Source organism: Bosea vestrisii, from assembly GCF_030144325.1.
GTDB lineage: Bacteria > Pseudomonadota > Alphaproteobacteria > Rhizobiales > Beijerinckiaceae > Allobosea > Allobosea vestrisii_A.
This window is the reverse complement of the sequence record NZ_CP126307.1, coordinates 3867672-3980533: the sequence shown is the minus strand read 5'-3', so window position 1 is coordinate 3980533 and position 112862 is coordinate 3867672. Positions and strand designations below refer to the sequence as shown.

Here is a 112862-nt window from a genome sequence, read left to right as displayed (position 1 = left end):
CAGCTTCCACCGAAACTCGATATCATGATCCGCTCCAGCACGCCTTTCTCCGCCGGGGTCCTCGCCGGTGGCCTCGCCCTCGCATTGCTGACCTCTCCCGCGCTCGCCCAGCGCGAGCCGCCAGCGACCGAACAGGTCGAGGAGACCGAGCCGCAGGCTGAGCCGACGCCGCGGGCTCCGGCCACCCGCCCGGCTCCTCCTGCGGCACGACCTGCCCCTGCGGCTCGCCCGGCGGCAACCAACCCACCTGCGCGTCCCGCCAGCCCGCCCACACGTCCCGCCACAGCGCAGGCGCCGGCCGCCGCACCGACCGTGAGCCAGCCCGCCGCCCCAGGCTCGCAACTGCCGAACGGCGCTTCGGCGGTGAACGAGGTCTATGGCGACTGGACCGTCGACTGCCGCATCAATGATGGCCAGAAGCTCTGCGTGCTGACCCAGTCGCAAGGCGACAGCCGCACCAATCAGCGCGTCTTTGCGATCGAGCTGCGCGCACCGAAGGATGGCCGCGCCGAGGGCACGATCCTGATGCCGTTTTGGCTCAAGCTCGAGAACGGCGCCGTGCTCAAGCTCGACGAGAGGGATCTCGGCCAGGGCCTGCGCTTCTCGACCTGCACGCCCTCGGGCTGCCTGCTGCCGATCTCGTTCCCGACCGTCGCGACCAACGCGATGAAGGGCGGCAAGACGCTGACCGCAGCCGCGCTCAACCTGTCGAACAACGAGATCGTCTCGTTCAACATCGCGCTGAACGGCTTCGGCCCGGCACTCGACCGGCTGGTGCAGCTGGCGAATTGACGAGCAAATCGTCGCGGCGCCCTACGCCGCGACGGCTTATGATCATGCTAGAGCGCGGTGCGACTACCGCCCCGAGCCATTGGTGCAGTTCATGAACGCCATGTGCGCGGCCGTGCCAACCCGGGCCGATCGCCAGACCTTGCGACCAGGGCGACCGGGATCATCAATGACCCGCCCGCCATTGCTCAGTGCGCAGTTGCAGGAGCGCTGATCCCTCATTCCACGGCATTCCGAATTGACGCCTTGCGCCGATGCAGGTCCAGACGAACCCAAAGCGATCAGCGCGGCACCGCCGAGCAGAAGAGCAAGACGCATATCAAATCCCCCAAGCCGCAGCTCAGGGTTGCATGGCTTGGAGGCACGCGTCCATAGCCTTCACAAGGCTCGTTCCGAACGGGCGGCCTCTCAATCTCGCTGATCGATCAGTTGCCGGCGTCTCAGAGCTTCGCGCGAGGATCGTGCTTCGCCAGGCGGCCGAGCAGGTAGTCGACCTCGGCCTTGGCCGCGGCGGTGAGGCCCGGCCCCGGCTTGCGCTGGGCGTCGCTCGCCAGGATGCCACGCTTCATCATCACGTATTTGCGCACGGCGAGGCCGACGCCCTGCTGCTGCTCATAGCGCAGCAGCGGCAGGTGCGCGTCGAAGATGTCATGCGCGTCGTCGCGGCGGCCGGCCTTGCTCGCCTTGACCACGTCGATCAGCAGCTCCGGGAAGGCATAGCCGGTGTTGGCGCCGTCGGCGCCGCGCTCCATCTCGAAATCGAGGAAGAGCCCGCCATTGCCGGTCAGGATCGCGACCCGGCGCAGGGAGCCCTCGGCCTCGAACTTGCGCAGCGTCGAGATCTTCTCGAGGCCCGGCCAATCCTCGTGCTTCAGCATCACGCAGGACGGGTTGTCCTGGATGATCTTGCGGATCACGGCCGGCGTCATCACCACCGAGAGCGTCAGCGGATAGTCCTGGATGACGAAGGGGATGTCGGTACCGATCGCCTCGACGGCCTGCGCGTAGTAACCCGTGATCTGGTCGTCGGTGCGCAGGTTCGTCGGCGGGGCGATCATCACGCCGCCGGCGCCCAATTCCATGACCTGCCGCGCCAGCGAGCGCATCGCCGCAAAGCCCGGCGCCGAAACGCCGACGATGATCGGCTTGCCGCCCATCTTGGCCACGGCGCGCTTGACCAGGCCGAGCGATTCCTCCGGCTCGAGCTTGGGCGCCTCGCCCATGATGCCGAGCACGGTGACGCCGTCCGAGCCGATGCCGTGATAGAACTCGAAGAGCCGGTCGGCCGAATTCCAGTCGACGCTGCCGTCCGGATTGAACGGGGTCGGCGCGATCGGGAAGACGCCGGAGGCTTCGGTGGTCAGACGCATGTTAGTTTCCTTAAGCCAGCCGGATCAGACGATCCTGGTGCGGACAATGCCGACACCCGCGATCATGCCTTCGAGCAGATCGCCCTTGACGACGGCGGCGACGCCCTCCGGCGTGCCGGTCATGATCAGGTCGCCGGGCGCCAGCGTGACGAAATTGGAGAGATACGCGATCGTTTCCGGCACGTTCCAGATCATCTTGGCGAGATCGGAGCTCTGGCGCACTGCGTCGTTGACCTTGAGCTCGATCAGCCCCTTGTCGGGATGGCCGGCCTTGGCAGCCGGAACGATCTCGCCGATCGGCGCCGAGGCATCGAAGCCCTTGCCCATATCCCAGGGTTTGCCAGCCTTCTTGGCGGCGCCCTGCAGGTCGCGGCGGGTCATGTCGAAGCCGGCGGCATAGCCGAAGACATGGGAGAGCGCGTCGGCTTCGGCGATGTCCTTGCCGCCCTTCCCGATCGCGACGACGAGCTCCATCTCGTGATGCAGGTCGGCGGTCTTGGGCGGATAAGGCATGTCGGCGCCGCCGGTCAGCACGGCGTCGGATGGCTTGGTGAAGAAGAACGGCTCCTCGCGATCGGGATCGCCGCCCATCTCGCGGGTGTGCTCGGCGTAGTTGCGGCCGACGCAGAAGATGCGGCGCACCGGGAAGAGCCCGCCCCCGACCACCGGGATGACGGCAACCTTCGGCGGATCGATGACATAGCTGGACATGGCGGCGCCCCGTTCGAGAAATACGGGAGCGTTCATGCGGGAGCTAGGCTGCTTCGGCAAGGGTCTTACGCCGCTTGGTGGGGCTGCGTTGCGGTCATCTGCGGCGGCGACAATAGAAGCGCGGGATCCCTCTCCTCTAAGGAGAGGGTAGGGTGAGGTGTAAGCGGCTCGACCAGCTTCACGAGCGCTCACCGCCCGGTCGGCTTCCGGCTAACGCTTCAAGTCCGAACGCCTCACCCCTGCCCCTCTCCTTCCAGGAGAGGGGTTCCCCGCGCCCTATTCGTCGATCACAGCGCCTTCGGCAGGTCCGGCACCTTGTAGGCGGTGGTCGCCTTGATCCGTTCCATGGCAAAGCGCGAGGTGACGTTCTTGAGCGGAATCGTCTCGATCAGCTTCTTGTAGAAGGTGTCGTAGGCGGCCATGTCGGCGACCACGACGCGCAGCATGTAATCGACGTCGCCGGCCATCCGATAGAATTCGATCACCTCCGGCATCGCTGCGACGCTCTGGGCGAACTTCTCCAGCCAGGGGCCGGAATGATCGGCCGTCTCGATCTGGACGAAGACGGTGAGCCCCAGCCCGATCTTCTCGGGCGCCACCAACGCGACGCGCTTGATGATCACACCGGTCTGCTCGAGGCGCTGGATGCGCTTCCAGCAGGGTGTCTGCGACAACCCGACCCGATCGGCGAGCTCCGCGATCGAGATATTGGAGTCTGCCTGCAACACAGTCAGAATCTTGCGATCAATGGCGTCCATCTCTCGATCCATAATGATGGAGAAAATTCCTTTTGCCAGAGTTAGGCAATGGAGAATTTTCTTCTTTTTGAAGGGCTCAGCTTGTATTTAGATAGAAAATCCTTTTATCAAACGTCAATAGGCTAGATATCACGCGCCATCTGGGGAAATACGATTATGGATCGCCGCCAGTTCCTGCTCGCCGGCTCTTCGCTCGCCGCCGCGATGCCCTTGGCCGCCGCGCCCTTCACTGCGGCCCGCGCTCAGGAGGCCGTCCCCGCCCGCATCGGCTACATCCCAGTTATCGGCACGGCGCCGATCTTCGTCGCCAATGGCGAGGGCTGGCTGAAGCAGGCCGGCATCACGCCGACGTTCACGGTGTTCGAATCCGGCCCGAACATGATCCAGGCGCTCGCCTCGGGCACGATCGACCTTTATGTCGCCGGCGTCGCCCCGCTCGCCGTCGCCCGCTCGCGCGGCGTCGACATCCGCGTCGTCGCCTCGACCGCGACCGGCGAGAACGTCTTCGTCGCCGCCCCGGCCCTGGCGAAGTTCTTCACGGCAGGAACGAGCGCCGCAGCCGCCTTCAAGGCGCACAAGGCCGCAACCGGCAAGCCGGCGCGCCTCGCCACCCAGCCGGCCGGCTCGGTGCCCAATACGGTGCTGCAATACTGGCTCTGGGAGGTTGCCAAGGCCGACAAGGCCGATATCGAGGTGGTGCCGATGGGCATCGACGCGACGCAGCAGGCGGTGCTCGCCGGCGCCGTCGAGGGCGCGATCGTGCGCGAGCCGGCACTGACCATCATCCAGACCCGCAATCCCGGCATCAAGCTCATCGCCGGCGGTGAGGACGTCTTCCCAGGCCAGCCCGGTACGGTCGTCGCCGTCTCCGGCGCCTTCGCCACCAAGAACGCCGCCGCCGTGCAGGGGCTGGTGTCCGGCCTGGTCAAGGCCGCCGAGGTGCTGGTCAAGACGCCCGCCAAGGCCGCGCCCCATGTCGGCGCCGCGCTCGGCAAGGGCATCGTCGACCCAGCCCTGATCGAGAAGGCGCTGGTCTCGCCGGCGACGAGGTTCGAGATCGACCCGCGCAAGATCATCGAGCCGGCGCGCGCCATGCAGGCCTATCAGGTCAAGCTCGGCTCGCTGGAAAAGGAACTTCCGTTCGACGGCCTGTTCGAGACGCAGTATTACGAGCGCGCGATCAAGGGCTAACGGGGCTACAGACTTGCGTTCACTGCGGGCTCCGGCCCTCGCCCTGACGGGCCTCGTCGCCTTCCTCTTGCTGTGGGAGGCGATTCCTTATTTCGGCCTGGTCAATCCGGCCTTCCTGCCGGGGCCGAGCGCCCTGCCGAACGCGTTCCTGCGCGAAGTGAAGTCCGGCGCCTGGCTCACGGCCATCATGGGCTCGCTCGGCCACTACTTCATCGGCCTCTTCACCGGCGCGGGCCTCGGCATCGCGCTCGGCGTGCTGACCGGCATGTCGAGGATCGCCGAGGAGACGACGGCCTGGGTTGTCCGGCTGCTGCGTCCGATTCCCGGCCTCGCCTGGGTGCCGTTCGCGATCATCTGGTTCGGCGTCAACCCGCAGGCAGCGGTGTTCATCATCGCGATCGGCGTGTTCTGGATCGTCTTCTTCGCAGCACAGGGCGCGATCCGCGGCGTCGACCGCGACCTGATCGAGGTCGCCCACGCCTTCGGCTTCCGCTCGCCGCTCCAGCGCCTCACCAAGATCCTGCTGCCGGCGGCGATGCCCGGCATCCTCGTCGGCGTACGCACCGCGCTTGGCCAGGCCTGGATGGCGGTGGTCGCGGCCGAGATCTTCGGCGTCGCCGGCGTCGGCCAGCGCATGATGCAGGCCTCCAGCCTGCTCGCGACCGATCTCGTGGTGATCTACATGCTGACCATGGCGGCGCTCTACGGCTTGCTCGACACGCTGTTCGTCGCCTTCCAGGGATGGGTGCTGCGTTGGAAAGCGTGATCGACATCAAGGAGCTGTCGCTCACCTTCACCCGCGACGGCGAAGCGACCGAGGTGTTGCGCAAGCTCGACCTCAAGGTCACGCGCGGCGAGTTCCTCGCCATTGTCGGCCCGTCGGGCGTCGGCAAGTCCACCCTGCTGCGCGTCATCGCCGGCCTCGCTCGCCCGAGCGGCGGCGACGTCGTGATCAACGCCAAGGACAATACGAGGCGACCGGTCGCGCTGGTCTTCCAGGATTCGCGGCTGCTGCCCTGGCGCAAGGTGATCGCCAATGTCGGCTTCGGCCTCGAAGGCCAGAAACCCAGGGCCGAACGCTTCGCCAAGGCGCAGGAGACGCTCGATCTCGTCGGCCTCGGGCCCTTGGCCCAGCGCTGGCCGCACCAGCTCTCCGGTGGTCAGCGCCAGCGCGTCTCGCTGGCGCGGGCGCTCGCGGTCGAGCCCGAGATCCTGTTGATGGACGAGCCGTTCTCGGCGCTCGACGCCCTGACGCGCGAGACCCTGCAGGATGAACTGATCCGGGTCTGGCAGCGCACGGGCAAGACCGTGCTGTTCGTCACCCACGACATCGACGAGGCCGCCTATCTCGCCGACCGGGTCGTGGTGCTCTCGGGCGCACCGGGCCGCATCATCGCCGAACATCGGATTTCCGCTCCGCATCCGCGCCGACGCGGAGCCGAGACGGAAGCCGAGATCGTGCGGGCGGTGCGCGTCGACCTCGGCGCGGACATCGTTGCCGACGGCGCGGCTATCTAAAAAACGGCCTCCCGATGCGGGAGGCCGATGAGGGCGTTGCCTGTCGGCGCGGATTACCCGCCGAAGCCCTTCTTGATCTGGGCGACGGCGAAGTCCTGGGCTTCCTTGGCCTTGGCGACCACGGCATCCATGCCGAAGAACTCGTGCGTCACCCCGGCATAGAGCTGATGGGTGGTCTCGACGCCCGCTTCCTTGAGCTTGGCGACGATCATGTCGCCGTCAGACTTCAGCGGATCGATCTCGGCATTGATCACGGTCGTCGGCGGCAGGCCCTTCAAATCAGCCGCAACGAGGTGCAGTCGCGGATTCTGCCTGTCGGCATCGCCGCTGACTACATGCTTCACGAACCAGGCCAGCATCGGGGTGTTGAGCGGCTTGGCATTGGCCTGCTCCTTCTTCGACGGGGTCTCGAGGCTGGTCGTCGCGACCGGATAGACCGAGATGATCGCGACAGGCTTGGCCAGTCCCCGGTCGCGGGCGGCGATGGCGGTCGCGATCGCGAGATTGCCGCCGGCGCTCTCGCCGACCAGCGCGATCTTGCCGGGATTATAGCCCCAGCCCTGTGCGTTCTTCAGCACGTACTTATAGGCCTCGACCGCCTCGTCATGCGCTGCCGGGAACTTGTTCTCCGGCGCCAGCGGATAGTCGACCGAAACGACGGCGGCGCCGGTCTTCTTTGCCAGCGCCGACGGTGTGGCATCGTAGACATCGAGATCGGCGATCACCCAGCCGCCGCCGCGGAAGTAGACGATGATCGGAAGGTTCGACTCTTTCGTCGCGGTCTCGGGGACGTACCAGCGCAGGCGCAGATTTCCCATATCGGCAAGGCGCTGGTTCGAGACCTTCAACCCCGCGTGCGGCTTCACGTCGAGCTTCTTGTCCTTGATGAGCTTCATCACCGCGTCGGTCGGTGTCGGCTGCTTGCGTGCCTCGCCCGGCTCCAGGCTTTCGATCGGCTTAGGCTCCAGTGAGGCAAGCGCAGCAAGTACCTCGGCCATGTCGGCGTCGGGTTTGGACACCGTCGGCTGAACTGCCGGCGAGGGTGCCGGCGCAGTCTGCGCGTGTACGGGAATCATGGCGCTCGTGGCCAGGAACGCAGACACGGAAAGGGTTTTCAACAAGCTGGGAAGGGGTTTCATAGTCAGTCCTCGGTTTCGTCGCTGGTGACCGAACCTTCGACAGCTCCCGTAGTTCCGATGCTGTCACCGCGTGGACGGATAGGCGGCCGAGCGCGAGCCCCTGCGCGCCTGCTGCCCTCCGTTCCCCAAAGGAAAATTCGTTCGCCTTTACGAACGTAATCGACGGTGATATTCCCCTTGTCCGTTATATAGAACGAAATAGGCGGCAGATCATGGCAATCGAAGCGGCAGATACAGCAGCGCTCCACCCCGAAACCCGGCTCGTCCATGCCGGCACGCTGCGCTCGCAGTTCGGCGAGACGTCGGAAGCGTTATTCCTGACGCAGGGCCATGTCTATGACAGCGCCGAGCAGTGCGAGGCGCGCTTCCTCAACAAGGATCCGGGCTTTCAGTACGCCCGCTTCTCCAATCCGAGCGTGACCATGCTGGAGCAGCGCATGGCTGCTTTCGAGGGCGCCGAAGCCTGCCGTGCGACAGCGACCGGCATGGCTGCCGTCACCGCGGCGCTGTCGAGCCTGGTTCGGGCCGGCGACCATGTCGTCGCGGCGCGTGCCCTGTTCGGTTCCTGTCGCTACATCGTCGAGGACCATCTGCCACGCTACGGCGTTGAGTCGACACTGGTCGACGGCACAGACCTTTCCGCCTGGCGCGCCGCCATCCGGCCGAACACCAAGGCCTTCTTCCTGGAAAGCCCGGCCAATCCAACTCTGGAGGTGATCGACATCGCCGCCGTCGCCGCGATCGCCAAGGATGCCGGCGCCAAGCTGATCGTCGACAATGTCTTCGCGACACCGCTGTTCCAGCGTCCGCTCGAACTGGGCGCCGACCTTGTCGCTTATTCCGCCACCAAGCATATCGATGGCCAGGGACGCTGCCTCGGCGGCCTCGTGCTCGGCTCGAAGGAGCTGATCGAGGGCGAGATCCAGACTTTCCTGCGCCAAACCGGGCCGGCCATGTCGCCGTTCAATGCCTGGGTGATGCTGAAGGCGCTGGAGACGCTACCCCTGCGCGTCCGCCGCCAAGCGGAGAGCGCGACTGTGGTGGCAAAATGGCTCAAGGGCCGCAAGGAACTGCCGCATGTCGCCTTCATCGGCGATCCCGACCATCCGCAGGCCGAGATCATCGCCAGGCAGATGAGCGGCCCGTCGACGCTGATCGCCTTCGAGGTCGCAGGCGGCAAGGACGCCGCCTTCCGCTTCCTCAACAAGCTCCAGCTGATCCGGATCTCCAACAATCTCGGCGACGCCAAGAGCCTGATCGTGCATCCGGCGACGACGACGCATCAGCGCTTCACGCCGGAGGTTCGCGCCAGCATGGGCGTCAGCGACGGGCTGATCCGCCTCTCGATCGGCCTGGAGCACGCCGACGACCTGATCGCCGATCTCCAGCAGGCGCTGGCGGCCTGATCTGAACCAGAACCGCGACCGCGCGTTTGAACCTCGGCAACAACCGAGGTTCACATGCTCCGCAAAACCGCCTGCACGACTGCGCTGCTCGCTTTCCTGGCCGCTCCGGCGCTGGCCCAGGACGCCTCACCGGCTTCTCCTGCGCCAGTCGAGAAGCCGGCCTCGCCCGAACTCGCCGCCTGCAAGTCGACGGCGATGGCGGCGCTGACGGCTCGCGAGCCCGAGATCAAGGACATCTTCATCGATGAAGACGGGCTGACGATCGCGGTCGCAGAAACCAAGGTCGAGACGACGCCGATCACCCGTATCATCATGGGTGAGGCCTATTTGAAGACCGACAAATCCGACAAGCCGCGCCGCTTCCTCTGCCTCATCGGCGAGAAAGGCAAAGTACTGCTGACTTTCTTCACCCAGAGGTGATGCGCCGCCTCAACCGCCGTCGACGATCCGGGTGTTCGGCCGGTCACGGCCATCAGCCAGCTCTTCATGCCACTCGCCCCGGGCGTCCTGATAGACGATGCCGTCGGTGACACCCGGCCGTTTCTGGCGGGCAGCGGCCTTGTTGGCCGCCTTGAGCGCCGCATCATGCGAGCGGAAGGTTTCGGAGAGGGCGTCGCCGACCTTATAGGCCCAGCCATCATCGTGCTGGACGATCTCGTATTTGACCATGACCATGAGCGTCCTCCGTGGCTCAATGGTCGAACCAGCGGGGCACGCGCCGGGTTCCACCGCCCAGGAGAATAGCCCCGCTGCGGGGACGGCGGAAGGGCTTGGCTGACTCAGTCGCCGTTGCCGGTATCGGCGGCGCGCAGCCCGTCCAACACGGGCATCGAGGTGATGTGATAGCCGGCATCGATATGGTGGACTTCGCCGGTTACCCCGCCCGAGAGGTCGGACAGATAATAGAGCGCCGAGCCGCCGATCTGCTCGAGCGTCACCGACTTGCGCAGCGGCGAGTTGGCGCGCTGCCAGGAATACATCGCACGCGCATCGGAGATGCCGGCGCCGGCGAGGGTGCGCACCGGGCCGGGCGAGAGCGCATTCACCCGGATGCCCTTGGGTCCATAATCGGCGGCGAGGTAACGCATGCTCGCCTCCAGCGCCGCCTTGGCGACACCCATGACATTGTAGTTCGGCATCACGCGGGTCGAGCCGCTATAGGTCAGCGTGATCATGCTGCCGCCCTGCGGCATCCGCTCAGCGGAACGCTTGGCTGCCTCGGTGAAGGAGAAGCACGAGATCACCATGGTCCGCGAAAAATTCTCGCGGGTGGTTTCAGCATAGAGCCCCTTGAGCTCGTTCTTGTCCGAGAAGCCGATGGCGTGGATCAGGAAATCGAGCGTATTGCGCTCGGGATCGCCACCCCAGGCTTCGTCGATCGCGGTGAAGGTGGCGTCGAGTGTCGAGACGTCCTCGACGTCGCATGGAAGCACCAGCTTAGAGCCTATGCTCTCGGCCAGCGGCTTGACGCGCTTGCCGAGTGCTTCGCCCTGATAGGTGAAGGCCATCTCGGCGCCATGCGCATGCAGGGTCCGGGCAATGCCCCAGGCGATCGAGTTCTGGTTGGCGACACCCATGACGAGGCCGCGCTTGTTGTGCATCAGGGGGAGCATGAGCCTGTCTCGGGCGGATTTTCCGGAACGCGGAAAGGGATGGGAATTCTATGGCGCGGTTAGAAGCGCTCTCCAACCATTAAGCGGCGAGCACGCTTGCTACAAATGCTTCTTCACCGCTGCCGCCGTATCCTTCGAGGCCGCGAGCGGCACGATCTCGAAGCGGGCGAGGTCGCCCCAGGCCAGCACCCACTCCTGCAGCTTGGTGACATCGTCGCACTGCATAATCTGGAAGCAGCGCGCGAAATCGGCCGAGATCCAGCTGTCGATATAGGTCAGGCCATCAGGCATCATCCGGCCGCGTTCATGAAAGCGGGCGTAGATTTCCTTCACCCGCGCCTGATCGAAATGTTCGATCACCATGAAGAGCATTGCGAACTTCCTCCAAAGCGAACCGCGCGGGCAGGCGCCCCTTCTAGGAAAGGGTAGATCAACAATCAACGCCCACGATATCTCTAGATGTTAGGCCCAAACACAAAAAATCGACGCTTGTGATAGATTGCCGGCACCAGTCGAGCATCACCGACTCCGATCAATACAAACAGATCATTCGCACTCAAGAATCTATCTCTCGATTTGAAGCGACGATCGTGTTTTCTATCATAATCATCCCAACAATCGATCGCTGCATCCAATCTTTCGCTTAATATTGAATATTGTCTATTCAGACCCTCCAAAGAGCCTGAGGTCTCCTGCCAAGTTTTGTAGACGAGATACTCGTTGCGATTCAAACTCAGGCTAGATGTCTCTAACCCCTTTCCACGATAAGGATCGAGTTCACTCAGGCGTTGCCGTGTCCGATCGAACTCGGACGGACCAACTATTGGCTCATCCACCACCTCGAACTCAGCCACAAAACCGGCGAAGAAGCCGCAGCCAACGGCAAAATGCAGAGTTTTTCCGAGCTTAAACGGTTGCGGGACTAACTCGCGCACCTCTCGTTCTCGAGGCGCAAAAAACAGCTCATAGCTGTCGAACAGTAGGTAGAGTGGCAACACCAATCCGAGCGCGAGTCGGAGTAAAATCTGCACCGGCCACCGCCAAAACCAGCTTGCCACTGTTCTCCTCACATCAGCGGAGTAAGCTTGGAGATCGCTAAATCTCCCGAAGCAAGCCTCTATGCCTCCAGCCGCTTCATCACGATGGTCGCGTTGGTGCCGCCGAAGCCGAACGAGTTGGAGAGCACGCAGCCGAGACCGGCATTGTCGATGCGCTTGCGCACGATCGGCATGTCGGCGAAGGCCGGGTCGAGCTCCTCGATATGGGCGCTCTCGGCGATGAAGTCGTTGTTGAGCATCAGCAGCGAGTAGATCGCCTCCTGCACGCCGGTGGCGCCGAGTGAATGGCCGGTCAGCGACTTGGTCGCCGAGATCGGCGGGCTCTTCTCGCCCGCGCCGAAGACGGTGCGGATCGCCTCGATCTCCTTGGCGTCGCCGACCGGGGTCGAGGTGCCATGCGGATTGATGTAGTCGACCTTGGCCTTCACGCCCTGCAGCGCCATGCGCATGCAGCGCTCGGCGCCTTCACCCGAGGGGGCGACCATGTCGTAGCCATCCGAGGTCGCGCCATAGCCGACGACCTCGCCATAGATGCGGGCGCCGCGGGCCTTGGCGTGCTCGAGTTCCTCGAGCACGACGACGCCGGCGCCGCCGGCGATGACGAAGCCGTCACGCTTCGCGTCATAAGCACGCGAGGCGACCGCGGGCGTCTCGTTGAAGTCGGACGACATCGCGCCCATCGCGTCGAACAGCACGGAGAGCGTCCAGTCGAGCTCCTCGCAGCCGCCGGCGAAGATCACGTCCTGCTTGCCCCACTGGATCAGCTCATAGGCATTGCCGATGCAATGGTTCGAGGTCGCGCAGGCCGAGGAGATCGAATAGTTGACCCCCTTGATCTTGAACCAGGTCGCGAGCGTCGCCGAAGCGGTCGAGGACATGCCCTTGGGCACCGCGAACGGGCCGACCTTCTTGGACGAGCCGCTCTCGCGCGCCTTGTCATAGGCATCGATCAGCGCGCGGGTCGAGGGGCCGCCCGACCCCATGATGATGCCGGTGCGCTCATGGCTGATTTCTTTGTCTTCCAGCCCGGCATCGCGGATGGCCTGCTCCATCGCGACCTGATTCCAGGCCGAGCCACCGCCATGGAAGCGCATGGCGCGGCGGTCGAGCACGGTCGCGGGATCGAGCGAAGGCACGCCGGCGACCCGGCTGCGGAAACCGTGCTCGGCGAAATCCGGGACATAGGAGATGCCGGACTTGGCCTCGCGCAGCGAGGCCAGCACTTCCTGCGTATTGTTGCCGATGGACGAGACGATGCCCATCCCGGTGACCACAACGCGTCTCATGCTGCTTCTCCGGCTCTTTGGTGACAGGCCGGGAGGCCAGCCCCGGACCCTCGTTCAGTCGATACCTGCGCAAATGGACCGCGCGGACGGCGAACGCAAGACACCTCGATCACGATGATTCCGGACAAGAACGGTCCAAAATCGCAAACGCCATCGATTCTAATATTTTAGAGCGGAGTTCCTGCGGCAAAGCGGCTGCCACTTTTCCGCATCCCGCTCAGGCCGCTTTTGCTCAGGCCGCTTCGGGTTTGAACAAGCCGACGCGCATATCCGAGACCGTATAGATACGCTTGCCGTCGGCTTCGAGCCAGCCATCAGCGATGCCGAGGACAAGCTTGGACTTGAAGACGCGCTTGAAATCGACGCCGTAGACGACGCGCTGGACGGAGGGCAGGACCTGGTCGGCGAACTTGACCTCGCCGACACCCAGCGCCCGGCCACGGCCCGGCAGGCCGAGCCAGCCGAGAAAGAAACCGGTGAGCTGCCAAAGCGCGTCGAGCCCGAGGCAGCCCGGCATGACCGGATCGCCCTTGAAGTGGCAGTCGAAGAACCAGAGGTCCGGGCGAATGTCGAACTCGGCACGGACGAGGCCCTTGCCGTGCGGACCGCCATCCTCGCCGATTTCGACAATACGATCGAACATCAGCATCGGTGGCAGCGGCAGTTGCGCATTGCCCGGCCCGAAGAGTTCACCGCGCCCGCAAGCGAGGATTTCCTCGTAGCTGAATGACGATTGCCGCTCCATATCCGACTTCACTCCATTCCGGCCGCCATGCGTTCGGCTGCCAACCCCCGATGCAATGTGCCTAACACAGCGTCGCTGCGGAACGGAAGGGCGCAGGGCCGGCGCGGCCGTGGATGATCAGCCGGCGACACTGTGGTAGTCTCTGGCAGGTCCTGGCGGCGGCGCCGCGATGCTTGCGGCCAGGGGATCGCCGCGATGCTTGCGGCCAGGGGATCAAAGCCTTACATCGAATCTAAGCTGACGCTTTCCCGTTCCGGGGAGGCATGAGGAGTTGACGCAAGGCATGGACCGCCTGACGCAGGACGAGGGCAATGGAGCGGATGCGCGGCAGGGCTGCCCCTTCCACGATGTGCGCCAGAAGCTGCGCCGGGTAGGCCTGAGACCGACCCGTCAACGCGTCTCGCTCGGCTGGCTGCTCTTCGCCAAGGGAGATCGGCATGTCAGCGCCGAAATTCTTTACGAGGAAGCGATGAAGGCGCGCGTGCCGGTCTCGCTCGCGACCGTCTACAACACGCTGCACCAGTTCACCGAGGCCGGCCTGCTGCGCGAGCTCGCGATCGACGGCGCCAAGACCTTCTTCGACACCGACAACAGCGACCATCACCATTTCGTCGTCGACGGCGAGGACAAGGTGATCGACATCCCCGCTTCTGCGGTCGACGTCGCCGAACTGCCGCCCGCGCCCGAGGGCTACGAGATCAGCCGGGTCGATGTCGTCGTTCGGTTGCGCAAGATCGCCGACTGACGCCCTCCGACGTTCGACCGAACGCCGGAGCGCTACTGCACGGTCTCGTTGGGATAGACCCCCAAAGCCGGTCCTGCCGGATATACCCCGACATCTTGCTGACCGTGACACGGCACCAGGCGCTCTGGCAGGACTGCACATTGGCGATGACGCCGGGCTCGAGTGTCGCGACCACGGCCCCGCCCTCGTTCGCAGAATCGCGCAGAGAGAACGTCTCGCCCTTGTTCTTCGACCAGGGCGAGACCAGGACAGTGCGCCGCCCCGAGAGCAGGCTATGCAGCACCCAGCCTTCGGTGCCATCGGCGTCGCGCACACGTCGCCAAGTCTCGAATTCGGCCGTGATCTCGACGGGCAAGCCGGCGCGCTGGAAGACCCAGCTGGTGCGATGCTCCTTCGACGGGCCTTCGCGCAGATTGACCCGGTCCGACTTCAGGCTGACATAACGCGGCAGCGGCAGACCGGAGACGGGCCCGGCGGCGACCTCTTGCGCCGTGCTCCGCGTCGCCAGCAGGGCCAGGCCCACCGCCAGCAGAAGGCCGGCTGCGCCGCGCATCGTCTGAACCGTCATCCAACCCACTCCTCGACCTGACCGCCGCCGCTACGCGCCAATGGGTCAGGTTGTGTTCCGCCGCAACGCTGCTAGACAACGAAACGGCCGCTGATCGCCGAAACCAACCGACTCATTCCTGAAGCGCCTCGGTTAATGGCGGGTTGAGGCGGAATGGCGACGAAGCGGCCACGGTGTCGCGCCTAGCCGGCGCACACCAGCAATATCGGAGCCTGAGGGGCCTGTTAGGGAGCCATCCATGTCGAAGAAGAAGCCCCTGGTCGTCGTCACGCGCAAGCTGCCGGCCGTGGTCGAGACACGGATGCGCGAGCTCTTCGACGCCAGGCTCAACCTCGACGACACGCCGATGAGCCAGGCCGCGCTGGTCGAGGCGATGAAGACCGCCGACGTGCTGGTCCCGACCGTGACCGACAAGATCGATGCCGGCTTGATCGCCCAGGCCGGCGAGCAGCTGCGCCTGATCGCCAATTTCGGCAATGGCGTCGACAATATCGACGTCGCCAGCGCCGTGCAGCGCGGCATCACCGTGACCAACACGCCTGGCGTGCTGACCGACGACACCGCCGACATGACGATGGCGCTGATCCTCGCCGTGGCGCGCCGCATCGCCGAGGGCGCGCGCATCATCACCGACGACGAATGGGGCGGCTGGTCGCCGAACTGGATGCTCGGCCGCCGGATCACCGGCAAGCGCCTCGGCATCGTCGGCATGGGCAGGATCGGCCAGGCGCTGGCCAAGCGCGCCGCCGCCTTCGGCCTGTCGATCCATTATCATAACCGCCGCCGGCTCGACGCCCGCATCGAGGAGGCGCTCGACGCGACCTATTGGGATTCGCTCGACCAGATGCTGGCGCGGATGGACGTCGTCTCGGTCAACTGCCCGCATACCCCGGCAACCTACCACCTGCTCTCGGCCCGCCGGCTCAAGCTGATGAAGCCGGACGCCATCCTGGTGAACACGGCGCGCGGCGAGATCGTCGACGAGACGGCGCTGTCGCGCATGCTGGAAGCCGGCGAGCTCGCTGGCGCCGGGCTCGACGTGTTCGAGCACGAGCCGGCGGTCAATCCGCGCCTGCTCAAGCTCGCGCGCAACCATCGCGTCGTCGTGCTGCCGCATATGGGCTCAGCCACGCATGAGGGCCGCGCCGACATGGGCGAGAAGGTCATCGTCAACATCAAGACCTTCATGGACGGGCACAAGCCGCCGGACCGCGTCCTGCCCAGCATGCTCTGAGACTTCTACCGGGGCGGCCGCCGCCAGGCATATCCTCGTTCAGGCCGCCTCGGAGCGCTCGCCCGGGCGGTAGCGGCACTCGGACAGGGTGTCGAGCTCGCCGAGATCGGCGGCATGGCGGCGGCCCCAATCGCACAGCGTCGCGATCACCGGGGCGAGGCTCTGACCAAGCGGCGTCGCCGCATAGTCGACGCGCGCCGGCACCTGCCGGAAGATCTCGCGGCTGACGAGGCCGTGCTCCTCCATCTCACGCAATTGCTGGATCAGCACCTTCTGGGTGATCGGTGGAATGCGCTTCTGCAGCTCCGTCAGGCGCTTGGGGCCGTCGAAGAGCTGATAGAGGATCACGGCCTTCCAGCGGCCGGAGATCACTTTGAGCGCCCGCTCGACCGGCAGCATCGGCAAGCGCTTCATCGGGTCGGCCATGCTCACCTCTTGGTCTGCAGCGAACAAATCGGTGTGTAGTCACCGCGCGTCATCCTAGCCCAGAACCCGCCTCACGCTCATCCCCTTCGCATGAGGCCCGCCATGAAAGCCATCCAGTACAGCCGCTTCGGCGGCCCCGAAGTGCTCGATACCGTCGAGATCGACCAGCCCTCGCCCGGCCCTGGCGAGGTGCTGATCGCGGTCGGCGCCGTCGGCGTCAATTTCTTCGAAGTGTTGATGCGGCAGGACCGCTATGTCGTGACACCGCCCCTGCCCTTCAGTCCCGGTGTCGAGATCGCCGGCACCATCGCGGCGCTGGGCGAAGGCGTCGCGACCTTTTCGGTCGGCGAGCGTGTCGCCGCGGCCCTCTATCTCGCAGGCGCGCAGAGCGGCGGCTATGCCGAATATGTCGCGGTCAACGCGGATGTCGTCGTGCGCCTGCCGGAGGCGCTGCCCTTCGCGGCTGCTACCGCGCTGCAGGTGCAAGGCCTGACCGCGCTACACCTGCTGCGCGGCAACCCGGCGGCGGGGCGCAATGTCCTGATCAGCGCCGCGGCCGGCGGCGTCGGCAGCCTGCTGGTCCAGTTGGCGAAACGTGCCGGGGCGAAGCGCGTCATCGCCATGGCGAGCTCGAACGAGAAACTCGCGCTGGCACAGGGCATCGGCGCCGATGCGGGCGTCGACTACACGCAGCCAGACTGGCCGGAACAGGTCCGCGCCCTGACAGATGGTGCTGGTCCGGATCTGATCTTCGATGCGTCCGGCGGCGACATTCCGGCGCAATGCCTCGCTCTGCTCGCGCCGTTTGGGCGCCTCGTGCTCTACGGCCCGCTCTCGATCGCCGATTTCCGGCCGGATGCCGAGGAGTTGAAGGCGCTGATCTTCGGCAATCGCGCGGTCGCCGGCTTCTCGCTCCTGCCGAATCTGACGTCCGAGCGCCTCGCGCACGATCTCGGCGAGCTGTTCGCGCTGGTCACCGCTGGCGAACTCAAGCTCCTGCCTGGCGGCAGCTTCCCGCTGGCGCAAGCGAGCGCCGCCCATGCCGCGCTGGAAAGCCGGCAGAGCGCCGGCAAGCTGGTGCTGGTGCCGTGACTAGGCTCAGCCGCCGGCGCGGGCGGTGTCGAACTGGCCGGACTTGCGGAAGCGCCAGAGATAGGCGGGTACCTCGGCCTCGGCCGAGACCGGGGCGATGCCGAGCCCGCGCAGGGTCCGGCCTTCCTTCTCCGCCGTCGTCGACACGACATTGTCGCTCTCGAGCAGATTGACCTGGTCGCGCGTCAGGATGAGCTCCTTCGGCATGAGGCCGAGCGTCAGCATGTCCGTGATCTCGAGAATCTGACCCTGCAGGCGGGCGAGCCCGAACGGCATCGGCGCGATCAGGCGCCTGCGGCCAGTGACCTCGCAGACATAGTCGATCAGCTCCCGCAGGGTCTTCACTTCTGGACCGCCGAGCTCGTAGACCTTGCCGCCATCGAGCTTGCCGTCGACGGCACGCGCGACCGTCTCGGCGACGTCGCCGACGAAGACCGGCTGGAACTTGGTCTGCGCCCCAGCGAGCGGAAGCACCGGCAGCATGCGCACCAGCGAGGCGAAGCGATTGAAGAAGGTGTCCTCCGGACCGAACATCACCGAGGGGCGCAGCACGATAGCCTGCTTGACCAGAGCGTGAACCGCCGCCTCGCCCTCGGCTTTGCTGCGGGCATAGACCGATTTCGATTCGGCACTGGCGCCGAGCGCTGAGACCTGGATCAGCCGGTCGACGCCGAAAGTCGCGCAGGCCTGCGCGACCGTGCGCGCGCCCTGCGCCTGCACCGACGAGAAGTTCTGCCGGCCCTTCTCCTGCATGATGCCGACGAGGTTGATCACCGCATCGGCGCCCTTCACGGCAGCTGCGACCGAATCGGGGTAACGCAGATTGGCCTGCACCGCGGTGATCTGCCCGACAGTGCCGAGCGGCTGCAGGAAACCCGCGAGATCCGGGCGGCGCACCGCAGCGCGAACACGATAGCCGCGCCGCGCCAGCGCCCGCACGACATGCCGCCCGAGGAAGCCCGAGCCGCCGAAGACCGTGACGAGTTGCGAAGCGGGAGGCAGGACCGTCATGATGACGCGAAGCTCCGTTTGGAAGCGCTGAAAACTGGGATCGCTGCGCCTGTCCTAGTGCATCGCAACGCGGCTGTGAAGGCAGCGAGGCGTTGCCGGGGGACGGGCAGATGCAGTGTTGTCAATAAAGCCGGCTTCGCCCGTTGACAGGTGCGTTCGGCCCCCGTAAACGAACCGCCGTTGCCCAGGTGGCGGAATTGGTAGACGCACCAGCTTCAGGTGCTGGCGCTCGCAAGGGCGTGGAGGTTCGAGTCCTCTCCTGGGCACCACTCAGCTACCAGAGTGGTGGTTTGTCAGCACCTTAGCTGATATCGAAGGCATGCATCGCCCTGATGGGCGTTCAAAGCGAAAGTGGCCCGGCGGCCCACACATCGCGCCTCTACGCCAGTCATGACCTGATATGCGGCTAGCGCTTCGATACCTGTCGCCGATCGGATCGGCGACGCCTCGTGTAAGGGCTAGCTGCCAGCGCCCGTAGACCGATGGTGTGCCACAAGGGCGTTGGCGTGCCCATGCCCCATCCCGTGCTCCGACTTCAGCACCGCAATCATCTCCGCGTGCTTCTTGTCGCCGAGACCGGCGAGGACCGCGAGCCAGTGGCCGATCGGCTGTCCATAGGTCTTTTCGATGGACGGAAAATAGGACGCGGGGCCTTTTACTTTTTCGACAGTCATCCGATGCCTCCTTGGTCCCGCGGCTGCCGGAACGAACAACAGCTCTTACCTGCGGTATCGAGAGTCCGGCAACGTTCCGTGATCACGCTTTGCGTGGCGCCGATGTGACGAGCCAGATGCCGAGAACGATGATGGTGAAGCCTGCGAGGTGGAACCAGGCGATCTGCTCGCCGAGCACGATGAAGCCCAGCGCAGCGCTGGTCGGCGGCAGGAGATGCATGAACATGCCGGTCCTGCCGGGGCCCAGGGCGGCGACCGAGCGGTTCCAGAAGATGTAGGCCAAGATCGAGGGGAAGAGCGCGAAATAGATCAACGCGCCGGCGGTCGCCATGGTGAGCTGGAAGCCGCCCTGCGCTGCGTACTCCCAGGCGACGGCCGGCAGATGGAACAGGACGCCGAAGAACACGGTCACGCCGAGGAACGCCATCGCTGGCAGCCCTGCTGGCCGCCAGCGGATCAGCACGGTGTACAACGCCCAGCAACTCATGCCGGCGAAGACCAGAATATCGCCCCGGTTGAGCGCGACGTTCAGAAGCATCCTTGGGTCCCCGCGGCAGATCACCAGAACCGCCCCGCAGAGCGAAAGCGCGATCCCGGCAAGCTGCTGCCGCGTCAGGCTCTGCTTCAGGATCAGATAGGCCAGCAGGAAGGTCACGACGGGGAGCAGGGAATTGACCAGCGCTGCGTTGGCGACCGGCGTGTAGTGCAGCGCCGCGTAGACGAAGCAGTTGAATGCGGTGACGCCGATCGCGCCCAGCAACGCGAGGAATGGGATATTGCTGCGGATGCGCGGCCAGGAAGCGACGATCGGCCGCCAGCAGAACGGGAGCAGGATGAGAAGGGCGAGAGTCCAGCGCCAGAACGACATCTGCACGGGCGGAATCGACTCGCGCATCAGCCGTGCGACCAGGAAATTGCCCGACCAGAACAGCGGCGGCAGCATCGCCAGCCAATAGGCCGCGCGCGGGATAGCGACCTGCTGCTTCGCAGCTGGGACAGTCCCGCCGACAGGTTCAGTGCGCATCCGAGGGGCGCCCGGTGCTACGCAGCTCCGTATAGCGCCCGAGCACCACGTTCACGCCGACGGCCAGCAGGAAGACGACGATCAGCAGCGCGTACATGCGCGGCATGTCGAAGGTCGCATAGGTCTGGATCACCGCGTAGCCCAGCCCCTGATTGGCGAGTTTGGTCTCAGCCAGCAGCGTGCCGATGATGGCGACGCCGAGCCCGATGCGCAGGCCGTTGATGACCGGTGCGCGCATTGCCGGCAGGTAGATCTTGGAGATCATCTGCCCGACATTGAGCCGGAAGCTGAGGCCGACCCGGATCAGCACGGTGTCGATCTCGCGCATCGCCGCGGCGACGCTGATCGCGACCGGAAAGAACGAGGACAGCGCCCCCATCGCGACCTTGGAACCCGGCCCGACGCCGAACCACATGATCAGCAGCGGAAAGAAAATGATCTTCGGGGTTGGCCCGAGATAGTGCAGCAGCGGTTCATAGGCACGCTGCAGGAAACGGTTGGTCCCGAGCAGAATGCCGACGGCGACCCCACCGCCGCCGCCGATCAGGATCGCGAGCGCGACCTCGCCGGCGGTGACGCCGAGATTGGCGTAGAAGGTCGGCTCGACCAGGAGACGGGCGAGCGCGCGCGCGATGAGGAGCAGCGACGGCACGACGTCGCGATAGAGCAACCCCGAGCGCGCTGCGACCTCCCAGATCGCCAGAAGTACCACGACGATGCCGATCCGCGTGATCAGCACTGCCCGTGCCTGGTCCATCTTCACCGGCCGGTTTTTTGTCCGGCCGAGGGTCGTTGTCGTCATCGCGCCGTCACTCCAGGTCGATGAGGCCGTCGGTGCGCAGGCTCATTTGCGCGGCGGGATCTGGATCAGCTCGGCGAGCTGTTCCTTGGTGAGTGGCTGGGCCGTATATTTCAGCGCCACCGCGTCGGGGACAATGGTGTCGAGGCCAACGATCTTGTCGGGGTCGAGCGCCTCCTTCGGGAAGAAATCATCTCGCGTGCGCCTGGCGATGGCCTCCGGAATCCCGACGAAATCGGCATAGGCCTTGATCGCCGCGTCGCTGGCATACATCGCGTCGATGGTCTCGCGATAGGCGACCATATAGCGATCGATCACGGCCTTCTTGTTCTGGAGCGCGCTGGTGTTGGTGATCAGCAGGCGGACCGTCTGGCTCCTGAAGGCCTGGGTGTCGTTGCCGGTCGCGACGACGCGGATCTCGCCCTTGTCGAGCTGGGGCAGGCCGAAGGGCGGTGCCGCCCAGCCGACATCGATCTGGCCGGACATCACCTGGGTCAGCGTCGGCGCCGGGCCCCCGGTCGCGGTCGGCCGGATCTTGAGGCTGTTCTCCTTGATGAAGGCGTTGACGACGCCATGGGTCGACGAGCCATTGGTCGAGAAGGAGACCGTGTGGTTCTGGAGGTCCTTGAGCGCCTTCACCGGGGAGTCGCTTTTGACATACCAGTAGAGATCCTTCGCCCCGGTGGTCTCCGCGCCGATGATGCGGATCGGCGCGCCCTTCGAATAGGCCGATAGCGCGCCCATGATGCCGCCGGCGACGCCGATGTCGACGCTATTGGAAAGCACGGCCTGCTGGGTCTCGCCGCCGCCCTGGGTGTAGAGCATCTCGAGCTCGAGATTGTGCTTCTTGAAGATGCCGAGCCTCGTGCCGACCTCCGAGACCGAGGTATCCCAGTTGCCGCGCTGGCCGATCGCCAGCTTGAGCTTGTCCTGGGCGGCTGCGTCCTGCGCGATCGACAGCGCGAAGCCAAGTGCCGCGAGCGTCGACATGACCGTCTTGAATGTCGTCATCCTGTCCTCCCTGTCGCCAGCTCGGTGCGGCTGGCCTTCGTCGTCTTTCCTTCGTCGCCTTGCCTTCGCTTCTGTGGCGAAGTGGAAAGTCCGCAAGGTCTTCGGCTCCCTCAGATCTTGAAGGCCTCCAGCGTGCTGGAATGGAAGAGTTCCTCGACCGAAAGCCGTCGCGAGGACAGCCCCTGGCTGTGATGGGCCTGGAGGAACGCCTCCAGCGCGTGGCGGTTCGGGCCGACACCATAGGACCAGAAATCCTGTCCCATCAGGCTGCGCGCCGCCTGCAACTGCTCCTCGACGAAGGGCAGCGTGATCTTGGTGGCGGAGGTGTCCGCGAGCTTGGCGAGGGCAGCGGCCTTGGACTGCTCGAAGGCTTTCAGCAAGGCGGCCGGCAGCCAGGGCTGGGTCTCGACGATACTGCGCCGTACGCACAGCACATGCATGATCGGGAAGATGCGGGTGCGCCGATAATAGTCCGAGGCGGCGGCGGTCGGATCCGGAAACAGACGCGCGATCTTGGGGTGGCCGGCCTCGAAGGCCGGCGGGGACCGCGGCCCGATATAGGCGTCGATCTCGCCGTCTATCAGCATCTCGTTGAGCGAGCGGTCGGCCGGGGCCGGCACGACCGTGATCTCTGGCGGCAATTCGATACTGATCTTCTCGGCGCGGCCGGGCTGCTCCAGGCCACCCCGAACCCAGGTCACCTCCGAGGGTTTGACGCCATAGTCGTTTTCGAGGATCGCGCGGATCCAGACACAGGCGGTGAGCTGATATTCCGGGCAGCCGATACGCTTGCCCCTGAGATCCTCGGGCCGGGCGATGCCGCGATCGGTCCTGATGAAGATGCCGGTGTGGCGGAAGGCGCGCGACAGGAAGGCGGGAACGCCGACATAGGGGCTGTCGCCACGCGCCGTCTTGAGGGTGAAGCTCGAGAGCGAGGCCTCGCAGACGTCGAATTCAGCATGGCGGAAGGCGCGGAAGAAGATTTCCTCCGGCACCAGTTTCATGAAGACGGGGTCGACTCCATCGATCTGGACCGCCCCGTCGAGCAAGGGGCGATTGCGATCATAGTCGCCGATGGCGATCGACAGGCGCAGATCGGACACGCAATTCCTCCCGGCCGGCACGTCGGGCGCGCCATCATTTTGCGGCAGAGTGCGCCGCGCCGGCGGAGGGCACAAAGACTTCCGCGAAATGAGAACAAGACGTAGGCCGTATGGGAGGCGATCAGGAACCGACGCGTCGGGCGAGCGAGCCCAGCGATTCCAGCAGGTGTTCGGTGACCGAGGCGAAGAAGCGGTCGACGGCCTCCTGCTGGCGGAAAGCCGGCGCGTTGCCGGGCCTGATCAGGTAGAGCGTCCGCTTCGGCGGCTGGTCCGAGATGCGCTGCATGGCGAGCTTGCCGGCGCGCAGCTCCTCGATGGCCGTGCCATAGGGTATGACGCTCGCCGCCACGCCGCGCACCACCAGAGCACGCATCGCGGGGATGGATTGCGCTTCGTAGACGATACGCAGCGGCAGCGAGAATTTCTCGGCGGCGGCCTTGAGCAGTTGCTGGACCATGTCGCGCTCTCCGGCCTGCACGAGGTCGTGGCTCAGGGCCTCGGCCAGGGTCACCGTCTCCGGCAGCGGCCCGTCGGCGATCGGCCGGATGAGCACCAGCTCCTCTTCGAACAAGGCCGTCCGCTCGATGCCCGGGCGCGGCTGGTCGATGCCATAAGCGAAGGCCGCGTTCAGCTCGCCGCGCTCCATCGCAGCGATGAGACCGTGGCTCAGCTCTTCGACCAGGGTGAGCGAGACCGAGGGCATCTTGTTCTTGGCGTCGATCAGCAGATCGGGGCCGAGCTGGAGCATGATGCTCGGCGTCAGCCCCATCGTCAGCATTTCCTGGTCGTTCCCGGCGAGCGCTTTGACATCGCGCCTGGCGTCCTCGACCTCCTTCAGGATGCGTCTTGCGCGCTCCAGCAGCAGTTCCCCTGCCTGCGTCAGCACGACGCCACGCGAATGGCGCAGCAGAAGTTCGGTCTGGAGGTTCTGCTCGAGCTGCCGGATCTGCAGGCCCAGGGCGGGTTGCGCGACGTTGAGCTGCTCCGCTGCCTTGGTGATGTTCCCGACTTCGGCGATCCCGACGAAATATCGAAGCTGGCGGAGATTGATCGCGGCCTCCCGGGCATGTTGTCTTGGAGGCCATCATGCGGCGCTTCAGCAGCCGCGACAAGGCACGGCCGGCCGCTACCGACCGGGCCGGAACCAGCGTTCCATGCGCTCGAGTGCCGCGAAAATGACGACGCTGACGAGAATGACGAAGACGATCGTCGCGAAGACGCCGGCGAGGTCGTAGCGCTCCGCGAGATCGTTGATCAGCTGGCCGAGCCCACCGAAATTGATCAGGAACTCGACGCCGATCAGGTTGATCAGCGCGAAGACGAGCCCGAGGCGAACGCCGACGAAGATCGTCGGGATGGCGGCGGGGAATTCGATCTTCCAGAACTGCTGCGAAGGCGTGAGATTATAGCTCAATCCGACATTGATCAGGCTCTTCCTGACGCCTTTCAGCCCTTCCAGCGTCTTGAGGATGACCGGCGCCAGACCGGCCACGAAGCCCATCGCGATGATCGTGGCGGCGCTGCGCCCGAAGATGACGAGGAAAAGCGGATAGGCCAGCACCACCGGCGCGGCCGCCACCGCCGCCACCCAGGGCTCGGTCGCGAGCGCGAGGATCCGGACCTTGTAGAGCAGCACGCCGAGCGAGATGCCGACGATCGAGACGAGGACGCTCGCGGCCAGCGCCTCGCTGCCCGTCATCATCAACCGCTCCAGCAACTGTTCCTCGGCGAACAGCCGGCCGAAGCTGCCGAGCACCGCCGAGGGCAACGGGATCACGAACTGGTTGAGGAGGCCGAGCAGCAGCAGGATCTCGACCACTCCCAGGACGAGGCCGACCGTGGCGAAGCCGATCGCAAGCGGCGGGATCGCAGCGAGCCGCATGGCTCAAGCCTTCCCGCGGCGGGCGCCCGCCTCGGATTCGGCCATGCCGCGCGAGGCCTCCTCGCGCAGATCGTGCCAGATCTCGGCGACATGGCGGCCGAAGGCCTCGCTGCCGACGACATCGCCCGTGCGCGGCCGCGGCAGGCGGATGTCGACGATGCGCTTCACCTTGCCGGGGCGGAAGGTCATGATGATGACCCGGTCGGAGAGCTGCACGGCTTCGGTGATATTATGGGTGATCAGCAGGGTCGTCTGCTTCAACGCCTCCTGGATCTTCAGGACCTTGTCGCCGAGCAGCAGGCGGGTCTGCTCGTCCAGCGCGGCGAAGGGTTCGTCCATCAGCAGGATCTTGGGCTCGAACACCAGCGTGCGGGCGATGGCGACGCGCTGGCGCATGCCGCCTGAGAGCTCGGCCGGGTAACGCTGTTCGAAGCCGTTAAGGCCGACCATGTCGATGAAGTGTCGTGCCCTCTCATGGCGCTCGGCCTTGCGCACGCCCTTGATCTCGAGCGGAAAGGCGACGTTGTCGAGCACCGTCCGCCAGGGAAAGGTCGACTCCTCCTGGAAGACCATGCCGATCGAGGGATGCGGGCCCGAGATCACGTCGCCGCCGACGCTGACCTTGCCTTCGTAGCCGCGCACCAGCCCGCCCAGGATGTTGAACACGGTCGACTTGCCGCATCCCGACGGGCCGATGATCGAGACGAACTCGCCGCGCTCGACCGAGAACGACATATCGTCGACGGCGGTGATGGCGCCTTCACGTGTCTCAAAGCGCATCGTCACGCCGTCGATGACCAGGTCGGCCTCTTTCACGGTCTCGGCAAGACGCAGTTTGGCGGCCGAAGCGGGCATTGCGCGCTCATCCCTTGGCTGGCCGTCGCTCATCGCCCCCACCCTCGTCCAGCTGCGACAGCAGCTGGATGGCGCGCGACGCTGGCGCGCCCGGAGCGGTCGAGGCCCGACTGAGTCGGCGGCATGTCATCCTTCCCTCGCGCGGCCGTCTTCGCTTCCGTTCGCGGCCTACGCAGCCACCACGTTAGTGAGGCGGCGCGGGCAAGGTCCAAGATTATCTTGCTTGGCCAGTCAAACTTTTCAGGATGGGCAGGTGCGGGCGCTATCGAGAGCGCGGTTGCGGCCTATACTGGCCTCGGAGGCGTGAGCGATCGTGGCGACGACAGGGGACGAAAACGGTGGGCGGGCCGGAGCGCTGGACGACCTGCCGTTCGAGAGCAGTGTCGGCTACCAGCTGCGGATGGCGAACCGCGCGACACAGCGCTATCTGCAGAGCAAGATCGAGCCGCACGGCGTCACCACGGGCATGTGGTACTTTTTGCGAGCGCTCTGGCAGGAAGACGGGCTGACCCAGCGCGAGCTGTCCCGCCGGATCGGCACGATGGAGCCGACGACGCTCGCCGCACTGGCCGCCATGGAGAAGGCCGGCCTGATCAGCCGCGAGCGCGACCTGCATGACAGGCGAAAGCTGCATGTGCTGCTGACGCCGAAGGGCCAGGCGCTCAGGGCCGAGCTCCTGCCGATGGCGCAGGAGGTGGTCCAGCAGGCGACCGCCGGCTTTACGCCGGAGGATAAGGCCCGTTTCCTCGGCTATCTCGCGGCGGTCCAACGCAATCTCGCCGATGTGCCGGACGTCGCTGACTCTGCCGGAGCCGCCTGAACAGTCCCGCGGCGCTCAGCCCTTCGGCGTTTGCCCGGCATGGCGTGTCATGCCGGCCGCCATCGCCGGATTATAGCCCGGCATGACGCGGGCATCGATCAGGACCGAGGCGCCGGCCTTGGCTGCCTTCACCGCCTCGACCACCGCGTCACGCAGGGCATCGACCGTTCGGACCGGGCCGATGCCCGTGAGACCCTGCGCCCTGGCGATGGCGGCGATATCGATATCGGGCTCGTCGATGCGCTGGCCGATCCACTTGTTCTCGACAGGACGCTGGCGCTGCTTGGCGACGCGCTCCTGATGGATCTCGTCATTGTAGAAGGAGCGGTTGTTCGAGACGATCGCGACGAAGGGCAGCTTGTAATGCGCCGCCGTCCATAGTGCGGAAGCCGCCATCATGGTGTCGCCGTCGCCCAGGACCGCCACCGGGAGCCGGCTCGAGCCCTTGAGCGCCAGCGCCGCGCCGATCAGCATGCCCGGCCCCGAGCCGATGCCAGCGCCACCGTCGATTCCGAGATAGTCGAGCGGGTGCCGGAAGTGCCAGGCCTCGGTGGCCCAGCCGAGCGGCAGGCGAACCAGGCTGACCACCTCGTCCCGCAGCGCCTCGCCCATAGCTGCGGCGAGCGAAACGACGTCGAGCGGGCGCTCGCCATCAAAGGCCAGCGCCGGCAAAGTCGGGCGGATGGCCGGGGCCGTGCCGTGGCCGGCTCCCAAGGCGTCGGCGATCAGGTGCATGGCCGCATCCGGATCGGCGGCGAGATGCAGATCGGCCGGGGCGAGCGCCTGATGGTCCAGGCTCCAGCCATTGTGCAGATGGTGGTCCAGCGAGACGCTGATCACGCGGGCGGACAGGGGGCTATCGGCCTGGCGCAGGGTGCCGCCGAGATCGACCCAGTCGAAGGCGAGGATGACGTCAGCGGCCCGGATGGCATCGACCGCCTGCGCATCGAGGAAGAAGGACGGCTTGGCTGCGTGCAGTGGATGGTCCGTCGGGAAGACGGCCGCAGTCTTGATGTCGGTGAGGACGGAGGCGCCGAGATGCTCGGCCAGCGCGACACGGCGGCCCCAGTCGCCCTCCGAGCGCGACATCCGGCCGAACAGGATGAGCGGCGCCTTTGCGTCCCGTAGCAGCTCCGCCGCCCGGTCGATCTCGGCGGCGGCGGGGACGCTCGGCGAAGCAACGGCGAAGCGCTTGGGGTCCGGCAGAGGCGGCATCTCCTCGAGCCGCTTCTCCTGCATCGAGACGTCGAGGCAGACATAGGTCGGGGCCTGCGGCGCGCTGCGCGTCAGGTTGGTCGCGCGGATCAGCGCATCGATCGTGGCCGCCACCGAGACGGGCTGGTCGTCCCATTTCACATAAGGCCGGATCAGGGCGCCCTGGTCCTTGGCGGTGTGCAGCCAGTCGATCCAGGGCCTGCGCTCGGCGGCGTCGACCGGCCCGGTCGCGCCGAGGATCAGCATCGGCACGCGATCGCACCAGGCGTTGTAGATCGCCATCACGCCGTGCATCAGGCCGACATTGCTGTGCAGGATCACGCCCATCGGCTTGCCCGTCACCTTGGCGTAGCCATGGGCGACGGCGACGGCATGCTCCTCATGCAGGCACAGCAGCATCTGCGGCTGCTGGTTGCCGAGATGATTGACGAGGCTGTCATGCAGGCCGCGGAAGCTGGAGCCGGGATTCAGCGCGAGATAGGGGATATCGAGCGCGCGCAGCATCTGCGCGACGACGTCGCTTCCCCAGATGCCGTTGTCGCTCGAGGCGACGGGCACGTCGATGCCGGACAGCGTCAGGTCGTTCATGGCGTTTCCCCGGATGGTTTTCGGACGACGATGCTGGCTGGGGCAGCGATCCCCGACCGTCCCTGACGCGTCAACCCGGCAGTTTCAGGCTGACATGGATGTTCTTTTCCTGGGTGAAGGCGATGAGCTCGCCGAGGCACTCCTCGCGGCCGATGCCCGACTGCTTCCAGCCCCCGAAAGGCGTGCCCAGGAAATGCTTCGCGACCTCGTTGATCCAGACAAAGCCGGCCTCCGCCGCCAGCGCGGTGCGGTGCGCCTTGACGAGATCATTGGTCCAGATCGAACAGGTCAGCCCGTACTCGACGCTGTTGACCGTCTCCAGCATCTGCGCCTCGTCGCTCCAGGGCATGACCGAGAGAACCGGACCGAAGATCTCCTCGCGCGCGATCCGCATCTGCGGCGTCACGTCGGCGAAGATCGTCGGCTCGATGTAGAAACCTCCGGCGAGCCTAGGGTTGTCCGGTACGCAGCCACCGCAGATCAATCGGGCACCTTCGGCCTTCGCCGAGGCGATGAAATCGAGGATGCGGGCATGCTGGGCCGCACTGACGATCGCGCCCATGGTCGTGGCCTCGTCCGTGGGAATGCCGGGCACGAAGCCGGACAGCTTTTCCGGCAGCCGGGCGAGCACGGCGTCATAGATGTCGCGGTGGATGAAGGCCCGGCTCGTCGAGCCGCAGGACTGGCCACACCAGGTAAAGTTCATGCCGCCGACAACCGCGGCGGCGACCCGCTCCGGATCGGCGTCGGCGAAAGCGATCAACGCGTTCTTGCCGCCGAGCTCCAGCAGCACCGGCTTGATCGTGTCGCTCGCCGCCTTCATCACGGCGCGGCCGGCCTGGACGCTGCCGATCAGTGCGACCTTGTCGACACCGGGATGGGACGCGAGCGCCGCTCCCGCTTCGCGCCCGCCGGGCACGATGCTGAGGACCCCCTCCGGCAGCAGGCCGCCGATGAGTTCGGCCAGTCTGAGCGAGGATAGCGGCGCCTGCTCCGGCGGCTTGATGATGACGGCGTTGCCGGCCGCCAGCGGCGCCGCCATCTTGCCGGCGCAGAACATGAAGGGGTGGTTGAAGGCAAGGATGCGGGCGACCACCCCGAGCGGCTGGCGCACCGTGAGGTTGATCGCATCAGGCCCCATCGGGATGGTGTCGCCCTTCATCTCGGTGACGAGGCCGCCGAAGAAGTCGAGCTGTGCTGCGGCGATCGCGGCGTCGCCGATCATTTCGCGCACCGGATTGCCGCAATTGGCGGCGTCGAGCGCAGCGAGTTCGCGGGCGTTCTCGCGCACGACCGCGGCGATCGCCTTCAGGATGCGCCCACGCTCGAGCGGCAGCACCTGGCGCCACGTCCTGAAACCCGTCCGCGCCGCCGCGACCGCAGCATCGACATCGGCCGCGGACGCCTCTGCGACATCGCAGATGAGCTCGTTCGTGCCGGGGTTGAGGGTTGGGGCATAGCGTCCGGACAAAGGGTGACGCCAGCTTCCGCCGATGTAGAGGCTGCGGCCGGTCGGCGCGGGCTTGTCGAGCATGGCTGATCTCACGGCAGGGTGTGCGCGTCGGCGCGAACACTCGCGCACGTACAGGCTGCGTTCAAAGACTTTCCCGCTTTGGCCGCGATGCCGAAAGACTACTTCGCAGTTGCGAGACGTTGCCGGTTAGCCCCGCGCAGCCGCCATCTCGGCTTCGGTCTCGTCTTGCTCCATCCCGTCGAGCACCGCGACCTCCTCGTTCGACGCACCGAGCTTGCGCCAGTCCTCGCTCTTGGGAACGATGCCCTGGTAGGAGCGCAGCTTCGCCTGCGGGATATGCGGCTGGATCAGGCCGATGGCCTCGCTGCCGGCGGCATGCTTGCGCGCGGCATCGATCATCACGCGGCGGAACTGGACGATGGCGATGTCGCTGGCGCCGAGGCGCTCGCTGGTGCGGTCGGCGATCGGCCCCATCGATTCCCACATCATGATGTCCTGGTTCGGGATCCCCGGCACGCCGGTGAAATCCCCCAGCTTCATCGCCTTGCGGTCCTGCAGGTAGTTGTTCGCCTTGTTGCGCAGCATCGGCTTGTAGGTCTTGTCGAGGTCGATGCCGACCTGCGCGACGCAGAACTTGCGCCAGCTCTCCTGGTCGATGCAGTCGTCATTGCCCCAGGCGATGAAGTGGAAATAGCTGGATACGTCGTCCTTGGGCACGATCACCGTTGCGACATTGTAGGAGGCATTCGGCGGGATCAGCGCCGCGAACGGTGCGACGAAGACCGTCAGCCGGATGTAGTCATGCGTCTGCGCGTTGACGATCGGGCGCCGGATCGCGGCATAGCGGAAGCCGTAATTCGTCAGCTGAACCTGGATGCGCGGATTCTTGTCCGTCGACGGCCGCGTCCAGTGCGTCGCCGTCGTGCCCGCGGTGGTCACGCGGGCGGGTTTCATGTCGGATGAGTGCAGGCTGGAGGAATGGGCGGAATCGATCTGCCCTTCCATGATCTGCGCCCAGTTGCACGGCAGGTCGATCTTCACGATCGAGACCTTGGCTTCAGGCGTTGGGGCCCAGGGCGGCGGCTCGAATTCCGGCATCAGCTCCTTCGGCCCCATATAGACCCAGATGAAGCCGCCGGCCTCCTGCGTTGGATAGGCCTTGTGCTGGACCTTCTCGGCGAAGCCGCTTTCGGCCGGCTCGGAGACCATCTCCAGCACCTTGCCGTCCACGTCGAACTTCCAGCCATGGTAGAGGCAGCGCAGCCCGCATTCCTCGTTCCGCCCGAAGAACAGCGAGGCCTTGCGATGCGGGCAGAACTCACCGAGCACGCCGATGCGCCCGTCGGTGTCGCGGAAAGCGACGAGATCCTCGCCGAAGAGCCGGACGCGAACCGGCGCCCCGTCGCTCTCGACGAGCTGCTCGGAGAGGAGCGCCGGCACCCAGTGCCGCCGCATCAGCCCGCCCATCGGAGTGTCGCCCTCGACGCGGCAGAGCAGTTCGTTCTCTTCGCGGGTGAGCATGCGGACCCCTCCCAAAAAGCGCTTCGGACTAGCCAGCGCTAAATTACTTAGGTATCTAAGTGTGAGATTAGTCCGGTTCGAAACGCTTGTCGAGAGCGGCTCGCGGAGGGGAACATGAGCGAGGAAGCAGCGACCATCCGGGTCACGATCGCGGACAAGCAGATGGTTGCGCAGGACATCTGCCTGTTCGAGCTGCGCCCTGCCGACGGGAAGGCGCTGGCGCCGTTCACGCCCGGCGCCCATCTCGGCGTCAGGGTCCCAAACGGCGAGCTGCGGAAATACTCGCTCTGCAACGATCCCGGCGAGGCCGATCACTACGTCATCGCCGTCAAGAAGGAGCTCGGCGGGCGTGGCGGCTCGATCAGCCTGATCGACAGGACGCATGTCGGCGACGAGATCGCGATCACGGCGCCGCGTAACGATTTCGCGCTGAAGCCCGGTCCGTCCAGCTATATCTTCATCGCCGGCGGCATCGGCATCACGCCGATCCGGGCGATGATCAAGCATCTGCTGGCGACGCGGGCCAAGCCGTTCAAGCTCTATTATTTCACGCGCAGCCCGGAGATGATGGCCTTCCGGGACGAGTTCCTGACGCCGGAATTCCGCGGCAAGGTGGTGATCCACCATGACGGCGGCGATCCGGACAAGGCTTATGATCTCTGGCCGATCCTGGAGGAGCCGAAAGGCGCCCATCTCTATTGCTGCGGGCCGCGCGGATTGATGGAGGCGGTGCGGGACATGACCGGGCACTGGTCGTCGGCCGCCGTGCATTTCGAGGATTTCGGCGCGGCCAGGGCCCGGCCGGAAGACAATGCGCCGTTCACCGTCGTGCTGGCGAAAAGTGGAGAGCGCTTCGAAGTGCCAGCCGACAAGTCGATCCTGGAGCTGCTGCGCGAGGCCGGCAAGGTGCTGCCCTCATCCTGCGAAAGCGGCACCTGTGGCACTTGCCGGACACGGCTCGTCTCGGGCGATCCCGACCATCGCGATCTGGCGCTAGCCGAGCACGAGCGCGCCCGTAACATCATGATCTGCGTATCGCGGGCGAAATCCGCCGAACTCGTGCTCGACCTTTAGGATCCCTGTGATGACTGAACCGCTACGTCTGGGCGTCGTCGGATTGGGACGCGCCTTCATGTTGATGCTGCCAACCCTGGCGCATCACCCCCTCGTGCGGCTAGTCGCCGCCGCCGACCCGCGTGAGGAGGCGCGCCGGCAGTTCGAGAGCGATTTCTCCCAGGCGGGTTCACCGGCGCGCAGCTATGACAGTGTCGAGAAGCTCTGCGCCGACGATGCGGTCGAGGCGCTCTACATCGCTTCGCCGCACCAGTTCCATGTCGCCCATGTCCGCCTCGCCGCGGCCCATGGCAAGCATGTCCTCGTCGAGAAGCCGATGGCGCTGACCATCGCCGACTGCCAGGCGATGATCGAAGCGGCTGATGTCGGCGGCGTGCATCTCCTCGTCGGGCACAGCCATTCCTACGACGCGCCCTATCTCAGCACCGCCGAGCTTATCCGTTCGGGCCGCTTCGGCCGCGCCCGGATGATCACGGCCTCGAACCACACCGATTTCCTCTACCGGCCGCGCCGGCCAGAGGAGCTCGATACCGCGCAAGGCGGCGGCGTGGTGTTCAGCCAGGGCGCCCATCAGGTCGATATCGTCCGGCTGCTGGGTGGCGGGCTGGTCTCGACCGTGCGCGCCACAACCGGCCGCTTCGACCCGGCGCGCCCGACGGAAGGCGCTTATCAGGCACTCCTCGTCTTCGCGGACGGAGCCAGCGCGACGCTGACCTATAGCGGCTATGGTCGCTATGACAGCGACGAGCAGCTCGGCTGGATCGGCGAGATGGGCCAGCGGCGCGACCCCGAAAGTTACGGCACGGCGCGGCGCGGGTTGGCTGGGGTTTCGACGCCCGAGGAAGAGGCGGCGCTCAAGAATACCCGCACCTATGGCGTGGCGAAAAGCGCTATCGCGGCGCCAATGGCGCCCCCCGGGCACAATCATTTCGGGCCGATCACGGTCTGCTGCGAGCTGGCTGACCTTCGCCCACTGGCCGAGGGTGTGATGGTCTACGCCGACGATAGCCGTTGGCTGGAGGCGCTGCCGGCGCCGACCGTTCCCCGCGCCGAAGTCATCGATGAGCTTTATGCGGCCGTCAGGTCCGGCATCGCGCCATTGCACTCCGGCGCCTGGGGAATGGCGACCCTCGAAGTCTGCCTCGCGATCCTGGAATCGGCGCGTTCGGGCCGCGAGATCGCGCTCCAGCATCAGGTCGCGCCGGACTGAGCCGGTGTGACGACCCGCTACCGCCGGTTGGCCGGCTCCTCCGGAGCGGGATTGTTGGCGTTCGAGGCGAGGATCGCGATCGTGTCCTGTTCAGCCGCAGCGGCGCTCTTGTAGCGGGGGGCCGTCGTGACCAGCGGACGTTCTGCGTCCGCCGGATAATAGATCTCGATCGCGAAGCGGCCCGTGGCGTGATCCTCGACAGGCTCGATGCGAATGAGCGGCATGGCGAATTCTCCGATGGCGCTGGCGGATGCGCCTCTCGCAGGACTAGACCGTGCGCCGTATGCCCGGTCCAAGACAAAAAGACTTCTCCTGCCAAGCATTTTCGTGCCGGGCGGGCGCAGCGCGTTCATGCCGAGACCACGACAGCCCCGACGAGCCAGCCCGGCAAGCGGGCGGGTGCGACACCTGTGAGAGCAGCCTCGATGCAGTCGTCGAGGGTGCCGAGCCTCACCACGCAGCCAGAGAGCCCTGGCCCGTAATGGGCGTATTTGCCGGAGGTGGTCAGGACGACCTTGGCCTGCTCAGGAAAGACCGGGCGCGTGATCGAGCACCAGCAGAGGTCGGGAATGATGGCGACGCCGCTCTCGCGCAACCTCGTCATCGTGCCATCGGCCTCCGCTGCGGCCACGACCTCTCTCCCGGCCGTGATGATCACGGCGATGGTCTTTGCGAGGGGGCGGCCATCGAGCCGTTGCGCAACAGCCCGGCATTCGTCGAGGGAGGCATGAGGGCTGCCGATGGCGACGAGATCGACATCCGAGGGACCGCTGCTCAGCTTGAGCCAGCCGGCAGCAAGGTCTTCGCGCGTCACCAAAATCTCATCCTCGGTAGTGCCGCCGAGGCTTTCCGCTTCCGGCGTGATGCCCTCGACATGCAGCATGGCCGCGGCGGAGGTCGTCCCGAAGGCGGCGCAGAGCGCCTTGAGATCGTCTCGTGTCGGCCGTGTCTTCGCGAGGCCCTTGATCAGCGGGATTCGATCGGGCGAGGCGAGGCCGGCGAGATAGCCGATCAAGGGCCAGGCCGAGGCATCCGCGCCATCCGGCAGGTCGACCCGGACCACGCGGCGCGCCCGCCTGCCCTCGTCGAGGAAAGCCCCGGCGCGCGGTGCCCGGCCGGTGATGGCGATGCAGAAATCCAGAAAGTCCGGATGCTTTGCCGTCCGGGCTCCGAGCACGGAATTGGCGAAGATCACCGCATTCGATTCCGACCAGCCGATCGCCTCTCCGAAACCCGGCGGATCCGGCAGGGAATAGGGCGCGCAGGTGAAGCTTGCCTGGCAGCCCATGCGGACATAGGCGTCGGCGAGGCGCGTCGCAGGTTCACCGAAATCGCGTGCCACGCCCTGGCGGCGCCAGTTCGCATGATCGATCGAGATGGCGTTCATCGTCGTTGGGACGCGAGCGCGTGCTCCGAGCTCCTCCATCTTTTCGGCAAAGATCAGATTGGCCGGGCCGGCATAGATGCAGCCGTCGACATGAGCCCGCGTCACATCAATGAGGTCGGCCGCGCCCTGTTGGCGAGCCATGGCGCAGATGATGCGCATCGCCTGCCGGGCGGCGATCCCCTCGGCCCCGGCGAGCATGCGATGGTCGGCAGGAGAAAGCTGCAGGTCGTCATGGGCTGTCGCGGAAAGGGGGATCCGCGCGCGCCCGCCATCCGCCGATATGCCGTCCGGTGCGATCGTCGCGTCCGTCGCTGCCGCCAGAGCGGCAAAGGCCGCTTCCGAAAGACGAATGACGGGGATGCGTCGCCCGAACATCTCCGAGGCGACGATCGCACCTAGCGTCAGCGTGTCTTCCGGACCGGCGAAGATCAGGGCCGCGGGATTCCTGCCCGAGAGCGCGAGTTCCAGCAGCACGCCCGAACCGGAGCAGGAGCCTCGGCTGCTCGGCATCATCACGACCGCACCGGCGAGTAAGACGCCATGCGAGGGATGGTGCACGTCGATGACCACTCCCGTGGCGGGATCGACGCCGCCCCAGAAGCTCAGGGCCTCGCTCAGGACGACGACCGGCCCGGCGGCGTCGCCAGGAGCGACAGCGATCCCGTTATCATGTCGTGCGGCAGAGTTCATGTCACTGATCAACGAAAACGCTGGGGAGCTAGAACGGAGTCGGCGGGCGAAGCCCTCTTCCGGCAAAGCTGATATCATCGAATGGCAAGTGCGTATTGAAGCCCGCCCTTCGTCAAGGCCTGAACGAGCACATCGTAGCCGCCGGGGCAGGAGCTCATCTTCCATGACGCTTCGATCGTTCGCGCGCCGCTCGCCTTGGCGTGGGAGCGATCGAAGCCTGGACCGAGAGCGGCGCGCTAATTGAGTGACAGCGACCGGGGCAGCCACAGCGCCAGATCCGGCCAGGCCAGCAGCATGGCGATCAGCATGAAGGGTGCGACCAGGAACGGCACGACGCCGCGATACATCGCGCCGAGGCTGATTTCGGGCGCCTGGGTGCGGATCACGAAGAGGTTCATGCCGACGGGCGGGTGGATCAGCCCGATCTCGACGACGATGACCAGCAGCACGCCGAACCAGATCGGATCATAGCCGGTCGACAGCACCAATGGCAGCAGCACGGGCACCGTGACCAACACCATGCCGATGCCCTCGAGGAAGCAGCCGAGGAAGACATAGAAGGCGATCAGCAGCAGCATCACCGTCAGCGGCGACAGGCCGAGCGCCGTGATCCCCTTGACCACCGATTGCGCCATGCCGGTCTGCACGACGAAATACGCGAAGATCGTCGATCCCAGCACGATGAGCACGAGATTGGCGGTGATCCGCGTCGTCTCGGTGAAGGCGGTCGCGATATCGCCGCGGGCAAAGCCCTTGCGCAGCAGGCCGAGCAGCAGTGCTCCGAAGGCGCCGACGGCGGCGGCCTCGGTCGGGCTGAACCAGCCGAGATAGATGCCGCCGAAGGTGACGAGGAAGAGCGCCGCCACGTCCCAGATGTTGAGGACGAGCCGCAGCGCCTGCATCTTGCTCTGGCTCGGCAGCTTCGGCGCGGCCTCGGGCCGCAGCCGCACCCAGATCCAGACCGTGACGAGATAAAGCGCGGTCAGGACGAGCCCGGGGATCAGGGCCGCGGCGAAGAGCTTGATGATCGAGAGCTGGGCAATGATGCCGTAGATCATCAGGATCAGCGAAGGCGGGATCAGGATTCCGAGCGTGCCGCCGGCGGCCACCACGCCAGCCGCCAGCGCCGGCGAGTAGCCGGCCTTCAGCATTTCCGGGATCGAGATCCGGCTCATCGTCGCGGCAGTCGCCAGCGACGAGCCGCAGACCGCGCCGAAGGCGGCCGAGGCGCCGACGGCCGCCATGGCGAGCGAGCCGCGCATGCCGGCAAAGACGGCATTGCTCGCCCTGAACAGGTCGCCGGACAGGCCGGCCATGGTCGCCAGCGCGCCCATCAGCGTGAACAGCGGCAACACCGAGAGCGCATAGGCGGAGGAGAGTTCGAGCGGGACGGCGCCGAAGACGAGGCGCGCCTTGGCGAAGCCGTCGATGGCGGCATAGCCGACGAAGCCGACCAGGCCGAGCGCCACGCCGACCGGGATACGCGCCATGATCATGCCGACGAGCGTTGCCATGCCGATCAGGCCGATGGAGGTCGCGCTCATGACGCTGCCCCGTTGTTGCCGTGCAGCTCCGCAGGAGGCGAGGCGACAGCGCCGGCAGAGCGCGGGAACGTGCGGACTTGCCCGATTATGCGACCGAGCACGACGAAGACCGAGACGACCAGCGCGAACTCGATCGCCAGCAGCAACAGGAAGACCGGCACCGGCAGGTCAGGCTTCTGGTCGCCGAAGCGGTAGGCGTCGGCGAGCGGCTGGATCAGGGTCACGGCCAACAAGGCGAGGAAGGCGAGTGTCGCGATCTCGCCCGCGAGCCGCATCAGCGCCAGCGTCCGTGGGCGGACTATGGTGTCGAAGAGATCGACCTTGATCTGCTCGTCGCGCCGGAAGCATTCGGGCAGGGCGAGGAAGGCGACGAGCACCAGCGTGACCTCGACCAGGTCGAGCGTGCCGTGCAGCGGCTTGTTGAAGGCGAGCCGGGCGGCGATGTCGACCATCGTCCAAAGCAGCATCACGGCCAGAGCCAGCGCGCCGGCAGCGGTCAGGAGCCGCGCCGGATCGAAGCGGCGAAGCTTGCCGGCGCTCATTTCGCACCGGTTACGGCAGCGCGTAGCTCGTCGTAGAACGGCTTCGCCTTGATACCCTTGGCCTCGACCCTGGCGATGAAGCTCGCAGTGATCGGCTTGGCGAGCTCCTCGAAAGCTGCCCGCTCCGGTCCCGTGAGTTCCGGAAGCTCGGTGTTCGCGGCGCGGAGGTAGGCGCGGCCCTCTTCCTCGGCCAGGTCGTAGATCGCACCGACCTTGCGGGCGGCTGCCGGGCCGGTCGTCTCGTCGATCAGCTTGCGCAGGTCGTCGGGCAGGGATTTGTACTTTTCCGCGTTCATCACCAGCGCGAAGGTGCCGGCGGCCGCATTGAGCTGCGTCACCGACTTGACGCTCTCGGCCATCTGGAAGGACTTCGCCGCCTCGTAATTGAAGAACATGCCGGCGATCGTGCCCTTGGCGAGCGAGTCGGACAGCTCCGCCGGCGGCACGGCAGCCGGCGTCGCGCCCCAGGCTTCGAGAATCGCGGAGGCAATCGGGCCGTTATGGCGCATGCGCAGGCCGCGCATGCCGGCGGGACTCCGCACCGCCGGCCTGTTGAAGAACAGGCTGAGCGTCGGCGTCGCGATGAAATAGAGCAGCTTGGTGCCCTCGTGCTCGGCCGCGAGCTTGCCGGATAGCTCGGTCAGGATGCCGGAGGCCTCGGCCGTCGTGAGCGCCTTCGCAGTGGCGCCCTCGCCGCGGTTGAACGCATAGGGCAGATGCGAGATCTCGGTCAGCGGGAAGCGGCCCGGCAGCGCGCCGTGCAGAAAGAAGGCGATGTCGGCGACGCCGGTGCGGGCGAGGTCGTATTGCCGCGGCATCGGCCCCATCTGCGCGGCTGGGAAGATGCTGAGCTTGAGCCGGCCGTCGGATCGCTTTGCCAGCTCCGCGCTCCAGGCTTCCAGCTGCTTGTGCATCTGGTGGTTGGGCGGCAGGTAATGCGAGACCTTGAGCTCGACCGTCTGTGCCACGGCTCCGAAGCTCGCGAGCGAGACCGCAAGCGCAGCGCCGATCAAGGCACCGATGACTCCCCATTTCATGTTGTCCTCCCCGGTTTGTTGTTCTGATTGTTAAGCCGCCGTAGCTGGAACCTGCGCCGCGGCCGCCTTCGTCGTTCGGCCTGTCACATGGGCCAGTAAGGCCTCGCAATCGGCCGGAAGTGCATCGCCGCGCCAGGCGACATGCTGGTCCGGCCGGATCAGTGCGAAGCGCGCGCCATAGCGCGCTGGCAGTCGCTGGTCACCCGGCAGCAAGAGCTTCAGCGGCAGGCCGAGACGGGCGGCGGCGGCGTTCAGCGGCGCAGCCTCCGCTCCGTCCCCGGAGGTCGCAAGCAACGTGAAGCCCTGCCCGAAATGGTCGTAAAGCGAGGAGCCGTCGGCGAGCCAGAGATGCGGCGCAAGGCAGCCGGGATGGGCCGAGGGCACATAGAGCATGAAGTGCTCGACCGGCGGCTCGCTGCCATCCGGCACGATGATCGGCGAATCCTCGTAGCGCGAGCCGAGCACGATGCCGAGCGTGCGGAACTCGCGCAGCTTGGTCGCCTCGATGATCTCGCCGACCTCGCGCCGCGTCGCCTCGCCGAGCGGGCCAGGCTGCTCGAGCCCCGGGCGGACGAGCTGGTTGCCGACCGCACCGTAATTGATCACCGCCTCGGCGATGGTGCGTTCATGCACTTTTCGCCGCTCGGCCGTGTAGCTCGCGAGCAGCTCCGGCCCACCCCAGCCCTGCAGCACCGCGGCCAGCTTCCAGCCGAGGTCGACGGCGTCGCCAATGCCCATGTTCATGCCGAAGCCGCCGAAGGGTGGGTGCAGATGGCAGGCGTCGCCGGCGAGGAAGACGCGGCCCTTCTCGTAGCGGTCGGCGACAAGGCGATGCGCTACCCACGGGTCTAGGCCGACAATCTCGATCTCGAGATCGGCGAGCCCGGTGCCGGCGCGGATCAGTTCGACCGGATCGACGCTCGCCGGATCGACATCATTGGGCAGCTTGGTCGCCATGAAGAACCAGAGGCCTTCGCTGTCCATCGGCCCGAGCAGCGACGGCACCTCCTCGTTGACCATCCAGTACATGATCGCCGGACCATGGGCATGGCTGGTTGCCAGCGCGGGCGCCCGGAAGATGATGTTGTAGTTCTTCGAAAAGGCGCCCTCGCCCTGCATTTTTGCGCCGATGGCCTGGCGCACGGCGCTGCGGGCGCCATCGGCGCCAATCAGATAGGCGCTGGCGACTTCCCGGACCGCGCCGCTCGCGACATCCTTCAATTGCGAGACCACGCCGCGGCCGTCATCGGCGAAGGAGGCGAGCTCCGTGTTGAAGGCGACGGTGACGCCGGGCAGCGAGGAGGCGTGCTGGCGCAGCACCTCCTCCAGCACATATTGCGGCACCCACTGTGCCTCCTCTGAATAGAGGTCGTTGCGGGCGCGGCTGCCGTTCAGCGCATTGGTGAAGCGGGCGAGCTCGGGACCGTTCATCCGCGTCGCGAAGACGACATTGGAGGGATAGTCCGGCGGGATCGGCGAGGCCTCGCGCAGCTTGTCGGCAATGCCCCAGCGACGCAAATGCTCGCGGGTGCGGACATTGGTGGTCTTGGCGCGCGGCGAATAGCCGACGCGGTCGTTGCGCTCGACCACCAGGCAGCGGATGCCGCGCTGGCCGAGCTCGATCGCGGCCGCGAGGCCGACCGGCCCGGCTCCGGCGATCAGGACGTCGATGTCGTTGCCGCTCTTGCTCACGATGCTCGCTCCGCCAGGTGCCGGGGTCAGGCCGCGGCCCGCTTGGCCTCTTCCTGCGCGATCGGGTTGACCAAGAGGCCTATGCCCTCGACCTCGACCTCGCAGACATCGCCGGGCTTCATGAAGAGCTGCGGCTTGCGCGCGACGCCGACGCCGGCCGGCGTGCCGGTGACGATGACGTCGCCGGGCTCGAGCGTGATCGCCTCGCTGATGATCGAGATCAGGGTCGCGACGTCGAAGACCATGTCGTCGGTGCTGGCGCTCTGCACGGTCTCGCCGTTGAGCCTGGTCGTGAGCTTGAGGCCGCGCGCGCCCGGCGGGAGCTCGTCCGATGTCACCAGCGCCGGGCCGAAGGCGCCGGTGCCGTCGAAGTTCTTGCCGACGGTCCATTGCGGCGCCTTGAACTGGTAGTCGCGGACCGAGCCCTCGTTGAAGACGGCGTAGCCGGCGACATGGTCGAGCGCGCTCGCCTTGGGCACATGCGTGGCGCGCCGGCCGATCACCGCCGCGATCTCGCCTTCATAGTCGAGCTGGTCGGAAAGGTTCGGCCGGATCAGTGGTGCCTTGTGGCCGATCAGGCTGGTGGAGAAGCGGCCAAACAGCGTCGGATAGTCCGGCTGCTTGAAGCCGCTCTCGGCTGAGTGGTCGGCATAGTTCAGGCCGACGCAAATGATCTTGCCGGGGCGCGGCACCACCGGCAGGAAGGTCACGGCCCGCGGGTCGAGCAAGGCCGCGGCCGGCGCACTGTCGAGCGCCCGGGCGATTGCGCTGCGAGCCTCGGCGCCACCTTCCAGGAAGGCGATCACGCTCTCCGGCAGGCCTGAGCCGGCTTTGGTGAGATCGATCAGATCGGTGTCGCGATAAGCGGCGAGAGCGGGCTTGCCGTCGCGAAGGATGGTGGCGAGACGCATGGATCTTCTCCTCTTCGGACGCCTCCAGCCACTGCAGCGAGGCGATGAGTGTCGTGGATCGTCAGGCGGCGCCGAACAGCACCGAAAGGCGCCGCTCGGCGAAGAGCCAGGAACCGTCCGGCTCCCTGGAGTAGCAATCGGCGTATTCGGCGATCAGCAGCGGCACGGCCTGGCCTTCGCCCGGCCCGTCATGGCGGTAGAGCGTCAGCGCGACCCAGCCTCGCGCCGTCTCCGGCGAAAGCGGCTCGATCAGGACATTGCTCTGGAGATGGCGCGAGCGGCGCTCGCTCAAAGCGGCGCGCTGCCGGCCCCATTCGGCAATCGCAGCACGGCCGAGCTTATCGGGGCCGATGCCATAGAGCGCCGCATCCTCGCAGAAGAGCTCGCCGATCCGGTCCGCCGCGCCATGATCGATCAACCAGGCATGGCGCTGGATCAATTGTTCGATCGCCGCGCGATCCTGTGGATCGAGCCTCGACGCCGCGATCTGCGAAGCGCCCGTCACGCCGGCAGTCCGAGATCGGGCGTGCCGGCGGGCTGATAGTCGCCGCGGCGCATCGCGGCGTGCAGGTCGTCGAAGCTCTGGCCGGCCTTGTGATCCTGGTAGACCCGCTCCGGATCGAAGAAGGTGCCGATCGGATTCTCGGCGAAATCCGGCGAGGAGCGCATCCACTCGCTCGACTGCTTCCAGTCGCCATAAGTATCGGACTGGAGCTCGACGAAATTGCCTTCGGGGTCCTTGTAGTAGATCGAGATCGTCATGCCGTGGTCGAGGCTGAAGGCGGGCTGGATGCCCTCGTCGCGCAAGCGGGCATAGGACGACATCAGGTCGGCGAAGCTCTCATACTCGAAGGCGCTGTGGTGCATGCCGTTATGGCTGCGCTTGTCGGGGTCGTCGCCGAGCCCGGGCGCCGAGAGGAAGGCGACGCGGTGATTGGCTTCGTCATTGGTCGTCCAGGCATTGTTGGCATCCTGGAAGTTCGGCCTGGCGCCGACGACCGTGCCGTACCACGCCACCATCTCGTCGAGCCGGCTCGTCTTGAAGGTGACGTGATGGAATACGGGCTTGATGATCTCCATGCCTTCCTCCCGAAAGGGCCATCTCCCGGTTCCCCGGGGCGGCCGCTGCCTTGTTCGTGAGGAATGGCTAACGCCGGCACAGATACCTGAACAGATGTCAAAATTGCAGGAGCGATAGCAAATCGGTATCGATAAGCTGCGTTGCGAGGCTGAGCCGATGAAGCTGGATCATTTCGAGGAGGTGGTGGCAATTGCCGAGCGTGGCAGCATGCGCGCCGCGGCCCGGCACCTGCAGATCGCCCAGCCGGCCCTGACACGCAGCCTCGCCTTGCTGGAACGCGAGCTCGGCGCCCCCTGTTCGAACGCCGCGCCCGCGGCGTGGTCGCGACGCCGCTGGGCGAGGCTTTCGTGACCCGCGCCAGGTCGATCCTGACCGAGATCAGGCGCACGCGCGAAGAGGTCGAGCAATTGCGTGGAGCGGGCACGGGCACCGTGACAGTAGGGCTTTCGATCGCGGCCCATCTCGCACTGCTGCCGCCGAGCCTGCGGCCGTTCCGCGCGCGCTATCCGGACATCAGGCTGCATATTATCGAGGGCTTTTACCCCACTCTCGAAGAACGCCTGCGCGACGGCACGGTCGACTTCTACATCGGCCCCGATGGCGGTGCGCAGCCCGTCCCCCAACTCAGCCGGGAGGTGCTGTTCCACAACCGCCGCATCGTGCTGTGCCGCGCAGGCCACCCATTGGCGGCGGCGACCTCATTGCGCGAACTCGTCGGCCAGGACTGGGTCACGACCTCGATCACCGCCGATGCCAGCGACGAGATCAACGCCTTCTTCGCCCGCCACGGCCTGCCGCCGCCGCGGCTCGCCGTGCGAAGCCAATCGGCGCTGACCTTGCTGACCTGCCTCGCCAACAGCGACCTCCTGGCAATGGTCCCGGCGCAATGGGAGCGCTTCGAGATGACCGGGAAGGCGCTGACCACGATCCGGGTCGGGGAAGAGCTGACGGCGCCGCCGCTGGTCCTGGTCCGGCGTGCCGACCTGCCATTGACCCCCCGCCGCCATGCATTTGCTCGACCTGATGCGCCGAGCCACGTCTCGGCTGACGACCGGACGCTAGGCTCTGCGCCCAAGGCCTGATGCGTGGGAGCCGTAGGTCCGCCCAAGAGCGCCGAACAGGTGACGCCGAGCACGCCCGGCATTCGGTCGTGGACGCTTTACGCATCGCTCACGATTATACTCGTATAAGTTGTATAACATGAGATACGCCATTAATTTGGACGCAGACGCGCCTGGTCCATGATGAGGCAGGTTACGATGTCCGGTTGCCCCATCCTCACATCGAACCCACCCCGCGGTCCGATCCTGACGATCGCGGTCTAGATGTCGCTACTCGAACCGCAAGCTCCTGTCGGCGAGCGCCCCTCACGCAAGGGAGCGGTCAGGCCGATGCGATCGCCCGATGTACCGGCCGTCGCCCGGTTGTTTCTGAAGATCTTCAGAGGAGCCGACAAACCGGCGGATCCCGAGCTTCAGGACTACCTGCGAACTTTGACTCTTGAGTCTCCGTCCTACGACGAGACGACGGGCACGCAGGTCTACGAGCAGCAGGACGGGCGTATCCGGAGCGCGCTGCTGGCCGTGCCGATGCGTTTCGTCGCCTGCGGAAACGTCCTGCCCGGAAGGCTTCTCGGCGTCTTCATGACCGACACCGACAAGGGGGCGGTCGGAGCGGCGCAGCTTATCCTCGCTTTGCGGCCGAGGCGTGCCGATTTCGCCTTTTGCGACAGCGCCTCGCCGACGAGCTGCAACCATCTCCTCGCGATCGGCGGCAAGCCCATCCCCCTGCAGAATCTCGAATGGGCCCGCAGCTTCCGCCCTGTCGGCGCCCTGTCCGGACGCTTCGCCGCGCGCTTCCTGCGCGGCAAGCGTCTCGGCCTGCCTGTTCTCGCGCGCCCTCTCGACAGCCTGCTGCGGCGTCTGCTGCCGGGAGAGGGCGCAGCGGGAGCCCGGCGCCGCGCGCGTCGTGGAGATGTCCGTTGCGACCTTCCTCGCGCATGCGCCGCGGCTGATCGCGCACTATGCGGTGCGGCCTCTCTGGGCAGAGGAGGAGCTCTCCTGGCTGGTCTCGCTGGCTGCGCAGAACACCCGCCTCGGCGCCTTCACGATCCGCTCCGTCGTCGACCGTAACGGAGGGATCATCGGCTGCTTTGTCTATTATGCGGCGCCGGGGCGAACCGCGCATGTCCTCAACATCCTGTCGCTTTCCGGCCGGGAGTCCGTCGTCCTTCGCGCAATGTTTCGTCATCTCGACGATACCGGCCATGTCGAAGCGCGCGGCCGTGCGCAGTCCGCCTTGATGGCCGGACTCTCGCTACAGCGCTGGCTGGTCTTCCGGCATCGGGCTTTCGCCTTCGTGCTGACGCGACTTCCCGAGATCAACGACGCAGTCGCACGCGGTGATGTCTATGTCGGTGGCCTCGCCGGTGAGGACTGGAGCCGGCTCCTCACCGATTTCCACTAGAGCAGGATGCGAAAAAGTGGGAACCGGTTTTCGCAGAAATCCTGCTCTGAACTCTTAGAATCGATCACGTTCTGTGATTTTGGATCGATTCGATCCAAAATCGTCGTGATCTAGGCGTGTGCGATGGCGGTGTCGGTCATCCTGAAGACACTCAACGAGGAGGCGCGGATCGGCAGCGCCATCGAGAGCGTCCTGGCGGCGCTCGAAGGGATCGGCGGCGAGGTCATCGTCGCCGATGGCGGCTCGCGCGATCGCACGCTCGCCACCGCCGCAGCCTATCCCGTCCGTGTCGTCCAGCTCGAGTCGGCCATTCGGCCGAGCTGCGGTATCGGCCCGCAGCTCGGCTTCCAGTACAGCCGCGAGCGGCTCATCTGCCTGATGGATGGCGACATGCTGCTCGATCCCGGCTTCCTGCCTGAAGCCTTCGCCTATCTCTCGGCCAATCCCCGCGCCGCCGGCGTGACGGGCCATGTCGAGGAGATGAACGATACCAGCCTCGAATACATCAGGCGCGGGCGCCGGATCTCGCCGGAGAAGCGGACGGGCGCGATTGACCGAATGAACGGTGGCGGCCTCTATCGCAGGGAGGCGATCGAGCAGGCCGGTTATCTCTCGGACCGCAATCTGCACGGCTACGAGGAATTCGACCTCGGCGTGAGGTTGCGGGCGCGAGGCTGGACCCTGCATCGTCTCGACCGCCGTTTCGTCCGCCATTTCGGTCACGCGCTCAACGCCTATGCGCTGCTTCTGCGACGTTGGAAGTCGGGCTATCTGCGCGGGATTGGCGAGCTGCTGCGCGCGGCGCTCGGCAAGCCGCAATGGCGGCGCCTGGTCCAGGACCTGCCGGAGCTGAAACTCTGGGCTGCGGTCTATCTCTGGCTGATTGCGATGATCGTGCTGCCCTTCGCGATGCCGAGCCCGGCACTGGGGCTCGCGCTCGATGCTATCCTGACCTCCGGCATCGTCGGCATGATGAGCCTGCGGCAGCGCAGCCTGTCGCTCGGGCTGTACGCGGTCGTCGCCTGGTTGTTCCACGCCGCCGCCTTGCCACTCGGCTTCGTCCAGGCGCGGAAGGCACCGGACGCCTGGATCGAGAGCCGGATCGTCAGTGACGGATCATGAGAGCAAGGGACTTGCTCGGGCCAGCTCATCCGCCTGCAAGCGGCTGCGTCGTGCGAAGCGGAGCAGCACGAGCCACGCGGCCACGACGATGGTGCCGTCGATGGTGTAGAGCGCGATGAAGGTGCCGATCGGCGCCGCCAGCCATGTCGCCCCAGCGATGAGGACACTGCCCAGCAAATTGGCGCCGTTCAGGATCCAAGCCCTCGCATCCTGACGCCCCGAAGCGCCCAGCAGGTCGATCGCGGCCGCCCAGGCACCGACGAGGATAATGGTGCCCGAAAGGCAGCGCACGAAGAACGGAAGATCGTGATAGTCACGGCCGAACAAGGCCGGAAGCCAGGGCGCCAACATGAACAGGATGGCGAACGTCGTCATGCCGAGGGCGAGCGCCGCGATCAGCGCCCGTTTGGCCGTCGGCAAGGCGAGATGCATGCCGCCGCGGCTCTCTCTCGCCAGGCGCGGATAGATCAGCCGGTTGAGGGCATCGATTGAGAGATAGCTGCTGTCCATAATCCGTCTGGCAACACCGTAGCTTCCGACCGTCTCGATTGGGGTGAACAGACCGATCACCAACAGGTCGACATTGGAACGGACCGCCCGCACGACGAATTGCGAGCTGAAAAGCAGGCCAGCTTGCAGCTCCTCGCGCAGAATCTTGAACCGGGGCCGGCCGAGGGGCGAGAGCCATGCAGCCCCGACCAAGGCGTAGAGAAGATTTCCGCCGCACTGCCAGAGCGCCCATTCCGACAGGCTCGAGACCTGGAACGCCAGGCAGGCGAGAGCCGCGGTGGCCATGCGCGCGACAGCGAAGCCGACGACCGCATGATTGGCCGCATGAACCCGGCCGAGGCTGAGGAATACAGTCTCGACGAGGAAGATCACCCGCACGAGAACCACATTGCCGAAGAACAGCAACGTCAGGGTCAGCGCATCGACAGCGGGGCCGGAGCTCAGGCGGATCCAGGACGACATCGCCGCAATACCGCCGACGACGAGGACGGCACCACTGAGGCCAATCAAAAGAAGATTGTGACCAAGCAGGCTCGCATAGCTTTCGGGCTCTCGCGAGACCGTGCGCAGCAGGCAGTCGGAGGCGCCAAGGCCACAGAGCTGGACCGCCACGGCGATCACCGCCGAAACCTGGACGAACAGGCCGAATTCGGTCGGCCCGAGCGAGCGCGCCAGAAGCGCGAAGGTCACGAGCTGTGACAGGCTGGCCATGGCCAGGGAGCCGCTCGACAGCAGGTAGTTGACGAGGATTGGACGGGCGAACCGGGTTCCTCCGCCCACATTCTCTTCGCTGATTGCCAAGAAATCCCCCGATTTGCGGAAGTACCAGGGCACCTCGACACCGACGCGAGGACCTCCCGGTAGGGTTAACGTTTAATTGAGATAACTACCTAAGGTTGTGTTTTCTTAATGATCGGAGATTATCACAACCTATAGATGTAGTCCGAGAAAATTCGCGGATATGGGGAGAGACATGGTCACGATTGCGGCCGTCAGGCTTATTCCGATCCCCCACGCGGCAGGTGACGCAAACGCATCGGAGCAGGCGCACGTATCTGGCCGCCCCCGTCACTTCGAGAGACCGCGGCATTTCTTCTCGGCTCTCGGAACTCGGTCTGCGTGGCCCGAACAAAGCTCCGTGATGTCCAAGGCAAATGCACACTCACACTGACGCAGGCCGAGATGTACCTCACAACCGACAGCAGCAAGATGCGGCGCGAGGATGAGGCTCCTTTTCGACGAGCTGTCGAATTGGCGGCCCCGCCCGCCCGGGCGATCAGCGCTACTCAAGCCCTAGGCTGGCTACTGCGCGGCTGGCTCTGGATGCTGGTCGCAGCGCTCGTCGGCGCCATCGCGGCCGTGGGCGTCACATTTCTGCTGACGCCGCGCTTCAAGGCGACGACGGAGCTGACGATCGCGCCGTCCAACCTGCTGATCGCTCCGAACGACCTCTACGCAACGAATATCCAGAGCGACAGCCAGATCCTGGATGTCGAGAGCAAGATGAGGATGATCGCCTCGGGGAACGTCTTGCGCCGGGTCGTCGACGAGCTCGCTCTGAAAGCCGAGCCGGAATTCACGAGCAAACCATCCCTGTTCAGCTTGTGGGGTGCTTTCGATCAACAGTCGCCTGCCGACGGGTCCGATCTCGCCGCCATCCTGGCGAAACGCATCACCTTTGCCCGGCAGGAGCGGTCCTATGTCGTATCCCTGTCGGTCTGGGCGAGCGAGGCGGCCATGTCGGCGCGGCTCGCGAATGCCGTCGCCGAGACCTTCCGCGAGGAGGTCGTGCGGGCCGATGCGGAGCGGGTCGGGCGTGCGGCGCAAGGGCTGACCGCCCGGCTCGGCGAGATCAAGGCCGCAGCGACCGAGGCGGAAGACCGGGTCGAAGCTTTCCGCCGCGCCAATGGTCTCCAGCAGGGTTCCTCGAAGCAGCCACTCAGCGGGGAAGCCCTGGAGCAGATGAGCGCCAAGCTGACCGATGCCAAAGCACGGCTGGTCGAAGCGGAGACACGCTACGACGAGGTCACGCGTGCGGTCTTACAGCACGGCGCACAAGGCGGTGGCGTCCAGTCTCAGACCCTGGCCGGATTGCTCGCCGACGAGGCAGCCCTGCGCCGGCAGGTTGCGGCGCTCGGCAAGACCCTGGGGCCGCGCCACCCCTCGCTGGTGAACATATTGGCCGAAGCCGATGCCCTGGCCAAGGCGATCATATCCGAAACCGAGCGACTTCGGCGCGCCGCCCGCATCGACGTCGACCAAGCCAGAAAGGCGCTCGACGCGCTGACCGGGGAGACGCGCACGCTGCGCGGGAGCGTCTCCGTCGACGATCAGGCCCAGGTGAAACTGCGGGAGCTCGAGCGTGACGCAAGCGCCAAGACCGCGCTCTACCAGACCTTCCTGACCCGGGCGGGCGAGGCCGCCCAGCGACAGCAGATCGACGCGACAGATGTCCGCGTCATCACGGCCGCAGCTGCTCCATCGCGCTCGACCTGGCCGCCTCGCCCGGTCGTCGCGGCTGCGGCGGGCATGGCGCTGGGCCTACTTCTCTCAGCGAGCGCGCTCATGGCCCTTGGCTATCTCGGCAAGCTTCGGCCCGGCAGGAGCGCAGTGCCATGATCCAGACGCAAGAGAGGCGCGAGCGGTCGACTACCGGCACCCTTCGGGCGCTGCTCTTCACGGCGACGCTGCTGTTTTACCTGGTCACGCTGACGCCGTTCATCGACCTGTCGGCGGCCGGCACGAACGACGCCGCGACGGCTAAGTCAAACACGCTCAACCAGGTCATTTATCTCGGCCTGACGGCGGCCCTGTGGCTGACGGTCTTCTGTTCGCCGGCGCGCCACCTGGTCGCGCGTCCGCGCGGCATCCTGATCGTGCTGTTCCTCTGGTTCGCGATCGTCTCGGCCGTCTCGTCGCAACCCGACCTCTCGTTCAAGCGCGTCTTCCTGGCGACGCTCACCATCGTGAATGGCAGCATCCTGCTGCTGCTGCCGCGCTCGGAACGCCAGTTTGCCGGCATGCTCACCCTCTGCTGCCTGGGTGCCCTGGGGCTGGCCTATCTCGGCGTCGCGCTGATGCCGCGGCTTGCGATCCATCAGGCCAGCGAGATCCGCGAGCCAATGAACGCCGGGCTCTGGCGCGGCCATTTCGCCCACAAGAACGTCGCGGCCGCGGCGATGGTGATCATCAGCTTCGTCGGACTTTATCTGTTCAGCACCGGCCGCCGGATCGTCGGCGGGGTGATGACGCTGCTTGCGGTCGTTTTCCTGAGCCATACCGGTGGAAAATCCGCCATTGCGGCCCTGCCTGGCATTCTCGCCATCGCCTGGATTTTCGAGCGGTGGCGGGCCATTAGGATCCCGATGGTCGTTCTGGGGATCGCCGCCGTCAACATCCTGACGATCGGCTGCTCGGTATCACCAGCCATGCGCGATCTGGTCGCGCAACTCGGCATCGACCCGACCTTCACCAACCGCATCGATATCTGGAAGATCGGCGCCGCCGCCGCCATCGACAACCCGCTGACCGGCTACGGCTTCCAGCTGTTCTGGCAGACCGACGACATGGTCCATAAGGGCGGCGCGGCGACGAGCTGGGCCTTCGCCGCCTTCAACGGCCACAACGCCTATCTCGATATGGCTATCACCACGGGCCTTCCCGGTCTCGTCCTGACGCTGGTTCTGCTCGTCTGGCTGCCGCTGCGGGACATAGCCCGGGCGGAGGCCACGGCGAACGATCCGGCGTTGACGCGCCTCTTCGTGCGGATCTGGCTCTATGGAATTCTGGCGGGTTGCGTCGAGAGCCTGTTCTTCCAGTCGGGCAGCCTGATCTGGTTCATGCTGGTCATCGCGATCTTCGGCCTTCATCTCCAGGCAAACGCGCACGAAATCCGGGAACCGGCACATTATCGCCGCGGCATGGAGGCTGCCCATGCCTAGCGCGGCCACGTTTCCCGCCCTGTCCGAACGCACTGCCCGCTTGCCGGCGCTGATCGATCAGTACGCCAGCCGCCTCGAGAACCGGCTGATCCGGGCCGCGCCGTGGCAAGTCATGGAGGTTCCCACACGCGAGCCGATCGTCTCCTTCACCTTCGACGACGTGCCCGCTTCCGCTCTCGATCTGGGCGCGGCGATCCTCGAAGCGGACGGCGCGCGTGGCACATTCTACATTTCCGGTAGCCTGGAAGGGCGCATCGAGCCGGATCGCACCCTGATCGATCTGGCGGGCTGCAGGGAGCTCGCGGCGCGCGGCCACGAGATCGGCTGCCATAGCTATGCGCACCGGGACCTGCGGCACGTCGACAGTAGTGCCCTCGTCGAGGATCTGGCTCGCAATGCGCGCTACCTCGACGCGATCGATCCACAGCCGGGCCGGCGCAACTTCGCCTACCCCTTCAACAGCGGTTCCTTCGGCAAACGGGGCATCCTCGCCAACGCCTTCCGGACCTGCCGTGCGGCAGGCGAAGGGATCAACCGCGGGCCGACGGACCCGACTTTCCTTCGGGCGGTCGAAATCCGGCAACCGCAGCAGCATGTCCTGGGACTGGCTCGCTGGATCGAGGCGCTCGTCGCCAACCCCGGCTGGCTGATCTTCTTCACGCACGACATCTCGCCGAGGCCGACGCCCTATGGCTGCACGCCGCCCAGCTTCCGGCTGCTCGTCGGATACGCGCTCGCTCGCGGCTGCCATGTGTTGACCGTCGACGCGGCGCTCGAGCGCATGGGACTGCGGGAGCAGGCGAGATGACGCGCCCCCGGCGGCTCCTGGCCATCAACAACTACTTCTATCGACGCGGCGGCGCCGAGAGCGTCTTTCTCGACCATATCGACCTGTTCGAGGCAGCGGGCTGGGACGTGGTGCCGTTCGCGATGCAGCACCCCGCCAATCTGCCGAGTCCCTGGTCCGACTACTTCGTCTCCGAGATCGAATATGGCGGGGCGGGCGGGCCGCTCACGAAGGCGAGGCAGGCCGTCAAGATCATCTTCTCGCTGGAGGCCCGCCGGAAGATCCGCGCCCTGACTGGGCGGGTACGTCCGACAGTGGCGCACGCCCACAATGTCTACCACCACATCTCGCCGTCGATCTTCGGCGCGCTCAAGGCCGAGGGCGTGCCGCTGGTGATGACGGCCCACGATCTGAAGATCGCCTGCCCGGCCTACAAGATGCTGAGCCAGGGCCGCGTCTGCGAGCGCTGCCATGGCGGCCGCATCCACAACGTCCTGCTCCGTCGCTGCGTCAAGGATTCAGCCTTGGTGAGCGGACTCGTCCTGTTGGAGACGCTGGTTCATCGAAGCTTCGGCCTCTATCGCGACACGATCGACCGCCTGGTCGCCCCGAGCCGCTTCTACCGCGACAAGCTGGTGGAGTGGGGATGGGACGCAAGCCGCATCGCCTACATCCCGAACTGCATCGACACGAGCCAGTATGCGCCTGCGTCTCAGGAGGGCGACTATCTCGTCTATGCGGGGCGGCTCGCGCCGGAGAAGGGGCTGGCCACGCTCGTGCGTGCCGCCGCGCTGTCGGGCCAGCGACTGGTCCTGGCCGGCACCGGCCCCGAAGAGACGACCCTGCGCCATCTGGCATGGGATCTCGGCGCCGATGTCGCCTTCACAGGCCATCTCGACAAGCTCGAGCTGAAGCGGCTGATCGGCGAGGCTCTGGCGCTGGTTCTCCCCTCGGAATGGTACGAGAACGCGCCCATCAGCATCCTGGAGGCTTATGCGCTCGGGCGCCCGGTCATCGGCACGCGGATCGGCGGCATTCCGGAACTGGTCGCGGATGGCGAGACCGGCATCCTGGTGGAACCGGGCAATCCCGCCATGCTCGCCGAGGCTCTCGCCACCCTCGCGAGCCTATCGCCCAGCGCACGCGCCGGGTTGGGCGCGGCCGGCCGCGCTTGGGTCAGCCGGGAGTTTTCGCCTGCCCAATACCGCGAACGCACCACGGCTCTCTATGAGGCGCTCGGCTGATGTACACCCTGATCCCGCCAATCAGCGCGAGCCCGCCCGAACGGAAGGTCATCTTCGTCGGCTTGCGCGGCGTCCCCGAGATTCAAGGAGGGGTCGAAACCCACGTCGCTGCGATCTCGGCGCGCCTGGCGGAACGGGGCTGGCAAGTCGAGGTGCTCGGCCGTGCGCCGTATCTTCCCTCGCAACGACCCTATACTTGGAAAGGCGTCACGGTCACGCCGGTCTGGGCGCCGCGATCGCGGAGTTTTGAGGCGCTGGCGCATACCGCCTTGGGTCTCATCGTCGCGGCCGGGCGGAATCCGGACCTCGTGCATATCCACGCGATCGGGCCGGCGCTGCTGACCCCGTTCGCACGCCTGCTTGGCCTCCATGTCGTGGTGACGCATCACGGCTTCGACTACGAACGCCAGAAATGGGGGCGCCTCGCCAAGTCCATCCTGCGGACCGGCGAAGCAATGGGGATGCTGTTCTCCCACGCGAATATCGGCGTCTCGAAAGTGATCGTCGACAGCGTCCGCCGAAAGTTCAGCGTGGGCGCGATCTTCATCCCCAACGGCGTCGAAAACCCGTTCCCAAAGCTGGATACGTCCTATCTCGACCGCATCCAGCTCATGCCGGGTCGCTATATTCTGAGCGTCGGCAGGATTGTCGAAGAGAAGCGCCATCTCGATCTGATCAACGCCTTTGCGCGCCTGAACGATCCCGGCCTCAAGCTCGTCATCGCCGGCACGGCCGATCACGCCGGACCCTATCAGCGTGCCGTCGAGGCCGCGGCCGCAGCGACGCCCGGCGTGGTGATGGCGGGCTTCCAGCGCGGCGAAGCGTTATCCCAACTTTATCAGCACGCGGCCCTGTTCGTCCTCCCCTCGAGCCATGAAGGCATGCCGATGGTGCTGCTCGAGGCCCTCAGCTACGGGGCGCCCTGCCTGGCGAGCGATATCGATGCCAATCTCGCGCTCGACCTCGGGACGGCCAGCTATTTCCCCTTGGGTAGAATCGACGCGCTCGCGGATGCGATGCGGTCGAAGCTCGCCGCGCCCAACACCGCCGAGGGCGCCGAGCGCGCTGCCCGGGTCCTCGATTCCTTCGGCTGGGGCGCGATCGTCGAGCGCACCATGGACGTCTACGAGAGCGCGCTCCTCGGCTGGCAGCCGGACAGTGTGCGCCGTGGCGGTGCCGGGCTGCGGACACGCATCGAATTCGGAGGCCGCTGATGACGCCTGCCTTGCGAAACCTCGAAATGACGATCCTCGGCCTCGGTTTCCTCGGCCTGGCCTGGGGCAAGAACAAACTGCACGGCTACACCACACCGAACCGCGTGGAGAAATCAGATGAGGAGGGCAAGGTCGCCTATCTCATCGACATCTTCGCCTCGCTGCGCCGCTTCCTGCCGCCGCATGTCGATCTGCGCGGGCGTGACGTGCTGGAGCTGAGCCCCGGCGCCTCGCGCGGCAACGGCGTGCTCTTTCTGGCGCTCGGGGCGCGTTCCTATCACGCCATCGACGTCTTCGACCTCGCCGACGGCGAGGACTCCGCCGTCTACGACAAGCTGCTCGATCGCTTTCTCGAAGGTCGTGAGGCCGACAGGGACCGCGCCCGGACCATCGCCCGTACCCCCGACGCGCGCGAGTTCGGCTATGCCGTTGGGCGGGATTTCGACATCCCGCGCCTGGCGCAGGGGCGGAGCTTCGACCTGATCGTCAGTTGCGCTGCCTTCGAGCACTACGACAACCCTGCGCAGGCCATCGCGGGCCTGACGCAGGTCGCCCGGCCCGGCTGCGACAGCGTCCACATCATCGACCTGCAGACGCATTCGCGCTGGATCCGCGAGCGCGATCCGAACAACATCTATCGCTACCCGGAGACGATCTACCGGCTCTTCCGGTTTCCCGGTCAGCCGAACCGGCAGCGCCCCGCCGATTATGTCCGCAGCTTCGAGGCCGAAGGCTGGAGCGATATCCGTTTCGTGCCGTCGCGAACGATCGGTTCCACGCTTCGTGAGGCTTCGCTGCGGGGCTTGGCCGCGCCCTTCGCGGACCGGGACGACATGAGCATTCTCGATGGCGCCCTGACGGCTCGCTATCCCGGACCGCGCGGCAGCTGGGAGGCGGCGTCATGACGAGCCGCCGATCCGTTCTCGGCGACCTCGGCGGTATCGCGACGCTCGCCTTTTTCGGGCCCCCTGCCAGCGGCAAGTGGACCCGGCAGCGACATCCCGTTGTTTCGCCGCGGCATCGGCGTCTCGCACGCTTGGGGATGGGCTGATGTCGGCGCCGAAGGTTCCTATGGCGATGCGCCATTCGCGGCGCCGCGCTTTCGCTTCGATCAGGTGCAGCGGCAAGCGATCCGCGCTGCGGGCTTCGATTTCGTGCGCCTGGCCGTCGATGTCGGCCCGTTCCTGGCCTTCTCCGGCACGGCTCGCGACCGGCTCGACGAGCGCCTCATCGGCACGGTTCACGACCTCCTCGGCGCCGATCTCGGCGTGATCGTCGACCTGCATCCGAGCGCGATGAATCCGGTTTACCGGCCCGCTGCGCTGACGGCGGGCGTCGATACGCCGAACTTCCGGGCCGTATTGGCCTTGCAGCAGCGCCTGGCCGCTCGCCTGGGGCAACTCGCACAGGACAGGGCGGCCGCCGAGGCGCCGCGGCTTGCATTCGAGCTCATGAACGAGCCGGAGCTGCCGCAGGCAGCCTGGCAACCCATGCTCGAAGCCGCCTACAGAGCCGCGCGTAGCGGCTCGGCGACGCTGCCGCTCGTGCTGGGCGGCGGCTCGATGAATTCGGCGACGGCGCTGGCTGCGCTCGATATGCGCCCGTTCGCAGGTGATGCGCGCCTGATCTACACCTATCACGACTACTCGCCCTGGCAGTTCACTCACCAGGGCGTGCGCGGCAATCCCGCTTTTGCACTGAACGCGATCGCCTATCCGGCGCCGCGATCAACCGAAGCGATGATCGCGGCGACCCAACGGCGGATCGGCAGCCTCGACCTCGACGGCCCCGCTTTGGAACAGGCACGGCAGGCGAAGCAGACATTGGCGCGCTATGCTGGCTTCGATCGATCGGCTCTCGAAAGAACCTTTCGACAGGTGAGCGCCTGGCGCATCGCGCAGCGCCTGCCCGCCCATGCCATCCTGCTCGGCGAGTTCGGTGTGCACAGGACGCCCTATTTGCGCACGCCCGAGGGAGCGGCGGCGCGCGAGAACTGGCTGCGCGACATGCGCGAGCTCGCCGAGGCGCACGGCTTTGCCTGGGCCTGCTGGACCTATGCGGGAACGGGCGGGTTCGCGCTCGCCGAGAACGAGACCGGGCCGGGTTTCGACGCGGCGACCCGCCGCGCACTGGGGCTCCTGACGCCATGAGCCCCGCCACGACACCACAGCGCTACGCCAACCTAGACGCGCTGCGCGCGATCGCGGCCCTCGCCGTGATGGTCGAGCACATGTTCGGCGACCTGCTCAGGCAGGCCCCGTCCGCAACGGGCCCGATGAGCACGCTCGCCCAATCGGTCGTCCAGAATATGAGCCTCGGCCGGTTCGGCGTGGCGCTGTTCTTCCTGATCAGCGGTTTCGTCGTGCCGTTCAGCATCGGCGGCGAGCGACCGCTCCGGCGTTTCGCCGTCTCGCGGCTTTTCCGGCTCTATCCCGCGCTCTGGCTGGCGCTGGCGGTGCTGACGACGACGGCCTGGCTCGCCGGAGAAACGCCACGGACGGCAACCGTGCTGGCCAACATGACCATGGCGCCGCCGCTCTTCTGCCAGCCCTGGCTCTCGCCGATCCACTGGACCTTGTTCGTCGAGCTACTTTTCTATGTCCTCGTCGCGCTGCTGTTCTCGACGGGTGCGTTGAAACATGTCGGCGTCCTGCTCGCGCTGAGCCTGGCCCTGATCGCTGCGACTGTTCTGCCCGTCCAGTTGCGCATGCGCGGCGTCGTCAACCTGCCGATCCAATATCTCGGCATGCATCTGTCCTTCCTTTTCCTCGGCCTGTTGCTGCGGCTATGGCTGGTCGAGCGGATGCGGGGCGCGCGCCTCTCGGCCCTGGTTCTCGTTCTCGTGCAACTCGCCGCGCTGCTCTCGGTCTCACCGTTTTCGCTGGCGCGCGGTGATAACTTCGTCATGGAGGGATTGAGGCCCGTCCTCAGCGCCTACATGCTCGCTTTCGTGGTCTTCCTCGCTGCAATCCGGCTGGACCGACCGCGGTCTCCCCTGCTCGCGGGGATCGGGCTGACCAGCTATTCGATGTACCTGTTCCACGGGACGGTCAACGCTGCCGTCTATCGCGTCCTGCCCCTGACCGGAGAACTCCGCGACATCGCCACGATGCTGGTCTGCACGGGCTCGACCCTGCTGGTGTCCTGGTTCGTCTATCGGACGGTCGAACGCCCGATGATCAGCCTCGGGCACAGGATATCGTCGAAGCGCAACGCCCTACCCGTTCCGTCTTCGCGGTTTGCCGATACCTGCCATAGGCGAGCGGAGTGGAACGGCGCGCTCATTGCCGCTCCTGTCGCCATCCAGGGCGCGCCGCCTCATCCGTCACCGGATTATCGCGCCGTCAGGCTTGGCGATGGCCGTTCGCCTGAGAGCGAGCCGAGCTCGCCGCTACTGTCCGATATTGCCGGCGAAGCCGCCCGGGAGGCGTCCGTCAGCGACAATCTCGTCAGCGCGATCCTCGGGACTGCGATGGTCGCCGTCACGCTGAGCTGGTTCGCGCTACTCGGATATGTCGGCTGGAAGATCGCCGAGTCGTTGTGATCCTGACGCAGCTAGCGTCTCGCACCACCGGGCTCATTGTGCTCTGGCGGCGGTCTCGATCGCATCAGACATAATTGCGAGACCGTGGTCGATCTCGGCGTCCGAGACCGTCAGCGGCGGCGCGATGCGGAAGACGCCGCCCATGCCGGGGAGCTTGACGATGTTCATGCTCAGGCCGCGGTGCATGGCCTCCTCCATGATCCGCGCCCCGAGCTCGAAGCCCGGCGCCTTGGTCTGCCTGTCGCTGACGACCTCGAGCCCAAGCAGCAGCCCGCGCCCGCGCACGTCGCCGACGCATTCGTATTTCTGCTGAAGGGCGAGCAGCCCCTGCTTCAGCCGCTCGCCGCGCTCGCGTGCCTGGGCGACGAGACCGTCGCGCTCGACCACGTCGAGCACGGTGACGCCGACCGCCGCCGTGAGCGGATCGGAGACGTGCGTAGTGTAGAACAGGAAGCCGCGCTCGAAGGCCTTCTGCTCGATCGCCTCCGTCGTCATCACCGCCGCCAGCGGCAGGCCGGAGCCGAGGGTCTTGGACAGCGTCAGGATGTCCGGCGTCACGCCGTCACGCTGGAAGGCGAACATGTGCCCGGTCCGGCCGACGCCGGTCTGGGCCTCGTCGAGGACCAGAAGCATGCCGCGCTCCTCGCATTTGCGCTTGAGCGCAGCGAGGTAGCCGGGCGGCAGCTCCAGGATACCGCCACTCGACAGGATCGGCTCGGCGATGAAGGCGGCGAGGTTACCCGTCGACTGGCGATCGATCAGCTCGAACGCATCGTCGAGCTCGGCCTGCCAGTCATTGCTGCCATCGGGATGCTTGAAGCGCGGGCGGTAGGAATTCGGCGCGGGGATTACGAAGGACCCCGCCGCGGCGGGCCCATAGCCGCGCCGGCCGGCGCTGTAGGTTGCCGAGGCTGCCGCACCGGTCATGCCATGCCAGCTCTGGGCGAAGGCGACGACCTCGTGCCCGCCGGTCACCAGCTTCGCCATGCGGATGGCGGCCTCGTTCGACTCCGCTCCCGTGGTCAGCAATTGTACCCGGTCGAGCCCGGGGGCGAGCCCAGCCAGCCGTTCGGCCAGTGCCGCGACCGGGCGCGAGAGCATGCCGCTGAACAGATGCGCCACCGAGGCCATCTGCCGGTTGACCGTCGAGACGATGTCCGGGTGAGTGTGACCGAGCACAGCGCTCATCTGGCCGGAGGTGAAGTCGAGGATGCCGCGACCATCGGCATCGTAGACGAAGGAGCCCTCGGCCCGTTCGACGATGATCGACTCGAAGCTGGGCCCATAGCGCGTCAGGTGCCTGTCGGCGACGGCCCAGAAGGCGGGATCGGCATTGAGTGACATTCTCATTCCCCTTTCGGCAATCTCACCAGCAATTGCCGTTCCAGAGCGCTACCTATGCTTGCCTCAGCAGGCAAATTGATACTTCTTCAATCCGATATCGATCGGATTGATAGCTCGTCTATGCTCGACCTCGTATTGCTCAGGAACTTCGCCGTCATTGCGCGCACCGGCTCGATCAGCCTCGCCTCGCTCCAGATCGGGCGCACGCAGTCGGCGCTGAGCATGCAGATGCAGCGCCTCGAGGAACTGGTCGGCCAATCACTGCTGCATCGCAGCGGTTCCGGCGTGCAGCTGACCACGGCCGGCCACAAATTCCTGGCGCAAGCCGAGACCCTCCTTGCAGTCCACGATGAAGTTCTCGCGGAGATACGCGAAACCGGGCTCAAGGGCGCGTTGAACCTGGGCTGCCCCGAGGATTATTCGATCGCCTTCCTGCCGGATCTGCTGCGCGGCTTCTGCGCCCTGCACCCGGATGTCGAATTGCGCATGGTCTGTGCACCGACCTCGGAACTACGACCGCTGCTGCATCGCCGCCAGATCGAAATGGCGCTGGTCTCGCTCGCCGATGCCGCCAGCAAGGAGGTCATCCGGCAGGAGCGCTTCGTCTGGGTGGCCAACGAGGCGCAACCCGCCATCCTCCACAATGCCAGCCTGCCTCTGGCGTTGTCCGCGCCGATGACCCTCGATCATCGGGCCGCGTGCGATGCGATGGAGGCGGTCGGCCGGCGCTATCGGATCGCCTTCGCCAGCAACAGCCTTGCCGGGTTGATCGCAATCGCCCGCTCCGGACATGCGATCAGCGTCCTGACCGAGACGGCCGTGCCACCCGATCTCCATGTCGTGCATGTCGGGCTGCCGCCGCTCCCCTCGATCGGCATCGCAGTGGAGTTCGCCGATCAGCGCCCGTCGGCGGCCGCGAAAGCCCTGGGCGAGCATATCAGAGCAGAACTGCCGAGGCTTTGAGCCCGCCGATTGACACCGCGCCACCAGAACTGATTAACATGATAATTAATTGATATGGCGCAATGCTCGTGAAGGGTCCATCCAGAAGCTCTGGAGCGAGCGCCATGCGTAAATTCAGCGGCTCATCGCCTCGCCAAACATGAGGACGCGATCCCTTGACCTCAAAGTTCGTCAGTTTCTGTCATGGCGATGAAGCGCGCTACGGCCTGATCGTTGCGAACGGCATCGTCGACCTGTCTGCCCGTTATCGGACGCAGTGGCCGACGCTGCAGCACGTCGTGGTCGACGGGGCTTTCGAAACCCTGGCGGAGACAGGCGCGGCGTTCGCTCCGGATCTGCCGCTCGACGGCGTCCGCTACGAGATTCCGAGCCTCGCGCCCGAGAAGATCATTTGCGTCGGCGTGAATTTCCCCGACCGCAACGCCGAGTACAAGGACGGGCAGGAAGCGCCACCAAATCCGTCGCTGTTTCCCCGGTTCCTGCGCTCGTTCACAGCCCATGAGCAGCCGCTGATCAGGCCGCCGGAGAGCGAGCAACTCGACTACGAGGGCGAGATCGCGATCGTGATCGGCAAGGCGGGGCGTCGCATCGCCGAGCGCGACGCGCTCGGTCACATCGCCGCCTTGACGCTGTCCAACGAAGGGACGCTCCGCGACTGGGTGCGCCACGCCAAGTTCAACGTGACCCAGGGCAAGAACTTCGATCGCTCCGGCTCGATCGGTCCCTGGCTGGTGCCCTTCACCGACGAGGCGCAGATCGCCGATATCGCCTTGACCACCAAGGTCAATGGCGAGCTGCGCCAAAGCGACCGGACCAGCCGCATGATCTTCTCGTTCAGGAAGATCATCAGCTACATCTCGACCTTCACGACGCTCGTTCCGGGCGACATCCTGATCACCGGCACACCGACCGGCGCCGGCGCCCGCTTCGACCCGCCGATCTGGCTGAAACCCGGCGATGTTGTCGAGGTCGAGGCCGAGGGCATTGGCCTCCTCCGCAACACCATCTCCGACGAGGCCTGAGCGATGCTGTCCGCCGACGAGATCTCAGCCGCCGCCCTCAGCCTGGACGAGGCCGAAAGGACACGCCAGCAGACCGGCCTGATGTCGCTGCGCTTTCCGCAGATGACGATGGATGACGCCTATGCGGTCCAGGCCGCCTGGGTGGAGCGAAAGCGCGCGGCCGGCCGCACGATCATCGGCTGGAAGATCGGCCTGACCTCGAAGGCGATGCAGTACGCGCTCGACATCGACACGCCCGATTCCGGCGTGCTGTTCGACGACATGCGCTTCGACGACGGCAGCAACATCCCCAAGGACCGCTTCATCCAGCCGCGCATCGAGGCCGAGATCGCCTTCGTCATGAAGGGCGACCTGCAAGGGCCGGGCGTCACGGTCTTCGACGTTCTGAACGCGACGGACTACGTCGTCCCGGCGCTCGAGATCCTCGACACCCGCATCCTGCGCGTCGACCCGCAGACGAAGAAGGCCCGCACCATCGTCGACACGATCTCGGACAACGCCGCCAATGCCGGCATCGTCACCGGCGGGCGGGCGATGCGCCCGGACCAGGTCGACCTGCGCTGGATCGGCGCCATCGTCTCGCGCAACGGCCAGGTCGAGGAGACCGGTCTCGGTGCCGGCGTGCTCAACGACCCGGCGCGCGGCATCGCCTGGCTCGCCAACCGGCTCGCGAGCTATGGCGGAGAGATCAAGGCGGGACAGATCGTCTTGGCCGGGTCCTTCATCCGGCCCGTCGAAGCCCGCCACGGCGACACGATCACCGCCGATTACGGCCCGCTCGGCACCGTGAGCTGCTTCTTCGAGTGAGCCGCGAGCAATAGCTCGCCCGGCGGAAAGACTTTGTGCGACGTCACACGAAGGCGAGCGGCCGGCCGCCGTCCGGATGGGGCATCACGCCGACTTCAATGCCATAGATCGCCCGCAGGATATCGGGCCGCACAATCTGCTCGGGCATGCCACGCGCGACCAGCCGGCCGGAATGGAGCGCGACGATCTCATCACAGAAGCGGGCGGCCATGTTGACGTCGTGCAGCACGACGACGATGCCGAGACCGGCCTGATGCGAGAGCTGCCGCACCAGCGTCAGCACCTCGACCTGATGCGAGAGATCGAGCGCCGCGATCGGCTCGTCGAGCAGAAGGCATTGCGCATCCTGCGCGACCAGCATCGCCAGCCAGGCGCGCTGACGCTCGCCGCCTGAAAGACTGTCGGCGAGGCGATCGGCGAAGGGCTGGATATCGGTCAGCGCCATCGCCTGCGCGACCTTGTCGCGGTCGCGCTGCCCGAAGCGGCCGAGCGCGCCATGCCAGGGATAGCGGCCGAGCGCGACCAGCTCCTTGACCAGCATTTCGGCCGCGGGCGGCGTCTGCTGCGGCAGATAGGCGAGCTTGCGGGCGAAGGCGCGACTGTCCCAGCTCTCGATCGGCTGGCCGGCAAAGCGCAAGGAGCCGCGCGAGGGCCGCTGCTGGCGCGCCAGCAGCTTCAGCAGCGTCGACTTGCCTGAGCCGTTATGGCCGAGGATGCCGATCACCTTGCCGGCACCGAGGTCGAGCGTCAGCGGTTCGAGCAGAACGCGGTCGCCGACCGAGAAGCCGACGCCCTCTAGCGCGAAGAGCGGCTCGCTTGCCGAAGGCGCGTGGTCGGCTGCGCGATCAGGCGATGCGATGGCGATGAGATCGGCTGGGCTGGACATGGTTTCAGTCTGCATCAATCACCGTGGTCGTGGACATCGGCGTGGCCTTTGCGCCAGTAGGCGGCGACGAGATGCCGATCCTTCGGCAGCTGCCGCTCGCTGCGCAGATGTTTGCGGATCGCGCGGGCCGTCGCCTGCTCGCAGCCGGCGAAGACGAACGGGCTGCCCTGCTCCGGCAGGGCGATGCCGCGCACCGCCTGCGCCAGCAGATCGGTCGAGCCGGCCGGCGCGCCCTTGCGGTGCAGCCAGGTCACCTCGATCGCGGCCTTTGAAGCAATGTCCTGCTGCTCGGCGGCATCAGCCACTTCGATGACGATGCTGGCGCGAGCGGAACTCGGCAATTCCTCGGCGATGCGCGCGATCGCCGGCAAGGCGGTTTCGTCACCGCAGAGCAGATACCAATCGGCCGGGATCACGTCGCCGCCGCCCGGCCCGAGCAGCCCGATGCGGTCACCGGCCTGCGCCTCGCGTGCCCAGATCGAGCCAACGGAATCGTCGTGCAGCACGACGTCGATATCGAGCTCGCCGCGGGCATGATCGATCGAGCGGATGGTGTAGGTGCGCTTGGCCAGCGTGTCCTCGCCCTGCGGCCAGATCACCCTGCTGTCGGGGCCGACGCTCGGCCAGACCGGCGCGCGCCCGCGCGGCGGGATCAGAACGCGCACATGCAGGCCGCCGCTGGTGAAATGGCGGGGGTCGTCGCAGGCGAGCGTGACGCGCCGCATCGCCGGGGTGATGTCGCGGGCGCCGCGCACCATGACCTCGCGGAAATAGGGGATGCGCGTCTGCGCGGGAGCATTGCCCTGCCAGCTCAGCGAGACGGTCTCGCCCTCCGCGAATTCGAAGAGATGCTCGGCGACCGAGGACTTGACGACAAAGAGCCGGCTTTCGTCAGGGCAGGTTACGGCGATGCGCAGCACGCCATCATCCGCGGTCAGATCGACCGAGCCGAACGGGCCGCCGAGCCGGGCACCGCCGTCGCGGCGGGTCACCTGGCCATGCTCGACGAAATGGCCGCAGAGGCGCTCGAGCATACCGGCCGGGTCCGCCAAAACGACGCTTGCGGTGGCTTGCAGCTCGGTCTCGTCAGCCATGCCGGTTCCCCGTGCGGTTCAACAGCCAGATCAGATAGGGCCCGCCGATCAGCGCCGCAAACAACCCGGTCGGCACCTGATAGGGGAAAGCGACGAGGCGCGCGAGCCAATCGGCCAGGATCATCACGCCGCAACCGATAAGGGCCGAGGCGGCGAGCTGGTCGCGACTGCGCGCAAAGCCGGCGAGGCGGGAGAGATGTGGCGCAATCAGCCCGACCAGGCTGAGCGGGCCGGTCAGCAGCGACGCGACAGCCGTCGCGAGGGCCGCGACAGCAGCGAGGATGAGACGGCTGCGCTCGACGCCAAGGCCGAGGCCGCGGCTCGTCGCCTCGCCAAGCGGCATCAAATCGAGCCAGCGTACCGCCAGGAAGAGCGGCGCGATCAGGACGACGCAGCCGATCAGGCCGATCCAGACCTCGAACTCGCCGGCGCGATTGGTCGAGCCCGACAGCCAGGTCAGCAGCACATAAGCGCGCAGATCACCCTTCGCGAGCGCGATCGAGACCAGCGCCATGCAAAGCGCGCCCATGGCGATGCCCGCAAGCAGCAGGCGCTGCGAGCCGATGCCCGGACGGCCCGCCAGCACCAGCATAATGAGGAGCACGGTGAGCGAGCCTCCGGCGATGCCGGCGAGCATCGAGAGCGGGCTGAAGGGCAGCAGCGCGAGCGCGAGCGTCAACCCGACCCCGCCGCCGGCGCTGACCCCGAGCACTTCCGGCCCAGCCAAGGGGTTGGCGGTGAGGCGCTGCATCAGGCAGCCGGCGGCGCCGAGCAGGGCGCCCGCCGCACCGGCGGCGACCAGGCGCGGCCCGCGGAAGGGGAGCAGGTCGGCGAAGAGCGCGCCCGTCGCCAGCCCCCAGCCCTGCGGCCCGCGGCCGAGGACAAGGCCGAGCACGGCGACGATCGCTATCGCCGCGGCGAGCACCGCCAGGATGAGGAATGGCCGTGCGATGCGGCGCGTCGGAGCCGTCGCATCGACAGTCTGCGCGGCCGGGGCGGGAGGCACGCGGCGCATCAGCCAGAGCAGCAGCGGCCCACCGAACATGGCGGTGGCGGCGCCGGTCGGAGCGAAGTCGTTGAAGCCCGAGCCGAGCAATTGCACAGCGCTGTCGGTGATCGAGAGCAGGAGTGCGCCGAGCGCCGGCGCCGCCAGCAGGAGCTGGCGTTGCGTCCGCGCGCCGAACTCGCGCGCCAATGTCGGTGCGGCGAGGCCGACAAAGCCGATGACGCCGACCTCGGCGGTGACGCTGGCCGCAAGCCAGACCGCGACGCCCAGCACCGCGAACCGCACAGCGTGCAAGGCAAGGCCGAGATTGCGGGCGACATCGTCGCCGAGACCGAGCAGGCCGAGCGGGCGCAGCAGCAGCGCAGCGGCAATGCCGCCGAGGAGCAGGCGCGGGCCGAGCGCCAGCGCGGCATCCCAGCTCTGCTGGTTGAGCGAGCCGGCGCCCCAGATGAACAGCGAGAGGACATAGTCGCCCTTGGCGAGGATGACGGTCGCGCTCAGCGCCGCCGCGATCAACGAGACGACCATGCCGGAGAGGATCACCGTCATCGGGTCGAACCCGCGCCGCCAGCTGAGGCCGAGCACGAGCGCGACAGCGGCGACGGCCCCCGCCAGCGCGACACCTTCGCGCGAAAAGACGATCAGCGCCGGCGCGTAGGCGGTCGCCACAGTCAAAGCGAGCTGCGCGCCGGAGACGACACCGAGCGTCGAGGCATCCGCGACGGGATTGCGCAGGACGCGCTGCAGCAAGACGCCGGCAAGACCGAGCGCTGCACCGCAGATCAGCGCGGTGACGCTGCGCGGCACCAGGCTGTGCCACAGCAGGATGGATTGAAGCGTCCGGGTCAGTTCGCCCGAGGCCGGCAGCGGCGAGCGTGTCGCCACTACGGCAGCAAAGAGCAGCGCAGCCGCCAACGCAGCGAGGAACCAGAGGCCGAGATCGCGATGTGGCAACCGCCGCAGCTGCAGGGCGGTGTCAGCCACGGCTCGCCTCCGCCGCCAGAAGCGCTTCAGTCAGAAGCCGGGCGAACCGCCGCGCCGACGGCAGGCCGCCATAGGGATTGATCGAGGCGAGCTGCAGCAGCCGGCCCTCGCGCAGATTGGGCAGCGCGTTCCAGAAGGCGCTCCTCGCGAGCACCTCCAATGCGCCAGGCGGTACCGGCGGAATCAAGGCGATCCAGGCGTCAGGCACACGCGCCAGCGCCTCGAGGCCGACCGGCGCCGTGGCGGAGTAACTGGTATCGTCGGTCCAGGCATTGGCGAGGCCGAGCCGCTTCAGCACTTCGCCGAACATGCTGTCGGCGCCGAAGACGCGGAAATGCCTGCTGTCGCCGAGATTGATCGGGATCACCGGGCGCGCCGCATGCGGCTTCAGGCGCTCGCGGAGGAGAGCGAACTCGGCTTCGGTCTCGGCGAGATAGCGCTCTGCGACGCCGCCGATGCCGAGACGCGCGCCGATGCTGCGCATCATTGCGGCTGCCGGCTCAAAGGGCGGTCGGCCCGGCGCATAGATCGAGAAGCGCTCCACCGGCGCGATCCGCAGCAGCCGCGGCTCCGAGCTGGCATAGAAGCTCGACGAATAGATCAGCTCCGGCCGGGAGAGCAGCAGCAGCTCGAAGTTGACCGTGCCGCGCAGGCCGAGATCGGTAACCGTTCCCGGCACCTGCGGCTCGACCGCGACCTCGCGGAACTGCAGGAGCTCCGGGGCGGCGACCGGCGCAACGCCGAGTGCGAGCAGGGTCTCCAGCACCGACCAGTCGACGGTCGCGATGCGAAGACCCGCAGCCTGCGCCGGCCGTAGCATCGCCGCCGCCGCCAGCAGGGCGAGCGTGGAGCGTCGGGTCGGGAACACCATCGGGTCAATCATATCAGCGGTCTATCACAGGCGAAGGCCGCAGCAGGCGCTGCGCCTTCATACTGGGTGGGACGCCTCTACCAGCGATAATTGGCCGAGACGGTGACGGTGCGGGCATCGCCATAACCGCAGCCGGACTGACCGTTGCAGCTCTTCACATAGGCCTTGTCGAACAGGTTGGTGACGTTGAGCGCCATGCCCCAATTACCGATCTGGTAGCGGATCGCAGCATCGACCAAGGCCGCCGACGGCACCTTCAGCGTGTTCTCGGCATTCGCATAGGAGCTGCCGACATAGCGCACGCCGGCGCCGAGCCCTATGCCTTTGAAGAAGCCCTCCGGCACGGTGTAGTCGAGCCAGGCCGAGGCGGTGACCTCGGGCACGACGACCGGCGTCCTGCCGACCAGCAGCGGGCGGGTATCCTTGGTCGTCTTCAGGTCAAAGGCGGTGAAGGAGGCGAGCAGCTTCAGGTCCTTGGTGATGTTGGCCTTGGCCTCGAACTCGAAGCCGCGCGAGGTAACTTCGCCGAGCTGCTGCTGGGCGAACGGGTTGAGCGCGGTCGGGGCCGGGTTCAGCACGTTCTGCTTGGTGATGTTGAAGACCGAGGCGGTGAACAGCGCGTCCATGAAGGTCGGCTTGTACTTCACGCCGGCCTCAAACTGCCGGCCCTCCTCCGGGCGGAAGGGCTGGCCGGGTCCGCCGAGCAGATTGGGCACGGCGTCGAAGACCGGGGTGAAGAAGGTCGCGGCGCTGACATAGGGGTGAGCCCGTTGGCGAACTCGTAGCCCAGGCCGGCGCGGCCGCTCCACGACGCTTCCTTCTTGTCATAGGTCGGCGAGAACAGCAGGCCGGCCGGGCTGACCGACTTCTTGTCGACATAGTCGTAGCGGCCGTTCAGCGTCAGCAGGAAGCCGCCGCCGAAGCGGATCTGATCCTGGGCGTAGAAGCCGATCTGATGATGCTTCAGGTCCTGGTTGAGATAGACACCGGTCGGGCCCTGCTGCGCCCCGTAGGCAGGATTGGTGACGCTGATCGTGGTCGCGCCACCCGAGGCCTGGGTGTGGTCGATGTTGAAGTACTTGTAGTCGATGCCGAAGAGCAGCGAATGCTCGAGCGGGCCGGTGACGACCTTGCCGTCGATGCGGTTGTCGATCGTGAAGGTCCGAACCCGCGTCTTCTCCTGGAAGCCGATGCGATAGAGCTGGTAATCGGGCCCGAGCGGCTGAAGCCGATCGCCGAAGGGCGCATCGGGGCCGGCATAGCCGAAGCCGTAGGGGCCGAGCTGCGAGCCCTTCATCGCGCCGTAGCGCAGATTCTGGGTGAAGTTCCAGTTGTTGGCGAACTGGTGCTGGAATTCGTAGCCGAGCAGCGTCTCGGTGCGCTCCTGATCGTCGATCGCGGGCTCGCCGAGGAAGGCTTTGCGCCGGATCTTGCCGAAGGGCGCGTTCACCACCGTGCCGACATAGGGCAGGAAGCCGCCGCCGACATGGATCTGGTCGAGCGCCGAATAGACGCCATAGGCGGTGATGCGGGTGGCGCCGGTCGGCTGATAGGTGATCTGCGGCATGATCGTGCCGCGGAAATCCTTGGCGACGTCGGTGTACTGGTCGCCACCGGAGAGCTTGCCGGTCAGGCGCGTGCTCCAGACTCCCTGCTTGTCGCTGAGGCCGACGTCGATGCCGAGATAGGCGTTGCCGAAATTGTTGATGCCGGCCTCGACATAACCAAAGTTTTCGCCGTTCGGGCGCTTGCTGACGAGATTGACGATACCGCCGGGTGTGGAGCCGCCATAGAGCACCGAAGCCGGGCCTTTCAGCACCTCGACGCGTTCGAGCAGGAACGGATTGATCTGGAAGCCGCCGAAGCCGTAGCCATAGAGCTGCAGCCCGTCCATGAAGACGCCGGTCTGCGTCGCCTGGAAGCCGCGAATGAAGATCCAGTCGGTATCGGGATCGGGGCCGAAGGCCTGGGCGGCGACGCCGGCGGTGTAGCGCAGAGCCTCGTCGACCTTGAGCGCCTTGCGGTCGTCGATCTCGTCACGACCAAGTACCGAGACCGCCTGCGGGATCGCGGTGATCGGCGTGTTCGCCTTCGAGCCTGTGGTCGAGCGCGTCGCAACATAGCCGTTGACCGGCCCGGTGGCGCCGCCCTCGCCCTCGACCGTGATTGTGTCGAGTTGGACCGTGGGAGCGGGCTGCCCCTGCGCCCAGGCCGTCCCGGCACAAAGCAGAGCAAGCGACGCAGTCGAGCCAAGAAGAAACCTAGTCTTCATCACCAGCAAGTAGCACATTTTCGATCCCGGCCCCAATAATTTCTGCCACTTCAGAACTGATCGAACTTAGAACTGTTCAAAAGCAGCATTCAGCTTTCCGTTGGGCAATATCAGTATCGCGTGAGGCGGGATTGATCGTTCCTGTCATGCATTGAATGTTCTTGGCCGCGCGTCTACAATTGCGCTGATCACGTTGCATTTTTGAACACGCGCCGAGGCGCGATCATCCGGCTCTGCGGAGGCTAAAGATGGGTTTCCAGCCGCGCATGCGCTCGGTCCGCGAAGGCATCAGCGTCATCGGCTCGCTGAAATACCGGGTATGGAATGGTGTCGTCGCCGATCTCTGGCAGGCCGAATGCCAGGCTGGCGCCAGCGGCGAATACGTCTCCGAGCATCCGCGCCTGTTCGTGGTGCTCGACAAGGTCGGCGGCAATTTCGAGACGCGGCTCAATCCGAACGAGCCCGGAATCTCCAGCCGGGCCCGCGCCAACGCGATCAGCTTCATGCCGGCCGGCTTACCCGTCTGGGGACGGACGCAGCAGCGCATGCGCATCCGCCATCTCGACCTGCATTTCGATGCCGCCACCGTCAGCGAGCGGCTCGGTGAAGCCTTGTCGCCCGAGCGGCTGGCGCAGCCGCGCATCGCCTTCTCGAACGAGCGCATCCTGACATTGGCGCGTTTGATCGCCGGCGAATGCGCCGAGCCGGATGCGCGGCACGATCTTTATGGCGACGGGCTGGTGCTCGCGGTCCTGATCGATCTCTTCGGCGTGCGCGCCAACGCGCCACGCCAGCGCGCGCCGCTGAGCAACTGGCAGCTCAAGGCGGTGACCGATTACATCAGCGAGCATGCCGCCGGCACGATCCGGCTGCAGGACCTCGCCGAGCTCGTCGGCATGTCGCAATCGCATTTCAGCCACGCTTTCAAGGCCTCGACCGGCCTGCCGCCGCATCAATGGCAGCTCAAGGCGCGAATCGAGCGCGGCCAGCGCCTGCTCGCGGCGGGCGATCGGCCGTTGACCGAGATCGCGGCCGATGCCGGCTTCTCCGACCAGGCACATTTCACCCGCGTCTTCCGCCGCATGGTCGGCGAGACACCAGCCGCTTGGCGCCGCGGCGCGACAGAGCGGCCATGAGCTAGCCAGGCCCCACCGCGCCGTCGCCCTTCCGGATGGGTGGTTCAGGGCGACGCGGCACGCACCCCGAGGAATCGTCGCGAGCTAATCGGCTCTGCCACGGGCCTCGACGGGCCACAGCTCGATCAGCCTGTCGCCCCTGACCACGTGCAGGATATCGTGCAGGTTGATCGTCGGGTCGCAATGCGGGACCGTGCATTCGACGACCGTGCCGATCGGCAAGGTGCCCCGCCCTTCCAATGGTAGGATGCGGCCGAATTCGTCGCCGCACCACTCGATCCGCCCGACCAATTCGCCGTTCAGGAAGACGCGCGGCGGCGGACCGTCGAGCGCAAAGCTCTTGCTGCCGCCATCGGTGATCGCAAAGCCAAGCGAGCTATGTCCGATCACGGTCACCGCGATGCGCAGCGCCGGACGAAACTCCGGCCCACCACGGCCATGCATGTCGACGCTGTCATAGGCCTCGTCCATGAAGACATAGGAGCCGGCCTGGATCTCGGTCAGCAGGCGATCCTCGCCGTCGAGGAGATGGCTGCCGGTGCCGCCGCCCGAGACGATCTCCGGCGCCAGCCCGGCCTCGCGCAGGGCTTCCAGCATCAATGCGAGCTGCCGGCCCATCTCCTGGTTGGCAACGCGGCGCGCAGCGAAATCGTCGATGTGCTGGACGCGGCCCTGATAAGCCTGGACGCCGCGATAGCGCAGGCCGGCCAGCCCCGAAACGAGCTTTGCCAGTTCGACCGCTTCAATAGGCATCGCGACGCCGCTCCGCTTCAACCCGACATCGAGATCGACGAAGACGTCGAAGACGGTGCCGTGCCGCCGCGCAGCCTCGGCATAGGCGGTCGCAAGATCGGCCCGGTCGACCACGACGCCGATGCGCCCGCCGGCCGCTGCGGCGCGTGCCAGGGCGTCGATCTTCGCCGGACTGGCGATCGGGGCGCTGAGCAGGAGGTCGCGGACGCCGCCCTCGAACAGCGCCAGCAATTCGCCCGGCTTGGCGCAGCAATTGCCGAGCGCCCCGGCCGCCATCTGCCGGCGGGTGATTTCGGCGCATTTATGCGATTTCGCATGCGGCCGGAGATTCAGCCCGGCCTTACGGCAGGTCTCCGCCATCAGCGTGATATTGTGCTCGAACAGATCGAGGTCGAGCACGGCTGCCGGCGTCTCCAGCCGCGCCCGGCTACCGGCTCCGCCGACAAGCGTCTGGTTGAGCGCGGCCGCTCCGAACAACGACATGGTCATGATCTGGCTCCCGCAAGCTCGGCGCGTCGACGTGTCGTGGCGGCCTGATCGACACTCACGCCGGCGGCATCAAAGACCACGCCATAGTCACGCGCGGCCCCCGCCACCGTAACCTTGCCCTCGCGCAGGTCGTCGGCGACGCGGATCGGATCGCGTTTCAGCGCATCGCCATAGCCGCCGCCGCCAGCTGCAATGAGACGGAAAACGTCTCCGGCCTGGGCCGCGAAACTCTCCATCGGCATGGTCGGCAGCTGCCGCTGGGTTCCATCGGCCCTGATCAGGATGTGGGCCGAGGGCGCGCCGGGGCTGCCGCCTTCGAAACCGAAGGGCGGATGATCGCGCCGATCGCCACGCAGCACGAAACGGACCGGCGCCAGGAAGCGGAATTCGCGGATGAGCGAGAGCCCGCCGCGGAACTCGCCCGGCCCACCCGTATCGGGCAAGAGGCCATAGCGCAGCACTTCGACCGGCATGTCGGCCTCGATCATCTCGACCGGCTGGTTGGAGAGATTGGCGGCAGGGTTGGAAATGCCTTCGATGCCGTCCTTGCCGGCGCGCGCGCCCCAGGTGCCGACCACCATCTCGTTGAGCACGAAGGGCCGCCCCTCATGCGTGCCGCCGGCGGCCAGCAGATAGGGCCCGCCCTCCGAGCCGCCCATGGCGCGTTCCGGCACGATCTGCGCCAGCGCCTGCATGATCGCGTCGAAGACGCGGTAGCCGACGACGCCGCGCGCGCCGCAAGCCGCCGGATAGCGCGGATTGACCAGGCAGCCCTCGGGCGCACGGACCGTGATCGGCCTGAGATAGCCCTCGCAGTTCGGGATGTCCTGCTGCGACAGGCAGCGGATCGCGCAGAAGGAGGCCGATTCCGGCAGCGAGATCGGGCAGTTGATCGAAGCCGCGATCTGGCCGGCGGTACCGGTGAAATCGATGTCGATCGTGTCGTCGGCGACGGTGACGGTCGCGACGATCGGTAGCGGCTCGGGATTCTCGCCGACGCCGTCGATATAGTCGGTGGCGCGGTAGACGCCGTTTGGCAGAGCGCGGATGACATCGCGCATCATCGCCTCGGCATGGTCGTGCAGCGCGTCGATATAGGCATCGAGTTCGTTCGCGCCATAGCGACCGATCAGCGTCTTCAGACCCTCCTCGGCGACATTGCACGCGGCGATCTGGGCGCGGATGTCGCCGAGCACCTCGACCGGCGAGCGTGTATTGGCCTCGAGGATGCGGAAGACCGCCTCGACCGGCGAACCGGCCTCGTAGAGCTTGAGCAGCGGAATGCGGAGGCCTTCCTGCTGGATCTCGGTGGCGTAGATCGCGACCGAGCCGGGCACGATGCCGCCGAGATCGGTGTGATGCGCGACGGTTGCGGCAAAGCCCGAGAGCCGGCCAGCGACGAAGATCGGCTTCAGGATATAGATATCCGGCAGGTGCTGGCCACCGGAACCGTAGGGGTCGTTGGCGATCAGGACGTCGCCCTGCTTCAGCCCGTCGCCATAGCGCTCCCGGACGAAGCCCATGATGCGCGGGAACGAGCAGAGCTGGATCGGCAGGGTCAGGCCCTGCGCAATCACCCTGCCCTTCGCATCGCAGAGCGCCGTCGAATAATCCATGATGTCGCGCACCACCGGCGAATAGGCCGAGCGCATCACGATCAGCGCCATCTCGTCGGCGGTCGAGGCGAGCGCGTTGCGGATCACCTCCAGGGTGATCGGGTCGATCTCGCGCATGCTCATGCGGCCTCCAGGGCGATGTCGATATTGCCGGCCTCGTCGAGCCTGGCGCTCTGGCCGGGGCCGATGACGCAGGTGCAGTCGTATTCCTCGACGACGAAGGGGCCGCGCCGCGCCGTACCATCGAGGTCGGCCCGGCTGATCACGGCGATCGAGGCTGTGGCTCCGCTAGCGTGAAAGGAGACCGGCCGGTCGGCGCGCCGCATCGGCGCCTCTGCCGCGAACTGGTGGCGCGGAGCGATCAGCGGCAGACGCACCGTCAGACGGGCGTTGACGAGATGGATCGCGTCCTTCTGCGAGCGGTGGCCATAAGTGCGCTCGTGCTCGCGGTGGAACAACTCGTTGAGCTCAGCGATATCGAAGCGTTTCGCGGGTACGGTAAGCTCATAGGCCTGGCCGACATAACGCAGGTCCGCGGCATAGCGGAATTCGGCCAGCGCGAGATCATAGCCTTCGAGCGAAAGGATGCTGCGTGCGTCCGCGCCGAGCTCGGCGAAGAGCTGCTCCAGCCCGGCATCGTTGAGCTCGCCGGGGCGATGGCGTGACGGCCGCACGAACTCCTGCTCGACATCCGACCGCAGCAGGCCGAGCGCACTGAAGACGCCGGCGGCCCGCGGGACGATGACACGGCGGATGCCGAGCGCGCTCGCGACTTCCGCGGCGACCACCGGGCCATTGCCGCCGAAGGCGACCAGGGTCGCCTGGCGCGGATCGCGACCGCGATAGGTCGAGACCGCCTTGACGGCCCGCGTCATGGTGGTGACCGCGAGCGTCAACACGCCGCGCGCCGTCTGCTGGAGGTCGAGGCCGAGCGGGCGCGCGACCTGATCGTTCAGCGCGGCGCGGCCGGCATCGGCCTGAAGCGGAAAGCTGCCGCCTGCGAGCGCGACATCGTTGATGTAGCCGAGCGTCAGGAAAGCGTCGGTCAGCGTCGCCTGCTTGCCGCCGAGGCCATAGCAGACCGGGCCAGGCCAGGCGCCGGCGCTTTGCGGGCCGACCGAGACCTGGTTCATCCTGTCTATCGCGACGATGCTGCCGCCGCCCGCGCCGATCTCGGAGACGTCGATGAACGGCATCTTGATCGGATAGCCGCCGCCCTTGACCAGCTTGCTCGACAAATTGATGCCCGCTCCGACCTCGTATTCGGTGGTGCGCGCCGGCTCGCCATGCTCGATCAGCGCCGCCTTGGCGGTGGTGCCGCCCATGTCGAAGGAGATGATGCTGGGCTCGTCGCTCCCCGAGACCAGCCGTGCGCAGGCGATGACGCCGGCAGCCGGGCCGGATTCGACCAGCGAGGCGGCGCGCTTGACCGCCGAGCCCAGCCGCATGATGCCGCCGCCGGAATGCATCATCTCGACCTGGCAGGTGACACCGATCGAGGCGAGCCGCGCCGTCAGGGCACTGGCATAGTTGCGCACGACCGGGCCGATATAGGCATTCACCACCACGGTCGAGGTGCGCTCGTATTCGCGGATCTCGGGCAGGATTTCCGAACCGCGGCAGATATAGACGCCGTCGCCAAGCTCGGCGCGCAGGATGTCTTCAGCCTCGATCTCGTGCCGGGGATTGGCGTAGGCGTGCAGGAAGCTGATCGCGACCGCCTCGACCTCCTCCTCGCGGAAGCGCCGTGCCGCCGCGACGACATCCTCTTTCGAAAGCGGGACCCGTACCGAGCCGTCAGCAGCGAGCCGCTCGCGCGCCTCAAGCCGCAAATGCCTGGCCGCGAGCGGCTTCGGCTTGTCGTATTGCAGGTCGTAGAGCACCGGGATGCGCAGCCGGCGCATTTCGAGCACGTCGCGGAAGCCCTCGGTGGTCAAAAGACCGGTGCGGGCGCCCTTGTATTCGAGGATGGCATTGGTCGCGACCGTGGTCGCATGGACGATGCCGGTGACGCGGTCGGGCGTGGTCTGGTAGTCCTCGACCAGCGCCTTCAACGCCTGGGCAATGCCGCGGCTGTAGTCGTCCGGCGTCGAGGGCACCTTGCGGGTCTCGATCAGCCCGTCGTCGCGCGCGACGACGACATCGGTGAAGGTGCCGCCGATGTCGATGCCGATCCGGTAGCTATGCTGCGCCATGGATGTCTTCCCGGGTTTCTGGAACCGCCACGCCGGCACGAACCGGCAGCGGGGTGCGCCGGCCGGCGAGGCCCTTCGGCACGGCGGCGATGAGGGCTTGCGTGTAGGGGTGCTGCGGCTGGTCGAGCACATCGAGGCAGGGCCCCTGCTCGACGATCGCGCCCTTGCGCATCACGACGATGCGGCTGCACAGCGTGCGTACCAAAGCGAGGTCGTGGCTGATGAAAAGGAGCGTCAGGCCGAGCTCGCGGGTCAGCCGCGACAGGAGGTTGATCACCTGCGCCTGCAAGGAGACGTCGAGCGCCGAGACCGGTTCGTCGGCGATCAGCACCTCCGGCTTCATCGCCAGGGCGCGCGCCAGGCCGATGCGCTGGCGCTGGCCGCCGGAAAGCTCGTGCGGCAGGCGCGGGCCGATCTCGGGACCAAGCCCGACCAGCGTCAGCAATTCGGCGATCTCGCTTTCGCGCTGCGCCTTCGGCACACCGCGCAATGCCAATGTCTCGCCAAGGCAGCGCGCCACGCTCTTGCGCGGATTCAGCGCGCTGCTCGAATCCTGGAAGACCATTTGCACGCGCCGGCGCCACGGCCCGGCATGGTTGCGCATCAGCTCCGCCATCGGGGCGCCGTCGAGCAGCACCTCGCCGGAGGTCGGCCGCGCCAATCCAACCGCGAGACCGGCCAAAGTCGACTTGCCCGAGCCGCTCTCTCCGACGATGCCGACAACGTCACCACGCATGACGTCGAGGCTGACAGCGTCGAGTGCGACGAGCCGGCTGTCGCGCCCTAGCAGACGATCGAGCAGCCCTCCTTGCGGGAAGGATTTTGTGACGCCGCGCAGCGAGAGGATCGGGCCGGTCATCGCGGCCTCCAGCAGGCGGTGCGATGTCCGGCCTCTGTGACGAGCGCCGGCATCTCGACGGCACAGGGCTCGATGGCGTCGGGACAGCGTGGCGAGAATGGGCAGCCGACTGGGAGGCGGCCGAGCCGCGGCGGCGCGCCCTCGATCGCGGTCAGCGGGCCAACCGGACCGGAGAGGCTTGGCACGCAGGCCTTGAGCAGGCTGGTATAGGGGTGGCGTGGCGCAAGCTCGATCGCCTCGACCGGGCCGTCCTCGACGACCTTGCCGCCATACATCACGACGACGCGATCGACGATCTCGGCGACAAGTTGGAGGTTATGCGAGATGAAGACGACGGCGAGACCAAGCTCCCGGCGCAGTTCGGCGATCAGGTCGACGATCTGCGCCTGCACGGTGACGTCGAGCGCGGTCGTCGGCTCGTCGGCGATGAGGAGGCGCGGCCGGCAGGCGATCGCCATCGCGATCAGCGCGCGCTGGCGCATGCCGCCGGAGAATTCGTGCGGGTAGGAGGCGAGGCGCCTGTCCGCATCGCGGATGCCGACGCGCTCCAGCGCCTCCGCCGCGATGCGCCGCGCCTCCCCGGACGAGACGCCGCGATGCGCACGGACCACGTCGGTGATCTGGCGGCCGATGGTGAGCGCCGGATTGAGCGAGCTCTGCGGGTCCTGGAAGACCATGGCGATGTCGCGTCCGCGCAGCGCCCGCATGCGGGTCTCGTCCACCGCGAGCAGATCCTCGCCGTCGAAGATCACGCGCCCGCCGGTGGTGCGCGCCGGTGCGCCGAGCAGGCGCATCACCGCGAGCATGCTGAGGCTCTTGCCCGAGCCGGATTCGCCGACGATGCCGACGGCTTCACCGGGCGCGACGGAAAAATCGACGCCCCGGACGGCCTCGACGATGCCGCCATCGACCGAGCGGAAGCCGACGCGCAATCCCTCGACGCTGAGCAAGGCGGGGCTCATGCGACCAGCGTCCTGGCTTCGCTGCGCGGATCGAACAGCTCGCGCACTGCATCGCCCAGCAGGTTGAAGCCGATCACGGTCAGCGATATCGCCAGGCCGGGGAAGACCGGCAGCCACCATTCGCCGGAATAGATCGCGCTGCGGGCGTCGGACAGCATGGTGCCCCAGCTCGGCTGCGGCGGCTGCACGCCGAGGCCGACGAAGCTGATCGAGGCCTCGATGACGATGCCGATCGCGACCAGCAGCGTGCCCTGCACGATGATCGGCGACAGGCAGTTGGGCAGCACATCGCTGGTCACGATGTCCCAATGCGCGGCGCCCTGCAGGAAGCGGGCGCGGACATAGTCGGCGCCGGCGATGCGCCTTGCCACCGCATAGGTGACGCGGGCGAAGACCGGCGAGAACAGGCAGCCGATCAGGACGACGATCTTGACCTCGTTGGGCAGGAGCAGCGGGCCGACCGGCAGCGGCCCGACGCCGAGGATGCCGACGATGGCGATCGCCCAGACCAGCAGCGGGATCGAGGCGACGCCGTCGACGATGCGCATCACGATCTGCTCGCCGAGCCCGCCCTTGTAGGCGGCGTAGATCCCGGCGGAGACGCCGATCGCTGCGCCGATCAGCACCGCGCCGATACCGACGGAGAGCGAAGCGCGGGCGCCGAAGATGATGCGGCTGAGCACGTCGCGGCCGCCCTGGTCCGTGCCGAGCCAGTGCTTGATATCGGGTGCGGCGAGCCTGTCCTCGATATTGAGCGCGAGCGGATCATAGGGCGCGATCAGCGGCGCGAAGATCGCGGCGAGCACGATCAGACCGACGATGCCGGCCCCGAGCCAGCCGCTCCAGTCGAGACCGCGGAGAGCTTTGGCGAGACCGCTCATGCCGCCGCCCTCTGGCGCGGGTCGAGCAGGCGGTTGAGCAGGTCGGCGCCGAGATTGGCGAAGACGAAGATCGCGGTGAACAGGAAGACGATGCCCTGCAGCAGCAGAAAATCGCGCTGCGAGATCGCATTGAGGAGCGCGCGCGACAGGCCGGGGATGTTGAAGACCTGCTCGATTATCAGCGCCCAGCCGAACATGTAGCCGAAGGAGAGCGCCGCGAGGTTGATCACCGGCGGCAGCGCGTTGACCAGCGCGTAGAAGACCACCTGCGACGATGACAGCCCCATGGCACGAGCCGTGCGGACATAGTCTCCGCGCAAAGTCTCCTGCAGGCTTGCCTGCGTCATCCTTGCGAGTACGGCGATGTAGTAGACCGCCAGCGAGACCGAGGGCATCAGGATGCTCTGCAGGTGCAGCGACAGCCCGGCCGAGAGCGGAAAATAGCCGCCGGGGGGCAGCCAGCGCAGATCGACAGCGAGAAAGCGGATCAGGACGATGCCGAGCCAGAAGGCCGGGATCGACAGGCCGAGCACAGCGGCAAAGCGGCTGAGCCGGTCGAAGGCCCCGCCCGGCCGAAGCGCGGCGAGAACTCCGATGCCGACGCCGCAGACCAGCGCGATGGCGAAGGCGAAGAGCACGATCGACAGCGTCACCGGCAGGGCGCCCACAATGTCGGTCGCAACGTCGCGACCGGTAACGAAGGACTTGCCGAAATCCCCGCGCATGACGTCGCCGAGCCAGGAGGCATATTGCGACAGGAAGGGCCGGTCGAGGCCGTGGGTCTGCTCGAACTGCGCGATCTGCTCGGTGGTCGCGTCGGCCCCGAGCACGATCCGGGCCGGGGAGCCCGGACCGGAGCGTGTCAGCGCGAACAGCGCGAGGCCGACGAAGAGCAGCGTGCCGATCGAGGAGAGGATGCGGCCTGCGACGAGGCTGAGCATGGCAGGCTCGCTCAGACCTTGATCTCGCCGGGGGCGATGGTCAGGCCCTGGTTGACCTTCACATCCTGGAGCGCCTGGCGCCAGAGATTGGAGGCGTGGACATAGCCAAGCACGCCGATCGGCGCGTCGCGGGCGGCGAGCGCCTGCAGCTTGCCATAGGCCTCCTTGAGCTTGGCTTCCTCGGTCTCGGCGAAGGCCGCCGCGAGCGTCTGGTTGAATTCAGGATTGTTGTAGCCGGTGCTCTTCGACAGCACCTGCTCGGGCGTCAGGCAGACCTGCATGATGTAGCTCGGCTCGCCCGGCGACATGAAGACCTGCAGCGCTGCCTGGTGCTCGCCGCGGATCGCCTGCTGGATCAGCACCGAGAACTCGTAGACTTTGAGGTTGACCTTGATGCCTATCTTGGCGAGCTGCGCCTGCACAAAGATCGCCGCATCCTTGGTGTCGAGCAGATAGGGCTCGGCCTGGATGCTGAGGTCGAACTCGGCACCGGTGGCGTATTTCGACTTGGCGAGCATGGCTTTCGCCTTGTCGATGTCGAAGGCGAGCTCCTTGTCGGCCTCGGCGTTGAACCACCAGCCGCGCGAAGGCGCCGGCACGGCCGAGGGCTCGAGCAGCCCGTAATAGACCTTCTCGCCGATCGTCTTGCGGTCGATGGCGCAGGAGACCGCCTTGCGGAAGTTCACGTCGTCGAAGGGCGCTTTCAGGTTGTTGGTGTACATCAGGAGCGCCCCGCCCAGCGTCGGACGAGAGGCGCCGGTGACGCCGGGCATGGTCTTCAGGCGATTGAACTCGCGCGGCGGCGGGGCGCTGATCAGGTCGACCTGACCGGTGAGCAGATAGGCGACGCGGGTGGCGTCTTCCGGGATCATCTTGACGACGAGCCGGTCCCAATGCGGCAGGCCCTTGCGCCAGTAGTTCGGGTTCTTCCTGAAGCTGATATAGTCGTTCGGCTTCCACTCCTCGAAAACGCCGAAGCCGGTACCGACGCCGGCGGGGCGCGACTTGAAATAGTCGTCGCCATGCTCCTTGCGCGAGCCGGCCGGGTAGATGCCCATGTATTTGGTCAGGAAATAGAGCCAGGGCCCATAGGGCTCCGACAGCTCGAACTGCACCTTGAGCGGATCCAGCACCGTGACCTTGGTGATGCGGGTGAAGAGCGAGCGGCGTGCCGCCTTGTTGGCGGGGTCGAGCAGATAGTCGAAGGAGTATTTCACGTCCTCCGCCGTCATCTTCTTGCCGTTGTGGAAGGTGACGTCGTCGCGCAAGTCGAAGGTGTAGGTCTTCTTGTCGGCCGAGATCACCGGCAGCGCCTTGGCAAGCTGCGGCTTCAGCACGCCGTCGACATCGTATTCGACCAAATTCTCGAACACGGTCTGGCCGAGCACCATGGCATCGTGATTGAGCTGGTTTATCGGATCGATGGTGATCGGATTGCTCGGCAGGACGATGGTCAGCGTCTTGCCACTGGTCGGTTGGGCGTGGAGCAGGCTCGCGGGCAAGAGGCCGCCAAGGGCGCCGCCTGCTGCGGCTGCAAGAAATGCACGGCGATTTGTCGGCACGGTCAGCATCGGAGTCCCCCTTGTTTTATGGCAATGCCTTGGCGGCGCCGGAGGCCGGCGCCGCGCCGAACGAGGGAAAGCTAGAGCGCCGGGGCGGCGAATAAAAATAAGAAGTGCTTGCTGCTCGATTGTCTCCGGCTATCGTCTTGGCGATGCGCTACACCTTTGGTCAGGCCGAGGCGTTCTACTGGGTCGCCCGATTGGGCGGCTTCCGCGCTGCCGCCCAGCATCTCAACCTGTCGCAGCCGACGGTCAGCCTGCGCATCAAGGAGCTCGAGCGCATCCTCGGCGGTGAATTGTTCGACCGCTCACATTATCGCCCGGTGCCGACGACACTGGGCAATACGATCTATGCCGATATCGAGCGCATGCTGGCCCATGCCGAGCAGGTGCAGCGCCACAGCAAGGACGGGCTGCGCGGGCGCGCCCTGTTGCGCATCGGCGCGGCCGATTCCTTCGCCGCCGCCATCCTGCCCTCTTTGCTGGCGGCATTGGCGCAGCGCCATGCCGAGCTGCAGGTCGATGTGACCGTCGATTTCAGCACGAAGCTCGAACAACTCCTGCTCGATCGCTCGATCGACATCGCCTTCCTATCGCAACCGCGCGCGCATCAGGGGATCACCATCGTGCCGCTCTGGCTGATCGATCTCGTCTGGGTGATCGGCGAGGGTCTGCCCTTCCCCGGGAACGTGGCGACGCCGGAGAACCTCGTCGATCTGCCGATTTTCACCAACGGCTCGCCATCGGGCCTGTTCACCACCATCCAGATGTGGTTCGGGGCGCGCGGGCTGAGACCGCGCCGGCTCAACACCTGCAATCCGCTGACCGTGATCGCCCGTCTCGCCAGTGCCGGCACAGGCGCCGCGATGATCCCGCGCGAGATGATCCACCTCTCCGGCGAAAAGCTGTCGCTGCGGGTGCTGGAGGCCGATCCGCCGATCCCGGCGCATAATCTCTGCGCGATGTGGTGGAACAACGAATCCGCCGACGAATGCGGCTATCTCGCCAACCTCGCGCGCGAGATCGCGGCTCGCAGCACGCAACCACCCAATCCTTGAAACCAGACCAGTTCGAATATCCGGTATACGCGCCTGACGTGTGCCCATAATATCGGCAGGAGAGCAGAGTCGGCTCGTCAGCGAGCGGGGTGTCCGGCGTGAAGACAGGTCTGTCCCGCAGAGGCTTCCTGAAGGCCGGAGCCGCCGGCGTCGCCATCAAGATTTCACTGCTGCCCTCGGCCACCCAGGCGGAGCTGATCGAGACACCGCCGCGTCCCGGCGTCGATTGGCTGACCGGCGGCAAGCCGAAATACCGGCTCGACGCCATCGCCAAGGTCACTGGCGGCAAGACCTTCACCCGCGACTATCGCGCCCGCGATCTCAACGGCTGGCCGAAGGAGCAGGCGCACGCCTTCATGCTGCATGCGACGCGGGCCGACCGCGTCTTCGATAGCGTCGATCTCAGCCTGCTCGGCGAGGAGTTGAAGCCGGACCGGCTGGTGCTGCAGGAGGACCTCGTCGCCGACGGCGTCGCGATGCCGGCGCCGTGGCCGGGCTTCTATGGCGACGTCTTCTTCGTACCGAAGGGCCAGACGGCCCGGCTGCTCGGCCAGCCCGTCGCGATGCTGATCTATCACGACTTCGCCCGCTATGACGCGGCCAAGCGCAAGCTGCGCTTCAACGACAAGGTCGTGCGCTACGGCGCTGAGGGGCCTTCGACTACGCCCGGCCCCTATGGCGCGGCGCGTTATGTCCGGATCGACGGCGGCAATCCCGATGCCGAGGACCGTTATTCCGCGCTCAAGGACACGACGATCCGCGCCGGCTTCAAGGGCACCGAGCCGCAATGGCCCGCTCCCGGCGACAGCGACGCCGTGGCGCGCGGCATGGCGGCGGCGGCCGAGATCGAGCGCGAGATCGCCAATGCCGGCGATGACGCGCTGGTGCTGCGGCGCTCCTATTCGACCCAGTCGGTCGATGCCTCCGCCATGGAAGCCGATAACGGCAATGTCTGGTACGAGCGCGGGACCGGCGTCCTGCATGCGCTGATCGCGACGCAGTCGCCGCACGAGGTCGCCGAGATGGCGGCCCATATGCTGTCGAAGTCGAAATTCCCGCTCGGAAGCATCGATTTCAAGATCGGCTACACCGTCGGTTACGGCACCAAGGACCACGCGATCTTCCCGTTCTTCTGCGTGCTCGCCGGCCTCTACGGCGAGGGGCGCCCAGTCCGGCTCGCCAATGACCGCTACGAGCAGTTCCAGACCGCGCTGAAGCGCCATGCCTTCCAGATGGAAAAGGTCATGGTCATCGATCGCAAGACCGGCAAGTTCCGGGCGATGACCGGGCGCTACCGCAACGACGGCGGCGGGCGCGAGAACTTCTCGGTCTCGGTCGGCACTGTCGGCGCAACCGCGGCGCAGTCGATCTATTACCTGCCGAAGAGCGACTTCTCCGCCGCGATCATGTCGTCGCGCGCGGTCGATGCCGGCTCGATGCGTGGCTACGGCACGCTCCAGACGATGGCGGCGACCGAGATGATGGTCGACGAGGCCGCCGAGGCGCTCGGCCTCGATCCGATGGAGTTCCGCCGGCGCAATGCGCTGAAGTCGGGCATGAAGAACTCGCAGGGCGCGATTCCCTCGGGGGCGCTGCGCCATGACGAGATCCTGGCGAAGGCGGAAAAGCATCCGCTCTGGGCCAACCGCCAAAAGCGAAAGGCCGAATTCGAGGCCGCCAATCCCGGCAAGAAGTACGGCGTCGGCTACGGCCATGTGCATAAGGACTATGGCACCGGTGCCGAGGCTGCGCTCTGCGCGCTCGAATTCGATGCGAGCGGGCGCCTCAAGCTGTCGCATGTTGCGCACGAGATCGGCACGGGTGCGACGACCTCGCAGGCGGTGATGGCGGCCACCATCCTCGGCAAGCAGCCCGACGAGACCGAGTTCGGCAAGGTGCGCTGGCCGCAAATGCCGCTCGAGACCAGCGACGAGCCCTATACGCTGTCGCAGGAGGAGGAAGACAGGCGGATGGCCAATCCGCGCTGGACGCCGAGCTTCACCTCACCGATGAGCGCTTCCAACAGCGTCTACTATCTCGGCCATGCGACGCGCGAAGCCGCCCGCGCGCTGGTCGATCTGGCGATCTGGCCGGCGGCGCGCTCGCTCTGGTCGCGCGGCATCGGCGGCGGCCAGCTGGCACCCGAGGCGGTGCGCCGCGAGGATTTGCGCATCGTCCGTGGCACGATCAACGCGGCCGCCATGCAGCCCCTGTCCTTTGCCGAGGTCGCGGCCGAAGCGCATCGGCTCGGCCTGGTCACCGGCATCACCGTGCACAGCTTTAACCGCTGGCAGTGGGCGGAAGCGGAGTTCGAGCTGCCGGGCGCCGGGCGGCGGCGCTTCGCCATCGACGCGCTGGCGGTGAAGTATGGAGAGGGCGCGCCAAGCGAGCGCAAGGCGCTGATGACGCAGGGCGGCTGGCATTTCGTCGAGCGGACTTCCGTCTCCTATCCGCCGGCGCAGCGCAACAATGCCGGCGTCACCTATTACGCGCCGATGGCGACGCTGGCCGAGATCGTCGTCGACACCGGCAGTGGCGAGGTCAGCCTGCTCTCGCATCACTCCATCCTCGAATGCGGCAACCAGATCGTGCCGGAGCTGGTTGCCGGCCAGATCCAGGGCGGGCTCGCCATGGGCATCGGCCATGCCCTGAAGGAGTACCTGCCGCTCTATGAGGATGGGCCGGGCAACGGCACCTGGAACTGGAACCGTTACGAATTGCCGACTTCCAGAGATGTCGCGGTCTGGAAGCAGACGGCGGAGGTGCTGCCGCCGCTCTCCGACACCGATCCGCCCAAGGGCATGGCCGAAGTGGTGATGATCGCCATCGTGGCGGCGATCGTGAACGCCGTCGCCCACGCCATCGGCAAGCGCTTCTATACCCTGCCGCTCACGCCCGAGAGGATCCGAGAGGCGCTGGCATGACGATCGCGACCCAGAAGCTCTCCCTGACCATCAACGACAAGGCCGTCGGACCGATCGACGTGCCCGAGACGATGATGATGCAGGACTTCCTCTACGAGTACCTCAACCTGACCGGCTCGCGCATGGGCTGCGGCCAGGGCATCTGCCATGCCTGCACCGTGGTGCTGGAGAAGGCGGACGGCTCGCTCGAGGAGATGCGGACCTGCATCACCGGCGCGCACTGGTTCGCCGGCCGCAAGGTCAGGACGGTCGAGGGGCAGGCCAAGCGCGACGGCAATGGCGCGATCACCGAGCTCTCGCCGGTCCAGCAGGCCTTCATCGAGCATTTCTCGTTCCAGTGCGGCTATTGCACCCCCGGCTTCGTCACCGGCGCGACGGTGTTGCTCGACCAGCTCAGGCGCAATCCCGTCAAGCGCGAGGCGCTGGAGCAGGTGATCAGCGAGGCGCTCGACCGCCATATCTGCCGCTGCACCGGCTATGTCCGCTATTTTGAAGCGGTGCGCGATCTCGTCCTCAGGACCCCCGGCTTGGTGAAGGCGTAAGGCTGATGGCGAGGAAGCTGCTTCTGGCCGCTCTGGCGGTCGCTGTCGTCGGTGCGCTCGCGGCGGGGGCCGTCTTCCTTGGCCTGTTCGAGCGTAGCGTCGTCGCCAGGGAGATCGAGCAGCCGCTATCAGCCGAGCAGATGAAGGGCCTCGCCAAGCGCGGCGCCTATGTCGCCGTTGCGGCCGATTGCTATGCCTGCCATGTCGTCAAGGGCGGCGCGCCCTGGGCTGGCGGTCTGCCGTTCGAGACACCGCTCGGGACGATCTTCTCGACCAATATCTCGCCGGACAAGGAATACGGCATTGGCGCCTGGACGCGGGCCGAGTTTCACCGCGCCGTACGCGACGGCGTCGGCAAGCACGGCCATCTCTATCCGGCGATGCCCTATGCCTCCTATCGCAAGCTGACGGCCGAGGATGTCGATGCGGTCTATGCCTTCCTGATGAGCCGCGAGCCGATGAAGGTGGCGAACCGCGCCAACCATATGCCGTTCCCGCTCAACATCCGGCAGGGGCTGACCTTCTGGAACCTGGTCAACCTCTCCTCCGACACCAAGAGCGAGGTCGCCGGGCGCTCGGCGCTTTGGAACCGCGGCCGCTACCTGACCGACGCGCTCGCCCATTGCGGCGAGTGTCATACGCCGCGAAACCTCGCCATGGGCATGAAGCAGAGCGCCTATCTCCAGGGCTCGGAGCTCGAAGGCGTGATCGCGCCTGATATCACCAAGGCCGGGCTGACGCGGATGGGCTTCGACCCGCTGGTGTTCGCGGGCTTCATGAAGTCGGGCATCTCGGCACAGGGCGCGATGACCAACCAGATGTTCGAGGTCGTCCACTTCTCGACCCAGTATTTCACCGCCGAGGACCTCGCAGCGATGTCGGCCTATCTCTTCGACCTCGACAAGCTGCCGGAGAGTGTGACGCCGCCAACGCCACCGCAGCCGGTGGCCGTCTCCGCCGAGGTCGCAACCTCCGCTCGCGCCAGCTATCTCGGCGTCTGCGCCAGCTGCCATGGCGTCGAGGGGCAAGGCATCCCGCATGTCGTGGTGCCGCTGGCGACCAATGCCTCGCTGCGGCTGGCCGATGCGCGCAACCTCAACAAGGTCATCCTCGCCGGCATCCCGGCCCAGCGCTTCCCCGGGCTCGAACGCATGCAGCCCATGCCGGGCTTCGCCGGCCAGCTCTCGGATCAGCAGGTCGCCGACCTCTCCAACTGGCTGCGCGCGAACTGGGGCGGCCAGCAACCGAGCGTCACGGCGGACGAGGTCAAGCGGCTGCGCTGATCCGGGCGCGTAGTTCCGAAGCTTCACGGCCCCCGGCGCGAGGCAGCGCGGATCGCGCGCGCCAGAAGTTCGGTGCCGGGTCGGATCGGGCCATCTGCCCGCATCGTCAAGCCAACCGGGCCCAGCGTCTCCGCCGTGTCGACCGGCAGGGCGACCAGTGTCCCATCGGCGAGGTCGTTGGCCACGACGCCGGCCGAGATGATCCAGACCGCGTCATTCGCCCGCAGGAAAGCGCGCGCGAACGCATCCGACACGGTTTCGATCTGCCGGGGAACGGCATGCACGCCGTTGGCGATCAACAGCCGGTCGACACAGGGCCGGATGATCGAGGCTGGAGGCGGCATCAGCACGAGATGGTCGACGATCCGCTCCAGAACCGAGCCCGAGGCCCGCGACAATGGATGCCCAGGGCGCACGACAAAGCGGACGGCCTCCGAGTAGAGATGCTCGAAGGACAGGCCGACCATCAACTCGGTGGCCGCCAGCCGCCCGACCACGAGATCGAGCGCGCCCTGGCGAAGCTGTTCGAGGATCGCGGCGTTCTCGCCGGTGACGATCCGGACCCGCCGCTCAGGCTGATCCTGCAGGAAGAGCTCGATCGCGCGCGGCATGATCAGCGACGACACCGTCGGCAGGGCGCCGACGCGGATCGGTTGGAGCTCGCCGGCGCGCCCGTCCGAAACGGAATCCAGACCCTGCCTGACCGAGACGAGCGCCGCCCCGGCATGGCGCAGGAAGACCTCGCCGTGATTGGTCAACCGGATGCCCCGGCCTTCACGTTCGTAGACGGGGACGCCGAGGCTCTCCTCCAGCTCGCGCATCGTCTTGGTGACCGCAGGCTGGCTGACATGGAGCGCATGCGCTGCCTTCTGGACGCTCCTCTGCCGGGCGACCTCGACAAAGGCTTCGAGATGGCGGAGCTTGATTGGCAGGCTCAAATCATAACCTAATGGTTATTTCATACTCCAGAAATATCATTTTACATAACCAAACTGAAGCGTCATTTTTCGCGAAACGGGAGGATGGCAGCATCGTGTTCGCGCGTATCAACGGCGTTTGCCTGCACTATCGCCATGAGCCCGCGCCGGGCCGGCCTGTGCTGGTCTTCATCAATTCGCTCGGGACGGATTTCCGCATCTGGCAGGATGTCGCTGACAGGCTGGCCGGCCAGCTCGGTTTTGTATTCTACGACAAGCGCGGCCATGGCCTGAGCGAGCTCGGCGACGCTCCGGTCAGCATCGAGACCTATGCAGCCGACCTCGCAGCTCTGCTCGACCATCTCGGCATTACCCGCGCGACGCTGTGCGGGCTCTCGATCGGCGGACTAATCGCACAGGGACTCTACAAGGCGCGGCCCGACCTCGTCGACAGGCTGATCCTCTGCGATACGGCGGCGAAAATCGGCACGGCGCAGTCGTGGAACGATCGTATCGCGGCGACGCTGTCGACCGGGATCACCGGCTTTGCCGACGGCGTGATGGAGAAATGGTTCACGCCGGACTTCCACCAGCGCCGCAGCGCTGAGCTCGCCGGCTACAAGGCGATGCTCTCCCGGCAATTGCCCGCGGGCTACGCGGCAGCCTGCGCAGCGCTCCGCGATGCTGACTACTCGGCTGCTGCGGCTGCGATCGACGTACCGACACTGGTGGTCGTCGGCGATCAGGACGGCTCGACACCGCCTGATCTCGTGCGAGGCCTCGCCGATGCCATTCCGGGCGCGCGCTTCGCGATCATCGCCGGCGCGGGACACATCCCCTGCGTCGAGCAGCCGGCCGCGCTGTCGGCCCTCATCGCCGATTTCATGACGAGCCACCGCGGAGTGTAGGCATGACGCAACCGGAATCTCCTCGCTACCAGCAGGGCATGGCGACGCGGCGCTCAGTTCTGGGTGATGCCCATGTCGACCGCGCCGAAGCGAACAAAACCGAGTTCGACCTGCCATTTCAGGAGCTGATCACCGAGGCGGCCTGGGGTCATGTCTGGTCGCGGCCCGAACTCAGCAAGCGCGAGCGCTCGCTGATCACCATCGCGCTGCTGGCGGCGCTCGGTCAGGATGACGAGGTCGCGATGCATGTGCGCGCCACCGCCAATACGGGAGCGACGCGCGAGGACATCCGTGAGGCGCTCTTGCATGTCGCGATCTATGCCGGCGTGCCGGCGGCCAATCACGCGATCAAGATCGCCAAGAAGACCTTCGACGAGATGGATGCAGCCAGATCATGAGCAACATCGTCGCTCCCAACCGGCCGCCCGAGGCTGGCGCCTTCTTCCAGCGCGACCGCGACTGGCATCCGCCGGCCTTCACGCCGGGCTACAAGACCTCGGTGCTGCGCTCGCCGCGCCGGGCGCTGCTCTCGCTCAACAGCACGATCTCAGAGATCACCGGTCCGGTCTTCGGGCACGACATGCTGGGCGAGCTCGACGACGACATGATCGTCAACTTCGCCAAACCCGGTGAGAGCGCCATCGGCCCGCGCATCATGGTCTATGGAAGGGTGCTGGACGAGCGCGGCGTCGGCGTGCCCGGCGTGCTGGTCGAGGTCTGGCAGGCCAATGCCGGCGGGCGCTACCGCCACAAGAAGGAAAGCTATCTCGCGCCGCTCGATCCGAATTTCGGCGGCTGCGGCCGCACGATCAGCGGCGATGACGGCTCGTATTGCTTCCGCACGATCCAGCCCGGTCCCTATCCCTGGCCGAACGGGCCGAACGACTGGCGGCCGGCCCATATCCATTTCTCGGTCTTCGGCCACGGCTTCGGCCAGCGGCTGATCACGCAGATGTATTTCGAGGGCGATCCGATGATCTGGAAATGCCCGATCGTGAAGACGATCAACGATCCCCAGGCGATCGAGCAGCTCACCGCCGCCCTCGACATGCAGGCGACGCTGCCGATGGACATGCGCGCCTACAAGTTCGACATCGTACTGCGCGGGCGCCGCTCGACGATGTTCGAGAACCGGCCGGAGGGCAATTGATGGCCCAGAAGCTCGACCGCCTGAAGGAAAGCCCGTCGCAGACCGCGGGCCCTTACGTCCATATCGGCCTGACCCCGAACTTCGCCGATATCGGCGGCGTCTATCCTGATGATCTCGGCGCCGCCATGGTCAGCGACAAGACCAAAGGCGAGCGCATCACGGTGACGATGCGCGTCATCGACGGCGCCGGCACGCCGCTCAAGGACGCGCTGATCGAGATCTGGCAGGCCGATGCGGCCGGCCTTTACAACTCGCCGGCCGAGCGGCGCGGCGCCGCCGATCCGCATTTCACCGGCTGGGGCCGGCGCGCGACCGACATGGTCAGCGGCGAATGCGTCTTCGAGACGATCAAGCCGGGCCGCGTGCCCTTCAATGACGGGCGCTTGATGGCGCCGCACCTCACCGTCTGGATCGTTGCGCGCGGCATCAATATCGGCCTGCACACCCGCATGTATTTCGGCGACGAGGAAGCCGCCAACGCCGAAGACCCGGTACTGGCCCGCATCGAGCACAAGGTGCGCGTGCCGACGCTGATCGCGCAGCGCAGCGGCGACACCTATGTCTTCGATATCCAGCTCCAGGGCGACGAGGAGACGGTGTTCTTCGACATCTAAGCCGCGCGCTCGGGCGTGGTTCAGCCCGCGACCGTGGCGGCGGCCCGGAAAGCCGCGGACGGCTCGGCCGCCTGGCCGAGCAAGGGCGCGATGAGCTGGGTCGTGTCCGACAGGATCTGGCGGTAGTCCTCACCGGAGAAATTGTAGGGCAGTTCCAGCCGCAAGGTGTCGACCAGCGGCAGGACGGGATCGGCAGCGAGGCGCTCGATGATCTCGGCCGCCGTGCCGACGATGTCGGGGGCGAACAAGGTGCGGCGCTCGCCTTGCGGCTGCAGCGTGCGCGCATGACGACTGGCAGCGTAGTCGCGATAGCGCCGGCGCATGGCGCCATCGGCGCTGTCGAGCGGCACGATCACCCGGCCGACCGCGACCCTGGGCTCGCTTTCGCCGCGCCAATGGCTGCGGAAGCTCTCGATGTGGCGGCGCTGCGCCACGAAGAACTCGTCGGTCTCCTCGCCGGTGTTGATATTGCCGACGAGGAGGTGGAAGCCGTTCTCGGCAGCCCAGCGCGCCGAGCGCAGCGAGCCTCCGCCGTACCATAGACGTTGGCGCAAGCCCGGTGCATGCGGACGCAGGCGTGGGCGATGCTCGCCGGCAGCGGAGGTGATGCGGCTGTCGGCTTCACCGAGCCAGTCGCCGTCGAGATTGGCGGCGAGCCGGGCGACGCGGGCATGCGAGAAATCGTAAGTGGCCGGATCCGTATCGAAGAAGCGCTCGCCCAGGAGCTTGCCGAAGGGCGGTGGCCCGGCGCTCAGGCCGACATTGAGCCGCCCGCCGGAGAGCACGTCAACGAGCGACAGGTCCTCTGCCAGCCGGAACGGGTTCTCATAGCCGATCTGGATGACGGCAGTGCCGAGCCCGATCCGGCTGGTGCGCTGGCTCGCCGCCGCGAGGAAAGTCGCAGCGGAGGAGACGCCCGGCTCGAGATGGCGCTGGCGCACCCAGGCGCTGTCGAAGCCGAGCGCCTCGCCATATTCGAAGAGCGAGAGCGTTTCTTCGAGGCCGGCGCGCGGATCGGCATCGTCATAGTTTCCCGGTGTCAGGAAAGCGAGGTGCCGGATGGCGAGCGCGGACATGGCAGCTTTCAGTATTTCGGCAGGCCGGGCGGATTGGTCTCGGAACGGTCGAGCGCCTCTTCCTCTAGGCTCCAACGCGCCAACGACTGCCGGAACTTGCCATTGGCGATCAGCCCGTTAGTCGCGACGGTGAGCGCATCGACCAGGCCGCTGCCCTTGCGCGTGGTGATCGCGACATCCGACTTCAGCGGCCAGCCGGCACTGAGGGTGCCGACGCGCTTGATGTCCTTGTCGCGCGCCGCAATGAAGACGAGCTGCGCATGCGGCTGGACGATGACGTCGACCCGGCCCGAGCGCAGCGCGACGAGCCGCCCCGCCTCATCGTCGAAGAGCTGCAGCTCGATCGGCTTCAAGCCTGCGGCGACGTTCTGCTCGCTCCATTCGACCAGGATGCGTTCCTGATTGGTCCCGCCGCCGACGCTGACCTTGAGGCCGGCCGCATCCTTCGGCTCGCTGATCCCGGTGACCTTGCTGTCGGCCCTGACGAAGAAGCCGTGCAGGCCCTTGCGATAGGTCGAGAAGTCGAACTTCTCCTTGCGCTGCTCGGTAACGCCGACATTGGAGATGACGGCGTCGTACTTGCCCGAGGCGAGGCCGAGCGGCCAGTCGGCCCAGGCGATCGGCTGCAGACTGAGCTTGAGGCCGAGGCTGTCGGCGATCAGCTGGGCGAAATCGGCATCGGCGCCGACCACTGTCTTGGCGTCGGTGGCATAGGTCGCGAGCGGCGGCCCGCCGGGGCTGACCGCCACGACGAACAGGCCGGGCTCTACGAATTTGAAGCTCTTGGGCAGGGCGGCTATCGCCTCCGGCTGCCTTTCCGCCCTCACCCGGCCGGGCTGCTCCGGGCCAAGATCGAAAGGGACTTGGGCTAGAGCGGAATTCTGCGCCAGACCGAACGCGGTCAAGCCACCGAAGAGAAGCGCCAACAGGGCGCGCATTCGCAACATCATCGTCTCCGTCGTGCTCGATCTTGAAGGCGCCACGGTCAACCCCAGCGCCGATTGGCTCACTTGGCCGGCAGGCCGGGCGGGTTGGTGCGCGACTGCTCGATCGCATCGGCGGCGAGGTTCCAACGCCCCAACGCCTTGGCGTAGTTGCCGTTGCCGATCTGGGTGTTGACGGCATGGGTGATCGCCTCGGCGAGGCCGGCGCCCTTGCGCGTCGTCACCGCGATCTCGGCCAGCAGGGGCCAGCCGCCGCTGAAATTGCCGGCGAGGCGGGTCTTGCTTTCCTGCGCCGCCTTGAAGCTCAAAAGAGCGTTCGGGCCGAGATAGGCGTCGGCGCGGCCAGTCTCGAGCGCGAGATAGAGCACGACGTCGTCGTCATAGTACTGAACCTCGGCCGGCTTCAGCCCGTCCTTCACGTTCTGCTCGTTCCAGCGCAGCAGGATCTGCTCCTGATTGGTGCCGGAGCCGACGATAAGCTTGAGGCCGGCGACGTCGCGCGGCTCGCGGATCTGGATCTCATTGTCCTTCTTCACATAGAAGCCGAGCAGGTCCTTGCGGTAGGTCGAGAAGTCGAACTTCTCCTTGCGCTGCTCGGTGACGGTGATGTTCGAGATCGCCGCATCGTATTTGCCGGAGACGACGCCGAGCGGCCAGTCGGCCCAGGAGACCGGGACGATCTCGAGCTTGCGGCCAAGCGCATCGGCGACGAGGTAGGCGATGTCGGGCTCGGAGCCGACGATGGTCTTGGCATCGGCGGTATAGCCGGCGAAAGGCAGGCGGCCGGTCGCGTTGGCGACGGTGAAGACGCCGTCCTTCACGAACTTCGCGTCCTTGCCAATCAGCTTGATCGCCTGTTCGTCGCGCCCGGCGCGTGGCCGGCCGGCCTGCTCGGGCGAGAGGTCGATCGCCTGCTGCGCGAAGCCGAGCGAGGGAAGAAGCGTGCTGGCGGAAGCGGCGCCGAGCAGAGCGAGCGTGTTGCGTCGGGTGATCATGGTTTGCTCCTTGAAAAATGACTGTCAGAGGACCTTGGCGAGGAATTCGCGGGTGCGGGGATGATCGGGCTCGCCGAGGACGCGGGCCGGCGGGCCGACTTCGAGGATGCGGCCGGCTTCCATGAAGACGACCTCGTCGGCGACTTCGCGGGCGAAGCCGATCTCGTGGGTGACGATCACCAGCGTCGTGCCGGAGCGGGCGAGCTCCTTGATGACATCGAGCACCTCGTTGACGAGCTCGGGATCGAGCGCCGAGGTCGGCTCGTCGAAGAGCAGGACCTTCGGCTTCAGGGCAAGTGCCCGGGCGATGGCGACGCGCTGCTGCTGGCCGCCGGAGAGCTGGCGCGGATAGGCGTCGACCTTGTCGGCGAGGCCGACGCGGGCGAGCAATTCGCGCGCCTCGGTCAGCGCCTGCTCACGGGTGACGCCGCGTACCGATAGCGGCGCCTCGATGACGTTCTCGATCGCGGTCAGATGCGGAAACAGGTTGAAGCTCTGGAAGACCATGCCGACATCGACGCGGCGCTTCAGGATCTCGCGCTCCTTGAGCTCGTAGAGCGTGTCGCCATCCTGGCGGTAGCCGATCAATTCACCGTCGATGGCGATGAAGCCCTCATCGACGCGTTCGAGATGGTTGATCGAGCGCAGCAGCGTCGACTTGCCGGAGCCGGACTGGCCGATGATCGCGGTGACGCTGCCGGGGCGCAAAGCGAGACTGACATCGTCGAGCACCTTGAGCGGGCCGAAGCTCTTCGAGACATTGCTGATGCGGATCTCGCCGCCGCTGCGTCGCAGGCTTGCCAGCGAAGGTACCACCGCGGCGGATGAACTCGGCTGGGCCAGAGCAGCCTCGGTACGACGCGCCGCTGCGGCATCACGCGAGCGGCCGAAGCGCGCCAGTGCCAGGCCGATCAGCGAGGGCGGCGGATTGCGCAGAGCGCCGCGCGAATAATAGCGCTCGATATGGTGCTGGACGAAGGACAGCACGCTCAGGATGACGAGGTACCAGACCGTCGCCACCATCAAGAGCGGGATCACCTCGAGATTGCGCCGATAGATGATCTGGATGGTGTAGAACAGCTCGGGCAGCGCCAGGATGTAGACTTGGCTGGTGCCCTTCGCGAGCAGGATGATCTCGTTGAAGCCGTTGGGCAGGATGGTGCGCATCGCCTGCGGCAGCACGATCCGCGAGAATTGTCGGTGGCGCGGCAGGCCGAGCGCCGCCGCCGCCTCGTGCTGGCCCTGGTCGACCGAGAGGATGCCGCCGCGCACGATCTCGGAGGAGAAGGCACCGGCATTCAGCGTAAGCCCGAGCACCGCGGCGAAGAACGGCGTGATCAGTTGCGTCGTCGACCAGGAGGCGAAGGTGATGTCCGTGAAGGGAACGCCGAGCCAGACCGTGGAGTAGAGGTACCCCAGATTGTTGAGGACCAGCAGCAGCACGATCAGCGGGATCGAGCGGAACAACCAGACATAGGCCCAAGACAGCGACGCCAGCAGCGGCGAGCCGGAGACCCGCGCCAGCGCCAGACCGGTGCCGAGCAGGAAGCCGAGAATGCTGCCGAGCAAAGTCAGCAGCAGCGTGCGCGCCAGGCCCGCCAGCACCGGCTCGGCGAAGAACCATTCGGCGAAGACGTCCCAGCCCCAGCGCGGATTGGAGAGGACCGAGTTCGCGATCGCAAAGATCACGACGACAGCGAAGACCGTGCCGATCGTGCGGGCCGGATAGCGCGCCGGCACGATCCGGTAACGGCTGAAATCGCGCGCCGGTGGGGTGCTGGTGGCGTGCGTCGGCAGGCCCGCGAAATCGCTGGCGAGACTCATGGCTGGAACTCGTTTTCTGTTTGCTGGGCTAAATGGCCGCGATCAGGCGGCGCTGACAGGCAACTGCTCTGCTGGCGGTCGCAGTCTATAGGCCGCGATGGCCAGGTCCTTCTCAAAGGCGAGCTTCTTGTAGATTTCGGGATCGACGGCAGGGTCGAAGAGCGGCGTGTAGCCGGTGTTGAGGTAGAGATCCCTCGCCTCCGGCTGGCGGAAGCCGGTGGTCAGGAAGATCTTGCCGTAGCCCTGGCGCGCGGCCTGTGCCTCGAGTTCTTCGACGACGCGGCGGGCCAATCCCTGGCGGCGGAAGGCGGTATCGGTCCACATCCGCTTCAGCTCCGCCGTCTGCGCGTCGTAGCGCTTGAAGGCGCCGCCGGCGATGGCGCGGCCCTCGCGCAGCAGCAGCACGAAGTTGCCCTCGGGCGGCGCGAACAGCGAGGCCGGGTAGCGGCTCATCTCGGCGCCCGGCACCTCGCCGAAATAGGTGCCGTAGCGGGTGGCGTATTCCCAGGTGAGCTGCTCGACCAGAGGCTCGGCGAGCGGATCGAGCGGGGTGGTGTAGAGGAACTGGTCGGACATGGGTGTGGCTTCTCCGATTGTGGGCTCACCCGACTTTGCGCGGCACGGATGCCGGGGCGGAGCGGGCATAGCGGCTCTCGCGGCGCGGCAGGCCGAGATGGTCGCGCAGCGTTTCGCCCGGCAGGTTGCGGTCATAGACTCCGCGCGCCTCCAGCACCGGGATGACCAGCTCGACGAAATCGTCGAGCCCCTGCCCGATCACCGGGAAGCCCAGGATGAAGCCGTCGGCAGCCTGCTTCTCGACGCGCTCGATCAGGATATCCGCGATTTCTTCGGCCGAGCCGATCAGGTCGGCGCGCGGTGTCGCCGCTTCCAAAGCCGCTTCGCGAAGAGTCTGGCGCTTCAGCGCAGCAGTGCGCTTGATCCGATCGGTGGTCGAGCGGAAGCTGTTCTTGCCGATATCGCCAAGCTCCGGGAACGGAGCGTCGAGCGGATAGGCACTGAAGTCGTGATGGTCGAAGAAGCGGCCGAGATAGGCGAGTGCATCGTCGATCGAGACCAGATCGCGGATCGCCTGGTACTTGTCCTCGGCTTCCTGGCGGGTGTGGCCGACGATCGGGCCGGCGCTCGGGAAGATCTTGACGTCATCGGCCAGCCGCCCCTGCGCGATCGCGCTGGTCTTGATGCTGCGATAGAAGGCCTGCCCCTCCTCCAGCGAGACATGATTGGCGAAGACCGCATCGGCATGGCGACCGGCGAGGCCGATGCCGGCATCCGAGGCACCGGCCTGGAACAGCACCGGCTGGCCCTGCGGCGAACGCTGGATGTTGAGCGGGCCCTCGACCTGGAAGAAGCGGCCCTTGTGGCCGAGCGTGTGCAGCTTCTCGCGGTCGAAGAAGCGGCCAGCCTCGCGATCGCGGACGAAAGCGTCGTCGTCCCAGGAATCCCAGAGGCCCTTGGCGATGTCGAGATATTCGTGCGCGATCTCGTAGCGCAGGGAATGCTCGGGGTGCGGGCGACCATAATTGCGGCCGGAGCCCTCCAGCGGCGAGGTCACCGCATTCCAGCCCGCGCGCCCGCCCGAGATCAGGTCGAGCGAGGCGAATTGCCGGGCGATGGTGAAGGGGTCGCTATAGGAGGTCGAGACCGTGCCAACGAGGCCGAGTTTCTTCGTCGCCGTCGCCAGCGCCGACAGGATGGTCAGCGGCTCGAAGCGGTTGAGGAAATGCGGGATCGACTTTTCGTTGATGTAGAGCCCGTCGGCGACGAAGGCGAAGGCGATGCCGTTCGCCTCGGCCTTGCGGGCGTTGCGGATGAAGAAGTCGAGATTGACGCTGGCATCGGGCGGATTGCTGGGATGGCGCCAGGCGTTCATATGGCTGCCGGGGCCCTGCAGCATCAGGCCGAAGGTGAGGCGGGTCTTGCTCATGGATGACTCCTCTCGGCTCAGGCGGCCAGGGCCGGCGCGTCGCCGGCGAGCAGCGTGATCGAGGCGAGGCGCTGCGCCGTCGCGGCGGCGGGCGTGTCGATGACAAATTCGGCGATGCCGAAGCGGGCCGAAAGCGCGTCGAGTTCGCGCCGGACGTCGCCTGCGGTGCCGGAAAGGATGCTCGGGCGACGGATTTCGGTGGTGTAGGACGCCGCTCCAGCCTGGCGGGCGAACTCCGCGGCCTGCTCCTCGCTGCCGAGATTGACGCTCTGGCCGTTGTCCAGCGTCAGCCTGACCACACGCAGCGGCTCGGTCAGCGCGCGTGCGTCCTCGGCCGTCGCGGCAGCGAGGGCGGCAAGGCCGAACAACGGCGGCTGCTTGGCGCCGGCCTTTTCATAGGCACGGAGGCTGGCCTCGATCGCTTTCGGATCGCCGTTCAGCTGGCCGGCGAAGACGAAGCGCCAGCCGCGTTCAACCGCGAGCCGAGCGCTGTCCGGGCTGGCGCCTAGCAGGAAACGCTCAGGCGTCGCGGGCGGCTTGGGCAGGGCCTGCGTGCCGGCCAGCGGATCGCCCGCATCGAGCGAGCCCGAAAGGAAGCCGTCGAGCTCCGCCAGCAGCGCCTCGAATGAGCGGGCGCGCTCCGGATCGTGCTGGATGCGCAGGGCCTTGGTCGAGAGCGGCAGGCCGCCCGGCGCCTTGCCGATGCCGAGATCGATGCGATCCGGTGACAGCGCCGCGAGCAGGTTGAAGGTCTCAGCGACCTTATAGGGGCTGTAGTGCTGCAGCAGCACGCCGCCGGAGCCGATGCGGATGCGCCGCGTGCGGGCGATCAGATGCGCGACCAGGATCTCCGGCGCCGAGCTGGCGAGACCGGGAAAGCCGTGATGCTCGGCGAGCCAGAAGCGGCGATAACCCAGCCGCTCGGCGGCTTGCGCCAAGGCGATGGTGCGCTGCAAGGCGTCGACCGCAGTCTCGCCGTCTAGGATCGGGCTCTTGTCGAGCAGGCTGAGGGCGTAGGCCATGGGATGTCTCGCCAACCGTCAGATGCCGCGCAGGCCGCAGGCCGTACGCGCCTCCTCGGCCATCCAGCCGAGACGTTCGTAATCGCCGCGCCAGTAGACCAGCGCCGCATCGTCGCCACCGAGCCGGACCTCGCGGACACGGCCGATGACGATGGCGTGGGAATGCCGCTCGATCAGCTCTTCGACCTCGCAGTCGAGTGCGACCAGCGCACCTTCGAGCAGCGGGGCGCCAGTGACGCCTTCAGCCCAGCTCGCTCCGGCATAGCGCGCGTTTCCCTTCTCACCGGCGCGGCCGGCGAAGCGATCGGCGATCTGCTTTTGCGTGGCATTGAGAATGTTGACGCCGAAGCTGCGATAACGGGCCAACACCGGAAAGCTCGACGACGTCAGATTGACCCCGAACATCACGGTCGGCGGTTCGGCCGAGAGCGAGGACAATGAGGTCACGGTGAGGCCGGTGCGATCGTCGCCCTGCCCGGTCGTGATCACGCTGACGCCGCCGGCGAGATGCCGCAGCGCCGACCGGAAGTTCGGCGCCTCGGCAGGCGTCGCAATGCGGCCGAGCGGGCGGGAGGCTGCAGATGCAGGAGGGACGAGCGAGACAACGGTCATGGGGGCCTCGGCTGAAAAAAAGACGCAGCGCGGCGCACGTCGCCAGGTGACGACGCTCCTACCGGCCAGGCCGGCACGCGAAGACTGCTGGAAAGCGACAGGTCCTGCGGTCAGGCCGCGGGACGAGGGATCAGGAACATCGCAGCAAGGCCGCGAAAAGTTCGGGATCCGAAGTAATGCTCGACTTCATTCGCGTGTCTCCGCTCTCGGAGCCCACGATTTCATCGTGGTGCTTTTAGCGTTGTTGACGCGGCGCAAGCTGCTCCAGCAAATCCCGCGACATCGGCGATGGCATCGCTTCTGATGTCATGAATGATCTTCCACGCGGTCCGCCCCGTCAATGAAACGGCTTTTCAAAATTGCGCCCTCTGCTGGTAGAACAACCTTCGAAGATTTGCTCGGGCAGGCGTTTTACTCTCATGGGAGAGCACCTCATTTCGCCTGAAGGTGGGGGCGGATGATGGTGAGCATGCGCTTGGCCGACGTGTTCGGCGGGAAGAAGCCGAGATACTGGCCGGTCCGATCCATCACATAGACATAAGCCGAGTGGTCGACCGTGTACTCGTCCTTGCCGGTTTCGACCTTGTCGTAGAACACCTTGTAGGCGTCGGCCGTGAACCCTTGCCTCCGCTACGGCAGACGCGCCGCAGGCGCGAGACTAGCCGGCCGGCCGGAGGCAAGGTTTCCATAATTCAGCACCCGGCCAGGAGCAATCGTCTCCTCGCCGCACTAGGCGATGAAACGAAGCTTTCGTGTCCGATCAAGGCGCCGGTCGTCGGCAGCCGACTATTTGCCGGTCCCGAGCAGCTTGCCCTCCTCCTCGGGAGACAAGGGCTCGGCGCCGCGTTGGCTGAGAAACGCATCGGCGCTCGCATCGCCGCTCGCCGGCGTGTAGCCGGTCGTCGGCGGCGCCTTGGCGGCGAGGAATTCCGTGCGCCAATTGCCGCCGTCGCGGCAATCGACCGCGTCCCAGCCTGGTTCGGCAGCGCGCGTCAGCGTGTACTCCCGGCAAAGCCGCCCGTCGCCAAGCTTGTAGGAGGCGACCACGCGCAGCTTGCCGTCCGGCAGGCTGACTTCTCCGCCGCTGGCCGCCCGCGACAAGGCCGCATCGATGCCGCCGCGGGAGAAACCGGCCAGCGCTATGCCGGCATCGGAGCGCCCAGTGCTGCCCGCGAGATAGCCTGCGAGCCCCCAGCCATAATCAGGAAGCTGGCGGCAAGCGGCAAGGCCAGGCGCGGCCAGCGACGTGCCGAAGGCGCCTCGGGAACCGCAGGTTTTCCTCCTGCGATCACCGAGAGGTGCGGGGCGGCCGGCCGGCTGCCCACCGCAGCGATGGCCGCGGCGAGATAATCTGGCGCCACCTGCGCTTCCATCCCCTCCCCCTCCAGCAGGAAGCGGGTTTCAGCCAGGATAGCGAAGCGCTCGGCGAGATCGGGGTCGGCGACGATGCGCGCATGCAGGCGCTCGGCCGCATCCGGAGCAAGCTCCCCATCCGCCAATGCGACCAGTTCCTCGTCGGTCACAGCGAGGTTCGTCATGTCGGCTCCATTCCAAGTCTTTTGGCCAGGCCAAGGCGTGCGCGCGACAAGCGGCTCATCACAGTCCCGATCGGGATCGAGAGCCGATCGGAGGCATCGCGGTAGCTCAGGCCGTCGACGCAGACGAGCAGCAGCAGATCACGCTGCTCGGGTGGCATCTCCGCGAGCGCCTGCTGGACCGAACCGGCCGTCAGGGCCGTTTCGGTAACCTGCCTGCCATCCTCGCCCTGCAATCCCGGGTGCAGGTCCAGCGTCTCGCTGGCGCCCTCCCGCCGCCGCTTGCGCAACTGGTCGATCCAGAGATTGCGGGCGATGCTGAAGAGCCAGGCGTCGAGCCGCGTGCCCTCCTGCCATTGCGCCTGCGCGCGCAGTGCCCGCTCGCAGGCGGCCTGCGCCAGATCCTCCGCCTCGCTGGGCGAGCGCGTCAGCGTCATCGCGTAGCGCCGCAGGCGCGGCAGCAGCGAAATCAGCTCGGTCGCAAAGGGCGACTGCGCCGCTCCCTGCGAAGATACTGCATATCCCTGCTGATCGATGCCGGTCTCGTGCATTGTCCTGGCCCGCTTCCGTCACGGGCTGCAGGAGAGGCGGCCCCAGCCGAAGACCGGATCGTGCCCGGGCTCGCCGAGATCCCGCGCCGCCACCGACAGAGCGGCGAGCAAGGTGGACGGCTTGGCTGTGCCGTCGCGCGCCATCCGCTGTGCAAAGGCGAGCGTGACGAGCGGCGCCGCATAGGACGTGCCCGAGCGCGGCGCGGCTGGGCGCATCGCCTTGTCGACCATCTGGATGCGGACACCCGGTGCGGCGAACGCAATGTGGCTGCCGCGATTGGCACGTGCGTAGATGCGCTCGTCGCGGTCGATCGCGGTCACCGCGACCGCCCAGGGATAGGCGGCCGGATAGCGCGCTTCGGCGCCCGGTCCGTCATTGCCGGCCGCCGCCACGAGAACGGTGCCGCGCTCATGCATCGCCTGACCGATCCGCTCGACCAGCGCGTTGGCCGGCCCGGCGAGGCTCAGATTGGCGATGCGGACATTGCGCTGCGCCAGCAGGTCGAGCGCGCCGACGAGGTCGAAGCTATCGGCATTGTCGCCGCCGCCGCGCCGATGAAACGCGTCGACCGCAACGATCCGCGCCTGGCTACCAGCCTCGGCACCGCGTGTGAGCAGGATGGCGACATCGGTGCCGTGCTGCTTCAGGGCAGCGCGATGGCCCGGACCGCGGATCGTCTCGGTCTCAACCGGCCTGCCGGAGAGCGCGGGGTGATCGGTATCGACGCCGGTATCGACCATGCCGATGGTGCCGCTCGCCGAGCAGGTGCCCTCGATCCGCGCATCCTGCGCCACCAGCGAGAAGCACTGGTCGTCGGAGCAAGGCCTGGCGGCGCCGCGATAGAGATGGTTGAGGTCGACTAGCGCCGACGGAGCGAGCGCGCGAATCCGCTCGACGGCGCGCTGCATCGAGAGCCGCGCGGGCGCCCGCAGCCTCACGGTCAGGTTGGCGAAGAGGCCGAGACTGCGCTGCGCGACGACGCGGAAGCCCTCGCCGCTCAGGATGTCGAGCTCGGCCTGCGTCAGCCCGGCGGCGACGATCTCGCGTGACACGGCGACCGCTGCTGGACGTGGCGCGCTGCGCTGCGTGCGGCGGGGCTGGCTCGCCTCGATGCCGAAGAAGCGCAGCAGGCGCCCCGGGTTGATCCTCTGCTCCCCGCCAGTGCGGAAGCGGCTCGTGCTGCCACCGCCACCTCCGGGACCGCCGCCTCCACCACTGCCTCCGCCGCCACCATCACCGCCGTCGTCGCCATCGCTGTCATCCGCCAGCGCGGGCAGGATGCGGCCCGCGCCATCCGGCAGCCCGATGAAGGGCGCGCTGGCGAGCGCGAGGCCGAGCAGCGAGGCTCGCAGGGCGAAGCGAAGGCGGGCGCGGTTCATGCCGCCACCTTCTCGCGCCGAAGCCGGATGCCGACGCCGATCATCCGGATCGCGTCCTCGGCGGCGCGGCGCAGCAGCTTCTCCGATTCCGCGATCGCCTCCTCCAGCGTGCAGGGTCGCTTGAGGATGCTGGCGAACGCATCGATTCCGTGCTCGAAATTGATCCGCACCTTGCCGCGCCCGATCGTGCCGGCCAGTGCGATCACCGGGATACCGCGAGCCCGCGCCTGGCGCGCCACCTCGGCGGGGATCTTGCCGAACGGCGTCTGTTCGTCGAGACAGCCCTCGGCGGTGATGACCAGATCGGCGCGGCGCAGCATGGTATCGAAGGAAAGATAGCGCATGACGATGTCATAGCGCGGGTGGAGCGTTGCGCCCAACAGCGCGTACAACCCGGCACCGAGCCCACCGGAGGCGCCGCAGCCGTGAGCGGTCGAAACGTCCAAGCCGGTCGCCTCTTGCAGCCTGCCGGCATAGATCACGAGCGCTGCTTCCAGAATCTCGATCTGCTCGGGGCTGGCGCCCTTCTGTGGGGCAAAGACCCGGGCCACGCCCCGCGGGCCGAGCAGCACATTGTGCCAGTTGACCGCGGCGTCGATCCTGATGGTATCGAGGCGCGGGTCGCGCCGTGACAGGTCGATACGGGCAAGCCTGCCGAGCGCTGCGCCACCCCTGCCAATCGACGCGCCTTCGGCGTCGAGCAGGCGGATACCCAGAGCTTCGGCCATACCGGCGCCACCATCATTGATGCCGCTGTCGCCGCAACCGAGCAGGACGCGCTCCGCCCCGGCATCGAGCGCGGCTACGATCAGCTCGCCGACGCCATAGCTCGTCGTCAGCGTCGGATTGCGGCGGTCGCGCGGAACCAGCGCCAGGCCGGCCGCAGCCGCCATCTCGATCACCGCGGTCTTCAGTCCAGCTCCTCCGAGGAAGCCGAAATGCGCTATAACGGGCTCGCCGACCGGGCCCGTCACGATGCGCTCGTGCAGGAAGCCGCCAGTCACGGCGCAGAGCGCCCGGGTGAAGCCCTCGCCGCCATCGACCAGCGGCGCAAGCATCGTCCTGGCCTGCGGCATCGCCGTCTTGACCCCGGCGGCAATGGCCCGAGCGACGTCGCTGGCGTCTAGGCATTCCTTGAAGCCGGAGGGGGCGATCAGAATGTTGAGGGTCATTGCAAATCCTCTCGAAATCCCGAGGCCGTCAAACGCCTCTGCAGCTGAAAACGAGGGCCTGGGCGGCTTATTCCGTTGCCGGCTCAAATTTTTTTAGGAGCGCGATCAGCGCAGCGAAAGACCGGCCAGCGGCCAGATCCAGAGCGAGAAGACCAGCAGCAGCGCCCCCATCATCGGCAGCAACAGCAGCGACAGCCGTATGAGGTCACGAGGCCGATAGGTCTCGTGCTCGAGATCGGCATAGAGCGCGACGGGCTTGGCGCTGACCGGCAGGCTCTGGCAAAAGCCGGTCCCCATCACGATCAGGATGGCGATGGCGCCGAAATCATAGCCCAGCGCGGCCAAGGGCGGAGCCAGCAACGGGATCAGCACCGTGGCCCGGGCGCTGCGCGAGGTGATCAGAAGGTGCGACAGCAGGGCGACGGCGGTCACCAACGCGGCGACCGTCGCAGGATGCGCCAGGGCATCCGGCGGCCGTGCGGCGAGCCAAGGCTGCAGCAGGCCGCTCGCCGCGCAGGTCTCGATCAGCGCCTGCCCCATCAGCGTGGTCGCGGCGAGGAAGAGGATGAGCTGCCACTCGACGGATTTCACCGCCTGCTTCATCGAGATCGGTGCAAAGGGCTTCAGGGTCAGCCCGATCGCGCCGCACAGCGTCACCAGGGCCGCGTCGACGCCGTGCAGCGGCTGCGTGCACCAGCCGGCGACGACGAGCCCCACGAGCGCTCCCACATAGCGCTGCTGCCCTGAAAGCGGCTCTGCCGTAGCAGCCGGCAACCTGATGACCTGTGCACGCTCCACCGGGCTGAGGAAGGCGAACAGGATGACGAAAGCGGCTCCGAAGCTCGCCAGGATGGCGAGCGGCATCCCGAGCAGCAGCCAGCCGAGATAGCCATGGCCGGGGCCGCCACTGCGCTGGATCATCTCGATCGCGATCAGATGAGCACCGGCGCCGATCAGCGTCCCCCCGCCGAGAGCAGGATCACGGTCGGGAACAGCAGCGCGAGCGCCCGTCTGACGCGGTTGTCGTCTATGGCTGCGGCCAGAGCGAGATAGACCGGCAGGAGCAGCGCTGCGCGCCCCGAGGTCGAGGGCACGAAGAGCGCGGTCGCGACGATCACGCCGGTCGTGGCGAGGAACAGCGTGCGCACGGTCCGTGCGCGGCTCAGCACCACCGAAGCCAGGCGCTCGGTAAGGCCCGAGGCGCGCAGCACCGCCGCGATGATGAAGGCGCCGATCAGTAGCCAGGTGAGCTCGTTGCCGAGCGCCGCATGCAGATTGCGGGCATGCGTCAACCCGCACAGCACCAGAGCAGCGGCGGCCGCCAGGGCGATCAGCGTGTCGTCGATGGAGGTCAGACACCAGCCGACGATGGCGAGGGCGAAGACGGTCAAGGCCAGTCTCGCCCGGACATCGAGCGGCAGACCGAACCAGATGGCGGCGGCCAGGCCGATGGCGATCAGGATCGGCAGGCCCAGCCGGAGCGCTGCCCGGGCCAGGAGCCAAGGATTGGAACGAAGACCGCCGGCCATCGCGAGGTCGGCGGGCGAAGAGGAAGAGAGCATCGTCATGTCAACGGAAACGTCGCGCGGACGCGATTATTCCGGAGCGAACCAAAATACTCCGAAGCGGCCTCACGCTCCCTTCGACAGGCCTTCGTCGGCCGGCTCCGCAAGGAAGCGGCAATCCATACCCGCGCCCTGCTGCCTTAGGACGCTCAGCTCCTTCAAAAGCTCGGCGCAGCACGTCCCAAATGCTCGCCCGGATCTAGATTCTGAAGTCCTTGCCATCGCCGCGCGATTAGTCTGGCCGAGCTTTCGACTTGACGCTGTCGGCCAAGCCGCACACTTTTTGCGCGTAACAGGATGCCTCGCATGGATAAGAAACCGATTGGAGCAATCCACAGCGAGATCGGGCGGCGCATTAAGGAGCGCCGTGACGAGATGGGCCTCAATCAAACCGATATCGGAAGGGTGGCAGGCGTTTCCCAGCAGCAGATCGGAAAATATGAAGACGGAACCAATCGCGTCAAACTCGAGCGCCCGATTAATATCGCGAGAGCTCTCCAAGTTCAGCCCGGATATCTTCTGGATACCATTGCGCCAATGATCGCATCATCAAATTTGCCGATGCGGAGCAGGAGCGTTACGGGGCTTTGCCGGCCATTGCGCTACGCCGACAGCTGAACTCTGCCGTCGAGAAGATCGAGGACTTGGAAGACCTCAAGGCTCTTGCGCGCGTGGCGGAGGCTTTCAGAAAGAAAAACCCCGTTCAATAACCTGTCACCGCGCTCTGAGAATGACAAAGCCGGCGGCGCCGGGGCGGCCTGATTTGGCTGCCCCGGCGCAATGCTTGATCAGGCGACGAGGAAGCCGGCGTCGACTGGGTCGTCGCGGTTGATCGTCCAGCGCGCGGTGCCGAGCAGGCCCGCGGTGCCCTTCACGGTCGGGCGCACCGCGCGCGTGCCGTTCAGGCTGGTTTCGCCGATGAGGCAGCCCTCGAAGGTTCCCGAGCCGAGCAGGCCTTCCGAGCGGATCGGCTGCTGTAGCTTCATCAGACCGCGCGCTTCGTACATCGCCATCATCGCACTGGTGCCGGTGCCGCCGGGCGAGCGGTCGAGCTGGCCGGCCGAAAAGACGTGGACGTTCTTATAGAAGGCGCTCTCGATCGTCGGCTCATGCCAGAAGGTGACGAAGTTGAAGTTGTTGATGTGGGCCGAGGCCGGATGCTGAATCGCAACCTTCTGGCGAAGCTGCTCGCGGGCGATGATGCCGAGGCGGGAGAGCTCCGAACCGTTCTCCGGCGAGATCTTGAGTGAGGTGCCGCGCAGGTCGATGATGCCAAAGTAGTTGCCGCCCCAGACTATGTCGGCCTTGAGCGAGCCGACGCCCGGCAGATCGAACGGCACGTCCTGCGCCGCGACATAGGCCGGCACGTTCTCGAAGCGGGTCCAGAGCACATCCGGACCGTCATTGGCGACCTCGGCCGTGACCAGACCGGCGGTGGTCTCGAAGCGGATGACGGTGCGGCCGTTCGCGCCGCGCCGGACGAGGCCGAGGGCGACCATCGCCATGCCGACAGCGATCGTGCCGTGGCCGCACATATGGGAATACTGCGTGCCGTCGATATAGATCAGGCCGGCATCGTAATCCGGGCTCGACGGCGGCGTCAGGAACACGCCGAACATGTCCTTGTGCCCGCGCGGCTCACGCATCAGCGCGCAGCGCAGCCAGTCATAGTTCTCCTCGAGGAAGCGGCGCTTCTCCAGGATGCTCGATCCGGCCGGATACGGAATCCCGCTATGGATGATGCAGAGGGGCTCGCCCTCGGTGTGGGTATAAACGACATCGAAGACATTCTGCTGGCGCATATGCGGCTCCTTGAGATGAAGGGTAAAGGGATCAGCGGGGTCAGCGGCGCTCGGAGAGCACGTCGAGGCCAATGGTGAGGTCGAGCAGGACGATCACGATGGCGGCGACGATGATCGTCAGGCCGGACACTGCGGCGATGGTCGGGTCGATCGTGTACTGGACGTAGTTGAACAGCTTGACCGGGATCGTGGTCAGCTCGGCCGTCGTGTTGAAGATGCTGAGCTCGACATTGATCCAGGAGGCGATGAAGGCGAAGATCGCGCCGCTGACGAGCCCGCTGCGGATCTGCGGCAGCGTCACCAGGAAGAAGGTGGTCAGAGGCCGGGCGCCGAGATCGGCGGAGGCGTCCTCCAGGCTGCGCTGCTCATCGGTCAGCTGCGGCAGCACGGCGCGCAGGACGAAGGGCATGATGATCACGACATGCCCGACGAGCAGGGCCGGAAAGCTGCGCACGAGGCCGATCGCGCTGCCATATTGCAGCAGCGCCGCGCCGAGCACGACATGCGGCAGGATCAGCGGCGACATCAGAGTCTCCGAGAGAAGGCGGCGGCCGGTGAAGCGATAGCGGGCGATGGCGATGGCCGCGGGGACCGCCAGCAGCATCGCGACGATGGTCGCGGCGATCGCGAGCACGGTGCTGGTCGTGAAGGCCGAGACATAGGATGGATCGCCCAGCATCTTGCCGTACCAGGCGAGGGTGAGCCCCTGCGGCGGGAAGGCGAGGAAGCTGGTCGTGGTCAGCGACGCCCCGACGAGCACGACCAGCGGCAGGGCGAGATAGGCCAGCGCCGCAAAGGAGACGACCCTGACGAGGATGAGCGCGACCATCTCAGGCCCTCCCCGGTTCACTGAGGCGCCCGGCGATGGCGACGAGCGCCAACGTCAGCACCAGCATGGTGATGCTGAGCGCACCGCCATAGTTGAAGTCGAAGACCGAACTGTATTGCTGGAAGATCAGCATCGAGAAGACGGTGATCCGCCCGCCGCTCAGCAGCGCCGGCGTGACATAGGCACTGACCGCCAGCATGAAGACCATCACGGCACCGGCCATCAGCCCGGGCAGGCTGAGCGGGAAGAAGATCGTGCGGAAGGTGCCGGCCGGCGTCGCACCGAGATCGGCGGACGCATGCTCCAGAGCCGGATCGACCTTGGCGAGCGCATTGCCGACGGCCAGCACGATGAAGGGCAGCAGGATGTAGACAAGGCCGACCAGGATGCCGAGCTCGGTGCCGAGGAAGCGCATCGGCCGCTCGATGAGGCCGAGCCCGATCAGGCCGTCATTGACGAGGCCGTTGCGGCCGAGCAGCACCATCCAGCCAAAGGAACGGACGATGTTGCTGGTGAAGAGCGGTACGACCAAAAGGATCACACAGAACCGGCGCCAGGGCCGCCAGCGCACGGTGCGGACGAGATACCAGGCGAGCGGATAGCCGATCAGCACGCAGATGAGCGTGGTCAGCGCGCCGATACGGAACGTCACCCAGAGGACGTCCCAGTGATAGCTGTCAGCGAGGATGCGCAGATAGTGGGCGAAGGTCGGCTGGCCGGCCGGGGTGGTGAGGCTCGCAATCAGCACGACCACCATCGGCGCCAGGAAGAAGGCGACGAAGAACGCCGCCGGCAGGGCGCAGAGCAGCACGACCGGGCGCAGCGTCCGGCTCACGACACATCCCCCGGCACCAGGCGCAGGTCCGAGAAGCGGATATTGGCGAAGACCGCCTGGCCCGCTCTGAGGCCGGCCAGCGCGGATGGGGCGAGTCGGGCTGTCAGCGTGGTGGCGCCCACGGTGAGCATGACCGAGGCATGGCTGCCGACATGGACGATATCGGAGAGGACGGCCGGCAGGGCGAGGCGCTCGGCAACGGGCTCCGTTGCGATGAGGATGTCCTCGGGCCGCAGCACGCCGGTCAGCGTCCCTTGCGGCGCATCCGAAGCGGGAAGGATCACGGCGCCGCCGAGCAGTGACAGGCTGCCGTCGCCGCGCCGCTCGACCTCGAGCAGGTTGGCATCGCCGATGAAGTCGGCGGCGAAACGGGTCGCCGGGCGGGCATAGATGTCCTGGCCACGGCCGATCTGCTCGATACGGCCGCGATTCATCAGCACGATCCGGTCGGCCATGCTCATCGCCTCGTCCTGGTCGTGCGTCACGAACAGGAAGGCGATACCGAGCCGATGCTGGATCTGCTTGAGCTCGCTCTGAACCTTCTTGCGCAGCTTCAAGTCGAGCGCGCTCAGCGGCTCGTCGAGCAGCAGCAGCTGGGGCCGGTTGACGATGGCCCGCGCCAGCGCCACGCGCTGCTGCTGACCGCCGGAGAGCTGGGCCGGCAGGCGCTCGCCGAAGCCGGCGAGGCCCACGAGCTCCAGCGCTTCGCTCGCGCGCTTGCCCGCCTCGTCCTTGGCGACGCCCTGCCGCCGCGGTCCATAGGCGACGTTCTCGGCGACGCTCATATGCGGGAAGAGCGCGTAGTTCTGGAACACCGTGTTGAGCGGGCGCCGATAGGGCGGCAGCCGCGTCACATCCTCGCCCGCGAGCCTGACCGTGCCGGCCTCCGGCGTCAGGAAACCGGCGATACAGCGCAGCAACGTGGTCTTGCCGCAGCCCGAGGGCCCAAGCAGGGCGATGAACTCGCCCTGTTCGACGGCGAGGTCGATCGCCGTCAGAGCCGGCTGCCCGCCGAAATGCTTGGACAGGCCGTCAATGGCAAGGATCGGGGTGCTCATGCTGCGGCTCGTGATGTTCGTGGCTGTTCGCTCACTTGCGGGCGATCTGACGGTTCCACTCGTCGACCACGCGCGAACGCAGCCCGTTGATCTCAGCCCAGTCGAACAATTGCAGGTTCTTGACCGAGCCGGTCTCGCCCCAGGGCAGCTTGCGCGCCGTCTCGGGCTTGACCGTGACGTTCTTCACGGACGGGCCAAGATAGAGCTTCTCGGCGAGGCAGCCGGAGGCCTCGGGCGTCAGCGCCTGGTTGATGAACTTGGCCGCAGCCTCCTTCTTCGGCGTGCCCTTGACCAGATGCAGGCGGGCATCGGTCGCCCAGGCGCCTTCCTTGGGCACGACAAAGCCGATCGGCAGGCCCTTGTCGGCGAGATCCCAGGCGCCGACGTTGAAATGCGCGCCGATGATCGCTTCGCCGCTTTGGTAGGCATTGGTCGCGGCGCCCGAGGAATCGAAGAACAGGGCGGCTTTCAGTTCCTTGATCTTCTTGAAGGTCGGGGCGAGGTCGCCGGCCGGGCCACCCCAGATCTTCGAGAGGAACATGACGAAGGGCACGCCGGAGGAGTTCGCCGGCGAGGGAATGGTGACGGCGTCCTCGAACTCCGGCTTCCAGAGGTCGTTCCACGAGGTCGGGGCGGTCTTGACCTTCTGGGTGTTGTAGGTGAGCCCGAGCGAGTAGTAGCCGGTGCCTACGGCATAGGTGGTCGCGCCGCTCTTGTAGATCGCTTCCGGCAGCGTGTTGGCGAGGTTGGGGATCGCCGCCGGGTCGAGATTGTCGGTGACCTCAGCGGCGAGCGCGAGCTCGCTGATGCCACCATCCATCCAGGCGACGTCGATGGTCGGCGCGGACTTCTGCTGCTGCAGCTTGGCCAGGGTGACCGTCGACGTGCCGATCTCGGCATTCACCGCAATGCCGGTCGCCTTGGTGAAGGGCTCGGCGACGCAAGTCTTGAAGGCGTCGCCCCAATTGCCGCCATACCAGGCGACCGTGATCGACGAGGGTTGCTGCGCCAGCGCCGGAGCGGTGAGCAGAGTGGTGGCGAGCATGGCCGTGGCCAGCCGGACGGTTCGGTTCATCGTCGTTCTCCTCTGCCTGAGCGTCTTCGCGCTTCTGCAGGACATGTTGACGCGCAGTAAGCGAAAGGCACTAGAATTCACCGGCCCAAAATTTGAATAATCACGACATGAGCACCGCGCAGTTCCTTCAATCGGCAAGCGATCGGCCGCATGCAGCGCCCGACCCGGTATCGCGGCTGCGGATCGGCTTCGTCCTGCTCGACCAATTCACGCTCGCCGCCTTCTCGGGATTGATCGACGTGCTGCGGCTGGCGGCGGATCATGGCGGGCGCAGTCGCCAGCTGCATGCGAGCTGGACCGTGATGAGCCTCGATGGCGAACCGCGGCATTCGAGCTGCGGCGTCTCGCTCTCGCCGAATGCAGCCCTGCTCGACCCGGCCGGTTTCGACTATATCGCCGTCTGCGGCGGCAACGACTATCTCAACGATGCCCTGCCCGAGAGCCTGCTCGGCTATCTGCGGCGCACGGCGGCCTGCAATGTACGCCTGCTCGGCATCTGCACCGGCACCTTCGCGATCGCCAGGGCCGGGCTGGTCGGGCCGCGCCGGGTCTGCGTGCACTGGAACGTGCTGGACGCCTTCAAGGAGCGGTTTCCCAAGGTCTCGGCGGGGGTGGAGCGCCTCTTCATCGACGAGGGCGACCTGATCACCTGCGCCGGCTCGACCGCAGCGATCGATCTTGGCCTCTATCTCGTCGCGCGCCATTGCGGCCGCGACAAGGCCCAGCAGGCGATGCGGCACATGATGCTGCAGGACATGCGCCCGGCGGAGATGCCGCAAGCGCATTTCTATGCCGAACTAGCGCCCAATCTCGACGTCCGGGTGCAGCAGGCGGCGCAGTTCATCGAGCAGCGGCTCGACAATCCCCCGCCGATCGCCGCCGTCGCGCGCTATGTCGGGGTCAGCCCGCGCCAGCTCGAGCGCCTGTTCGGCGCCTCCTTGGGCCAGAGCCCGGCCGCCTTCCAGCGCAAGCTCAGGCTGGAGTATGCACGATGGCTGATCCTGAACAGCAAGAGCTCGCTCACCGACATCGCCATGGGGACGGGCTTCGCCGACAGCGCCCATCTGTCGCGGGATTTCAAGGCGGCTTTCGGGGAAACGCCGCGGTCGCTTCGCCAGAAGGGCTAACTGCACACGCGCGTGCAGCCAGGCATCCGCCCCGGCGTGAATTGGACACCAGCGTTGTCCCGCTGCCTTTCCAGCCGAGGCGCGGGCTGGGGCGACGATGCACCGCCCCGTTTCAGCATCGCGCGCGTCGCCGCGTAACGGTCCTTTTTAAGAGCATCGCAGCGCGCCTACGAGCGCAGTCAGTGCAGCAGGCTGATGCTGGCGACTGGGGTAATACATGAAGAAGCCGGGAATAGGCGGCGTCCAGTCCTCCAGCACTCGAATGAGGCGGCGCTCAGCAACATGCTCCGCAACCTGCTCTTCATATGCGAGCCCAAGGCCGGCTCCTGTGAGCGCCGCCTGAATCACCAGGTTGGTATCGTCGATTATGAGTGGGCCGCTCACACCGACTGTGACCGCCTTGCGTCCCTGCTCGAACTCCCACCGATACGGACCATTCGGAAGGCGCAGGTTCAGACATCGATGATCATTGAGATCCTTGGGCTTCCGAGGAATGCTTCGTGACGCAAAATAACCGGGCGATCCCACTACCGCCAACCGCAACTCCCCCGTGACACGAACCGCGATCATGTCCTTTTGAATATACTCGCCGAGTTGAATACCCGCATCGAACTCGCCCGCGACGAGATCTACGGGACCAGTAACCGTGGCAACGTCAAGAACGACGTCAGGGTAAGCCTCGGCGAATGCTGCGATCTTCGGCAACAATACCATCACCGCAGCCGACCGCGACATTGCAATTCTAAGGCGTCCCGAAGGTCGGTGGCGAACGCTTCGGGCTTTGTCGAGCGCACGCGTAATTTGCTCGAGCGCCGGAGACAGGTCCTTCAAAAGAGCGGCGCCCGCAGCGGTTGGCGCCACACTCCTGGTCGTCCGAGCTAGAAGCTGGAGCTCGAGTCGCTGCTCAAGTCTCCGGATCGTGTGGCTCAGGGCGGACTGGGAGACGCCCAGCTTCGCTGCGGCACGTGTAAAGCTTCGCTCACTGGCGACGATTGCAAACGTAGCGAGTTCAGTCAGCTCGTTTCCCATGATTTATGAATCTTGCTCACAACTCCATCCCGTGCAGCATATCTAGTCTCATAAGCGCCCCGTGTCCTAGGTTTGACCGACAAGGCGGCGAGGCGACGTTCTGTCCGTTTTGGGCTTGCCTGGTGCTCGTCGCGTGATTGCCGCGTGATGGATTGGTTGGACGTAACAATGAGGTGGCCCGTGGATACCGATGTTCGCGCCTTGCGCACCCTGGCGCAGACCTATTTTGACGCCGCCTATGAAATGGATGCCGACAAGTTTGCTTCCATATTTCATCCCTCGAGCTCCGTGACGAAGGTCGCCGACGACGGCGACGTGGGCGTGGCGCCGATTGCGACGTGGCTAGCAGTCGTCCGCAACACGAAAGCTCCCAAACAACAAGGCGCGGAGCGTGACGACGAGATCCTCTCAATCGACGTCGAAAGAGATCTCGCGCTTCTGAAGGTAAAATTGCAGGTAGCGCCACGCCACTTCACCGACCTCTTGTCATGCCTGAAGATCAACGGAACCTGGAAGATCGTTCAGAAGGTGATTACTTCGAAAGTATAATGGCTTCATTTCCGCACTAGAAAATTGAAGCACTCCGCTTGGCAGGTTACCTGTGAAATTTCTGTCTCAAAGCCCCAACACCATGGCCTGTGCTTCCGGATCATCGAAGATTTGGTCGCTCTCCGACGGATATGTCGACCTGCCGGCCCAATTGCTCAGATTCCAGAACGACAAGATGTGCACGCAGATGGCATCGCCTCAGCGGGAAGAGTCGCGCGTTCGACTGTCGGTGAATTGCTTCCTACTCGATCGCCCTGGCAGCGACCGCGTTTTGAT

General features: G+C 66.4%; 109 protein-coding genes, 1 tRNA gene and 2 pseudogenes (1 of these 112 only partly in view). 41 read left to right on the top strand and 71 right to left on the bottom strand.

Annotated elements, in window-relative coordinates:
- Positions 1-24 precede the first annotated feature (24 nt).
- Positions 25-792 carry an invasion associated locus B family protein gene (locus QO058_RS19630; RefSeq protein ID WP_284167944.1) on the top strand — a complete coding sequence of 256 codons (768 nt, stop codon included), beginning with the start codon at positions 25-27 and terminating at the stop codon, positions 790-792.
- 437 nt (positions 793-1229) lie between these two features.
- On the opposite strand, the gene QO058_RS19625 is transcribed toward QO058_RS19630, so the two are convergent.
- From QO058_RS19625 to QO058_RS19615, 3 genes are all read right to left on the bottom strand, one after another.
- Complete coding sequence (locus QO058_RS19625; RefSeq protein WP_284167943.1) at positions 1230-2159, bottom strand: dihydrodipicolinate synthase family protein; 930 nt, start codon at positions 2157-2159, stop codon at positions 1230-1232.
- A gap of 24 nt (positions 2160-2183) precedes the next feature.
- Positions 2184-2870 carry a fumarylacetoacetate hydrolase family protein gene (locus tag QO058_RS19620; RefSeq protein WP_284167942.1) on the bottom strand — a complete coding sequence of 229 codons (687 nt, stop codon included), beginning with the start codon at positions 2868-2870 and terminating at the stop codon, positions 2184-2186.
- A gap of 287 nt (positions 2871-3157) precedes the next feature.
- Positions 3158-3628, bottom strand: a complete 471-nt coding sequence (locus QO058_RS19615) for an Lrp/AsnC family transcriptional regulator (RefSeq protein ID WP_284167941.1) — start codon at positions 3626-3628, stop codon at positions 3158-3160.
- A gap of 204 nt (positions 3629-3832) precedes the next feature.
- On the opposite strand from QO058_RS19615, the gene QO058_RS19610 reads away from it, so the two are divergent.
- Genes QO058_RS19610 through QO058_RS19600 form a run of 3 tightly spaced genes read left to right on the top strand, consistent with a single transcriptional unit; the run spans position 3833 to position 6337 of the window.
- Positions 3833-4819, top strand: coding sequence for an ABC transporter substrate-binding protein (locus tag QO058_RS19610; RefSeq protein ID WP_284172953.1), 987 nt, complete (start codon positions 3833-3835; stop codon positions 4817-4819).
- A 13-nt stretch (positions 4820-4832) separates the two neighbouring features.
- Positions 4833-5585, top strand: coding sequence for an ABC transporter permease (locus QO058_RS19605; protein WP_284167940.1), 753 nt, complete (start codon positions 4833-4835; stop codon positions 5583-5585).
- Positions 5561-6337 carry an ABC transporter ATP-binding protein gene (locus QO058_RS19600; protein ID WP_284167939.1) on the top strand — a complete coding sequence of 259 codons (777 nt, stop codon included), beginning with the start codon at positions 5561-5563 and terminating at the stop codon, positions 6335-6337. Before QO058_RS19605 ends, QO058_RS19600 begins: the two co-directional genes overlap by 25 nt.
- 53 nt (positions 6338-6390) lie before the next feature.
- On the opposite strand, the gene QO058_RS19595 is transcribed toward QO058_RS19600, so the two are convergent.
- Positions 6391-7356, bottom strand: coding sequence for an alpha/beta hydrolase (locus QO058_RS19595; protein ID WP_284167938.1), 966 nt, complete (start codon positions 7354-7356; stop codon positions 6391-6393).
- 332 nt (positions 7357-7688) lie between these two features.
- Between QO058_RS19595 and QO058_RS19590 the strand changes: the two genes are divergently transcribed.
- Both QO058_RS19590 and QO058_RS19585 read left to right on the top strand, forming a co-directional pair.
- Positions 7689-8882, top strand: coding sequence for an O-succinylhomoserine sulfhydrylase (locus tag QO058_RS19590; RefSeq protein WP_284167937.1), 1194 nt, complete (start codon positions 7689-7691; stop codon positions 8880-8882).
- A 54-nt stretch (positions 8883-8936) separates the two neighbouring features.
- The gene (locus tag QO058_RS19585; RefSeq protein ID WP_284167936.1) at positions 8937-9302 is read left to right on the top strand and encodes a hypothetical protein; all 366 of its coding nucleotides are present in this window, start codon (positions 8937-8939) and stop codon (positions 9300-9302) included.
- A gap of 9 nt (positions 9303-9311) precedes the next feature.
- Here the strand turns inward: QO058_RS19585 and QO058_RS19580 are convergent, their stop codons facing one another.
- The 6 genes from QO058_RS19580 to fabA form a co-directional block, all read right to left on the bottom strand.
- Positions 9312-9557: a DUF2188 domain-containing protein gene (locus QO058_RS19580; protein ID WP_284167935.1), complete on the bottom strand. Its 246-nt coding sequence runs from the start codon at positions 9555-9557 to the stop codon at positions 9312-9314.
- Positions 9558-9661: 104 nt separating this feature from the next.
- Positions 9662-10495 carry an enoyl-ACP reductase FabI gene (fabI, locus tag QO058_RS19575; RefSeq protein ID WP_284167934.1) on the bottom strand — a complete coding sequence of 278 codons (834 nt, stop codon included), beginning with the start codon at positions 10493-10495 and terminating at the stop codon, positions 9662-9664.
- Positions 10496-10594: 99 nt separating this feature from the next.
- A complete protein-coding gene (locus QO058_RS19570) occupies positions 10595-10867 on the bottom strand; it encodes a DUF3303 domain-containing protein (protein ID WP_284167933.1) in 273 nt (90 codons plus the stop codon).
- An 83-nt stretch (positions 10868-10950) separates the two neighbouring features.
- Positions 10951-11526 carry a hypothetical protein gene (locus tag QO058_RS19565; protein ID WP_284167932.1) on the bottom strand — a complete coding sequence of 192 codons (576 nt, stop codon included), beginning with the start codon at positions 11524-11526 and terminating at the stop codon, positions 10951-10953.
- Positions 11527-11612: 86 nt separating this feature from the next.
- Positions 11613-12839: a beta-ketoacyl-ACP synthase I gene (gene fabB / locus QO058_RS19560; protein WP_284167931.1), complete on the bottom strand. Its 1227-nt coding sequence runs from the start codon at positions 12837-12839 to the stop codon at positions 11613-11615.
- A 232-nt stretch (positions 12840-13071) separates the two neighbouring features.
- Positions 13072-13584, bottom strand: a complete 513-nt coding sequence (gene fabA / locus QO058_RS19555; RefSeq protein WP_284167930.1) for a 3-hydroxyacyl-[acyl-carrier-protein] dehydratase FabA — start codon at positions 13582-13584, stop codon at positions 13072-13074.
- Between the two features lie 283 nt (positions 13585-13867).
- Between fabA and irrA the strand changes: the two genes are divergently transcribed.
- Positions 13868-14329, top strand: a complete 462-nt coding sequence (irrA, locus tag QO058_RS19550) for an iron response transcriptional regulator IrrA (protein ID WP_284167929.1) — start codon at positions 13868-13870, stop codon at positions 14327-14329.
- On the opposite strand, the gene QO058_RS19545 is transcribed toward irrA, so the two are convergent.
- Complete coding sequence (locus tag QO058_RS19545) at positions 14283-14897, bottom strand: SH3 domain-containing protein (protein WP_284167928.1); 615 nt, start codon at positions 14895-14897, stop codon at positions 14283-14285. The genes irrA and QO058_RS19545 overlap by 47 nt on opposite strands.
- Before the next feature lie 238 nt (positions 14898-15135).
- Between QO058_RS19545 and QO058_RS19540 the strand changes: the two genes are divergently transcribed.
- A complete protein-coding gene (locus tag QO058_RS19540; RefSeq protein WP_284167927.1) occupies positions 15136-16131 on the top strand; it encodes a 2-hydroxyacid dehydrogenase in 996 nt (331 codons plus the stop codon).
- 39 nt (positions 16132-16170) lie between these two features.
- On the opposite strand, the gene QO058_RS19535 is transcribed toward QO058_RS19540, so the two are convergent.
- Positions 16171-16557, bottom strand: a complete 387-nt coding sequence (locus tag QO058_RS19535) for a winged helix-turn-helix transcriptional regulator (RefSeq protein ID WP_284167926.1) — start codon at positions 16555-16557, stop codon at positions 16171-16173.
- A gap of 102 nt (positions 16558-16659) precedes the next feature.
- On the opposite strand from QO058_RS19535, the gene QO058_RS19530 reads away from it, so the two are divergent.
- Complete coding sequence (locus QO058_RS19530; RefSeq protein WP_284167925.1) at positions 16660-17649, top strand: quinone oxidoreductase family protein; 990 nt, start codon at positions 16660-16662, stop codon at positions 17647-17649.
- A gap of 6 nt (positions 17650-17655) precedes the next feature.
- On the opposite strand, the gene QO058_RS19525 is transcribed toward QO058_RS19530, so the two are convergent.
- The gene (locus tag QO058_RS19525) at positions 17656-18660 is read right to left on the bottom strand and encodes a complex I NDUFA9 subunit family protein (protein WP_284167924.1); all 1005 of its coding nucleotides are present in this window, start codon (positions 18658-18660) and stop codon (positions 17656-17658) included.
- A gap of 182 nt (positions 18661-18842) precedes the next feature.
- On the opposite strand from QO058_RS19525, the gene QO058_RS19520 reads away from it, so the two are divergent.
- Positions 18843-18929 (top strand) — tRNA-Leu (locus QO058_RS19520).
- A gap of 189 nt (positions 18930-19118) precedes the next feature.
- Here the strand turns inward: QO058_RS19520 and QO058_RS19515 are convergent.
- From QO058_RS19515 to QO058_RS19480, 8 genes are all read right to left on the bottom strand, one after another.
- Positions 19119-19334 (bottom strand): DUF4287 domain-containing protein, encoded by a 216-nt coding sequence (locus tag QO058_RS19515; RefSeq protein WP_284167923.1) that lies wholly within the window; start codon positions 19332-19334, stop codon positions 19119-19121.
- An 82-nt stretch (positions 19335-19416) separates the two neighbouring features.
- Positions 19417-20358 (bottom strand): DMT family transporter, encoded by a 942-nt coding sequence (locus QO058_RS19510; RefSeq protein ID WP_284167922.1) that lies wholly within the window; start codon positions 20356-20358, stop codon positions 19417-19419.
- Complete coding sequence (locus QO058_RS19505; RefSeq protein ID WP_284167921.1) at positions 20348-21160, bottom strand: ABC transporter permease; 813 nt, start codon at positions 21158-21160, stop codon at positions 20348-20350. The genes QO058_RS19510 and QO058_RS19505 overlap by 11 nt, the downstream gene beginning before the upstream one ends.
- Before the next feature lie 42 nt (positions 21161-21202).
- Positions 21203-22168: an ABC transporter substrate-binding protein gene (locus QO058_RS19500; protein ID WP_284167920.1), complete on the bottom strand. Its 966-nt coding sequence runs from the start codon at positions 22166-22168 to the stop codon at positions 21203-21205.
- Between the two features lie 110 nt (positions 22169-22278).
- Entirely contained in the window at positions 22279-23271 is a 993-nt protein-coding gene (locus QO058_RS19495) for an ABC transporter substrate-binding protein (RefSeq protein WP_284167919.1), read from the bottom strand.
- A gap of 121 nt (positions 23272-23392) precedes the next feature.
- Positions 23393-24322, bottom strand: coding sequence for a LysR family transcriptional regulator (locus tag QO058_RS19490; protein WP_284172952.1), 930 nt, complete (start codon positions 24320-24322; stop codon positions 23393-23395).
- Positions 24323-24397: 75 nt separating this feature from the next.
- Positions 24398-25153 carry an ABC transporter permease gene (locus QO058_RS19485; RefSeq protein ID WP_284167918.1) on the bottom strand — a complete coding sequence of 252 codons (756 nt, stop codon included), beginning with the start codon at positions 25151-25153 and terminating at the stop codon, positions 24398-24400.
- Positions 25154-25156: 3 nt separating this feature from the next.
- On the bottom strand, positions 25157-26008 hold the full coding sequence (locus tag QO058_RS19480) for an ABC transporter ATP-binding protein (RefSeq protein ID WP_284167917.1): 852 nt from the start codon (positions 26006-26008) through the stop codon (positions 25157-25159).
- Positions 26009-26321: 313 nt separating this feature from the next.
- On the opposite strand from QO058_RS19480, the gene QO058_RS19475 reads away from it, so the two are divergent.
- Positions 26322-26828, top strand: a complete 507-nt coding sequence (locus QO058_RS19475) for a MarR family winged helix-turn-helix transcriptional regulator (protein WP_284167916.1) — start codon at positions 26322-26324, stop codon at positions 26826-26828.
- A gap of 15 nt (positions 26829-26843) precedes the next feature.
- Here the strand turns inward: QO058_RS19475 and QO058_RS19470 are convergent, their stop codons facing one another.
- The 3 genes from QO058_RS19470 to QO058_RS19460 all read right to left on the bottom strand — a co-directional run bounded on the left by QO058_RS19470 (position 26844) and on the right by QO058_RS19460 (position 31626).
- Complete coding sequence (locus tag QO058_RS19470; protein WP_284167915.1) at positions 26844-28631, bottom strand: thiamine pyrophosphate-binding protein; 1788 nt, start codon at positions 28629-28631, stop codon at positions 26844-26846.
- 70 nt (positions 28632-28701) lie between these two features.
- A complete protein-coding gene (locus QO058_RS19465; RefSeq protein ID WP_284167914.1) occupies positions 28702-30165 on the bottom strand; it encodes an aldehyde dehydrogenase family protein in 1464 nt (487 codons plus the stop codon).
- 126 nt (positions 30166-30291) lie between these two features.
- The gene (locus tag QO058_RS19460) at positions 30292-31626 is read right to left on the bottom strand and encodes a Rieske 2Fe-2S domain-containing protein (RefSeq protein WP_284167913.1); all 1335 of its coding nucleotides are present in this window, start codon (positions 31624-31626) and stop codon (positions 30292-30294) included.
- A 114-nt stretch (positions 31627-31740) separates the two neighbouring features.
- On the opposite strand from QO058_RS19460, the gene QO058_RS19455 reads away from it, so the two are divergent.
- Entirely contained in the window at positions 31741-32700 is a 960-nt protein-coding gene (locus QO058_RS19455) for a PDR/VanB family oxidoreductase (RefSeq protein WP_284167912.1), read from the top strand.
- 10 nt (positions 32701-32710) lie between these two features.
- Positions 32711-33910, top strand: coding sequence for a Gfo/Idh/MocA family oxidoreductase (locus QO058_RS19450; protein ID WP_284167911.1), 1200 nt, complete (start codon positions 32711-32713; stop codon positions 33908-33910).
- Between the two features lie 17 nt (positions 33911-33927).
- On the opposite strand, the gene QO058_RS19445 is transcribed toward QO058_RS19450, so the two are convergent.
- From QO058_RS19445 to QO058_RS19405, 9 genes are all read right to left on the bottom strand, one after another.
- A complete protein-coding gene (locus QO058_RS19445) occupies positions 33928-34134 on the bottom strand; it encodes a hypothetical protein (RefSeq protein ID WP_284167910.1) in 207 nt (68 codons plus the stop codon).
- A 125-nt stretch (positions 34135-34259) separates the two neighbouring features.
- Positions 34260-35987, bottom strand: a complete 1728-nt coding sequence (lhpI, locus tag QO058_RS19440) for a cis-3-hydroxy-L-proline dehydratase (RefSeq protein ID WP_284167909.1) — start codon at positions 35985-35987, stop codon at positions 34260-34262.
- Between the two features lie 236 nt (positions 35988-36223).
- Positions 36224-37531: a TRAP transporter large permease gene (locus QO058_RS19435; protein WP_284167908.1), complete on the bottom strand. Its 1308-nt coding sequence runs from the start codon at positions 37529-37531 to the stop codon at positions 36224-36226.
- Positions 37528-38073, bottom strand: coding sequence for a TRAP transporter small permease (locus tag QO058_RS19430; RefSeq protein WP_284167907.1), 546 nt, complete (start codon positions 38071-38073; stop codon positions 37528-37530). Before QO058_RS19430 ends, QO058_RS19435 begins: the two co-directional genes overlap by 4 nt.
- On the bottom strand, positions 38070-39110 hold the full coding sequence (locus tag QO058_RS19425) for a TRAP transporter substrate-binding protein (RefSeq protein ID WP_284167906.1): 1041 nt from the start codon (positions 39108-39110) through the stop codon (positions 38070-38072). Before QO058_RS19425 ends, QO058_RS19430 begins: the two co-directional genes overlap by 4 nt.
- Before the next feature lie 30 nt (positions 39111-39140).
- Entirely contained in the window at positions 39141-40802 is a 1662-nt protein-coding gene (locus QO058_RS19420; protein WP_284167905.1) for an FAD-dependent monooxygenase, read from the bottom strand.
- Between the two features lie 26 nt (positions 40803-40828).
- Positions 40829-41713, bottom strand: a complete 885-nt coding sequence (locus QO058_RS19415; protein ID WP_284167904.1) for a fumarylacetoacetate hydrolase family protein — start codon at positions 41711-41713, stop codon at positions 40829-40831.
- Between the two features lie 61 nt (positions 41714-41774).
- The gene (locus QO058_RS19410; protein WP_284167903.1) at positions 41775-42218 is read right to left on the bottom strand and encodes a nuclear transport factor 2 family protein; all 444 of its coding nucleotides are present in this window, start codon (positions 42216-42218) and stop codon (positions 41775-41777) included.
- Complete coding sequence (locus tag QO058_RS19405; RefSeq protein ID WP_284167902.1) at positions 42215-42793, bottom strand: VOC family protein; 579 nt, start codon at positions 42791-42793, stop codon at positions 42215-42217. Before QO058_RS19405 ends, QO058_RS19410 begins: the two co-directional genes overlap by 4 nt.
- Before the next feature lie 157 nt (positions 42794-42950).
- Here QO058_RS19405 and QO058_RS19400 point away from each other — a divergent pair, with 157 nt between their 5' ends.
- The 4 genes from QO058_RS19400 (at position 42951) to QO058_RS19385 (ending at position 46382) form a co-directional block, all read left to right on the top strand.
- The gene (locus QO058_RS19400) at positions 42951-43145 is read left to right on the top strand and encodes a helix-turn-helix domain-containing protein (RefSeq protein ID WP_284167901.1); all 195 of its coding nucleotides are present in this window, start codon (positions 42951-42953) and stop codon (positions 43143-43145) included.
- Entirely contained in the window at positions 43142-43876 is a 735-nt protein-coding gene (locus tag QO058_RS19395; protein ID WP_284167900.1) for a LysR substrate-binding domain-containing protein, read from the top strand. The genes QO058_RS19400 and QO058_RS19395 overlap by 4 nt, the downstream gene beginning before the upstream one ends.
- Positions 43877-44768: 892 nt before the next feature.
- Positions 44769-45260: a hypothetical protein gene (locus QO058_RS19390; RefSeq protein WP_284167899.1), complete on the top strand. Its 492-nt coding sequence runs from the start codon at positions 44769-44771 to the stop codon at positions 45258-45260.
- 123 nt (positions 45261-45383) lie between these two features.
- A complete protein-coding gene (locus tag QO058_RS19385) occupies positions 45384-46382 on the top strand; it encodes a glycosyltransferase family 2 protein (RefSeq protein ID WP_284167898.1) in 999 nt (332 codons plus the stop codon).
- Here QO058_RS19385 and QO058_RS19380 read toward each other — a convergent pair.
- Positions 46377-47726 carry a lipopolysaccharide biosynthesis protein gene (locus QO058_RS19380; RefSeq protein ID WP_284167897.1) on the bottom strand — a complete coding sequence of 450 codons (1350 nt, stop codon included), beginning with the start codon at positions 47724-47726 and terminating at the stop codon, positions 46377-46379. The genes QO058_RS19385 and QO058_RS19380 overlap by 6 nt on opposite strands.
- Before the next feature lie 417 nt (positions 47727-48143).
- Between QO058_RS19380 and QO058_RS19375 the strand changes: the two genes are divergently transcribed.
- The 8 genes from QO058_RS19375 to QO058_RS19340 all read left to right on the top strand — a co-directional run bounded on the left by QO058_RS19375 (position 48144) and on the right by QO058_RS19340 (position 57622).
- Complete coding sequence (locus tag QO058_RS19375; RefSeq protein WP_284167896.1) at positions 48144-49511, top strand: GumC family protein; 1368 nt, start codon at positions 48144-48146, stop codon at positions 49509-49511.
- Positions 49508-50833 (top strand): O-antigen ligase family protein, encoded by a 1326-nt coding sequence (locus QO058_RS19370; RefSeq protein ID WP_284167895.1) that lies wholly within the window; start codon positions 49508-49510, stop codon positions 50831-50833. The genes QO058_RS19375 and QO058_RS19370 overlap by 4 nt, the downstream gene beginning before the upstream one ends.
- On the top strand, positions 50826-51641 hold the full coding sequence (locus QO058_RS19365; protein WP_284167894.1) for a polysaccharide deacetylase family protein: 816 nt from the start codon (positions 50826-50828) through the stop codon (positions 51639-51641). Before QO058_RS19370 ends, QO058_RS19365 begins: the two co-directional genes overlap by 8 nt.
- On the top strand, positions 51638-52864 hold the full coding sequence (locus QO058_RS19360) for a glycosyltransferase family 4 protein (RefSeq protein ID WP_284167893.1): 1227 nt from the start codon (positions 51638-51640) through the stop codon (positions 52862-52864). Before QO058_RS19365 ends, QO058_RS19360 begins: the two co-directional genes overlap by 4 nt.
- The gene (locus QO058_RS19355) at positions 52864-54078 is read left to right on the top strand and encodes a glycosyltransferase family 4 protein (protein WP_284167892.1); all 1215 of its coding nucleotides are present in this window, start codon (positions 52864-52866) and stop codon (positions 54076-54078) included. Before QO058_RS19360 ends, QO058_RS19355 begins: the two co-directional genes overlap by 1 nt.
- On the top strand, positions 54078-54983 hold the full coding sequence (locus tag QO058_RS19350) for a methyltransferase domain-containing protein (RefSeq protein ID WP_284167891.1): 906 nt from the start codon (positions 54078-54080) through the stop codon (positions 54981-54983). The genes QO058_RS19355 and QO058_RS19350 overlap by 1 nt, the downstream gene beginning before the upstream one ends.
- A gap of 99 nt (positions 54984-55082) precedes the next feature.
- Positions 55083-56228: a glycoside hydrolase family 5 protein gene (locus QO058_RS19345; RefSeq protein WP_284167890.1), complete on the top strand. Its 1146-nt coding sequence runs from the start codon at positions 55083-55085 to the stop codon at positions 56226-56228.
- Complete coding sequence (locus QO058_RS19340; protein ID WP_284167889.1) at positions 56225-57622, top strand: acyltransferase family protein; 1398 nt, start codon at positions 56225-56227, stop codon at positions 57620-57622. The genes QO058_RS19345 and QO058_RS19340 overlap by 4 nt, the downstream gene beginning before the upstream one ends.
- A 33-nt stretch (positions 57623-57655) precedes the next feature.
- On the opposite strand, the gene QO058_RS19335 is transcribed toward QO058_RS19340, so the two are convergent.
- A complete protein-coding gene (locus tag QO058_RS19335) occupies positions 57656-58966 on the bottom strand; it encodes an aspartate aminotransferase family protein (protein WP_284167888.1) in 1311 nt (436 codons plus the stop codon).
- 120 nt (positions 58967-59086) lie between these two features.
- Here QO058_RS19335 and QO058_RS19330 point away from each other — a divergent pair, with 120 nt between their 5' ends.
- The 3 genes from QO058_RS19330 (at position 59087) to hpaH (ending at position 61758) form a co-directional block, all read left to right on the top strand.
- The gene (locus QO058_RS19330; RefSeq protein WP_284167887.1) at positions 59087-59929 is read left to right on the top strand and encodes a LysR substrate-binding domain-containing protein; all 843 of its coding nucleotides are present in this window, start codon (positions 59087-59089) and stop codon (positions 59927-59929) included.
- A gap of 155 nt (positions 59930-60084) precedes the next feature.
- Positions 60085-60951 carry a fumarylacetoacetate hydrolase family protein gene (locus QO058_RS19325; protein ID WP_284167886.1) on the top strand — a complete coding sequence of 289 codons (867 nt, stop codon included), beginning with the start codon at positions 60085-60087 and terminating at the stop codon, positions 60949-60951.
- A gap of 3 nt (positions 60952-60954) precedes the next feature.
- A complete protein-coding gene (gene hpaH / locus QO058_RS19320; protein WP_284167885.1) occupies positions 60955-61758 on the top strand; it encodes a 2-oxo-hept-4-ene-1,7-dioate hydratase in 804 nt (267 codons plus the stop codon).
- Positions 61759-61801: 43 nt separating this feature from the next.
- Here hpaH and QO058_RS19315 read toward each other — a convergent pair whose 3' ends face one another.
- The 5 genes and pseudogenes from QO058_RS19315 to QO058_RS19295 all read right to left on the bottom strand — a co-directional run bounded on the left by QO058_RS19315 (position 61802) and on the right by QO058_RS19295 (position 68871).
- Positions 61802-62644 carry an ATP-binding cassette domain-containing protein gene (locus tag QO058_RS19315; RefSeq protein ID WP_284167884.1) on the bottom strand — a complete coding sequence of 281 codons (843 nt, stop codon included), beginning with the start codon at positions 62642-62644 and terminating at the stop codon, positions 61802-61804.
- A 14-nt stretch (positions 62645-62658) separates the two neighbouring features.
- Positions 62659-63738: a siderophore-interacting protein gene (locus QO058_RS19310; RefSeq protein ID WP_284167883.1), complete on the bottom strand. Its 1080-nt coding sequence runs from the start codon at positions 63736-63738 to the stop codon at positions 62659-62661.
- Positions 63731-65728, bottom strand: a complete 1998-nt coding sequence (gene fhuB / locus QO058_RS19305; RefSeq protein WP_284167882.1) for a Fe(3+)-hydroxamate ABC transporter permease FhuB — start codon at positions 65726-65728, stop codon at positions 63731-63733. Before fhuB ends, QO058_RS19310 begins: the two co-directional genes overlap by 8 nt.
- Positions 65721-66599, bottom strand: a complete 879-nt coding sequence (locus QO058_RS19300; protein ID WP_284167881.1) for an ABC transporter substrate-binding protein — start codon at positions 66597-66599, stop codon at positions 65721-65723. The genes fhuB and QO058_RS19300 overlap by 8 nt, the downstream gene beginning before the upstream one ends.
- A gap of 77 nt (positions 66600-66676) precedes the next feature.
- Positions 66677-68871, bottom strand: a pseudogene (locus QO058_RS19295) (TonB-dependent siderophore receptor).
- 248 nt (positions 68872-69119) lie between these two features.
- On the opposite strand from QO058_RS19295, the gene QO058_RS19290 reads away from it, so the two are divergent.
- Positions 69120-70007 carry a helix-turn-helix domain-containing protein gene (locus QO058_RS19290; protein ID WP_284167880.1) on the top strand — a complete coding sequence of 296 codons (888 nt, stop codon included), beginning with the start codon at positions 69120-69122 and terminating at the stop codon, positions 70005-70007.
- A gap of 84 nt (positions 70008-70091) precedes the next feature.
- Here QO058_RS19290 and QO058_RS19285 read toward each other — a convergent pair whose 3' ends face one another.
- Genes QO058_RS19285 through QO058_RS19250 form a run of 8 tightly spaced genes read right to left on the bottom strand, consistent with a single transcriptional unit; the run spans position 70092 to position 80274 of the window.
- Positions 70092-71249: a DSD1 family PLP-dependent enzyme gene (locus QO058_RS19285; protein WP_284167879.1), complete on the bottom strand. Its 1158-nt coding sequence runs from the start codon at positions 71247-71249 to the stop codon at positions 70092-70094.
- A complete protein-coding gene (locus tag QO058_RS19280; RefSeq protein WP_284167878.1) occupies positions 71246-72988 on the bottom strand; it encodes a hydantoinase B/oxoprolinase family protein in 1743 nt (580 codons plus the stop codon). Before QO058_RS19280 ends, QO058_RS19285 begins: the two co-directional genes overlap by 4 nt.
- A complete protein-coding gene (locus tag QO058_RS19275; RefSeq protein WP_284167877.1) occupies positions 72985-75060 on the bottom strand; it encodes a hydantoinase/oxoprolinase family protein in 2076 nt (691 codons plus the stop codon). Before QO058_RS19275 ends, QO058_RS19280 begins: the two co-directional genes overlap by 4 nt.
- On the bottom strand, positions 75047-75919 hold the full coding sequence (locus tag QO058_RS19270) for an ATP-binding cassette domain-containing protein (RefSeq protein ID WP_284167876.1): 873 nt from the start codon (positions 75917-75919) through the stop codon (positions 75047-75049). The genes QO058_RS19275 and QO058_RS19270 overlap by 14 nt, the downstream gene beginning before the upstream one ends.
- Positions 75916-76881, bottom strand: a complete 966-nt coding sequence (locus QO058_RS19265) for an ABC transporter ATP-binding protein (protein ID WP_284167875.1) — start codon at positions 76879-76881, stop codon at positions 75916-75918. Before QO058_RS19265 ends, QO058_RS19270 begins: the two co-directional genes overlap by 4 nt.
- Positions 76878-77762: an ABC transporter permease gene (locus QO058_RS19260; RefSeq protein WP_284167874.1), complete on the bottom strand. Its 885-nt coding sequence runs from the start codon at positions 77760-77762 to the stop codon at positions 76878-76880. The genes QO058_RS19265 and QO058_RS19260 overlap by 4 nt, the downstream gene beginning before the upstream one ends.
- Entirely contained in the window at positions 77759-78703 is a 945-nt protein-coding gene (locus tag QO058_RS19255; protein ID WP_284167873.1) for an ABC transporter permease, read from the bottom strand. The genes QO058_RS19260 and QO058_RS19255 overlap by 4 nt, the downstream gene beginning before the upstream one ends.
- An 11-nt stretch (positions 78704-78714) precedes the next feature.
- Positions 78715-80274: an ABC transporter substrate-binding protein gene (locus QO058_RS19250; RefSeq protein ID WP_284167872.1), complete on the bottom strand. Its 1560-nt coding sequence runs from the start codon at positions 80272-80274 to the stop codon at positions 78715-78717.
- A gap of 143 nt (positions 80275-80417) precedes the next feature.
- On the opposite strand from QO058_RS19250, the gene QO058_RS19245 reads away from it, so the two are divergent.
- From QO058_RS19245 to QO058_RS19230, 4 genes are all read left to right on the top strand, one after another.
- Positions 80418-81323 carry a LysR family transcriptional regulator gene (locus QO058_RS19245; RefSeq protein WP_284172951.1) on the top strand — a complete coding sequence of 302 codons (906 nt, stop codon included), beginning with the start codon at positions 80418-80420 and terminating at the stop codon, positions 81321-81323.
- 98 nt (positions 81324-81421) lie between these two features.
- On the top strand, positions 81422-84247 hold the full coding sequence (locus tag QO058_RS19240) for a xanthine dehydrogenase family protein molybdopterin-binding subunit (RefSeq protein ID WP_284167871.1): 2826 nt from the start codon (positions 81422-81424) through the stop codon (positions 84245-84247).
- Positions 84244-84789, top strand: a complete 546-nt coding sequence (locus QO058_RS19235; RefSeq protein WP_284167870.1) for a (2Fe-2S)-binding protein — start codon at positions 84244-84246, stop codon at positions 84787-84789. The genes QO058_RS19240 and QO058_RS19235 overlap by 4 nt, the downstream gene beginning before the upstream one ends.
- 5 nt (positions 84790-84794) lie before the next feature.
- Positions 84795-86072 carry a cytochrome c gene (locus tag QO058_RS19230; protein WP_284167869.1) on the top strand — a complete coding sequence of 426 codons (1278 nt, stop codon included), beginning with the start codon at positions 84795-84797 and terminating at the stop codon, positions 86070-86072.
- Between the two features lie 23 nt (positions 86073-86095).
- On the opposite strand, the gene pcaQ is transcribed toward QO058_RS19230, so the two are convergent.
- Complete coding sequence (gene pcaQ, locus QO058_RS19225) at positions 86096-87010, bottom strand: pca operon transcription factor PcaQ (RefSeq protein ID WP_284167868.1); 915 nt, start codon at positions 87008-87010, stop codon at positions 86096-86098.
- 92 nt (positions 87011-87102) lie between these two features.
- On the opposite strand from pcaQ, the gene pcaD reads away from it, so the two are divergent.
- Genes pcaD through pcaG form a run of 4 tightly spaced genes read left to right on the top strand, consistent with a single transcriptional unit; the run spans position 87103 to position 89661 of the window.
- Positions 87103-87897 carry a 3-oxoadipate enol-lactonase gene (gene pcaD / locus QO058_RS19220; RefSeq protein WP_284172950.1) on the top strand — a complete coding sequence of 265 codons (795 nt, stop codon included), beginning with the start codon at positions 87103-87105 and terminating at the stop codon, positions 87895-87897.
- A 2-nt stretch (positions 87898-87899) separates the two neighbouring features.
- Positions 87900-88295 carry a 4-carboxymuconolactone decarboxylase gene (gene pcaC, locus QO058_RS19215; protein WP_284167867.1) on the top strand — a complete coding sequence of 132 codons (396 nt, stop codon included), beginning with the start codon at positions 87900-87902 and terminating at the stop codon, positions 88293-88295.
- Complete coding sequence (gene pcaH, locus QO058_RS19205) at positions 88292-89047, top strand: protocatechuate 3,4-dioxygenase subunit beta (RefSeq protein WP_347975430.1); 756 nt, start codon at positions 88292-88294, stop codon at positions 89045-89047. The genes pcaC and pcaH overlap by 4 nt, the downstream gene beginning before the upstream one ends.
- Entirely contained in the window at positions 89047-89661 is a 615-nt protein-coding gene (gene pcaG / locus QO058_RS19200; RefSeq protein WP_284167865.1) for a protocatechuate 3,4-dioxygenase subunit alpha, read from the top strand. Before pcaH ends, pcaG begins: the two co-directional genes overlap by 1 nt.
- A gap of 20 nt (positions 89662-89681) precedes the next feature.
- Here the strand turns inward: pcaG and QO058_RS19195 are convergent, their stop codons facing one another.
- The 16 genes and pseudogenes from QO058_RS19195 to QO058_RS19120 all read right to left on the bottom strand — a co-directional run bounded on the left by QO058_RS19195 (position 89682) and on the right by QO058_RS19120 (position 104279).
- Entirely contained in the window at positions 89682-90737 is a 1056-nt protein-coding gene (locus tag QO058_RS19195) for an LLM class flavin-dependent oxidoreductase (protein ID WP_284167864.1), read from the bottom strand.
- A gap of 8 nt (positions 90738-90745) precedes the next feature.
- Positions 90746-91684, bottom strand: a complete 939-nt coding sequence (locus QO058_RS19190) for an ABC transporter substrate-binding protein (RefSeq protein WP_432211955.1) — start codon at positions 91682-91684, stop codon at positions 90746-90748.
- A gap of 59 nt (positions 91685-91743) precedes the next feature.
- Positions 91744-92676, bottom strand: coding sequence for an ABC transporter substrate-binding protein (locus QO058_RS19185; protein WP_284167862.1), 933 nt, complete (start codon positions 92674-92676; stop codon positions 91744-91746).
- Positions 92677-92700: 24 nt separating this feature from the next.
- On the bottom strand, positions 92701-94500 hold the full coding sequence (locus tag QO058_RS19180; protein WP_284167861.1) for an amino acid ABC transporter permease/ATP-binding protein: 1800 nt from the start codon (positions 94498-94500) through the stop codon (positions 92701-92703).
- A 42-nt stretch (positions 94501-94542) separates the two neighbouring features.
- Positions 94543-95076 carry a GNAT family N-acetyltransferase gene (locus QO058_RS19175; RefSeq protein ID WP_284167860.1) on the bottom strand — a complete coding sequence of 178 codons (534 nt, stop codon included), beginning with the start codon at positions 95074-95076 and terminating at the stop codon, positions 94543-94545.
- 25 nt (positions 95077-95101) lie between these two features.
- Positions 95102-96445, bottom strand: a complete 1344-nt coding sequence (locus tag QO058_RS19170; RefSeq protein WP_284167859.1) for an LLM class flavin-dependent oxidoreductase — start codon at positions 96443-96445, stop codon at positions 95102-95104.
- Between the two features lie 17 nt (positions 96446-96462).
- Positions 96463-97467 (bottom strand): MsnO8 family LLM class oxidoreductase, encoded by a 1005-nt coding sequence (locus QO058_RS19165; protein WP_284167858.1) that lies wholly within the window; start codon positions 97465-97467, stop codon positions 96463-96465.
- An 18-nt stretch (positions 97468-97485) separates the two neighbouring features.
- Positions 97486-98079 carry a flavin reductase family protein gene (locus tag QO058_RS19160; protein WP_284167857.1) on the bottom strand — a complete coding sequence of 198 codons (594 nt, stop codon included), beginning with the start codon at positions 98077-98079 and terminating at the stop codon, positions 97486-97488.
- Between the two features lie 432 nt (positions 98080-98511).
- Positions 98512-98679, bottom strand: a pseudogene (locus QO058_RS19155) (SCO family protein); the annotation flags it as partial.
- Between the two features lie 186 nt (positions 98680-98865).
- Positions 98866-99180: a hypothetical protein gene (locus tag QO058_RS19150; protein ID WP_284167856.1), complete on the bottom strand. Its 315-nt coding sequence runs from the start codon at positions 99178-99180 to the stop codon at positions 98866-98868.
- A 38-nt stretch (positions 99181-99218) separates the two neighbouring features.
- Positions 99219-99617 (bottom strand): anti-sigma factor family protein, encoded by a 399-nt coding sequence (locus QO058_RS19145; protein WP_284167855.1) that lies wholly within the window; start codon positions 99615-99617, stop codon positions 99219-99221.
- Entirely contained in the window at positions 99614-100165 is a 552-nt protein-coding gene (locus QO058_RS19140) for an RNA polymerase sigma factor (protein ID WP_284167854.1), read from the bottom strand. The genes QO058_RS19145 and QO058_RS19140 overlap by 4 nt, the downstream gene beginning before the upstream one ends.
- Before the next feature lie 18 nt (positions 100166-100183).
- Positions 100184-101545, bottom strand: coding sequence for a S8 family serine peptidase (locus QO058_RS19135; RefSeq protein WP_284167853.1), 1362 nt, complete (start codon positions 101543-101545; stop codon positions 100184-100186).
- On the bottom strand, positions 101542-102717 hold the full coding sequence (locus QO058_RS19130) for a glycerate kinase family protein (RefSeq protein ID WP_284167852.1): 1176 nt from the start codon (positions 102715-102717) through the stop codon (positions 101542-101544). The genes QO058_RS19135 and QO058_RS19130 overlap by 4 nt, the downstream gene beginning before the upstream one ends.
- 105 nt (positions 102718-102822) lie before the next feature.
- Positions 102823-103638: an SLC13 family permease gene (locus tag QO058_RS19125; RefSeq protein WP_284167851.1), complete on the bottom strand. Its 816-nt coding sequence runs from the start codon at positions 103636-103638 to the stop codon at positions 102823-102825.
- 32 nt (positions 103639-103670) lie between these two features.
- On the bottom strand, positions 103671-104279 hold the full coding sequence (locus QO058_RS19120; RefSeq protein WP_284167850.1) for an SLC13 family permease: 609 nt from the start codon (positions 104277-104279) through the stop codon (positions 103671-103673).
- Positions 104280-104588: 309 nt separating this feature from the next.
- On the opposite strand from QO058_RS19120, the gene QO058_RS19115 reads away from it, so the two are divergent.
- The gene (locus QO058_RS19115; protein WP_284167849.1) at positions 104589-104900 is read left to right on the top strand and encodes a helix-turn-helix domain-containing protein; all 312 of its coding nucleotides are present in this window, start codon (positions 104589-104591) and stop codon (positions 104898-104900) included.
- A 170-nt stretch (positions 104901-105070) separates the two neighbouring features.
- Here QO058_RS19115 and QO058_RS19110 read toward each other — a convergent pair whose 3' ends face one another.
- The 5 genes from QO058_RS19110 to QO058_RS19090 are packed head-to-tail and all read right to left on the bottom strand — an operon-like array spanning position 105071 to position 109881.
- A complete protein-coding gene (locus QO058_RS19110; RefSeq protein WP_284167848.1) occupies positions 105071-106084 on the bottom strand; it encodes a proline racemase family protein in 1014 nt (337 codons plus the stop codon).
- Positions 106085-106124: 40 nt separating this feature from the next.
- Positions 106125-106913 (bottom strand): ABC transporter permease, encoded by a 789-nt coding sequence (locus tag QO058_RS19105; protein WP_284167847.1) that lies wholly within the window; start codon positions 106911-106913, stop codon positions 106125-106127.
- A gap of 1 nt (position 106914) precedes the next feature.
- Complete coding sequence (locus tag QO058_RS19100; RefSeq protein ID WP_284167846.1) at positions 106915-107748, bottom strand: ABC transporter permease; 834 nt, start codon at positions 107746-107748, stop codon at positions 106915-106917.
- On the bottom strand, positions 107745-108806 hold the full coding sequence (locus QO058_RS19095; protein WP_284167845.1) for an ABC transporter ATP-binding protein: 1062 nt from the start codon (positions 108804-108806) through the stop codon (positions 107745-107747). Before QO058_RS19095 ends, QO058_RS19100 begins: the two co-directional genes overlap by 4 nt.
- Positions 108807-108837: 31 nt before the next feature.
- Positions 108838-109881 carry an ABC transporter substrate-binding protein gene (locus QO058_RS19090; protein ID WP_284167844.1) on the bottom strand — a complete coding sequence of 348 codons (1044 nt, stop codon included), beginning with the start codon at positions 109879-109881 and terminating at the stop codon, positions 108838-108840.
- Positions 109882-109988: 107 nt separating this feature from the next.
- Here QO058_RS19090 and QO058_RS19085 point away from each other — a divergent pair, with 107 nt between their 5' ends.
- Complete coding sequence (locus QO058_RS19085) at positions 109989-111008, top strand: GlxA family transcriptional regulator (RefSeq protein ID WP_284167843.1); 1020 nt, start codon at positions 109989-109991, stop codon at positions 111006-111008.
- A gap of 147 nt (positions 111009-111155) precedes the next feature.
- Here the strand turns inward: QO058_RS19085 and QO058_RS19080 are convergent, their stop codons facing one another.
- The gene (locus tag QO058_RS19080) at positions 111156-112037 is read right to left on the bottom strand and encodes a LysR family transcriptional regulator (protein ID WP_284167842.1); all 882 of its coding nucleotides are present in this window, start codon (positions 112035-112037) and stop codon (positions 111156-111158) included.
- Between the two features lie 180 nt (positions 112038-112217).
- Here QO058_RS19080 and QO058_RS19075 point away from each other — a divergent pair, with 180 nt between their 5' ends.
- Together QO058_RS19075 and QO058_RS19070 are read left to right on the top strand one after the other, a co-directional pair.
- Entirely contained in the window at positions 112218-112586 is a 369-nt protein-coding gene (locus QO058_RS19075; protein WP_284167841.1) for a nuclear transport factor 2 family protein, read from the top strand.
- 82 nt (positions 112587-112668) lie between these two features.
- Positions 112669-112862, top strand: the start of a protein-coding gene (locus QO058_RS19070; RefSeq protein ID WP_347976597.1) for an MBL fold metallo-hydrolase. It continues 586 nt past the right edge of the window; the window shows 194 of its 780 coding nt (coding positions 1-194); its start codon is at positions 112669-112671; the stop codon falls past the right edge of the window.

Coding starts and splice junctions, on each gene's coding strand:
- QO058_RS19630 (WP_284167944.1), top strand. CDS start 25: ATGATCCGCTCCAGCACGCCTTTCTCCGCCGGGGTCCTCGCCGGTGGC.
- QO058_RS19625 (WP_284167943.1), bottom strand. CDS start 2,159: ATGCGTCTGACCACCGAAGCCTCCGGCGTCTTCCCGATCGCGCCGACC.
- QO058_RS19620 (WP_284167942.1), bottom strand. CDS start 2,870: ATGTCCAGCTATGTCATCGATCCGCCGAAGGTTGCCGTCATCCCGGTG.
- QO058_RS19615 (WP_284167941.1), bottom strand. CDS start 3,628: ATGGACGCCATTGATCGCAAGATTCTGACTGTGTTGCAGGCAGACTCC.
- QO058_RS19610 (WP_284172953.1), top strand. CDS start 3,833: ATGCCCTTGGCCGCCGCGCCCTTCACTGCGGCCCGCGCTCAGGAGGCC.
- QO058_RS19600 (WP_284167939.1), top strand. CDS start 5,561: ATGGGTGCTGCGTTGGAAAGCGTGATCGACATCAAGGAGCTGTCGCTC.
- QO058_RS19590 (WP_284167937.1), top strand. CDS start 7,689: ATGGCAATCGAAGCGGCAGATACAGCAGCGCTCCACCCCGAAACCCGG.
- QO058_RS19585 (WP_284167936.1), top strand. CDS start 8,937: ATGCTCCGCAAAACCGCCTGCACGACTGCGCTGCTCGCTTTCCTGGCC.
- QO058_RS19580 (WP_284167935.1), bottom strand. CDS start 9,557: ATGGTCATGGTCAAATACGAGATCGTCCAGCACGATGATGGCTGGGCC.
- fabI (WP_284167934.1), bottom strand. CDS start 10,495: ATGCTCCCCCTGATGCACAACAAGCGCGGCCTCGTCATGGGTGTCGCC.
- QO058_RS19570 (WP_284167933.1), bottom strand. CDS start 10,867: ATGCTCTTCATGGTGATCGAACATTTCGATCAGGCGCGGGTGAAGGAA.
- fabB (WP_284167931.1), bottom strand. CDS start 12,839: ATGAGACGCGTTGTGGTCACCGGGATGGGCATCGTCTCGTCCATCGGC.
- fabA (WP_284167930.1), bottom strand. CDS start 13,584: ATGGAGCGGCAATCGTCATTCAGCTACGAGGAAATCCTCGCTTGCGGG.
- irrA (WP_284167929.1), top strand. CDS start 13,868: ATGGACCGCCTGACGCAGGACGAGGGCAATGGAGCGGATGCGCGGCAG.
- QO058_RS19545 (WP_284167928.1), bottom strand. CDS start 14,897: ATGACGGTTCAGACGATGCGCGGCGCAGCCGGCCTTCTGCTGGCGGTG.
- QO058_RS19540 (WP_284167927.1), top strand. CDS start 15,136: ATGTCGAAGAAGAAGCCCCTGGTCGTCGTCACGCGCAAGCTGCCGGCC.
- QO058_RS19535 (WP_284167926.1), bottom strand. CDS start 16,557: ATGGCCGACCCGATGAAGCGCTTGCCGATGCTGCCGGTCGAGCGGGCG.
- QO058_RS19530 (WP_284167925.1), top strand. CDS start 16,660: ATGAAAGCCATCCAGTACAGCCGCTTCGGCGGCCCCGAAGTGCTCGAT.
- QO058_RS19525 (WP_284167924.1), bottom strand. CDS start 18,660: ATGACGGTCCTGCCTCCCGCTTCGCAACTCGTCACGGTCTTCGGCGGC.
- QO058_RS19515 (WP_284167923.1), bottom strand. CDS start 19,334: ATGACTGTCGAAAAAGTAAAAGGCCCCGCGTCCTATTTTCCGTCCATC.
- QO058_RS19510 (WP_284167922.1), bottom strand. CDS start 20,358: ATGCGCACTGAACCTGTCGGCGGGACTGTCCCAGCTGCGAAGCAGCAG.
- QO058_RS19505 (WP_284167921.1), bottom strand. CDS start 21,160: ATGACGACAACGACCCTCGGCCGGACAAAAAACCGGCCGGTGAAGATG.
- QO058_RS19500 (WP_284167920.1), bottom strand. CDS start 22,168: ATGACGACATTCAAGACGGTCATGTCGACGCTCGCGGCACTTGGCTTC.
- QO058_RS19485 (WP_284167918.1), bottom strand. CDS start 25,153: ATGCGGCTCGCTGCGATCCCGCCGCTTGCGATCGGCTTCGCCACGGTC.
- QO058_RS19480 (WP_284167917.1), bottom strand. CDS start 26,008: ATGCCCGCTTCGGCCGCCAAACTGCGTCTTGCCGAGACCGTGAAAGAG.
- QO058_RS19470 (WP_284167915.1), bottom strand. CDS start 28,631: ATGAACGACCTGACGCTGTCCGGCATCGACGTGCCCGTCGCCTCGAGC.
- QO058_RS19465 (WP_284167914.1), bottom strand. CDS start 30,165: ATGCTCGACAAGCCCGCGCCGACCGGCCGCAGCCTCTACATCGGCGGA.
- QO058_RS19460 (WP_284167913.1), bottom strand. CDS start 31,626: ATGCTCACCCGCGAAGAGAACGAACTGCTCTGCCGCGTCGAGGGCGAC.
- QO058_RS19455 (WP_284167912.1), top strand. CDS start 31,741: ATGAGCGAGGAAGCAGCGACCATCCGGGTCACGATCGCGGACAAGCAG.
- QO058_RS19450 (WP_284167911.1), top strand. CDS start 32,711: ATGACTGAACCGCTACGTCTGGGCGTCGTCGGATTGGGACGCGCCTTC.
- QO058_RS19445 (WP_284167910.1), bottom strand. CDS start 34,134: ATGCCGCTCATTCGCATCGAGCCTGTCGAGGATCACGCCACGGGCCGC.
- lhpI (WP_284167909.1), bottom strand. CDS start 35,987: ATGAACTCTGCCGCACGACATGATAACGGGATCGCTGTCGCTCCTGGC.
- QO058_RS19435 (WP_284167908.1), bottom strand. CDS start 37,531: ATGAGCGCGACCTCCATCGGCCTGATCGGCATGGCAACGCTCGTCGGC.
- QO058_RS19430 (WP_284167907.1), bottom strand. CDS start 38,073: ATGAGCGCCGGCAAGCTTCGCCGCTTCGATCCGGCGCGGCTCCTGACC.
- QO058_RS19425 (WP_284167906.1), bottom strand. CDS start 39,110: ATGAAATGGGGAGTCATCGGTGCCTTGATCGGCGCTGCGCTTGCGGTC.
- QO058_RS19415 (WP_284167904.1), bottom strand. CDS start 41,713: ATGCGTCTCGCCACCATCCTTCGCGACGGCAAGCCCGCTCTCGCCGCT.
- QO058_RS19405 (WP_284167902.1), bottom strand. CDS start 42,793: ATGGAGATCATCAAGCCCGTATTCCATCACGTCACCTTCAAGACGAGC.
- QO058_RS19400 (WP_284167901.1), top strand. CDS start 42,951: ATGAAGCTGGATCATTTCGAGGAGGTGGTGGCAATTGCCGAGCGTGGC.
- QO058_RS19390 (WP_284167899.1), top strand. CDS start 44,769: ATGTCCGTTGCGACCTTCCTCGCGCATGCGCCGCGGCTGATCGCGCAC.
- QO058_RS19385 (WP_284167898.1), top strand. CDS start 45,384: ATGGCGGTGTCGGTCATCCTGAAGACACTCAACGAGGAGGCGCGGATC.
- QO058_RS19370 (WP_284167895.1), top strand. CDS start 49,508: ATGATCCAGACGCAAGAGAGGCGCGAGCGGTCGACTACCGGCACCCTT.
- QO058_RS19365 (WP_284167894.1), top strand. CDS start 50,826: ATGCCTAGCGCGGCCACGTTTCCCGCCCTGTCCGAACGCACTGCCCGC.
- QO058_RS19360 (WP_284167893.1), top strand. CDS start 51,638: ATGACGCGCCCCCGGCGGCTCCTGGCCATCAACAACTACTTCTATCGA.
- QO058_RS19355 (WP_284167892.1), top strand. CDS start 52,864: ATGTACACCCTGATCCCGCCAATCAGCGCGAGCCCGCCCGAACGGAAG.
- QO058_RS19350 (WP_284167891.1), top strand. CDS start 54,078: ATGACGCCTGCCTTGCGAAACCTCGAAATGACGATCCTCGGCCTCGGT.
- QO058_RS19340 (WP_284167889.1), top strand. CDS start 56,225: ATGAGCCCCGCCACGACACCACAGCGCTACGCCAACCTAGACGCGCTG.
- QO058_RS19335 (WP_284167888.1), bottom strand. CDS start 58,966: ATGTCACTCAATGCCGATCCCGCCTTCTGGGCCGTCGCCGACAGGCAC.
- QO058_RS19330 (WP_284167887.1), top strand. CDS start 59,087: ATGCTCGACCTCGTATTGCTCAGGAACTTCGCCGTCATTGCGCGCACC.
- hpaH (WP_284167885.1), top strand. CDS start 60,955: ATGCTGTCCGCCGACGAGATCTCAGCCGCCGCCCTCAGCCTGGACGAG.
- QO058_RS19315 (WP_284167884.1), bottom strand. CDS start 62,644: ATGTCCAGCCCAGCCGATCTCATCGCCATCGCATCGCCTGATCGCGCA.
- QO058_RS19310 (WP_284167883.1), bottom strand. CDS start 63,738: ATGGCTGACGAGACCGAGCTGCAAGCCACCGCAAGCGTCGTTTTGGCG.
- QO058_RS19300 (WP_284167881.1), bottom strand. CDS start 66,599: ATGGTGTTCCCGACCCGACGCTCCACGCTCGCCCTGCTGGCGGCGGCG.
- QO058_RS19290 (WP_284167880.1), top strand. CDS start 69,120: ATGGGTTTCCAGCCGCGCATGCGCTCGGTCCGCGAAGGCATCAGCGTC.
- QO058_RS19285 (WP_284167879.1), bottom strand. CDS start 71,249: ATGACCATGTCGTTGTTCGGAGCGGCCGCGCTCAACCAGACGCTTGTC.
- QO058_RS19280 (WP_284167878.1), bottom strand. CDS start 72,988: ATGAGCATGCGCGAGATCGACCCGATCACCCTGGAGGTGATCCGCAAC.
- QO058_RS19275 (WP_284167877.1), bottom strand. CDS start 75,060: ATGGCGCAGCATAGCTACCGGATCGGCATCGACATCGGCGGCACCTTC.
- QO058_RS19270 (WP_284167876.1), bottom strand. CDS start 75,919: ATGACCGGCCCGATCCTCTCGCTGCGCGGCGTCACAAAATCCTTCCCG.
- QO058_RS19265 (WP_284167875.1), bottom strand. CDS start 76,881: ATGAGCCCCGCCTTGCTCAGCGTCGAGGGATTGCGCGTCGGCTTCCGC.
- QO058_RS19260 (WP_284167874.1), bottom strand. CDS start 77,762: ATGAGCGGTCTCGCCAAAGCTCTCCGCGGTCTCGACTGGAGCGGCTGG.
- QO058_RS19255 (WP_284167873.1), bottom strand. CDS start 78,703: ATGCTCAGCCTCGTCGCAGGCCGCATCCTCTCCTCGATCGGCACGCTG.
- QO058_RS19250 (WP_284167872.1), bottom strand. CDS start 80,274: ATGCTGACCGTGCCGACAAATCGCCGTGCATTTCTTGCAGCCGCAGCA.
- QO058_RS19245 (WP_284172951.1), top strand. CDS start 80,418: ATGCGCTACACCTTTGGTCAGGCCGAGGCGTTCTACTGGGTCGCCCGA.
- QO058_RS19235 (WP_284167870.1), top strand. CDS start 84,244: ATGACGATCGCGACCCAGAAGCTCTCCCTGACCATCAACGACAAGGCC.
- QO058_RS19230 (WP_284167869.1), top strand. CDS start 84,795: ATGGCGAGGAAGCTGCTTCTGGCCGCTCTGGCGGTCGCTGTCGTCGGT.
- pcaC (WP_284167867.1), top strand. CDS start 87,900: ATGACGCAACCGGAATCTCCTCGCTACCAGCAGGGCATGGCGACGCGG.
- pcaH (WP_347975430.1), top strand. CDS start 88,292: ATGAGCAACATCGTCGCTCCCAACCGGCCGCCCGAGGCTGGCGCCTTC.
- pcaG (WP_284167865.1), top strand. CDS start 89,047: ATGGCCCAGAAGCTCGACCGCCTGAAGGAAAGCCCGTCGCAGACCGCG.
- QO058_RS19195 (WP_284167864.1), bottom strand. CDS start 90,737: ATGTCCGCGCTCGCCATCCGGCACCTCGCTTTCCTGACACCGGGAAAC.
- QO058_RS19190 (WP_432211955.1), bottom strand. CDS start 91,684: ATGTTGCGAATGCGCGCCCTGTTGGCGCTTCTCTTCGGTGGCTTGACC.
- QO058_RS19185 (WP_284167862.1), bottom strand. CDS start 92,676: ATGATCACCCGACGCAACACGCTCGCTCTGCTCGGCGCCGCTTCCGCC.
- QO058_RS19180 (WP_284167861.1), bottom strand. CDS start 94,500: ATGAGTCTCGCCAGCGATTTCGCGGGCCTGCCGACGCACGCCACCAGC.
- QO058_RS19175 (WP_284167860.1), bottom strand. CDS start 95,076: ATGTCCGACCAGTTCCTCTACACCACCCCGCTCGATCCGCTCGCCGAG.
- QO058_RS19170 (WP_284167859.1), bottom strand. CDS start 96,445: ATGAGCAAGACCCGCCTCACCTTCGGCCTGATGCTGCAGGGCCCCGGC.
- QO058_RS19165 (WP_284167858.1), bottom strand. CDS start 97,467: ATGGCCTACGCCCTCAGCCTGCTCGACAAGAGCCCGATCCTAGACGGC.
- QO058_RS19160 (WP_284167857.1), bottom strand. CDS start 98,079: ATGACCGTTGTCTCGCTCGTCCCTCCTGCATCTGCAGCCTCCCGCCCG.
- QO058_RS19145 (WP_284167855.1), bottom strand. CDS start 99,617: ATGACGAACCTCGCTGTGACCGACGAGGAACTGGTCGCATTGGCGGAT.
- QO058_RS19140 (WP_284167854.1), bottom strand. CDS start 100,165: ATGCACGAGACCGGCATCGATCAGCAGGGATATGCAGTATCTTCGCAG.
- QO058_RS19135 (WP_284167853.1), bottom strand. CDS start 101,545: ATGAACCGCGCCCGCCTTCGCTTCGCCCTGCGAGCCTCGCTGCTCGGC.
- QO058_RS19130 (WP_284167852.1), bottom strand. CDS start 102,717: ATGACCCTCAACATTCTGATCGCCCCCTCCGGCTTCAAGGAATGCCTA.
- QO058_RS19125 (WP_284167851.1), bottom strand. CDS start 103,638: ATGATCCAGCGCAGTGGCGGCCCCGGCCATGGCTATCTCGGCTGGCTG.
- QO058_RS19120 (WP_284167850.1), bottom strand. CDS start 104,279: ATGCTCTCTTCCTCTTCGCCCGCCGACCTCGCGATGGCCGGCGGTCTT.
- QO058_RS19115 (WP_284167849.1), top strand. CDS start 104,589: ATGGATAAGAAACCGATTGGAGCAATCCACAGCGAGATCGGGCGGCGC.
- QO058_RS19110 (WP_284167848.1), bottom strand. CDS start 106,084: ATGCGCCAGCAGAATGTCTTCGATGTCGTTTATACCCACACCGAGGGC.
- QO058_RS19105 (WP_284167847.1), bottom strand. CDS start 106,913: ATGGTCGCGCTCATCCTCGTCAGGGTCGTCTCCTTTGCGGCGCTGGCC.
- QO058_RS19095 (WP_284167845.1), bottom strand. CDS start 108,806: ATGAGCACCCCGATCCTTGCCATTGACGGCCTGTCCAAGCATTTCGGC.
- QO058_RS19090 (WP_284167844.1), bottom strand. CDS start 109,881: ATGAACCGAACCGTCCGGCTGGCCACGGCCATGCTCGCCACCACTCTG.
- QO058_RS19085 (WP_284167843.1), top strand. CDS start 109,989: ATGAGCACCGCGCAGTTCCTTCAATCGGCAAGCGATCGGCCGCATGCA.
- QO058_RS19080 (WP_284167842.1), bottom strand. CDS start 112,037: ATGGGAAACGAGCTGACTGAACTCGCTACGTTTGCAATCGTCGCCAGT.